This is a genomic window from Martinezella dioscoreae, assembly GCF_009176305.1.
GTDB classification, from domain to species: Bacteria; Pseudomonadota; Alphaproteobacteria; order Rhizobiales; family Rhizobiaceae; genus Rhizobium; species Rhizobium dioscoreae.
In genome coordinates this window covers 1-90,824 of the sequence record NZ_BLAJ01000013.1, presented here as the reverse complement: position 1 = coordinate 90,824, position 90,824 = coordinate 1, and the positions used below count along the sequence as shown (strand labels likewise).

Sequence of the window (90,824 nt, the reverse complement as noted above, 5' to 3'; positions counted from 1 at the left end):
TCCTCTGGCCGCAGCATTCGCTGTCCTCAACGCCATGTGGTACGAACTGGTGGATGATCAAGCGAAAGCGAAAGCCGCGCTCACTCAGGAAAAATGAGCGAGCGTCCCATCCTTGATGGAACTTTGCCATATGATCGGCACGCCGGACCAAAACCGGCGTGCCGCGCTCGCAAGAGCGAATGGCGATAACCGGGATATAGGTTCCTGGGTTTATGGCTGCCGAGTTGGTCAAACAGCTTTGTCATGCCGTCAATTACGGGAGTATCGGCTGGTTCAAGGCATTCATGGCTCGAAAATATTGGGATATTTGGTTTTCTTAGAGATGAAAAATGCGGTAGATAGCTCCACATAGCGGGAATTGTATGCAATGATATGCCATCAATGCCGGCCGGAGTTTCAGCTCAGGTCTGGTCTCGTGCGGAGCATGAAATGAAAGACTGGCATCCCGATCTCAGCCGCTCCTCCAGCCCCCGCTACATTGCCATAGCCGACTTGATCGAGATGGATTTGCGCAGCGGCGTTCTTGCCGCCGGGGACAGGTTGCCGCCGCAACGCGCGCTTGCCAAGCGTCTCAGCATCGATTTTACGACCGTTGCGCGCGGCTATGTCGAGGCGCAGAAGCGTGGGCTTGTGGATTCCCATGTCGGACGCGGGACGTTCGTGACTGGCAGGCAGGAGAGGGAGCGCCGAAGTTTTGCTCTCGACGCCGCTTCCGATCCGCGTCGTGCCTCCGCGATCGATTTTTCGATGAATCTCCCGCCGGAACCGAGCGATCCGGATCTTCTGGCCCGCATGCAGGAGGGCATGTCGGCCGTAGCGGTCGATCTTATTCCCTTGCTGCGGTATCAGGGATTTGGCGGCCTGGCTGTGGACAAGGAGGCCGCCGCAATCTGGCTCAGCCGCCGGGGCCTCACCCCGACACAGGAGCGCATCTTCATAACACCCGGCGCGCACCCGGCCTTGCTGGCGATCTTTGGCCTCTTGGCCAAGCCAGGCGAAACCGTTCTCTCGGAAAATATTACCTATCCCGGCATGCGTTCGATTGCGGCGCAGCTCCGGCTCAATCTCTCGGGCCTGGCGATGGATGAGGAAGGTGTCTTGCCGGAAGCTTTTGAAGACAGCTGCGAGCGCCTGCGACCGAAGGCGCTTTACCTCAACCCGACACTGCAAAATCCGACGACGCTGACGATTCCGCAGGCGCGGCGCGAAGCGATTGCCGCAATTGCCCGCAAATATCGTGTGCCGATCATCGAGGACGATGCCTATGGCTTCATTCCGCTGGATGCGCCAGCGCCAATGGCTGCAATCGCCCCGGATCTGACCTGGCATATCGGTGGATTGGCAAAGTGCATCGGTGCGGGGTTGCGTTTGGCCTTCGTCGTGGCGCCGGATACCCGGTCGATATGGCCCTTCGTGAGTGCGATGCGAAGCAACAATGTCATGGCGTCGCCGCTCAACATGGCGCTTGCGACGCGCTGGATCGAAGATGGCACTGCCGATGGTATTCTGCGTTTCATTCGTACGGAGGCCGCCGCTCGCCAGGAGATGGTCGCTGACACATTGCCATCAGGCAGCTATCGGGCTGACCCCATCAGCTTTAACATCTGGCTGCCGCTGGGTAACGGCTGGACGCGTGCCACCTTCGGCAGCCATATGCGCAATGCAGGTATCGGCGTTGTCGCAAGCGACGCATTCACGGTAGACGGCGTGGCACCTGAGGCCGTGCGCGTTTGTCTCGGTGGCCCAATAGGCCGCGAGGCCTTGAAGGGTGCCTTGAGTTTCATGGCGCATGCGCTACAGGGACCGCCGGAATTGGCCGCCTCCTTCTTCTAGGCCATGTTGACAAAGTGAGGTAGCCATATCTTCGCCGCTGCAATCGCCAGGAATGCGGCGAATGACGTTTTGGTCTTGTCGTAGCGGGTTGCGATCCTGCGGAACTGCTTGATGCGATTGAACATCCGCTCGATGCGGTTTCGATCCTTGTAAGCGTGATAATCACAAGCAGGTGGATTCTTGCGGCCTGCTCGCGGCGGAATAATCGGACGTGTGCCGTGAAATAGAAGCTCCTGACGGATGCTGTCGGCATCATAGCCCTTGTCCGCGAGGAGACGACGAGGCCTATTCACCGGCATCGCCAGAAGATCGGGAACGGCGAGATAATCTGAGGTCTCTCCGCCGGTCAGGACGAAGCCGAGAGGGCGTCCTTGACCGTCTGCTCTGGCGTGGATTTTTGTCGTAAAGCCGCCGCGTGATCGACCAAAAGCCTCCTTATGAGTCCCCCTTTAGCGCCCGCTGCCTGCGAGTGGCCGCGAACTGTGGTGCTATCCAGCATGTGCTGCCAATCATCTGTGAGGCCAAGTTCTACAAGCGTTTCCAGGAGCGCGTCCCATACGCCTTGTTCAGCCCAGCGACGAAACCGCACGTAGACAGAATTCCACTTTCCGTATCGCTCATGCATGTCACGCCACGGGCAGCCGACCCGAAGCACGTGCAACATACCGTTTATGAACTGGCGGTTATCATGCGAAGGACGGGACTTCCGACCGCGCTCAGCAGGAAGAAGCGGCTCCACGATCCGCCATTCCGCATCCGTAAGGTCACCTCGTGCCATCACTGCCTCCTAAAAAGACAGCCTTGAATCAGAACTCAGCTGATTTGAGAAGGCACTTTGTCAACATGACCTAGTCTTCTGGCGCAACATCGCTATTGATGGGAGCGGCGCAGGCTCCTTACCGAGCCTATTCTCTTCATTTGCCGAAATTGCCACTGCGTCATTCTGCCGAATGGACGTATAGAATGCATTCATTATATTTAGAATGAATGCATGCAATCTGATTATTGATTGCCTTCCCTTGGAAGATTGATTCAGGAGTGATGCTGTCATGGATGCCGATTATCCCCCACTGAGCCCGCTGCAGACCGGCCTTCGTTGTCGTTGCCCGCGTTGCGGGCAAGGGCGCTTGTTCGATGGATTCTTGACCCTTCGCAAGCAGTGCGAAGCGTGTGGTCTCGACTATTCCTTCGCAGATCCCGCCGATGGGCCGGCTTTCTTTGTCATCTGCTTTGCATGCATCCCAAGCGTCCTTCTCGGTGTCTGGCTGGAGGTGGCGTTCTCGGCGCCAGTGTGGGTGCAGTTTCTGGTGACTGGCCCCTTCATGCTGGCGACCTGCATTCCGCCATTGCGACCGTTGAAGGGATGGCTGATTGCGAGTCAGTACTTCTACAAGGCCGAGGAAGGCAAGCTTGTTCGTCTGCCGCAGGCGGACGGGCCTCACGCAACAAGTTGAGGCCTGCTGTCGCTAGAGAACCAGAGCAAAGTTTGCCACGGATGGCTACGAGGCGATCAGAAGAGGATCGCCAAACCGACGTCCTCGGACTGACTTTCTCGGCGTGGCATGGCGCGACCCTTTTCGTCGCCTGCGTTTCCGAAGCCTCCGGATATCAAATTGGACGACGATGGATGTTGCTTGATTTCAATTTTCCTGTCCACTTGACGGATATCCTACAAGTCAATAAGTTGCACGCCATGTCCCGAGGAGCTTGGGTGTCATGGTGGGAAAAGTCATTCAGCCTTTGACGCGCGCACCCTTGCTGCATGTCTCCGTGCAGGAGAGTTTGCGCAGCTATATTGCCGATAACGGTCTCGAGGCGGGCACGATGCTGCCGGCGGAGGGCGAGCTCGCGGCGCAATTGGGTGTCAGCCGCAATTCTCTGCGCGAAGGCATCAAGGCGCTGGAATCTCTCGGTGTACTGGAGACGCGCCGCGGCATCGGCATATTCGTCAAGGCATTCTCCTTCGCGCCGCTGCTCGACAATCTCGCCTACGGGCTCGGCGATGCGCTGCGGCACATGGAGGAGGTGCTGGAAATTCGCCGCACGCTCGAGGTGGGCCTGATCGGCAAGACGCTCGACATGATCGGGCCGCAGGATCTGGCGGAACTGCGTGCCACGACCGACCGTATGCGCGCTCACGCCGAACGCGGCGAACCTTTTGCCGAAGATGATCAGCTCTTTCATCGCCTGCTTTTTCGCTGCCAAGGCAACGAGACCTTCGTTCGGCTGATCGATGTCTTCTGGCTCGCCTTCTACAAGGCGTCCCGCTTCTTCGATCTGGACGATGTCGATCCCATGGCCACCTGGCGTGACCATGAGGCAATCGTCGATGCGCTGGAATCCAGAAATCTCAAGGAGGTGCGCATGCGCCTCGACCGCCATTACGAGGGAATTTCGCAGGTGATCGCCAACAACAAGAAGAAGTAGCGATCGCAACCACGGGAGGAGGATCATCATGAGGAAAGCTTTTCATCTGCCGGCAATCGCGTTGGCAGCTTTGCTATCGGCCACTGCGGTGCCCGTCTTGGGTGGCCTAGCAGCACCTGCCGCCGCCGCTACCATGTCCGGGGGCTTCGATGTCGGCCCAGGCGGCTTCCAGGGCAACTTCAATCCGCTGGCGGCAACCGCCGGTCTCACCTGGCTCAGCACCTACTTTGAGCCGCTGGTCAGCTACGATGAAAAGCTGCAGAAGATCGTCGGTGTGCTTGCGTCCTCCTATGAGGTGAGCCCGGATCAGTTGACCTATACGTTCAAGCTTGCCGATGCCACGTGGCATGACGGCAAGCCTTTTACGGCCAAGGACGCCAAATTCACCGTCGATCTTGCGGCCAATGCCAAGACCGGCTCGATCTTTGCCGCCCGTTTTAAACTCCTGTCATCCGTCGAGACGCCGGACGACCATACGCTTGTCATCAAGCTTTCCGCGCCTTCCGCGAGCCTGCTTGATACGCTGGCCAAGATCATGGTGCTGCCTGAGCATGCGCTTGCCGCCGTGCCCGTCGATCAGCTTGCGAAGAGCACTTGGTGGTCGACCTCGCCGATTGGGACGGGGCCGTTCAAGTTCGTCAAATATGTGCAGGATCAATATGTCGAGCTGACAGCTAATCCCGACTATCGCGGCGGCAAACCCGTTCTCGATCGGCTGATCAACCGCTATTTCGCCAATCCGGCTGCAGCGATCTCGGCGCTGCGGGCAGGCGAGATCCAGTTCACCTATGTCGATTCTAACGATGTACCGACCTTCAAGGACGACAAGTCCTTCAAGATCATCGAGGGCGATTCCTTCGTCGTCAATTATCTTGGTTTCAACCAGGATTCGCCACTGTGGAAGGATCTTCGCGTCCGGCAGGCCGTCATGTACGCCATCAATCGCGATGCGATCATCAAAAGCCTCTATGGCGGAGCGGCAAAGCCCGCCAATTGCGCTTATGTCGCCAATCAGTTGGTTCCGGACGGCATCGAAGCCTATCCCTACGATCCGGCCAAAGCCAAACAATTGCTCGACGAGGCCGGCTGGGACAAGATCAACGGCAGCAAGCCGATCACCTTGCTGACCTATTATAACACGCCGCTTGCGACGAACGTATTGGCGGCCGTGCAGGCCATGCTGGCGCAGGTCGGCATCAATGTCGTGCCGCGCGCCGTCGACGCGCCGACGTATAATGGAATCGTGCTGAACCCCAATGCCGACGTATCGCAATTCCAGCTCGTCTATGCCGGCCTTCAGAACGGACCCGATCCAAGCAACATCAACACCGGGCTCAACGAAAAGCAGATCCCGCCGGCGGGCGCCAATGTGGTGCGCGCACGCATGCCCGATCTGAGCAAGGCGCTCGATGCGGCGATTGCCGAAACGAACGCCGGCAAGCGTGATCAGCGCTACCAGGATGTCTGCAAGGTCATGAACAAGGATCTACCCTGGGCGACCATGTGGGTGGCGAACCGCTATGGCGTCGTTTCGTCCAAGGTGAAGGATTTCATCTGGACACCGGCGCCCGGCGGCGGGCCATACATCGCGCATCCGGAAGCGTGGAAGCTCTCAAACTAGGTTTTGAGCCGGCTGCAGGCTCTGCGGCCGGCGCCTTCCTCGAAACGCAGGTTCGATATGCTGCACTATGGTCTCAGGCGTCTTATAATCGGCATCGGCATGCTCGTCGCCTTGAGCATACTGGTCTTTGTGTTGCTGCGGTTGACGCCGGGCGATCCGATCGATGCCTATATCGACCCGAGCACGCCTCTATCTCCCGCTGCTATGGCCGATTTGCGTGAGCGCCTCGGGCTGGATCGGCCGCTGCCGCTGCAATATGTCGGCTGGCTGCTGCAGGCGCTGCAAGGCAATCTCGGCTATTCTGTTAAGCGGCTGGATCAGCCTGTTCTGACGCTGGTTCTGTCTCGCATCGGTCCGACGGTGGTGCTGATGGGCTCGGCCCTGATCATGGCGATCGTCGCCGGCATTGCGGCAGGCGTCATCGGTGCCGTCAGGCGCAATTCGGTCACGGATATCTCGCTCTCCGTGCTGGCGCTTGCCGGCATATCGAGCCCTGCCTTTCTGAGCGCGCTTCTTGGTCTTTATATCTTTGCGGTGCGTCTCGGCTGGCTGCCCTCGGGCGGCATGCTGACGCCCGGCGAGGACTTTTCCATCGGCGACCTGCTTTGGCATCTTATCCTGCCGGCTTCGCTTCTGGCGATCGCGCAAGCCGCGCTCATCATGCGCTATATGCGCGCTTCGCTGCTGGAGGTCCTCAATCAGGATTATGTGCGCACCGCGCGGGCCAAGGGCGTGTTCGAATTCTGGGTTATCGTCAAGCACGCTCTGCGCAATGCGCTCCTGCCTGTCGTAACCGTCATCGGCTCGACCATAGGTCTTGCCATCGGCGGTGCGATCTTCGTCGAAAGTGTCTTCAACTGGCCGGGCATGGGCCTGCTTCTCGTCGATGCGGTCACGTCGCGCGATTATCCCGTCATCATGGGGGCGACGCTCGTCATCGGCGCCTGCGTCATCATCGTCAACCTGCTGACCGATCTCGCCTACGCAGTGATCGATCCCCGCATCAAGGTGGGCTGAGCGATGCTGGCGCGAACCGAACGACCAAGCCATGGGCCACTTGCCCGAGCATTCGATCGCTTCCGGCTGAACGGGGCGGCCCTTTTCGGCGTCTGCGTTGCCGTACCGCTGCTGCTGCTGATCGTCACCTATCCGCTATGGTGGCGATTCCAGCCCAACGACATCGATCTCCTGGCCATGAACGCGCCGCCCAGTGCGACGCACTGGTTTGGAACGGACGGCGTCGGGCGCGATGTCTTTGCCAGAGTGCTCGAAGGCGGCCGTATATCGCTGATGGTCGCGGCAGGTTCCACCGTCATTTCGGCCATCATCGGTTTTCTGTTCGGCTTCGTGTCTGCCTTTGCCGGCCGCTGGGCGGATGCGCTCAGCATGCGCTTCGTCGATCTGGTCATGACCTTGCCGCCGGTGATCTTCCTGCTGGTGCTGGCCTCCATCACCGGCACGGGCATCTTGCCGACGATAGCAGTCATATCGCTGCTCTCCTGGCCGCTGCTGGCCCGTATGGTGCGTTCCAGGCTGCTGGAACTGCGCGAACGCGATTTCGTCACTGCTGCGCGCGGCATGGGGGCAGGGCTGCCGCACCTGCTGCTGCGCCACGGCATGCCGAACTGCATCGATATTCTGGTGGTCTACGCCACGACGCAGGTTGCCAATGCGATCCTCTTGGAGGCCGGGCTTTCCTTTCTCGGGCTCGGCATTGCACCACCCGCGGCGAGCTGGGGCAATATGCTGAATGCGGCCCGCTCCACAGCCGTTCTCGAACAATATCCGTGGCAATGGCTGTTTCCCGGCGCAGCTCTGGTGCTTGCCGTCCTTGCCATCAATTTCATCGGCGACGGGCTGAGGGATGCCTTCGATCCGCGCGCCGAGCTTCATTGAACCCAGGAAAGAAAGAGACAATGAGTAAATTCAAGGGCGTGGTGCCTCCCGTTGTAACGCCGCTGAACGACGATTTCACGGTGGATTACGCATCCTATACAAGGGTGCTGGAGCATCTGATCGATGGCGGCTGCCACGGCGTCTTCGTGCTGGGCTCCACCAGCGAAGTCGTCTTCCACGACGAAAAGACACGGCGCGAGATCATCGAGCATTCCGCCAAGGTCGTGAACGGGCGGGTGCCGCTGCTGGTCGGTGTCATCGACCCCACGACAGACCGCGTAATCGCGCATTCGAAAATCGCCAAGGCGGCCGGCGCCGACGCCGTCGTCGTCACCGCTCCGTTCTATACGGTGACCAGCCAGTCAGAGATCTTGGACCATTTCCGCTATATTCGGGATGCCGTCGATGTACCGCTCGTCGCCTATGACATCCCGGTCTGCGTGCATGTGAAGCTGCAGCGCCAGACCGTGGTGACGCTCGCCAAGGAAGGGACCGTCATCGGGCTAAAGGATTCCAGCGGCGACGACGGCAATTTCCGCTATGCGCTGCTCGATCTTGCCGATCACGAGGATATCTTCCTGATGACGGGCTCCGAAATCGTCGTCGACAATGCGCTTCTGATGGGCGCGCATGGCGTGGTGCCCGGTATCGCCAATGTCGATCCGCATGGCTACGTGCGGCTATGGGATGCTGCGCAACGCGGCGACTGGGCTGCGGCGCGGCGCGAGCAGGAAAGGCTTTGCCGCCTGTTCGAGATCGTCTGGGTCGCGCAGGGCCGCGTCAGCGGCGGTGCGGCCGGCATCGGGGCCTTCAAGGCAGCGATGAAAAGCCTCGGCATCATCGATACCGCTATCATGCCCCGCCCGCGCGCGGCGCTGAATGCGGAGGAAACGGCCAGGATCGATGCGATCCTGAAGAATACGGGGCTGCTGTAGGTATGATAGCGCCGGCTGCCCAACCCGTTCTCGATATCAGGGGGCTCAGGACCGTCTTCCGTACCCGCGGCGGCGAGTTGACCGCTGTCAGAGATATCGACCTGACCATCGATGCCGGCGAGACGCTGGCGCTGGTGGGTGAGTCCGGTTCGGGCAAGTCGGTGACGAGTCTCTCGGTGATGCGGCTTCTGACGCGCAATGTCGGGAAGATCGCAGCTGGCAGCATCCGGTTGCGGGACAGGCAAGGCATCGTTAGCGATCTCGCCACGCTGGATAATCGGCGTATGCGTGAGGTCCGCGGCGGCGATATCGGCATGATATTTCAGGAGCCGATGTCGAGCCTTAATCCGGTCCTGACCATCGGTGATCAGATTGCCGAGCCGATCCGCATTCATCGGCGGGCAGATCGTGCTACCGCGATGCGTGAGGCGATCGCGCTGTTGGAAAGCGTCGGAATTCCCGATGCGCAACGCCGCGTCAGGCAATATCCGCATGAACTATCCGGCGGCATGCGGCAGCGCGCGACCATTGCCATGGCGCTTGCCTGCGATCCGGTGCTGCTGATCGCTGACGAGCCGACGACGGCGCTCGACGTCACGATACAGGCGCAGATCCTCGATCTCCTCCAGCGGCTGCAGCGGGAGCGCGGAATGGCAATCCTGTTCGTCACGCATAATCTCGGTGTCGTGGCGGAGATCGCCGATCGCGTCGCCGTCATGTATGCCGGCCGGATTGTCGAGGAAGGGCCGACGGAAACAGTGTTCCGCAATCCGAGGCATCCCTATACTCGCGGCCTTTTGGCCTCCATGCCGCGGCTCGGCGAGGCGACACGGATGCGGCAGGCAGGCGAGCCGCTATACGCTATTCCCGGTGTGGTACCCAGCCTGACGCGCATGCCATCCGGCTGCGCCTTCGCGCCGCGTTGTGCCCACGCGATCCAGGCTTGCGGCGCGGCGGTGCCGCCTCTCGATGCTGTCGATGCAAGCCATGCGAGCGGCTGCATCCGCTGGCGGGAGATTTAGATGACCGAAGCGCTCGTCTCCGTTCGCGATCTTGCCAAGGACTATGTGTCCCGCGGCGCAAGGATTTCCATCCTTCGTGATATCTCCTTCGATATCGGAAAAGGCGAAGTGGTGGGGCTCGTGGGAGAGTCCGGCAGCGGCAAGACGACGATCGGCAGGTCTATCCTGCGATTGATCGAGCCATCGGCCGGCAGCGTGCGCTTCGACGGCACGGAAATGACCAGGCTCGACGCCGGCGATCTGAGGCGCATGCGACCGCGCATGCAGTATATTTTTCAGGATCCCTTCGCCAGCCTGTCGCCGCGCATGACCATCGGCGAGATCCTGTACGAGGGGCTGAAGATCCAGCGTATCGGCAGCCGTATCGATCGGCTGGATCGGGCACGCGCGGCGCTCGAACAGGTGGATTTGCCGGCGGACGCGATCAATCGCTATGCCCATGAATTCTCAGGCGGCCAGCGCCAGCGGATCGGCATTGCGCGCGCGCTTGCGCTCGGGCCGGAATTTCTGGTCGCCGACGAACCCGTCTCGGCACTGGATGTCTCCATTCAGGCGCAGGTCATCAACCTGCTGCGCGGCCTACAGCAGCGCCTCGCGCTTACCATGCTGTTCATCTCTCATGATCTTGCCGTTGTCGAATATCTCTGTGATCGCGTCATTGTGCTTTATCTCGGGCGGATCATGGAGATTGCTGCAAGCGCTGATCTGTATGCCCGGCCACGCCACCCCTATACGCGCGCGCTGCTCTCGGCCATTCCCTCACCGGACCCGGACAGTAGGCGCGACCGGCAAATCCTGAAGGGCGATATTCCAAGCCCGGCAAATCCGCCGAGTGGCTGCGTCTTCCGCACGCGCTGTCCCTTCGCGCTCGAGGCCTGCGCGACGACGGTTCCGCAATTGCGGGAGATTGCGCCGGGGCAGTTCAAGGCCTGTATTCGCGACGATCTCGATTGATCCCGCTTTCGGGCTGATACGGGTCTCGCGACGCGGCTGGCTATGTCGCACTGCACATTTGACCAAACAGGCCACCTTTGATGTCAAAAAAGTATCGGTTGGACGTACAAGGCGTAGTAGCGGCAAGCGGCTATGAGGGGTAGGGTTACCACATAAAAGATGCGATGGCCTCTGGGAGGAGGCGCCGTAACCGTAACGAATGCGGACGGACGAAAGGAGGTTTGCCGATGAATCCCGATTTGGAAGTGGTCGCAATCGGCAGCGGAGAATCCTTCAAAGCGTGGGAGCACGGCTATCCCTACCGCACGGTGCGTTGGCATTTCCATCCCGAATACGAAATCCATCATGTCGTCGCGACAACGGGTCAATATTTTATCGGCGACTTTATCGGCGAGTTCGAGCCCGGCAATCTAGTGCTGACAGGACCGAACCTCCCGCATAATTGGGTGAGCGACGTGCCTGCCGGTGTCACCCTGCCGCTGCGCTGCCGCGTCCTGCAATTTTCCGAATCCTTCTTTGCCGATGCGAGTAAGGTCTTCCCCGAACTATCGGCTTGCGCCGGCATATTGGAGACGAGCCGCCGCGGTGCGCTCTTCACGCCCGAGACTGCGACAATCGTGGGCCCGATCCTTGGCGAACTGGTCGAGGCATCAGGTATCCGCCGCATCGAACTCTTCATGAATATTCTCGATGCGATGAGCCGTGCCGAGGGCACGCGTACGCTCGCCAGCGCCGGCTATCAGCCGGACCCATCCGGCTTCATGTCGGCGGGCGTCAATCAGGCGCTGGCTTACATCAATGCGCATCTGACCGAGCCATTCAGCGAATGCGATCTGGCCGAATTGACCGGTCAGAGCCCGAGCGCCTTTTCGCGCAGCTTCCGCCGCCATACCGGTATGGCGCTGGTTCAGTATGTCAATCGGCTGCGCATCAACTTTGCCTGCCATCTGCTCATGAGCAAGGCCGAGATGACGATCACCGACATCTGCTTTGCGGCAGGCTTCAACAATATCTCGAACTTCAATCGGCGTTTTCTGGATCAGAAGGGCATGGCGCCCTCCCGGTTCAGGTCGCTCTTGGCACAGCACGCACGCGCGGTGGAGGCCGCCTAACACAAGGGAGGACAGGGAGGAGAGACAAAATTCAGGGCAAGCGAACGGGCAGGCGCCTTTGCCGTCCGAAGGAGAAAGCTTGTCCGAAATTGCCGCCGCGTCGGTCACATGACCGCTCTCGGCGAACCACCAAACAAGAGCATCGCGTGCGGACAGCCGTGATGATCGAGGGAAACTATTACCATTTGGAACGGAGAAATTCCAATGAACCATTTCGCACTGAAAATCGCAGGCGCTGCGCTTGCGGTCGGTCTTCTGGCCGGCACTTCCGCCTTCGCGCAATCGACCAAAGTGACGGACGCGACCGTCGCCTTTCTGATGCCTGACCAGAGCTCGACACGCTATGAGGAGCACGATTTCCCCGGCTTCCAGGCGGAGATGAAGAAGCTCTGCGCCGGCTGCAAGGTCATCTATCAGAACGCCAATGGCGATGCCTCGCGTCAGCAGCAGCAGTTCAATTCGGCGATCTCGCAGGGCGCAAAAGCCATCGTGCTCGACCCGGTAGACTCGACGGCCGCCGCCTCATTGGTGAAGCTCGCGCAGAGCCAGGGCGTGCGTGTCATTGCCTATGACCGTCCGATCCCGTCGGCTGCTGCCGACTATTATGTCTCCTTCAACAATGAAGAGATCGGCAAAATGATCGCCAAGTCGCTGGTCGATCATCTGAAGGCGAAGGGCGTGAAGGCTGGCGATGGCGGCCTTCTTGAGATCAACGGCTCGCCGACGGATGCTGCCGCCGGCCTCATCAAGAAGGGCATTCATGCCGGTCTCGCCGACGGCGGCTATCCGGTGCTCGCCGAATTTGACACGCCGGAATGGGCGCCGCCGAAGGCGCAGCAATGGGCAAGCGGTCAGATCACGCGCTTCGGCAAGAAGATCCTCGGCGTCGTCGCCGCCAATGACGGCACGGGTGGCGCAGCTGTCGCCGCCTTCAAGGCTGCCGGCTACGATCCGGTACCGCCGGTAACGGGCAACGACGCGACCATCGCCGGCCTGCAGCTCATCATTTCCGGCGATCAATATAATACGATCTCCAAGCCGAGCGAGATCGTTGCCGCAGCTGCCGCCAATGTTGCGATCGAGCTGCTCTCCGGCGAGACGCCGAAGGCCGACACGAAGCTCTTCGACACGCCGACCAAGCTCTTCACGCCGGCCCTGGTCACGCAAGAAAATCTGAAGGCCGAGATCATCGACAAGACGGTCAACGGCAAGCCGATCCAGACGCCGGAACAGCTCTGCAACGACCGTTATGCCGATGGCTGCAAGAAGCTCGGTATCGGCAGCTAAGGCTGCGCCTCCCAGTCTCCGGCCGCTTCGCCGGCCGGAGGCAAACGCATCCGATAGCATTTCAACCCGAGAAGGTGGCGAGTCATGAGTGACGCTTCCGATCATAGAGCCCCGTCCGGCGAGCTTGTGCTCAGCCTCAAAGGGATCTCCAAACACTTCGGCGCCGTCTCGGCACTGACGGATATCAACCTCGATGTGCATGCCGGTGAAGTCGTGGCGCTTGTCGGCGACAACGGTGCCGGCAAATCGACGCTCGTCAAGGTTCTGGCCGGCGTCCATCAGCCGAGTTCAGGCACGATTACATTCCGCGGCAAGCAGGTGACGCTCAGCGACCCCGCAACGGCACTTGATCTCGGTATCGCCACGGTCTTTCAGGATCTCGCCCTTTGCGAAAACCTCGATGTCGTCGCCAACATCTTTCTCGGCCGGGAGCTGAGCCCGATGAAGCTCGACGAAACCGCAATGGAGGTTCGCGCCTGGACGCTGCTGAATGAGCTCGCGGCGCGCATCCCGAGCGTGCGCATCCCCATCGCATCGCTTTCGGGCGGCCAGCGGCAGACGGTGGCGATCGCCCGTTCACTGCTGCTCGAGCCGAAGCTCATCATGCTCGACGAGCCTACCGCAGCGCTCGGCGTCGCACAAACCGCCGAAGTGCTGAACCTCATCGAGCGCGTCCGCGACAAGGGGCTCGGCGTCATCATGATCAGCCACAATATGGAGGATGTGCGCGCCGTCGCCGACCGTATCGTCGTGCTACGCCTCGGCCGCAACAACGGCATCTTCTATCCAGATGCCTCGAACCAGGAACTCGTCAGCGCCATCACCGGAGCCACGGAAAACGCCGTGTCGCGACGCGCAGGGCGGCGTCAGGCCCAGCAGGAATTGAGAGAAGGGGGCCAGCCATGAGCCAGGACAGCAAGCAATCGACCATGCTGCTCGATCGCAGTGACGTCCGCGTTAACCATGATACCGGGCTTGGCGCGACTATTCGCTCCTCCATCGACAAGGTGCGCTCCGGCGACTTGGGCTCGTTGCCCGTCGTCGTCGGCCTCGTCATAATCTGGACGGTGTTCGGCACGCTGAACCCGACCTTCCTTTCCAGCAACAACCTCGCCAACCTGCTGTTCGACGCCTCGACCGTCGGCATCATTTCGCTGGGCATCGTCTGCGTACTGATGGTCGGCGAGATCGACCTTTCGGTCGGCTCGATCAGCGGCTTCGCCTCGGCCATGGTCGGCATGCTCTGGGTCAATGAGGGTTGGCCGGTGGCGTTGGCGATCCTGGCGGCGCTGGTCGTCGGCGGTGTGATTGGCGTGATCTATGCCGTGCTGTTCAACCGCTTGGGCATGCCGAGCTTCGTTGCCACATTGGCAGGTCTTCTCGCCGTGCTCGGCATGCAGCTCTATCTGCTTGGCGCCACCGGCTCGATCAATCTGCCCTATGGCTCGGCGATCGTAAATTTCGGCCAGCTCCTCGTCATTCCTCGACCGCTTGCGTATCTCTTCGCGCTTATTCCGGGTGTGGTTCTGCTGGCGACCGGCTTGGGCACTGTGCGGCGACGCAGGCAGGCGAACCTCTCCGCGCCCTCCGTCGGCGGCCTGCTGGCGAAGGCGGCTGTCATCACCGTGGCCCTAGAGTTCGTCGCCTTCTACCTCAATCAGGATCGTGGCGTTCCCTGGATGTTTGCCTTGTTCGTGGTGCTTGTTATCGTCATGGACTACGCGTTGACGCGCACGCAATGGGGCCGGTCGATGTCCGCCGTCGGCGGCAATCGCGAGGCAGCGCGCCGCGCCGGTATCAACGTACGCAGGATCTATACCAGCGCCTTCGTGCTTTGCGCCATGTTTGCGGCGCTTGGCGGCGTGCTAGCGGCGGCACGTCTCGCCTCGGCCAGCCAGCAGGCGGGTACAGGCGACGTCAATCTGAATGCGATTGCGGCGGCCGTCATCGGCGGCACCAGCCTCTTCGGCGGCCGCGGCAGCGCCTATTCGGCCCTGCTCGGCATCATCGTCATCCAGTCGATCGCCAGCGGCCTCACCATGCTCGATCTGTCGTCGGCGCTTCGCTACATGATCACAGGCGCAGTTCTTGCCATTGCCGTCATCGTCGACTCGCTCGCCCGTCGTTCCCGCGCCTCGCATGGGCGCGGCTGATTTCTTCAAGAAGGTAAGGATTGTTATGAGACAGGATTTTGCCGGCAAGGTCGCCGCCATCACCGGGGCTGCCTCTGGAATTGGCCTGGAATGCGCCAAATCGCTATTGAACGAGGGCGCCAGCGTCGCCCTCGTCGACCGGGCCGAAGACAGCCTGAAAAGCCTTTGTGCAGAACTGGGGCCGAACGCCTTTCCCGTCGTCGTCGATCTTCTGAACCCCGAGAGCGTAGCGGCGATGATGCCGCAGATTCTTGGCAAGTTCGGTAAGCTTGATATCTTCCATGCCAATGCCGGCGCCTATATCGGCGGCGAGGTGGCGGAAGGCGATCCCGATTCCTGGGACCGGATGCTGGATCTGAATATCAACGCGGCGTTCCGGTCCGTCCGAATGGTGCTGCCCCACATGATCGAGCGCAAGACCGGCGATATCATCATGACCAGCTCGATCGCCGGTCTGGTGCCGGTGGTGTGGGAGCCGATCTATACGGCATCCAAGCATGCCGTTCAGGCCTTCACGCATACGGTTCGTCGTCAGGTCGCCAAGCACGGTATCCGCGTCGGTGCCGTGGCGCCGGGGCCGGTGGTAACGGCGCTGATCAGCGATTGGCCACAGGCAAAGCTTGACGAAGCGATTGCCGCGGGCGGCCTCATGGAGGCGACGGAAGTGGCGGAAGCGGTGCTCTTCATGCTATCGAGGCCGCGGAACATCGTAATCCGGGATCTGGTGATCCTGCCTTTGAGTACGGATCTCTGATGACGGCACCTTATTTCATCGGCATCGATGTCGGCACCGGCAGCGCCCGGGCCGGGGTTTTCGATGCGCATGGCCATCTGCTCGCCGCCGCCAAGCGGCCGATTACCATCTGGCACGAGGCCGGCAGCATCGTCGAGCAGTCGAGCGAGCAGATATGGAGAGCCGTCTGCGACAGCGTCAAAGAGGCTGTTGCAACGGCAAAGATAGCGGCCGGTGACGTTTCGGGCATCGGCTTCGATGCAACCTGTTCACTGGTCGCCGTCAAGGCGGATGGCCAACCCGTGGCTGTCGGACCATCGGGCTATGCCAATCGCAATATCATCGTCTGGATGGATCATCGTGCGGCCGGCGAGGCGGCGGAGATCAATTCCGGCAATCATGCCGTGCTGCGCTATGTCGGCGGCCGGATCTCGCCCGAGATGGAGACGCCGAAGCTCCTGTGGCTGAAGCGAAACCTACCGCAATCCTTCGCGGCAACGGATCATTTCTTCGATCTTGCCGACTATCTGACCTGGCGCGCGACCGGCTCGCTGCAGAGATCCGTGTGCACGGTGACATGCAAATGGACCTATCTCGCCCACGAGAAGCGCTGGGATGCGCAATATTTCAAGGATATCGGCCTTGGTGAGTTGGCCGACGAAGGCTTTGTGCGGATCGGCACCGAGATCGTCGAGCCGGGTACGGCACTCGGTGGCGGCTTGAACGACGCTGCCGCCGGCGATCTTGGCCTCATCGTTGGTACGCCGGTCGGCGCGTCGCTGATCGATGCCCATGCGGGCGGCGTCGGGACGCTCGGCGGGCAGGGAGCGGACGGCAAAGCCAATGTCCGGCACAGGCTCGCCTATATCTTCGGCACCTCCGCCTGTTCGATGGCGTCGAGTGATGACGCTGTCTTCGTCGATGGCGTTTGGGGACCTTATTATTCTGCCATGGTGCCTGGCCTCTGGTTGACCGAAGGCGGGCAATCTGCGGCAGGGGCGGCGATCGATCATCTCGTTACCATGCATCCGGCAAGTGGTGAGGCGCGTGCCAGGGCCGAAGCGGAAGACTTGTCGCTCGTCGCCTGGCTTGACCGGCAGGCCATGAAGGCGGTCAAGAATGCGTCCGACGCCGTGAAGCTCGCGCTGTCCATTCAAGTCGTGCCGGAATTCCTCGGCAATCGTTCGCCCTATGCCGATCCCAACGCTCGCGCCGTCATCTCCGGCCTCGGGCTGGAAACCGGTATCGATGATCTTGTCGCGCTCTATGTCGCCGGCCTTTGCGGCATCGGCTATGGCCTCAAGCAGCTGCTCGAAAAGCTGGCTCAGGACGGCATTGCCTGCGATCTCATCATCGCCAGCGGCGGGGCTGCCCAGAGCGGATTGGTACGTCAGCTTTTGGCGGATACGACCGGCAGGCCGGTCGCTGTCGCCGATACGGAGGAACCCGTTTTGCTCGGTGCGGCCATGCTCGGCGCCACGGCCGGCGGCCATTGCGGCTCGCTTGTGGGAGCCATGGCTGCCATGTCACGGCTGGCGAAGAGGTTCGAGCCGGCGGATGGTACCATCAGGGCGTTGCATGAACGGCGTTACGAAGCTTTCGCGCTGCTGCAATCGGCAGATCGCAGCATCCGCACCTTGATGGCGTCGTAAGTCTGGCGGGAACGACATTTATCGCTCCAATTCATAAGTCTATACGACGATGGCCCTCTACCGCTTTGTCAATTGCAGGCTAGATTGCCCTCATGCAGCGGAGCCGTCACGGTTCATCGCAGGAAAGGATGGTCATCATGGATATCACGAGGAACGGTGCGCAGCCCTCCGGCAAAGGCCCTTCGGACTGGTTCACCGGTACAGTCCGGATCGACCCGGTCTTTGTGGCTAATGACGCGCGGCGCGCCGCAGCGAGCAGCGTCACGTTTGAACCTAGTGCGAGGACGGCATGGCATACCCACCCGCGCGGCCAGACCTTGATTGTCACCGCTGGCCTGGGTCTCGTTCAGCGCGAAGGCGGCCCGGTCGAGGAGATCCGCCCCGGCGACGTCGTCTGGTTCGAACCGAATGAGAAGCACTGGCACGGTGCTTCGCCGACGACAGCCATGACCCATATCGCCATCCAGGAACACCTTGACGGCAAGGTGGTGGACTGGCTGGAGCATGTGACGGACGAGCAATATCACGCAAGGTGAAGATGCCGACCCCGCGGCCGGCCAGCACCGAGCGGATCGCTCGCAGGCAATCAACTCTTGCCATAAGTCAGCCTCACGAGGTCAATATAGATGGAACCCTGCCGCTTCCACGGCACGTCCTAACGATCGAATGCCTCGCGACGCAACTGACCTCGCGATGGCAGCAGCACGGATGGGGAAATATCATGCTTCGGCTTGTGATTGGCGCGGCTCTTGCGCTTGCAGCGCTCACCTGGTCCAACGCGCAATGTATGCAGATGCCGACGGGTTTTCCCCTACTGTCGGGCAGCGTATTTGCCGCCGATTGAACTCGGCGTAATCAGGCAGATGTCGCCATAGCGGCGGTGCTGGCCGTCGGCAGATAAGTGTTCAGTTGCATTGCCGCGTACTGTCGATGCACTGGCACGAATCGAGGATATCCGATGACCTCTGTTGAGCGTCCCATGCCGAGCGAAGCCGGCATCCTGCAGTTCATGGAGATCTGTGAGTCCTTCTATCCGCCGGATGCGGTAACGGCCTCCATTGCACAGCAGCGCCAATGGTATGACGCGCTTTGCGCTCGTTTCGATCGCCCTTTACCGGAGGGCATGCAGACCGCGGATGATCTTGTATCCGGAACGATTCCCGTCAGGCGTTACAAGCCCGCCAATATCCGTACGACAACGAAGCTTCTCTATCTCCATGGTGGCGGCTTCGTTGTCGGTTCGCTCGAGAGCCATCATGCGATCTGCGCCGAGATTGCCGATCATGCCGGCGCGGAACTGGTCTCGGTCGATTACCGGCTGGCGCCGGAATATCGCTGGCCCGCCCAGACGGATGATTGTTTCAACGTCCTCAAGCAGCTGCTCGCCGAGAAGAAGCCGGTCGTGCTGATCGGCGACAGCGCCGGCGGTAATCTGGCGGCAGGGCTGGCGGTGCGGGCGCAAGCGGAGGGGCTTTCGGGAGTTGTCGGCCAGATTCTGATCTATCCCGCGCTCGGCGGCGATCTCGTCTCCGGCTCCTATGAGGAGATGGCCGAGGCGCCGGGCCTGACGACGGCCGATGTCGCCTATTACCGCACCGTTCTGCAGGCGCCAGAAGGCGATCCGGTCGCAGAACCGCTTGCCTTAGCCACCATGGCCGGCCTTCCTCCCGCGTTCATCACCGTCGCTCATTATGATCCGCTGCGCGACGATGGGCGCAATTATGCGGCTCGGCTCGCGCAGGCAGGGATCGAGGTCTGGTTCCGTGAGGAGCCGCAGATGGTGCATGCCTGGCTGCGGGCACGGCATATGAGCGAAGGTGCGCGGGCCGGCTTTGCCGCCATCTGCGCAGCGGCAAGCCGGTTTGCAGGGTCGCGCTGAACTACATCAGGTCGCGGGCGATACGTTTCTCCTCGAAGGTCTTCCGGAAGATTTCGGTCTCGCCCTCATAGGCGACGACCGAGGCGCTGATTACCCAGTCCTTTGCCGTGCAGGATAGGGACGATGTCGCCACTGTGCGGACGAACCAGCCGGGGCGGCTCATGTCGCAGGTCCATGTCGAGATGCCTGTCATCGATAGCGGATCGTCCGGCGCGATCGACCAGACCTCTTCGCGCAGCTGCCGCGTGGAAAGTCCGGTGCCGGGATGTTCGGAGAGGCCGGTATCCTCATGAATTTCATAGCGGGTGACGCCGGCTGAGAGATCACGAACCACCTGCCGCTTCGTCGAGCCTGGTGCGTGTTCGATATATTTCGGCAACGGATCGGGATTGTCGGGCTGCTTGATGTCGATGATCTCATGCGCACCGAGCTTGGGCAAAGCAAGGCCGATGGAGGCGATGTCGATCGTCAGGCCCGGATCTTCCGGTGGCGGCAGCACCATCGGCCAATAGGCTGTCGACAGCGACAAGCGGATGCGGTGCCCTTTGCGGAAACGATAGCCGCAGGCATCGAGCGTCACTGTCACTCTGACCTGCTGACCCTTAATCAGCGGCTCCGGCGCGGCATTGCCGTTGCGATGGGCGAGGTTGAGCACGCCGAAGGAAACGCGCGTTGCCGTGCCGTCCGGATGGATATCGACGAGCCTTGCGCAGAGATTGGCGGTTTCGGCGTCGCATCTGAGCGTCAAGGTGACGACGGGGCGGCCGAGATAGTCGTGATCCTCGATCAGCGGCGCGGTTTGGAAGGTCAGCGAGCCGGCATCGTCGACGCGTTGATCGATCGCCATTTCCGCATCCGGCTTCAGGGTGAACCATTCGCCCGAGGCCGTACCCGTGTCGAGCGGCGAGCGCAGATAGACGGGATGTTCCGGTGCGTGCGGGATTGGCATGCCTTCCATCAGTGTGCCGAATTGCTCGACATAGAAGCACTGCATCTCGGGCTGCTGCCATTCTTGCTTCGCGATCCAGAAGCCGGGGTCGAAATCGCGGCGTTTGGCGGGCTTTATGGCATCGAGAATATAGGCGCGCACCGATGGCATGGCCTCGGCGCCGTTGCGTTCATCGCGCAGCCAACGGTTCCACCACGCAATCGCTTCTCCATGAAAATCGACCCGCGGCTTCGGCCAGGCGAAATGCGGATATTTGTGAACCCATGGGCCAATCAGCGCCTTCGCCTTGTCCCCGAGCCCTTCGACCGCCAGCAGCGGCGTGTTGCGATAACCGTCAGCCCAGCCGGCGATGACGATGGCGGGGATATCGAAGCCTGCAAAATCTTCGCAGATCGAGCCATGCCGCCAGAAATCGTCACGACGCTGGTGCTGGAGCCATTCTTCCATGAAGAAGGGTTCCTGTTCCAGGCGCTCCAGCCACATATCGCGCCAGTCGTCGCCAACGATGGCCGGGTCGGGTGAGCGCGATTGATAGCCGAGCATGGTCGCCGCCCAGGAGAGTTGGGCGGAGAGATGGCAGCCGTTCTTGTAGTGGATATCGTCGTTATATCGATCGACCGTGGAGGCGATCGAAATGACAGCCTTCAGCGCCGGGGGCTTCAGGGCTGCGACCTGCAGGCAGTTGAAACCGCCCCAGGAAATGCCCATCATGCCGACCGAGCCGTTCGACCAGGGCTGCGCTGCGATCCAGGCAATCAGCTCGCAGGCGTTCGCAAGCTCGAGCTCTGTATATTCGCCATCGATGACGCCGCTGGATTCGCCGGAGCCTCTGATATCGACACGCACGCCGGCAATCCCGGCTGCGGCAAAGATCGGGTAGGTAGATTCATCACGCGGGCTTGTTCCGTCGCGCTTGCGGTAGGGCAGGAACTCGAAAACGGCAGGCACGGGATCGCTCTCCGCCCCTTCCGGCATCCATATGCGCGCGGCAAGCCGCGTTCCGTCCTTCAGGGTGATCCATTGATTTTCGATGGTGGTGAAGCTGCGCTCGGCCATGATCATATATCCAGAAGAGGTTTAGGCATTAAACCATACACGGCTGCCGATGTAGCCATTGGACATATCGTTGCCGATATCGTCGACATATCCCTTCAGCGTCTTCGAAGAGGCCATGATGTAGTCGTTGAAGACGGGCAAAATCAGGCCACCATCGTCTCGCACCATCACTGCCAGCTGTCGATAAAGCACCTTGCGTTTGGCTTCATCGAGCTCGGATCGCGCCTGCAGCACCAACTTGTCGAAGTCGGGGCGCTTGAAGCGCGTATCGTTCCACTCGGCGGTTGACAGATAGGAGGTGGAGTAGCGCGAATCCTGCGTAGGACGGCCGCCCCAGAAGGATGCGCAGAAAGGCTGCTTGTTCCAGACATTGGTCCAGTAGCCGTCTTCCGGTTCGCGCTTCACGTCGATCGTGATACCGGCCTTGCGCGCGCTTTGCTGGAACAGGATTGCCGCATCCACCGCGCCTGGAAAGGCTGCGTCTGACGTCAGCAGCTGAACGGGGCGGTCGAGACCCGATTTCTTGAAGTGGAAGGCGGCCTTGTCTGGATCATAGGGGCGCTGTTCGATATCGGTCGGCGCGAGCGCGTAGTTGGAATTGACCGGATAGTCATTGCCGATCGTCCCGTAGCCGCCCAGAACCTTGTCGAGGATCGACTGGCGATCGATCGCATATTTCAGCGCGAGCCGAAGATCGGCGTTGTCGAAGGGCGCCGTGTCGCAATGCATCAGGAAGCAGTAGAAGCCCTTGCCGGCATTGCGGACGATCTCGACGGTCGGTGCCCGCTGCAGCATCGGCACGGTCTTCGGGTCGACATTGTTGACGAAATGAACCTGACCGGAGGCGAGCGCTGCAATGCGGGCGGTGTTGTCGTTGATGACGAGGATTTCGACGCTGTCGACGAAGCCCCGGTCAGAACGCCAATCCCTAGGGTTCTTCTCGAAGGTGGCGCGAACACCCGGCTCGAAGCTCTTCAGAATGTAAGGGCCGGTGCCGACGGCCGCCGCCGGCTTGTCGACGCCGCCCTTCGGCTGGATGATCAGGTGGTAATCGGTCAAAAGCAGAGGCAGATCCGCATTGCCCTCGGAAAGCGTGAGGACGAGATCGCCCGCCTTTTCTTCGATGCCGGTGATCGAGGCCATAAGCCCAAGAGCACCCGACTGCGAATTCTTGTCCGCATGCCGCTTCAATGTCGCGACAATGTCGGCGACCGTCATCTTGCTGCCGTCGTGAAACTGCACGTCGTTGCGGATCTTGAAGGTCCAGACGGAAGCGTCAGCCGAGGGCGTCCAGGAGGTTGCCAGCGAGGGCAAGGGAGCGCCGGTCTTCGGATCGGATTCGAGGAGCGTATCGCCCCAGAGGCGGCCAATGACGAACAAGACGGAGGCACTATAGGTTGCCGGGTCGAGCGCATCGCTGGTGGCGCCGCCCTTGAGGCCGAGTTTCAGATGACCACCACGCTTCGCTTCCTGTGCTTGGGCATCGCGGGGCATTAGAAGGCCGGAGGTGAGGGCCGGCAATGCACCCAGCGCGGCTGCCCCGCCGAGGAAGTGGCGGCGGCCTATATTCAGCTGAGAAGATTGATCTTTTTGTTGCGTCATGACAGTTCCCTCGTTTCCATTTTGTAGGTGAGAACGTAGAGGCCGGCTCAGCCCACGCAATTTCGCGACTTGACGCATCTTTAAGCAAGTTTACGCTAGCAGTCTTGAATAGGGAGCTACCCATGCCTCACCTGGTGGAGAACCTCAAAATTGCCTGCGCAACGCAGCGTTCCATTTCGCATCTATGCCGTGCAATCGATATCAACCGGCAACAATTCAACCGCTATATCAATGGCCAGACGAAACCGTCTGCTCACAATCTGGCGCGCATCGCCAAGTATTTCGATCTCGATGCAGCCGACTTTGATCTCGCTCCCAGGCTCTTTCGCGAGCGGCTTCGCAAACCGGCCCTGGACCTCAATCAAAGCTCCGATTTGTTAAAGGCGTTCCCCGGAGATCTGGCCGCGCTCCGACGTCATATCGGCTATTTCCAGACCTATCATCGGTCGCCATCCTGGCCGGGAATGGTCGTCTGTTCCTGCAGTCGTCTTATCGAGCGGGGCGGGCTCGTGCACGTCAAGTCGATGGAGCGCCTGCGGGACCCAGGAAACGGCATTCAGCAATTTTCCAAATATGTGGGTTTGGCAGCCTTCTATCGAAACCGCATCTTCATCACCGAGCGTGTCGTCGGCCCGAATCCCATACTGTCGCAGACGATCCTTCTGCCCTTCGACGAGTATCAGCGCGTCTATCTGCGCGGGACGACAATGGGAGTTTCCTGGCGAAAGGAAAACCTCCCCTATGCCTCGCGGATGATCTGGCGGCATGTGGGTGCCGAGCCTGATCTGCGAGAACTTCTGTCGCGCTGCGGACCGCTGCCGCTGTCATCGCGGCAATTGCCGCCGACGGTACGCTCGTTTCTTACGGATCCCTCGGCCGAAGTGTATGCGGTGCCAGCCGAGTATTGACGACACCGATTGCCGAAGGGCTTTGTTAGCCTTCGCGGGTGCTCAACAGCGAAAAACCCAAGATGCAAGAAAAAGTTGTGCTTCTACGGAATATATTAAGGATCGCTTTATAAGAATAGCAGTCATCATATCGTTTAGTGACGCATACTTTGACATTTTGGGGATGCCTAGATGCTTTTCTCTGCGAGAATGGATGCAGATCCCAGCGCGTGTGCCTATATCAACGATCTGCTTCGCCAAGAAGCAAAGATTAATTTGGACCGCGACGCTGACATTCCCGATGCTGTTTCAGTCAACCGGGTCTTGAATTTCATCAAGCGCTTGTGGAGCGAAACCGGGGAGGAGCTGGATGTCAATGTCTTCTATCGCCATCGCACCCTCGATGCCCTCGGCCTTGCAATTTCCAATCACGAAGACCTCTCAGTCTCTCCGAAAATCATAGAGCTCCGTGGCGGGGAGGGCGCGGCGCCGTTGCTGCTATTTGCCGGCGGAGCAAGCTGCTTCCTGGAAATGCAGCAATTGATCAAGGAAATTCGCTTTCCAGGACCGATCCTTGGCGTTGCGTTGACGGCCTTCAATCGCGATCGTCGATATCCGGCAACGGTGGAAGACGAGGTCCAAAGCACGCTGAGAGCGCTGCAGGCAGCAGGGATCAGCGAGCCATATCGATTGCTCGGTTATTCGTTTGGCGGTGTTTTTGCCTTGGAGCTTGCTCGCGCCCTGAGAGCGCAGGGGCAAAGAATTGCATTCCTTGGCATGCTGGATACCCCGTTTGGCGAGCAGGAGTGGCCGCTGATGATCTGGGGCAGGTTCATGTGGCAACGCTGGAGGCGAGCCCGAACCAGAAAGAAGAACCTGCGGAAAGCCGATTCTCAGCCACGCCGTCAAGCATCGGCTCAGGCCAGCAGGTCGGTTATCGAGCGACGAGAACTCCTCGCAAAAAAACTGAAGCCCCTTTCTTTCCGTTACGCCGATCCGCATTCGGCCTATTATCCGGAGCTGGCGCCGCAATGGATGGGCGATTATCCGCCGCTCTACGATGCGGCTGCCAGACAACTCCTGCGTATGAAGGGTCTTTATAAACCGAGCCGTTATGACGGCGAGCTGACCTTCTACCGCAGCCTGCAGGGCTCACCGGTCGATTGCGATCCCAAGACCATATGGGGGCGTTTTCTTGCGCATGCGAACTGGGTCGATGTTGCCGGCAACCACCAGAGCATGATTGTCGGCCGTAACGCCGGTACGCTCGCCCGCGAACTCAGCGCGCGCCTGACGCGCTGAGCTTTCAATTTCCGGCGCTCTCCATCTTCCGCGTCGTCAGCACGCGCTCCAGCCAGCCGATCTCCATTTCGGGAACGGATTTCAGCAGCAAGTCGGTGTAATCGTCGAAGGGCGGGGACAGCGCTTGCGATTTCGGGCCGAAGCGAACGAGCTTGCCACGATGCATCACCGCGACGCTATCGGCGATGGCGCGCACGATGGCGATGTCATGGGTGATGAAGACGTAGGAGAGATGCGACTCTTCCTGCAGCTTCAGGAGCAGTTTCAGAATGCCTTCGGCAACCAGCGGATCGAGCGCCGAGGTCGGCTCGTCGCAGAGTATGAGTTCTGGCTTGGCTGCGAGCGCACGCGCGATGGCGACACGCTGTTTCTGGCCGCCCGATAGCTCGGCCGGATAGCGGTCGATGAAACCGTTGCTCATCTCGATCTGATCGAGCAGTTCCTTCACGCGTGCGGTCTTTGCTGCACCATGCAGGCCATCGTAGAAGGTCAATGGACGGCCGATGATATCGCGGACGGTCTGACGCGGGTTCATTGCGGTATCCGCCATCTGGTAGATCAGCTGGATACGTCGCAGCTCCTGCCGCGAGCGGTCTTTCAAGGCAGGCGTCAGCGGCTTGCCGTCAAAGGAAATCCGCCCGTCGCTAGGCGGCAGCAGGCCGGTGATGACGCGGGCAAGCGTCGATTTTCCGGAACCAGACTCGCCGACGACCGCTAGCGTTTGGCCTTTAGGAACGTGTAGAGAAACATCGTGCAATACTTTGAAACCATTCGAATATTGTGCGCTGATATTTTCCACTTTTAAAAGTGCGCTCGTCTGATCGGCGGCTTCTGCACGTATCTCCTGGCGGACGTTGACGAGAGCGTGGGTATAGTCCTGTTGCGGCTCCTCGATGATCTGCTGGACGCTGCCATATTCCACCGTCTTGCCGTGCCTTAGCACCATGATGTCGTCGGAAATCTGGGCAACGACGGCAAGGTCATGGGTGATGTAGAGCGCAGCGGTATGTGTCTCCTCAATGGCGTGCTTGATCGCTGCCAGCACATCGATCTGCGTGGTGACATCAAGCGCGGTTGTCGGTTCGTCGAAGACGATCAATTCCGGATTGGAGCAGAGCGCCATGGCGGTCATGGCGCGCTGCAGCTGGCCGCCGGAAACCTGATGCGGATAGCGGTCCCCGAAGGTTTCAGGATTGGGAAGGCCAAGCACGCGGAAGAGATAGAGGGCGCGCTTTCTTGCCTCCTCCTTCGTCATCAGGCCATGCTTCACCGTTGCTTCGATGACCTGATCGCCCAGCCGATGCGCCGGATTGAAGGCGGCCGCTGCCGATTGCGCGACGTAGCAGACCCGTGCCCCGCGGATCCGGCGGATGCCGGACTTGCCGAGCGGCAGGATGTCGGTGCCGTCGAGCAGCACCTGGCCGCCGGTAATCTCGGCGCCGCCACGGCCGTAGGCGAGGGCGGAAAGGCCGATGGTGGACTTGCCGGCACCGGACTCGCCGATCAGCCCGAGCACCTTGCCTTTCTGCAAGTCGAAGGAAACGCCATCGACGATGGTGACGCGTTTCGGCGGCTCGCCCGGCGGATAGCTGGTTGCCTCTATCTTGAGATTACGGACGGAAAGAAGCTCAGGCATCGCCACGCCCTCCTTTGAGGCTGGAGGTGCGCCTTAAAAGCCAGTCGACCACCAGATTGACACAGATTGCCAGCGCCGCAATGGCGGAACCCGGCACGAGCGCGGCTGAAATGCCGAAGATGATGCCGTCCTTGTTGTCCTTCACCATTCCGCCCCAATCGGCCGATGGCGGCTGAATGCCGAGGCCGAGGAAGGATAGGGTGGAGAGAAACAGGATCGAGAAGGCAAAGCGCAGTCCGAATTCCGCTAGCAGCGGCGACAGCGTATTCGGTAGGATCTCGCGGAAGATGATCCAGATCTTGCCTTCGCCGCGCAGCTTAGCGGCTTCGACGAATTCCATGACTGCGACATCGAGCGCCACGGCGCGGCCGAGACGATAGACGCGGGTGGAATCGAGGATGGCCATGACGAGGATCAGCACGATCAGGTTCTGCGGCAGGACGGCGAGCACCACGAGCGCGAAGATCAGCGTCGGGATCGACATCATCAAGTCGTTAAAGCGCGAAAAGATCGTGTCGATCCATCCGCGCGAGACGGCGGCGGTAAAGCTGAGGATGATGCCGAGCGAGAAGGAGATGATCGTTGCCGCCAGTGCGACGAAGAGCGTCGTGCGGGTGCCATAGATCAGACGCGAGAGGATATCGCGGCCGAGATTGTCGAGACCGAAAAAATATTGCGCATCGGCCGGCTGCCAGACGTTGCCGACGACTTCCGTCTCGCCGAAAGGGGCGATCCAGGGCGCGAAGATCGCGCAGATAAAGGCGATCAGAATACCTGTCATGCCGACCCAGGCGGTGATGGGAATGTCTCTCAATCTCATCGCGGATGCCTCAGACGGGGGTTGGCGATGATGGCGAGAATATCGGCCGTCATGTTGAGGAAGATGTAGACGGCGGCGAAGATCAGGCCGCAGGCCTGGACGACAGGCATATCCCGCACCGTCACCGCATCGACCATGTACTGGCCCATGCCCGGATAGACGAAGACAACTTCGACGACGACGACGCCGACGATGAGATAGGCGAGGTTCAGCGCGATCACATTGATGATCGGTGCCAGCGCATTGGGGGCGGCGTGCTTGACGATGGCGCGGAAGGCGGAGAGCCCCTTCAATTCCGCCGTTTCCATATAGGCCGAAGACATGACGGAGAGAATGGCCGCCCGCGTCATGCGCATCATGTGAGCGAGTACGACAAGGACCAGAGTTGCGGTCGGAAGCGCGATTGCCTTCAGCCGATCGACGAAGCCCATGCCGTCGAAAACTGTGGCCGGAAAAGTCGCGATACCGAATTTGACCGAGAAGAACATGATGAGGAGATAGCCGATGAAGAATTCCGGCAGAGAGATTGCCGCCAGCGAGATGACATTGATGATCTTATCAGGCATTCGGTTCCTGAAATGGACGGCGAGCATGCCTAGGCAAACCGCCAGCGGCACCGAAATCAACGCCGCAAAGCCGGCTAGAAACAGCGAATTGCCGAGCCGCTTGCCTATTTGCTCGCCAACCGAATTCTTGCTGGCCCAGGAGGTGCCGAAATCGCCCTTGACGGCATTGCCGAGCCATTCGACATAGCGGGTGACGACGGGCCGATTGAGGCCAAGCTCCTCGCGGATATTCGCGACCGCCTGCGGCGTTGCCGACTGGCCGAGATAAGTGGTTGCAAAATCGCCGGGCAGGGCCTCGAGCCCGCCGAAGATAAGGACCGAGACGGCAAACAGCAAAATGATGCTGAGCACGCAACGCTCGATAATGAGGGATAGCAGCGGAAAACGCTGCTTGAACCTCAGCCCGGGCAGAACGGTGCCGGGAGGTGAATTGGACATGGCCGATGCCTCGCACTGAGAGCGGTTCCATGTTTTACAGGAATCGCTGTGCCGCTCTCTCTTGTTGTTTTACGCAATTCCGAATGGAAAACAGCTGCGCATTTTCCTGAAATTGCCTGAAACGTCGGGAGGACCGCGAAAGGCTTTCGCGGTCCCGGCTGCGTTGGAGATCAGGGCGTTCTCGCCCGCTTCAGGCATCAAGCGTCCAGCCAGACGCGGGTCGCGACATAGCCGTTCGACATGTCATTGCCGATATCGTGGACATAGCCCTTCACCTGCTTGGTGGAGGCATTCACGAAATCGTTGAACATCGGCAGGATGACGCCGCCTTCGTCGCGCACCATCATTGCCATGGCGCGATAGAGCTCCTTGCGCTTGGCTTCGTCCAGTTCGGAGCGGGCCTGAAGCAGGAGTTTGTCGAAGTCGGGGCGCTTGAAGCGCGTGTCGTTCCAGTCCGCCGTCGAGAGATAGGCGGTGGAATACATCTGGTCCTGCGTCGGCCGCCCGCCCCAGTAGGAGGTGGAAAAGGGCTGGACGTTCCAGACGTTCGTCCAGTATCCGTCGCCCGGCTCGCGCTTGACCTCGATATTGATCCCCGCCTTCTTGCAGCTTTCCTGATAGAGAACTGCGGCATCGACGGCGCCGGGGAAGGCGACTTCGGAGGTGCGCAGCAAGACCGAACCGCTATGGCCAGACTTTTTGTAGTGGAAGGCGGCCTTGTCGGGATCATATTTGCGCTGCTCGATGCCTTCGGGGAAGAGCGCATAGGTGCCGTTGATCGGGAAGTCGTTGCCGACCTTGCCGTAGCCGCCAAGAATCTTCTTGACCATCGTCTCGCGGTCCATGGCGTATTTCAGTGCCAGGCGCAGGTCGTTGTTGTCGAAGGGCGCCTTGTCGCAATGCATGATGAAGACGTAATGGCCGCGGCCGGCGGTGGCCAGGATTTCGACGTTCGGCGCACGCTTGAGAAGATCCACGGTCTTCGGATCGACACGGTTGATGTAATGGACTTGGCCGGATGAGAGCGCGGCGATGCGAGCCGTCGCATCGTTCATGCAGATGATTTCGACACTGTCGACGAAGCCGCGGTCGGTACGCCAGTCGTCCTTGTTGCGCTCGAAGGTGGCGCGTACGCCGGGCTCGAAGCTGACCTGCTTGTAAGGGCCGGTGCCGATCGAGGCGAGGGGATCGTCATAACCGCCATTCGGCTGGATAACGAGGTGATAGTCGGTCAGAAGCAACGGCATGTCGGCGTTGCCTTCGGTCAGCGTCAGGATGAGATTGTCGCCATCGGCCTTGATCTCCTTGATCGACTTCATGACGCCCAGCGCGCCGGATTCCGATTTCGCATCCGTATGGCGCTTGAGCGTGGCGACGACGTCGTCGATCGTCAGGTCCTTGCCGTTGTGGAATTTCACGCCCTTGCGGATCTTGAAGGTCCAGGTGGCGGCATCCTTCGACGGCTCCCAGGATTCAGCGAGCGAGGGAACGGCGGCGCCTGTCAGCGGGTGAGATTCCACCAGCATGTCGCCCCAGCAGCGGCCGATGCAGAACATGACCTGTGACAGGAATTTTGCCGGATCCTTGGAATCGGTTGCAGCACCGCCTTCAAGGCCAAGCTTCAGATGGCCGCCGCGCTTCGGTTCGGCTGCCATTGCACTTTCGGTAAAGAGCTTGTCGGCGAGCGTCAAAGTCACGCCCGCGGCCATTGCGCGTCCCATGAATTCGCGGCGGCTAAGCCCGCCGGCGGTAACGCGGCTGGTCAGATATTTCGTATAATCGTTCATTCCCCTGTTCCTTCTTCTTGCCGTGTTGACAAAGCTCCCGAGCAAGCCACTTCAGGTCACGGTTCCTCTTCCGCCTGAAGCCTGTTGCCCCGCGAGCATGCGGGAAATTCAGCGGTTGCTGCCGCCTCCTACCTTCCTTTCCAGATGGGGGCTCGCTTCTCTGCGAAAGCCCGTGCGCCTTCCAATTGATCTTCGCTCGAATAGAGGATGTCGACCGTTGCAAACTGCCGTTTGGTGATCTTGTTCATGGCAGTCTGAAACGTCGAACCCTCCGCTTCACGAACGATTTCCTTGATCGCTGCGTAGACGAGCGGCGGACCGCTTGCGAGCAGGCGGGCGAGCTCCCAGGCCCTGTCCATCAGCTTGTCGGCCATGACGATCTCGTTGACGAAGCCCCAGCGGTGCGCCTCTTCGACATTGAGCCACCGGCCGGTCAGCAGCATGTCCATGGCGATATGATAGGGGATGCGCTTCGGAAGCTTGATCGATGCCGCATCGGCGACGGTGCCAGAGCGAATTTCCGGCAAAGCGAAGGTCGCGTGCGAGGCGGCGATGATCAGATCGGTCGACAGCGCGATTTCCAGCCCGCCGCCGCAACAGATGCCGTTGACGGCGCAGATGATCGGCTTGTTGAGATCACGCAGCTCCTGGAGGCCACCGAAGCCGCCGACGCCATAATCCCCGTCGACGGCATCGCCGGCGGCGGCCGCTTTCAAATCCCAGCCCGCGGAAAAGAATTTCTCGCCGGCGCCGGTCACGATGGCGACGCGCAGATCCGGGTTGTCGCGGAAGTCGCGAAAGATCAAGCCCATCTTGCGGCTGGTCGCCAGGTCGATGGAGTTCGCCTTGGGCCGGTCGATGATGACCTCAAGAATGCCGTCTTCGGAGCGGGTTCGAATGGGGTCTTGCAACTTCCGCTACCTCCTTCGCCGGATGAGGGCATCCGCCGCAATGGCGCCCCGAGATTCTGCTAGAACCATCAATGGATTAATGTCTAGTTCTTCAAGATGTGCGGCGTTCGTTACGACATATTCTGCCGCTGATAGGACGGCGTCAGCAACGATTTCAAGGCTGCTGCCTGCGTTGCCGCGATAGCCTTCAATCAGTTTCCGGACCTTCAGGCGTGAAATCCGCTCGAGAACCTCGGCTTTTGTTATGGGGAGTGGCAAAACGACGGAATCCTCAAGCAATTCCACGAGAACTCCGCCCGCGCCAACGGTTAGTGTCAGGCCGACGACCGGATCGCGGACCGCGCCAACGATCAGCTCCGCGATAGGGCGATCGATCATCCGCTCGACAAGGAATCCGTGTGAGAGACCGGCCATGCCTTCCGCTGCGTCTCTGACGGCATTCCTATCCCATAGGTTGAGCTTAACCGCGCCGACATCAGACTTGTGCTCGACGCCGAGCGCCTTGAGCGCCACCGGAAAACCGAGTTGTTCCGCCCAATCGGCCGCTTCGCTCGCCGTGGCGGCGGTCCTGCCTAGTGGGACGGTGAGGCCCGCAGCGGCAAGCTCTGCCTTGGCGGCGGCTTCGCTTAGGGTCTCGACCTCGCCTTCGGCAATGGAGGCGTTAAGGAGCGGCAATGACTGTGGCCTATTCCAGGCCTTGGCAATGCCGCCGGCGATATCCGCCGCCACTAACGCCTCACTGATGCCGCAGAGCGGCACGATGCCGCTTTCGATCAGCCGCTGTGCGATCGCCTCCGGCATGTTTTCGGGCAAGGTCGCCAGAATGCCGGCGCGGGCACCCGTCCGCTTCGCGGCCGCGGCAACCGCCGCAACTGTAATCATCCAGTCCGCGCCATCGCAGCGATCCTCGCGCGGGAAGTCAAGCACGAGCATATTGAGGGCATAGTCGCCCGCGAACATGGCGCTGAAAGCCTCTGTCTGCTGGCCCAGATCGCCCCAGACGAAGGTGTGATAGTCGAGCGGATTGGAAAGCGTCACCATCTGGCCGAGGCTCGCGCGCAAGGCGGGTAGCTGTTCGGGTTTCAGGGCACGGAATTCGACGTTGCGGCCAACGGCAGCATCCGCCATCAGCGACGCCTCGCCTCCCGAACAGCTCATCGACGAGATCGCGTTGCTCTCGAGCGGGCCGGCGACATGCAGGAGTTTCAACGTCTCGATCAGCTCCGGCAGCGTCGAAACGCGGCCGATGCCGAGGCGGTCGAGAACGGCGTCGGCCACTGCATCGCTGCCAACAAGTGAGGCGGTGTGCGAAACGGTGGCGCGTTGAGCCTGTTCGGATTTGCCGACTTTTAGTGCGACAATGGGCTTCTTCAGCTCTCTGGCGCGCATGGCGAGCCCTTCCAGCGCCCTTATATCGCCGAAGCCTTCGATATGCAGGCCGACGGCCGTGACACGCGGGTCTTCAAGGACGGCCCCGGCAAGGTCCGACAGGCCTGTCTGCGCCTGGTTGCCCGCCGTCATCAGATAGCTGATGGGCAGGCCGCGCCTCTGCATGCTGAGATTGATGGCGATATTGGAGGACTGGGTGAGGATCGCCACGCCGCGCTCGGTTCTGACAATGCCATGCTGATCGGGCCAGAGCAGGGCGCCGTCCAACCCGTTGATCATGCCGTAGCAGTTCGGCCCGACGATGGGCATGGTGCCGGCAGCTTCAACGAGCGCGCGCTGCAGATCCGCCCCGTCTGCCAGTTCCGCAACCGCCTCGCTGAAGCCTGAGGCATAGCAGACGGCGCCGCCGGCGCCTCTGGAGGAGAGCTCCCTCACGATATCGACGGTAAGCGCCCTGTTAACGCCAACGAAGGCGGCGTCCGGCGCGTCAGGCAGGTCGGCGACCGAGCGATAGCAGCGGCGGCCAAGCACGCTTTCCTGTGTCGGATGCACCGGCCATATCTCGCCGGCAAATCCCATGCGGTCGCATTGCTCGATGACGCGCCGTGCCTCTCTGCCGCCGAAGACGGCGATCGTTTTGGGTCGGATCAGGCGGTCGAGCGAACGCTGGGTCATGGGCTCATGCTCCGAACGGCCGAAGCAGGTCGCGGCTGATAATGTGCCGCTGGATTTCCGAAGTCCCGTCCCAGATACGCTCGACGCGGGCGTCGCGCCAGAAGCGGGCAAGCGGCAGATCGTCCATCAATCCCATGCCGCCAAAGATCTGGATTGCCTCGTCGGTGACGTGGGCAAGCATTTCCGACGCATAGAGCTTGGCCGAGGCAATCTCGCGGTTGGCCGGGATGCCAGCATCGAGCTTCCAGGCGGCCGACAGCGTGAGCAGATCGGCTGCGTCGATCTCGGTGATCATGTCGGCGAGCTTGAACGACACGCCCTGATTGGCGCCGATCGGCTTGCCGAATTGCTTGCGCTCGGCCGCATAGGGCAGGGCCAGATCGAAGACACGGCGCGCCCGGCCGACGCAGGTGGCGGCAACCGTCAGGCGGGTTCCGTAGAGCCACTGGTTGGCGAGATCGAAGCCGCGATGCACTTCCCCGAGCACCTGAGACTTCGGCAGGCGGCAATCGGTGAAATTCAGGATGCAGTTGTGATAGCCGCGATGGGAGACCGAGTCATAGCCTTTGACGATCTCGAAGCCCGGCGTGCCGCGATCGACCAGGAAGGCCGTAATCTTCTTCTTGACGCCTCGATGGGTATCCTCCTCGCCGGTGGCAGCAAAAACGATGACGAAATCGGCGACATCGGCATGCGAGATGAAATGCTTCGTGCCGTTGAGCACGAAATCGTCACCATCCTGCCTTGCCGCGCATTTCATGCCGCGCATGTCGGAGCCGGCGTCCGGTTCGGTGATCGCGAGTGCATCGACCCTTTCCCCGCGCACCGCCGGCAAGAGGTAACGCTCGCGCTGCTCGCCCTCGCAGGCCATCAGGATGCCGGATGGGCGTCCGAAGAAGACCGTAAGTCCCATTGAGCCGCGGCCGAGCTCACGTTCAACGAGCGTGAAGGTGACGTGATCGAGCCCGGCGCCTCCGACCTCCTCCGGGAAATTGCAGGCATAGAAGCCCAGCTCGATGCATTTGCGCTTGATTTCCAGCCCAAGATCGGGCGGCACGAAGCCGGTGCGCTCGACCTCGTTTTCGTGTGGATAGATCTCCGTCTCGACGAAGTCCCTGACCGTCTTGACGATCATCTCCTGTTCTTCGCTGAGCCCGAAATTCACGATTGCTTCCTCCTAGCGTTTTTGTCCCACATGACGGCCGGCTCCCTCCGGCATGGCCAAGGCTGCATGCGCGGCAGAAATCGGCCTCAGCTTCGCAAGCACCTCCTCCGGTGCGGCAACGGCTTTGCTTGCTTTCGCGTCGACATGCAGCAGCATTTGTTCCGCCGTAGCGATTATTTCGCCGCTGGCGCTGTCGTGCAGCGCGTGGAACACATGCAGCCGCTTTTCGTCGGATGCGAGGATCTGCGCCGTCGAATGGATGGCCTGTCCGAGCTTGGCCTCGCCGAGATGGCGGATATGAGTCTCTACCGTGTAGTAGCTATGGCCGCGCTCAACATAATCGAGATCGACACCGATCAGGCGCAAAAGTGCATCCGACGTATCGCCGAACACCTGCAGGTAGCGATGCTCGGTCATATGGCCGTTATAGTCGACCCAGGCCGGGCTGACCTTGGTATCGATCAGGCGCAGCGGCTTGGTAATGTCCAGCCCCTGCTTCGCTCCGCCACCTGCGGCCCAAAGCTGCTGTTCGAAATCCTTCAGCAACTTGCCTGCGCCCCAGCCCTTGCCGCCATGGCCGCCTTTCAGGCTCTGGAGAATGCCGACCAGGTTCTCGTCGCGGATGCGCTCGAGTTCGCGGATCGATAGGCCATCGGCCTGGTCGTCCGACTGCTGACCGATCTTTTCGACAAGTGCGTCGTCGAGATCGACGACGTCCATGAGCTTCGTCCAATTCCACTGCAGGGCAGGGCCGAACTGCGCGAGGAAATGCCGCATGCCCGCCTCGCCGCCGGCGATGCGATAGGTCTGGAACAGGCCCATCTGCGCCCAGCGCAGACCGAAGGAATAGCGAATCACATCGTCCAAGGTCTCGACGGTGCAGATATCGTCCTTGATCAGCCACAAGGCCTCGCGCCAGAGCGCTTCCAGCAGTCGGTCGCCGACGAAAGCCTCGATCTCCTTGGCGATATGCACACCCCTCATGCCGATGGGCGGCAGGCGGTCCATCGCCGCCTTGATCGTCGCTGCACTGGTCTTTTCGCCACCGACGATTTCGACGAGAGGCAGCAGATAGACGGGATTATAGGGGTGAGCGACGAACAGGCGCTCAGGATGACGCATGTCGCGTTGCAGGTCGGTCGGTAGCAGCCCCGAAGTGGATGAGCCGATCAGCGCATCGGGCTTTGCGGCCGCATCGATCTGCCTCAGCACGTTGCGCTTGAGATCCAGCCGCTCGGGCACGCTTTCCTGGATCCAGTCGGCGCCCTCGACAGCTGCTTCCAGCGTCTCCTTAAACGCAAGCTTGCCGCGCGGCGGAAGCGGGGCACCGGTCAGCATCGCATAGGCCTTTTCGGCGTTATCAAGAACTTCGCCGACGATGCGGGTTGCCTCAGGATGCGGGTCGTAGACATCCACATCGATGCCTGCCAGCAGGAAGCGGGCGATCCATCCGCCGCCTATCACGCCGCCGCCGATACAGGCCGCCTTGTTGATCTTGGTCATCGTGGCCTCAGCGCTTCGTCAGTTTCAGCTTCTTGCGGACATCTTCAGGGCCGATGATGCGCGCACCCATGCCTTCGACCACCTGCACCGCCTTTTCGACGAGCTGCGCGTTGGTCGCGAGCATGCCCTTGCCGGCGTAGAGATTGTCTTCGAGGCCGACGCGGACATTGCCGCCGGCAAGGATCGCCGCTGCCGGATAGGCCATGGCGTTGCGACCAATGGAAAAGGCCGAGAAGGTCCAGCTTTTGGGAACGTTATTGACCATCGCCATAAAGGTGTTGAGGTCATCGGGCGCCCCCCAAGGGATGCCCATGCAGAGCTGGATGAGGACCGGATCCTCGATCAAGCCCTCCTCGGCAAGCTGCTTGGCGAACCAGAGATGACCGGTATCGAAGGCCTCGATCTCCGGGCGCACGCCGAGATCGGTCATCTTCTTCGCCATGGCCCGCAGCATCGAGGGCGTGTTGGTCATGACGTAGTCGCCAAGATTGAAGTTCATCGTGCCGCAATCGAGCGTGCAGATTTCAGGCAGGCATTCGGCCACGTGGCTGACGCGCTCGGTGGCGCCGGCCATATCGGTGCCCTTGGCATTCAGGGGCAGGGGACTTTCGACATCGCCGAAAATCAGGTCGCCGCCCATGCCGGCGGTCAGGTTCAGCACGACATCGACATCGGCGGAACGGATGCGGTCCGTGACTTCCCTATAAAGTTCGTTGCGGCGGCTGGCAGCGCCCGTTTCCGGATCGCGGACATGGCAGTGAACCACTGCCGCCCCAGCCTTGGCGGCGTCGATCGCGGAGTCCGCGATCTGCTTGGGAGTGATCGGAACATGGCTGGATTTGGTAACCGTGTCGCCGGCGCCGGTGACAGCACAGGTGATGAAGACATCGCGGTTCATCGCAAGAGGCATTTTTGTTCTCCCTCGTATTGAGGACATTACGAGCCATGAGACGCATTCATGCTTTGCATTATCGGAAGCATTCGATACAGTTTCGGAACACGTAGAGGAATGCGGGATGCTGACAGCGGCCAATGAGACACTCGACATTGACCTCCTGATCCTTCCGGAGACGAACCTGATTTTGATCGCGTCGGTGATCGAACCTCTGCGCGGGGCCAATCGCATTTCCGGAGCCGAGCTTTATCGCTGGCGGCTTTTCACGCCGGATGGCTCTCCCGCTGAGACGACGAGCCTTATCCCGGTGCCAGCTTGCGCAAGCTTTCGGCCGACATCGGATGCGACGCCACTTTTTGTGCTCGCCAGTTACAATTGGCGGCGCAACGCCACGCAGGCGCTGAAAATGCAATTGTCGCAGACCGCACGCCATCGCTCGATGGTTGCCGGCATCGAGTCCGGGACGTGGCTGCTTGCCGAGGCGAGCCTGCTCGATAATGTCTCCGCTGCCGTCCACTGGGAGGATTACGACGATTTCGCGCTCGCCTATCCGCAGGTGCGCGCGGTCAAGGACCGCTTCGTCATCGACGGCAAGCGGATCACCACGGCAGGCTCCCTGCCGACTGTCGATCTCATGCTGGAGATTATCCGGCGACGGCAAGGCTATTCGTTGGCGCTCGAGGTCAGCCGCCTGTTCATTTATGAGCCGGCGAGCACGCAGAGTGTAGCAGAACTTTCGCCATCGACGGCCGGCCTGCGCATGCGCGATCCGCGCGTGGCGCAGGCAATCCGCCTGATGGAGGACCATATCGAGCAACCGCTGGTGCTCACGCGTCTCGCCCGCCGTGTTGGTGTCAGTGCACGCCATCTTCAGGCGCTTTTTCAGGAGAGCATCGGCGCGCCGCCGCATGTGCATTATCTGGCGTTGAGGCTCAATGCAGCGCGGCGCAAGGTCATCGAGACGAAAGCCTCCTTCGCCGAGATTGCAGCCATGACAGGTTTCAATTCGGCATCGGCCTTTTCGCGTAGCTATCGTGCCAGCTTTTCCGAAAGCCCATCCGGCACGCGCCGAAGGCTGCGCCGGCGCGTCACGACTGCAGCAGAGCCGACATAGGGCGAAATGCCTCGCGCACCATTTCGGCCAGTTCCCGGATCGCCTCACTCGAATGATAGGGGTTGCGGCGAAGCACGACGCGCGATGAATCCACAGGCGGGAAACCGTCGTCACTCGTCAGTTCGCGGCAACCGTTCGGAATGTTGCTGCGCGATAGCGTGGTCACGGCTAGCCCCGCGGAGACGGCGTTCTTCAAGCCCGAGCTCGTATCGGCGATGAAGGCGATACGATAACGCCGCCCGATTTGCTCCAATGATTTCAGAGCGAAATCGCGACACCATGTCGAATCCCGATAAACAGCGATTGGCATTGGGGTCGCCTCATGCACACGGTGCACCAGCGACGTCACCCAGACCGTTGGGTCGACACAGAGAACTTCGCCTTTGCTCTGGTTGTTCCAGTCGAAGACGACGGCCAGATCCAGCTCATCCTTTTCCAGCGCGGCCAGGTTATGTGCCGTGTAATCGCAGGAGACGGTTACTTCGACGGCTGGATGCCTGATTGCGAAAGCGGCCAAGGCGGCAGGAAGAATGGTCTGGCTATATTCCTCCGGAATCCCGATCCGGACCGGCCCGTCGAGCGGTTTGGTGCGGATATTCGCCGCCGCCTCGTTCAGAAGCTCGATCACGCGCTGCGCGTAGGGAAGCAATTGGGTGCCTGCCCGGGTGAGAACGGCCCCCCGGGCACTTCTTTCGAAGAGCGTTTCGCCGATCGTATCCTCAAGCCGCTTGATCTGGGCGCTGACGGCCGATTGCGTGCGGCCGATCCTTTGAGCGGCTGTGGAAAAATTGGACGTCTCGCTGATGACGAGGAAGGTCCGCAGAAGGTCGCTCTCAATGGGTTCACGCATTGGGGTCACAAATATTTCTGATAGCTACTATCTCTACTATTCGTTTGCCTGATGTCAAATATCGGCGCACACAGGGGGCGTTCCTTCGTTCCTCGAGTCCATACATGACATTCCAGTTCCCGGCCCGCTCCGCTTTTGCCAGCGAATATGAGAGGGGCGTTATACTTGTGGCGACAGCGATGCTTGCGTGGAGCTGCAGCGGCATCTATGCGCGCCTGCTGACTACGGACATATGGACGGCGATCGCCTGGCGTTCGCTGTTCGGCGGCTTGTTCCTGCTGATTCCCAGCTTTTTCCTCGAAGGTGGGTTTTCCAGGCGGCAATGGGCATCGATCTTTCATCCTGCCGGGCTGGCGATGCTGGCCTGCCAGACCATCAGCCAAGCCTGCTTCATCGGCGCGCTCTACACGACCACAGTTGCGAACGTGACGATGATCTATGCGACGGCACCGTTCATTGCCGCCTTCCTCAGCTGGACTATGCTGAAGGAGCGGGTCGCGAAGCGCACATTGGTCGCCGGCGGTATCTGCCTTATCGGCGTTGCTGTTATCGTTGCCTCGTCGATCGGCGGTGGTACAGGTGTCGGCGATCTGCTGGCGCTCGGCATGACTGTTACCTTCGCCCTCATCATCGTCATCCCGCGCATGGATCCGAGTATCCCGATCCTGCCGTCGAGCGTCGTCAGCGGGCTTTTGACCTTCGTGGTCTTTGTGCCGTTTGCCTCGACAAGCTCGGTGGACGTTCAAAACTGGCTTCTGCTCGCCGCTTTCGGGGCGACGAATTTTGCGCTCGCTTTCGTCCTTTTCCTGTTCGGATCAAGAAAGATGCCTGCCGCCGACGCTGCGCTTATCAGCTCGATGGAGATCGTGCTGACACCTTTCTGGGTCTGGCTCTTCTTCTCGGAGATGCCGCCGGTTGCCACTTTTGTCGGCGGGGCGATCATCTTCGCGACGATCGTCTGGCATACCGCGATCGATCTGCGGCATGGCCGTCGTCGTCGCACACCTATCAATGGGCTATAGCCATAACCTCTCGTCTCAGCAAAGATAGCGGCTTCAGCCTCGACTTCATAAAGCGATGAAAGTGACATGACCTCCAACGATCCCTTGCTCCAGCCCTATCAGCTCAAGCACCTGACACTGAAGAACCGCATCATGTCGACAGCGCATGAGCCGGCCTATTCGGAAGGCGGCATGCCGACGGATCGTTACAGGCTCTATCATCGCGAGAAGGCAAAGGGCGGCATCGCGCTGACGATGACGGCGGGCTCGGCGATTGTATCGGCCGATTCGCCGCCGGCCTTCGGCAATCTCCATGCCTATCGCGATGAAATCGTGCCCTGGCTGAAGAAGCTTGCCGACGACTGTCACGAGTTCGGGGCTGCTGTCATGATCCAGCTGACCCACCTCGGCCGCCGCACCGGCTGGAACAAGGGCGACTGGCTGCCGGTGCTGGCGCCATCGCCGATCCGCGAGCCGGCGCATCGCGCCTTTCCGAAGACGGCTGAGGATTGGGATATCGAGCGGATCATTGGGGACTTTGCCGCGGCGGCGCAACGCATGCAAGCCGCCGGCCTGGACGGTATCGAGATCGAAGCCTATGGCCATCTGACCGACGGCTTCTGGTCACCTGCAACGAACCGGCGTGAGGACGAATTCGGCGGCTCGCTTGAAAACCGCATGCGTTTCTCGGTGATGGTGACGCAGGCCATCCGCAAGGCTGTCGGCCCGGATTTCATCGTCGGCATGCGCATGGTGGCTGACGAGGACTGGGAAAAGGGGCTCTCGCGGGAGGAAGGCGTCGAGATTGCCAGGCGGCTGGTGGCCTCCGGCAATATCGATTTCCTCAATATCATTCGCGGCCATATCGATAGCGACGCGGCTCTCAACAATGTCATTCCCATCCAGGGCATGGCATCGGCACCGCATCTCGATTTTGCCGGCGAGGTGAGGGCAGCGACGAAATTCCCTGTCTTCCATGCCGCCCGCATCGGCGATGTCGCCACCGCGCGTCACGCGATTGCGGAAGGCAAGCTCGATATGGTCGGCATGACGCGCGCGCATATCGCCGATCCGCATATCGTCAGCAAGATCATGACGGGCCAGGAGGCCAATATACGCCCCTGCGTCGGCGCAACCTACTGTCTCGACCGCATCTATGAGGGTGGCGAGGCGCTCTGTATTCATAATGCGGCAACCGGCCGCGAGGCCGAGATGCCGCATCGGATCGAGCGCGCGGCGGCGTTGCGCAAGGCTGTCGTCATCGGCGCCGGGCCTGCGGGCCTGGAAGCGGCGCGTGTGCTGGCTGAGCGCGGCCATAAGGTCGACGTGCTGGAGGCGAGCAGCAAGGCTGGCGGACAGGTGAATCTGCTCACGCGCAACCCGCGCCGCAAGGAGATGATCGGCATCATCGATTGGCGGCTGGCGGAGCTGGAGCGGTTGGGCGTCACGATCCACTACGACGTCTATGCGGGAGCTGATGAAGTCCTGGCGTTCGAGCCCGATCTCGTCGTCGTGGCGACGGGCGGTATCGCGCAATCTCCAGAGCTGGAGAGCGGCGACAGCCTTGTGACCTCCTCCTGGGACATTTTGGCCGGCGCGGTGAAGGCCGAGGGTCAGGTCCTGCTCTATGACGACAATGGCGGACATCCGGGCATGTCGGCGGCCGAAGTCATCGCCAATGGCGGCGCCGAGCTGGAACTGGTCTCGCCGGAGCGCTTCTTCGCGCCCGAGATGGGCGGCATGAACCATGTGCCCTATGCCAAGACCTTCGCCGAGAAAAATGTAAGAGTCACAATCAATACGAGGCTGAAATCGGTGCGGCGCGATGGCAATGCGCTCGTCGCTGTCCTCGGATCGGATTTCTCGGAAGAGACGCAATGGGAACGCAGAGTATCCCAGGTGGTCGTCGAGCACGGTACCGTCGCGAATGATGAACTTTACCTGGAGCTGAAGCCCTTATCGCGTAACTTGGGCGCGGTCGATTATCCGGCATTGATCGCCCGCCGCTCGCCGCTGCCCGTCAAGAACGAAGCCGCTACCTTCGATTTGATCCGCATCGGTGACGCGATCGCGAGCCGTAATATCCACGCGGCAATTTACGATGCGCTGCGCTATTGCTCGCTTCTGTGAGCCGAGCGGACGGTCAGGCTGCGCTCGAATTTTTACCAAGAATATTATTTATATCAATGCGATGTAATAAATACCTTGGGTGATAAATGAAGTTCTGGCGCCGCGATGAGACTGTCGGGGCCGCCTTAATTTTGAAACAAAATGTAACAAGTTATAACACCCTGTTACCGGCCGAATCGTTATATTCGGGCATGTGAGTGAACGAGAGGTGTTTGATGCTGGCTACCCATGCGCCGTCCCCTTCGCGGACCGATGTCCTGATCTGTCTGGATAATCAACAAATTGCCTCGCGCATCAGTTCGCTTCTATCACAACAGGGATTGACGGTCGCAGCCATACCGACGGCCGGCCTTCAGGAGTGGTTCGATCCAACCGGTTGTCACCTTGTGGTGACGCATACCGCGATGATCGGAGACGTGCGGAGGCGGCTGAACTTGCCGGTCGTCAATATCGAGACTTTCATATTCGAGCGCCCTGATCATGTGACCGAGGGGGCTGCGCGGCAGTTCGACGGCAACGCCTTCGTCAAGCGCATTTTTTCCGTTATGAACGGTACGCAAAGGCGCGCGGCTGAGTGATTTAAGTCAGCGGTTGCTGTCTCCTATAATCGCTGCTGGCTGGCCTTGTCGAAGAAATGCAGGTTCGGTGTCTTGAGCGAGATCTGAATTGTCTGGCCCGGCACGAGTTCGGCTCGCTCTCTCATCACCCAGGTTAATTCCTTGCCCTCAAGATCGAGCGCGACATGCGTTTCGGAGCCGGTAGGTTCGACGACGGTCACGGTTGCGCTAACGCCGGCCTCCGTGGCAAACGAGATATCTTCTGGACGTATGCCGAGAATGACCTCCCGACCCTCCGATTGAGCCGGAGCGCTGGCGAGTTGGATGCGTGTGCCGGTTGGCAATATCAATTCCGGCGATGCACCGCCGGTAAGCTTGCCTTCAAGAAAATTCATGGCTGGAGAACCGAGGAAACCGGCCACGAAGACATTTTTCGGCCGGTCGTAAAGTTCGAGCGGCGAGCCGACCTGTTCGACCTTCCCGCCCTGTAGCACCACGATCTTGTCGGCCATGGTCATGGCTTCGATCTGATCGTGGGTCACGTAAACGATCGTCGTCTTCAGGCGCTGATGCAGCGCTTTGATCTCGGCCCGCATCTTGACGCGCAGCTTGGCGTCGAGATTGGAAAGCGGTTCGTCGAACAGGAAGACCTTGGGATCGCGCACGATGGCGCGGCCCATGGCGACGCGCTGGCGCTGGCCGCCGGAAAGCTGGGCGGGCTTGCGATCCAATAATGGTTGCAGGCCAAGTATCTTGGCGGCCTCGCCGACCTTCTCGTCAATTTCGGCACGTTTTGCGCCGGCAAGCTGCAGCGCGAAGCCCATGTTCTGCGCCACCGTCATCTGCGGATAGAGTGCGTAATTCTGGAAGACCATGGCGATGTCGCGATCTTTCGGCGGCAGGTCGTTGACGATCCGGCCGCCGATCGAGATTTCACCGCCGGTGATGTCTTCCAGCCCGGCGATCATGCGCAGCAATGTTGACTTGCCGCAGCCCGACGGGCCGACGAGAATGACAAATTCGCCGTCCGAGATTTCCACATCGACGCCGTGGATGATGTTTACCGCGCCGTAGGACTTCCTGACGTTCTTGATGGTCAATCCGGACATGAGATTCTTTCCCTGAAGATCGATCAATGCTTCTTGCGGATGCGGAGCGCCTGGTATGGCTTGCCCGGCAGTTCCACGCCGAAGGCCGCATCCGCCTTGCCGCCGCGCACGATGGCGCCATGGCGCGTCGGATGCGGGACCGGCGCTTCCACCTTCTTGGCAGGCGTAATCGTCATCTCCCATGTGTCGATGATGTCGACATCATAGTCGGTTCCATCCTTGGGCAGACCGGTGGACCAGATGACTGGCTGGTGCTCGCCGAGATAGATGTAGCTGACATCACCGTCGCGCGCGCCGGAAACGCGCGTCCACGGCCATTCGCCATAGGAGGACATGGGTTCGAAGCCGTTGACGACATCCTGCTCCAGGAGATCGCGCAGGAAGCCGATGCGCTTCCAGGCCTCGCCGCGCAGTTCGCCGCCCTTCGCCCACCAGATGAGATCCTCCGGATGCGAATAGGTTTCGCCGTGGCCGGCATAGCCACCCCGCGTCACCGTGATCCAGAAGCGATGCACCAGCTCCTGTGCTGTCAGGTTGCCCCAGGACTGGATGATGTTGCCTTCATATTCCGGCTCGTCGTTGACCACAGGCTTGCCGTAGGCATCGCGCCATTCCTGCGTGCGCTTCACATCCCAGTTCTGGATGCAGGTATGGGTGACCCACGGCTTGCGATGATCGAAGTTCATTGTCGGCTCGCCGTTGTGGATCGACTTCAGATGGCCATAGGGATCGTTCTCTTCGAGAATGTGGAAGTAACGGTCCCACTGCTGCAGCGGCTTGGTGTCGAGAAGGAAGTCGTACTCGTTGGCAAGCGCCCACCAGACATTGCGATAGGCAGAAAGGCGCGCCGCGAGATAAGCGACGTAGCGGAAATCCTGCTTAGCCGACATATCGGCATAACCCCAGCGATCGTAGGGGTGGAACATGATGATATCGGCCTCGATGCCGAGATCGCAGAGGGCCGCGACCTGGCTCTCGAAATGGCGAAAAAGAACGGGGTTCGGCCGATCGAAGTCCTCCTTGCCGTCCGCGCCCTTTTCAAAGCAGGCATAAAGCGGCTCGTTGACGTTGTAGGGGTAGTCCTTGGGGAAGACGCCCATGCGGATCTTGTTGAAGCGTGATTTCTTCAGCGTTTCGAGCGTCTGGGCCTGCATCTCAAGCGGCTGGTGCGTCCAGGCATAGCAGGTCGTGCCGAAGGAGAGGAAAGGCTTGCCATCGGCATAGGCGAAATGGAACTTGTTGCGGACGTGCACGGGGCCGTGGTTGCCTTCCGACGGCTTGGTGGCAACGAAAGAGCCGGTCTTGCTGTCCAGTTCCGATGTCTTCGAGCGCGTGCGGAACGACCATTCACCCTCATTATCCGGCATGAAGCGAACGCGATAGACGCCGTTGCCGTCGTAGAAGCCGGGCACGCGGACCTCGCGGCTGTGCTGGCTGAAAACGGCATCGAATGCCACATCGAGATAGGGATTGCCACCGGAAGGGCCGTTGAAGGCCGCTTCGAACACTCCCCATTTTTCGACGGACGCGTTGGACATGATATTCTCCTCGGAAGATGGATGAATGGTCCGACCGCTCAGCCCTTGACCGCACCGGAGGTGAGGCCGGAGACGAAGTAGCGCTGGAAGATCAGATAAACGATGGTGGCCGGCAGCACGGTCATGACGATCGCCGCGTTCAACTGCCCGTAATCATTGGAAAACTGGCCCTGGAAGGACATGAGCCCAAGCGGCAGCGTCCACATATGCTGATCCTGCAGCAGCACGAGCGCCATGGCGAACTCATTCCACGTCGAAACGAAATCCAGGATCAGCAGCGCCGCGAGCACCGGCAGGCAGACGGGCAGGAATATCCGGCGAAAGATGGTGAAATGGCTTGCACCGTCGATCAGGGCCGCTTCCGACAATTCCTTTGGAATGCCTTTGAAGAAGCCGTGCAGAATGAAGACCTGATAGGGCACGCCGAAGGCGATGTAGGGCAGGATCACGCCGGGATAGGTATCGATTAAGCCCAGCGAATTGACCAGCGTGAACAGTGGCGCCAGCATGACCTGAAACGGGATCATCGTGCCGAAGACGACAAGGAGCAGCAGGATCTTGCTGAACCGCAGGCGTATCTTGGCAAGCGCATAGGCCGCCATCGCCGAGAGGATGAGACCGAGCGGGACCTTAATCACGGTAATGATGGTGCTGTTCAGGAAGGCGCTGGCGAAATTGCCGCGGCCCCAGGCGCTCGAATAATTCTCGAAGGCGGGCTCAAGCGGTGGCATGAAGGCGCCGGTCGACGTCACATCAGCCTGCGTTTTCAGCGAGGTGAAGACGATGAAGACGAAAGGCGCGAGCCAGATCGCAGCGACGACCAGCAGTGCGATCCACAGGCCGATCAGGACAGGATCGCGCTTGCGCTTTGCCGGTGCAATCGTTTCGAAGTCGTCCGACATGGATGTGGCCGATGCTGCCGTCATTGTTCGGCCTCCTCATGCTTTTGCGTCCAGCGCAGGTAGGGAATGACGACGATGATGGTGATGAGCAGCAGGACGACCGAGATCGCGGCACCGCGGCCGAAATCGAAGATCTGCATGGCTTGTGTGAAGGCCCAGAGCGCCAGCATCTGCGTCGATTGCGCCGGCCCGCCGCCCGTCAGGCCATAGACGATGTCGAAGGCCTTCAGCGACGAAATGACCGAGAGTACAAGCACAATCGTCAGCGTCGTGCGCAATGCAGGCAGGGTGACGTAGCGGAAGATGTTCCAACGCCCGGCGCCGTCGATGCGGGCGGCTTCGACTAGCGTCTGCGAGACGTTCTGCAGGCCAGCGAGAAACAGGACCATGGAAAAGCCGACGGATTGCCAGAGATAGGCAATGAAGACGGAATAGAGCGCGATATCCTTGTCGCCGAGCCAGTCCTGGATCCAGTCCTGCAGGCCCATGGAAGTCAGGATTTCGGTGAAGAGACCGAAGAAGGGATCGTACATCCATTTCCAGATGGTCGCGACCGCGATCGGGGCGATAATGACAGGCAGATAGAAGATGGCGCGGAAGGTATTGCGGGCAAAGAGCTTCTGGTTGAGGCTCAGCGCGAGCAGCAGCCCGACCATGGGCGGAAAAATCACGCACATGATCGTCCAGATCACCGTGTTGCGGAAGGCAACCCAGAAGACGGGGTCCTGCGTGAAGATATATTGATAGTTCGCCAGGCCGACGAAGGGGCGTTGCGGATCGAGGCCGTTCCATTTCTGGAAGCTCAGCACCACCACGTTCAGCATCGGGTAAAGCGCGAAAATCGCGTAGATCAGCATGGCCGGCGCAAGCAGGATCGCTGCCTGGACGCTGGGATCATGTGTTCGGTTACGGAATGACATTTCTGATTGCTCCCGGCGGCAGCTGACGCGTGGGCATGAAGGTGAGGGAGGCCGTCCGCCGCGATTAGCAGCCGGAGTGACGGCCTCACTCGATTGATCAGGTGCGACCGGCGATGAAGGTCTGCAGCTGCTTGGCGGCATCGGCCGGCTGAATGTTGCCGGAGGCGACGTCGTTGATCACCCGGAAATATTCGGTGGTGACGTCGAGCGGGAAGGCCTGGTCACCATTCATGTAGACCTTGTTGTAGGTCTTGAAGATCTCAAGCCACTTCGCCTCGAGCGGCTTCTGGTCCGTGTACTGGACATTCTTGTTGACCGAGATCGAGCTGATCTGGCCGACGAGATCCCGCTGCACCTTCGTCGACAGGAAGTAGTCGAGGAACTTTGCCGCAAGATCCGGGCTCTTGCTCTTGGTGCTGATGTAATTGTACTCGGCAAAGCCATAGAGGCGATTGGTGTTCGTCGGGAACGGCACGACGCCGTAATCGTCGAGATTGACCTTGCTGCCGCTCAGCTGGCTGACCAGCCAGTCGCCTTCGAGCATCATCGCAGCACGGCCGGCGACGAACAGCGTATAGGATTGCTGGTTGCTGATGCCCATGAAAGGCTTCAGCGTATAATCCTTCGTCCACTTGGCGAATTCGGTGAAAGCATCGGTTGCGCAGGGCTCCTTGGTCCAGTCGGCCTTCATGGCCATCAGCGCGTCATGCTTGTCGGCGCCGCACTTGGTTTCGAGCAGCACGTCCATCAGGCGCATGACGTGCCAATTGACTGAACCGCCGAAGGTGAAGGCCGGAATGCCGGCGGCCTTGAGCTTGTCGGCTGCGGCAAGCAGCTCTTCATAGGTTTTCGGCTCCCCGGTGATACCAGCCTTCTGGAAGAGCTTCTTGTTGTAGTAGATCGCTTCGCCCTTGAAGGTGAAGGGAACACCGTGCTTGCCGCCTGGATAGAGATCGGCAAAAGCGGCGGCGGACGGGAGCAGCTCGTCGTTCCACTTGTACTGGCTGTAGTATTTGTCGAGCGGCAGCGAGAGGCCAGCCTTCACATATTCGCCGCCGAGGCCAAGGCCGGCCCAGCTGAAATAGATGTCCGGGCCTTTGCTGGAGCCTGCGGCCACGCGAAGGGCGGTCTTGTGTTCATCGACGCCGCGCTGGACGATTTCGACATGGGTGCCGGGATTGGCGGCCTCGAAGTCTTTCGCTATCTTCTTCAGCGCGCCGTTTGCCGCGCCATTGTCGAAGTTTAGCGTCCACAGCGTCAGGTCTTCCGCGGCAACATTGGTTGCTGAAAAGGCCGCCGCTGCCATAGCAGCAGCGCCGAACCAACGCGCGTATTTGAAGTTGCCAGCCATCTCCCGTCCTCCTCTGAGCAAAGCTGAGGGCGGTTTTGACAAATCGTTGTCAACATGTCAACTGGTATGATGAGCTTATCAGCGGTATCACATGAAGTGATCGTGAAAACAGACCATGACGACGACGGCCGACGCCGCGCCGGGGTCCATATGTCCCAAGGCTCGATCGCCCAGGCGCGACGACCGGCCTTTTGCCGCGACCATATCCTTGGTTGCTTCTGCGCCCGCTTCGCCCGCTTCAAGGGCGGCGGCCAAGCAATCGGCGAGTGAAAGCCCTCGATCCATGGCCGCGCGGCAGGCTGCGGCAGCGGGTGCCCAAGCATCCACCATGGTCTTTTCGCCGACCTCCGCCTTGCCCCGATCCTGAATGCCCTTGGCAAAAGCTGCGAATATTTCGACCATATCGTCGTCGCTCAATGACGCCTTTCCCTTGGCGACCGCGCCTGCGCGCATCAAGGCGGTCGCATAGAGCGGTCCGGACGAGGCGCCCACCGCATTGAGGAAGGACTTTGCAGCCGTGTTGAAGACCAGCGTCGGGTTGGATGTCGATGATTCCAGCTCCGAAACCGCCTTGGCTGCGGCAGCGAAGCCGAGCTCCATGGCGATGCCGTGGTCGGCGTCGCCGATCACGCCGTCGAGTTCGCAGAGACGGTCCTTCTCGCGGGCCATTGCTTCGGCGATCCGCACGAAAAGCGATTTCAGCTCTTCTGTTCCGATTATGGTCATGACAGCGCCTCGCCGGAGCGGAACATGGCGCAATCGCAGGGGTGATCGATGAGCCGCTGCAATTCGTCATCGAGATGCATGAGGGTGATCGAGGCGCCGGTCATTTCGAGCGACGTGCAGTAATTGCCGACCAGCGACAGGTGAATGACGACGCCGGCATCGTCGAGCATGGCCTTGACCTTGCGCATCATGATGTAGAGCTCCATCAGCGGCGTCGAGCCTAGCGAATTGACGAGCACGGCGACCCGGTCGCCGCGCGCCGGCTTCATCTCATCGAGAATTTTGCCGACGAGTTCGCTCGTCACCTCGTCCGCCGATCGCATCGGCCCGCGGGCGACGCCGGGCTCGCCATGGATGCCCATGCCGATTTCCATTTCGTCGGCGCCGATCTCGAAATTCGGCTTGCGGGTTTGTGGCAGAGAGCAGGGCGAGAGCGCCACCCCCATCGTATAGGTGCGTTCGTTAGCCCACCGCGCCACCCGTTCCACGTCGTCGAAACCGTACATCAGGTCGCAGGCTGCACCCGCGGCCTTGAAGATGAAGACATTGCCGGCAACCCCGCGACGGCGCTCCTTCTGGTTGACCGGCGCAGAAGCGATGTCGTCCGTCGTCAGGACTGTACGCACCTCGATATCGTCCATGGCAAGCATTTCCGCCGCCATGTCGAAATTCATGACATCGCCGGCATAATTACCATACATGAACAGCACGCCGGCGCCGCCGTCGACGGCCTTGGCACATTCGATGATCGGATCGGGCGGCGGCGAGGCAAAGACATTGCCGATGGCGGCGGCATCGGCCAGCCCCTTGCCGACAAAACCGAGAAACGTCGGCTCGTGCCCGGATCCGCCGCCGATGACCAGGCCGACCTTGCCGGCCCGTGGACCATGCTTTGCCACGATCGAGCGCGGCGATCCCTCGACAGCGCGCAGATGGCGTGGATGAGCCGCCAAGATGCCGGCCAGCATCTCATCGACGGCGGCGGCACCCTCGTTGATCAATTTCTTCGTCTTCACGCCGAGACTCCCAAATCATTGTGATTGTTGGGACTAACTTGCGCGTCTGCGATTGAAGGTCAATCCATCAAGGCCGTCGAAACGGTGCCATAGGCATCAAGCAGGAGCCTCTTGCTTCCGGTCTGTTCCTTCAGCTGGAATGGCTCCAGCTTCACCAGTTGCGGGATGGGTGTGACATTGACCAGATGGAGCGACCGCGATCCGTCAGATTGCACTGTGATGAAGCTGAGTATCGCGCTCGGATCGGATGACAGGCACTCTTGCCATTGCTTGCCGGCGAGGCGGGACAGCTTCGCGACCGTGTTGAACAGCGGTCGTTTGGCGCGTGCCGCCGACGGTTCGTTCTCTCCGGCGATCAGTCCGAAAGATCCTGTCAATGCCGAAAGCGTCAGGCATTCCAATTCGGCATCGAGAACACGGGCAGCGTAGGCCAACGCAAAGGCTTCAGCAAAGCGGGCATTGTGCCGCGGATCGGTGTTGGCCATCGCGATGCGGCTGCCATGGGAGTTGTCCATGGTCCGGCTGCCATAGGGATTCTGTCGCATCGGTATGGTCGAGGGACCGATACGGTAAGGCTTGTCGCCGTAGATGGCGCGTATGGAACGCGTGATGAAGGGCAATGCTTCCAGCGTCTGCATGACGCTCAGATCGTCGGCCGCATGTACGATGGGATTGGTGCAATGTGTAATGAAATCGAGACTGTCGGCGGGCACTCGCTTGCGATTGAGTTCGGTGAAATAGCTCAGCATGCCGCCGCCAATACGCACATCGGGAAAGGTGGCGTGCGCGGCGACATAGACTTCCTCAAGAGGCGGGCATTCGGGCCATTTGCTGCCCGGCGGCGTCGATTGCCGGTCCACGGAAGGCGAGATCATGATTGCATCGGGCTTGAAGCCGGCCGCTCGCATCCAGCCTGCTATTTGCTGTGTTTCAACAAGAGCTGGCTGGTGACAGGGCAATGCGATTTCCAGCGTTGATCTGCCGGCATGAATCGCGGCAACGGCTGCGAAGCGTTTGAACGCATCAGCGCCATGGCCGGCATCGGGATCGAAGTGAAACAGCAGTTCCTGCGGGGCAATTTCATCTAAGCGCTCGCGCGCAGCCAGCGTCGCATCCGCTTCCTCCGGCGTAACGACAAGGCCGATCGATGGCATGGTACCGGATTTTGTCCCCGCGCTTAGGGTGATCGCGGCATCCGACGTATGGGAAAAAGAGGGTGGAGAACGCCGCTTATCCCCGATGGTCAGAACGATACGTTGCCGTATTGGCTCGCCGGCCGGAATGCGATAGGGCCAGGGCAGGGCAAGCGGGCGAACATAGGTCTTGTAGGACGCATCCGACCAGTTGCGCTGGTCTTCCATTTCGAATGTGTCGCCTTCCATGCGGCATTCGGCCGTGACGTTCGACGTTACGCTATGTGTAATCGCCCGCATGGCCTTGAAGGGCTGCCAGGGTTCGATCAGATCGGGAAAATGTGTGTTCTCGCGGCTGCCATCGACATGCTCGACCGATACAGGCATGCCGGCGACGCCGACGATCGGATGCAGGATGCAGAAGCCGCAGCGGTTGGTTTCGAAGCCGGTCGTCGAGAGCGCTATTGCCTCGAAGGTCAGGGCTTCATCGGCCTCAGCTGTTATCCGCACGTCAATCGCAAGTTCGGTATTCTCAGGGCCTCTGCAACGCGCAACATAGCTGACCAAAAAGCCATCCTGCTGCTGATTAATCCGCAGATCGTCGATATCGGGCGCATAGGTGCCCCAATCACGATCGCGAACCAGATAGGAAACGGCTCGCAAGACTTCGATGCCGTCGTAACGAATGGCTCGGAGATTGCCGTCCTTAAAATCGACCTCAAGCCTGCCCGCTGTCAGTCGCACCGGCGGCGTTTCGAGCTCGCGCGTGCCGTAAAGCTGGAACGGATCGATCTCGCTCTTCATTGCAGCATCGCTCCGATATCGACGGATTTCCCGTTGGCGGCACTCTCATAGGCTGCTTCGACAAGCGCCAGGGTCTTGAGATTGTCAGCGCCTGACGTGGAGGTTTCGCCACCACTGGCAAGGCGGTCCGTCCAATGCTGCTGGATCGCCAGGACGCTCTCCTGAATATTGTGCCAGGGACGCGAGGCCCAGGACAGAAGCTGGGGTGATGCATCCGATAGGGTCACGCCATCGGCACCGCTGACCTCAAGCCGATATCCCTGCGAGAGGCGAATGCTACCCTTCGTGCCGTCGAGCTCGATCAGCGTTTCAGGGAATGGCTCGGTCGCAAGCTTGGAGGCATAGCTGACATCGACGATCGACGTCGCGCCGTTTTCATGGTCAAGCAGGATGGTTGCGACATCCTCGCCCTTGATCTTCGGATTGACCCGTTTGGTGCGGGCCGTCAGTGAAGAAACGTCGCCGAGGATGAAGCGGGCGATGTCGAGCGTATGAATGCCGAGATCCTCGATGATGAACCGTTCGCCTTCGGCCAAATAGGGCTGCCCCGAAAACACATCATAGCCGGAGCGGAAGGAGAAGCGCCCCCAGAAGGGCTCGCCGATCGCGCCGGACTGGAGGGCACGCTTGACCGCCTGAATGGGCGTTTGCCAGCGGAAGTTCTCATGCACCATCAGCGGCACGCCGGCTCGCGCACAGGCCTCGACCATTGCCTTGGCGTCACTCAACGTCTTTGCGAAAGGCTTCTGGCAGATCGCCGGGATCTTATGCGAGGCAGCCATCTCCACCAGGGCGCGATGGCTTTGCACCGTCGTTGCTATATCGACGAAGTCAAAGCCGCCATCGGCGAACAGGGTGGCTGCGTCCGTGTAGCGGCGTTCGATACCGAACTGGTCGCCGACGAGTTTCAGCCGCTCCGGATCGCGGTCGCAGATCGCGGCGATGCTGGCGCCTTCAACGTCTTGCCACGCATGCATCTGATTGATCGCGAAGAAGCCGCAACCGATCAATGCGCCCTTGAGTTCTGCCATTTCAGCCTGCCTTTGCCATTTGCATGAGAGTTACGCGCTGCTGGAGGCGCCGCTGCGCCTGATCCACGACAACAGCGATGATGATGACCAATCCTTTGATGACCATCTGCCAGAAGGATGAGACGCCCATCATCACGAGACCATCCGAAAGGATGCCGATGACGAAGGCGCCGATGATCGTGCCGCCTATGGTGCCGCGGCCGCCTGACATAGAGGTGCCGCCGAGCACCGCTGCCGCGATCGCGTTCAGCTCGAAGCTTTCGCCGGTCGCCGGATGCGCCGCCATCAGCTCCGACGATATGACAATGCCGACGATGGCAGCGCAGAGCCCCGAGAACATATAGACGAAAATCTTGACCACATCGACGCGGATGCCTGACATGCGCGCAGCGCGCTCGTTTCCGCCGACGGCGAAAATGTGCCGGCCGATCGGTGTCGAGCGGGCGACATAGGCGGCGAGTAGCGCCAGTATGATCAGGATCCAGATGGAAACGGGCAGACCAAGCATGCGGCCGGCGCCGAAGACATCGAAGCCTGTCGTATCGTATTCCGGTCGGCCCACCAGGTTCGGAAAGGTCTGCCCGTCGGACGACAGGAGCGCGAGGCCGCGGGCGATATAGAGCGTTCCGAGCGTGGCGATGAAGGGTGCGACGTTGAGCTTGGTGATGAGCAGGCCGTTGATGAGCCCGATCAGTAGCCCGACGGCCAGCGTGATGAGAATGATCTCGTAGATGTTGAAGTAAACGGTATAGCCGATCGGCAGTTCGACGCCGTTGAGGATAAGAGCGCCTGCCACCATGCCGCAGAGGCCGACAATTGAGCCTACCGATAGATCGATCCCGCCGGTGACGATCACGAAGGTCATGCCCATGGCGAGAAAGGCGTTGAGCGCGACATGCTTCGACATCAGGATGATGTTGGCGGTCGAGGTGAAGTTCGGTGCAAAGATCGCAAAGAAGATGACGACGGCAAACAGCGCGATGAAGGTCCTGAGCTTCATCAGCGTCAAGAGAACGGAGCCGTTCGAGCGATTGGTCGCAAAGGCGGAGGACGTGTCTGCGGTCATGACGCGAGTTTCCCTGTATGTCCATGTCCCTTGGCGGATGCCGCGATGATGGCCTCTTCCGTCGCTTCGCTTCGGTCGAGAACGGTCACGAGCTTGCCGTTGCTGAGCACTGCGATGCGGTCCGAAAGTGCCATGACCTCTTCAAGGTCCGATGTTGAAAACAAGATTGCCAGACCCTTGCCGGCGAGCCTACGCATGGTGCGGAAGACGTCGGCCTTGGCGCCGACATCGATGCCGCGGCTCGGCTCATCCATCAAAAGCACCTTCGGATCGGTCATCAGCGCTTTGCCGATGACGACCTTCTGCTGGTTGCCGCCGGACATGGAGGTGACCTCGAAATCTGGATTGGGCGCCTTGATCGAGAGATCGCGGATCATCTCGCGAATGGCGTTCTTTTCGGCACCCGGATCGATATGGAAAAACAGCCGGGCGAAGCGGCTGAGGCTCGCAAGCGTTAAATTGCTGGCGATGGACAGGACCTGCACCAGTCCCTCGCGCTGACGGTCCTCGGGGATCAATGCCAGGCCTTGCCGGATGCGCCGGGTGGTGTCGCGGGCGCGAACCTCGACCCCATCGATGTAGATCCGCCCGGTCGAGTGCATATGCCGGCCCATCACACATTCGAAGAATTCGCTACGCCCGGCACCCATCAGGCCGTAGATGCCGAGGATTTCGCCGGCGCGCACCGATAACGAGACATGATCGACGGCAAGGCCGCCCGTGCGCCGCGGCAGGCTGATCTCCTCGGCACGGAAGGCTTCTTTGCCGATCGCATGGCCGCCGTCCCTGGCGAAGTCCTTGGCATCCGATCCGATCATCGAGCGGACGATCCATTTCGTATCGATATCACGAACCATCGCCTGACCGGTGATCTGCCCGTCGCGCAGCACGGTGATGTAGTCGCCGATCCGCATCAGCTCTTCGAGCCGGTGCGAGATATAGACGATCGCGACGCCTTGTGCCTTCAGTTCCGCAATGACCTTGAACAGAATGTCGACTTCTGCCGCTGATAGCGCCGATGTCGGCTCGTCCATGATGAGGATACGGGCGTCAAGCGATATGGCCTTGGCGATCTCGACGAGCTGCTGCTGCCCGATCGGCAGATCCTCCACCATGGTTTCGGCGCCTATGCCGGCATCGAGCCGATCCAGAAACGCGTTGGCCCTTTCGATCTGTGCCTTATGATCGATACCAAAGATGCCGCGGGTGATTTCGCGCGTGGCGAAGATGTTCTCGGCCACCGTCATGTTGACGAAGAGATTGAGCTCCTGGAAGATCATGCCGATTCCGCGGGCCTGTGCGTCAGCCGGGCTGCCGAAGGAGACTTCCTCGCCCTCGAGCAGGATGCGGCCCGAAGTCGGCCGTTCGACGCCGGCGATGATTTTCATCAGGGTAGATTTGCCGGCACCGTTTTCGCCGACGAGCACATTGACCGCGCCGCGGTGCAGCTCGAGGTTGGCGTGCCTGACGGCGACGATGCCGGAATAGACCTTGGAAACGTCCTCCAGGCGCAGGATGATGTCGTTGCTTGGGGTTCTGCTCATGGTCATTGCCCCAATGTCAAGGCTGAAGGCGTGATCAGGGGAAGCTGGCCGGATGGGGGCAGCGGAAACGCGCCCGTTACGGTGATCGTCTTTCCAATCAGCTCGTTGCGAGGCATAGCTGCCAGAAAGGACGAGTTTGCCTTCTCATTGAAGGCTTTGCCGAATTGAGCCCACTCGATCTGGTTCCTGAATTCGTTGAAGTCCAGGAAATCCAGAGCGTCGCGTAGCGCCGTGCCGCGGATCGCAGGGCCGATCTGCACCTTCGCGTCCGCCTTGCCGTCGCCATCCACATCGACGTCGAGGGTTCCGGCGCGAGAGGCTGTGTCGGCAGCCACGATCTTGCCGCTCAGTTTGAGGGCATAAGTCCACGGCGATGAAGCCTGTTTTCGCGGGTTTCCGTATTTTGCGCCGGCATCGTCCGGATTGGCGGCTATGGCTTGCAGCACCGTCTTAATGTCACCCGCGCGCTTCTCAATAGCGGGCAGTGCCTGGGGTTGCCAGATCGCCTCCACCTTGGCTGCGGGGTCGAAGGCACTCTTTGCCGCCGCTGCCGCCTTCTCCTCGGGCGTCGGCGTTTTGATAATCTTGCAGCCGGGCAATGCCGCCGCCAAAACAAGGGCCACGAGCGCGCCTCTGGTCCTCAACATGCAATGCACCTCGATCTCGCAGGAAAGACATCGGGAGAGCGCGGTTCCGCGCCCTCCCACTTAGTGGTCCGCCATCAGTTCTTCAGTGCGAAGGTTTCGAGCTTGTCGGCGTTGTCGGCATTGATGAGGACGCAATCCATCAATTGCTTCTCATCCTTCGGCGCCGTCTTGTTCTTGATATAGGCGTCGGCCTGTTCGACCGCCTTCTGGGCCTGGGCGTAAGCCGGCTGCATGACCGTCGCCTTGATGCCGCCCGCTTTGATGGAGTCGCGCACATCGTTCGAGCCATCGAAGCCGACGACGATCACATCCTTGCGGCCGGCAGCCTGCAGCGCTGCAATCGCGCCCATCGCCATAGTGTCGTTGCCCGAGATCACGCCCTTGATGTCAGGATTTGCCTGCAGGATGGTTTCCATCTTGGCATAGGCTTCGGTCTGGCTCCAGTTCGCCGACTGCTTGGCGACCAGCTTCAGGTCGGGATAGTCGTCGATGACGTCGTGATAACCCTGCGAGCGGATACCGGCATTGGTATCGGCTTCGCGGCCGACGAGTTCGGCATAGTTGCCTTTCTCGCCCATCAGCTTGACGAATTCCTGGGCGCCGAGCTGTGCGCCCTGGTAATTATTGGAAACGATCTGGGCGACGGCGATGCCGGTGACGTTGATTTCGCGATCGATGAGGAAGGAGGGGATGCCCGCATCCTTGGCCTTCTTCAAGGCGGCGACCGTCGCATCCGCACCGGCATTGTCGAGGATGATGGCTTTGGCGCCGCGGCCGATCGCTGTGTCGATGACTTCCGATTGCTTATTGGCATCGTCGTCATGTGTCATGACGAGCGTGTCGTAGCCCAGCTCCTTCGCCTTGGCTTCGGCGCCGACGGCCTCTGCCTTGAAGAATGGATTGTCGAAGGCCGGCGTGATGATGGCGATTAGGTCGGCCGCGAAGGCCGGCATCGCCGTGCCCAGCGCTAGTGCGGCGGTAAAGGCTGCAAGTGTCAGTCTGCGTGTCAGTTTCATGGTCTCCTCCCAGTTATGAAACAGGCCCTGTTCCCGGCAGGGCAGCAAGGGGAGGGCATTGCCCTCCCGGGGGACGTCGATCAGGTGATGCGACGGATGCTTTCTGCGATCTCCTGCGGCTCGAAAACCTTCTTCCAGTCGTCGCGCATGAGGGCAGGAATGCCGAATTCGATCGCCTTGTTGCAGGCGTCGGAGAACACGCCGTCGACTTCCTTGAAGATGACCGCGCCGAGCACGTTCATGTGGCCGAGCAGGAAGTCGCGGGCGGCTTCCGCCGGAACGCCGCGGGCGACGCACTCATCCATAGCCTGACGCATGACGACGAGCAGCGAGGCGCAGACCGTTTCTGAAAGGCCCGGCTCCAGCATCGCCATCTGCTCGACGGTGACCCGGTGCGAACGCATGACCGGCGCCCAGATGACCTTGGCGATTTCCTCGCCGAGCGCATAGGCGCTTTCCGGACCTTGCATCAGTGCCGAAACGATATGCTGCTTGGCAAAGAGGCCGCCGAAATGGTCCTTCTTGGCCTGCATGTCGGTCTCGTCGTTGAAAATCGGCGGATGGCAGGGATGAGTGACGAAATAGGTGAGGTCCTCGCGCTGCGGCAGATGGCCTGCAAAGGGGGCGGCGGCGTCGAGCGCGACAACCATCGTGTCGGGCTTCAGCTTATCGACGATGCCGGCGGCAACCTTGTCGATCGCGGTATCCGGTACTGCTAGGATCACGACGTCTGCGCCGTCCAGTGCGGCATCGACGGAGACGCAATCGATGGAAAGGTCATCCTTCAGGCGGGCCTTGCCGGCATCGCTGACCTCGACATGGCGCACATCGAAGCGCGAGCCTTTCAGGTTCTTGGCGAGCCGGTAGCCCATTTTGCCGCCGGCGCCGAAAAGAGCAATTGCAGTCATCTTAGTACCTCGTTCACTTTCAATGTGTGGTATCGCAAGTGGTATGATGAGTCAATGAGTATGCCAACATCATGCCGAATAATGCCGCAGCTATGATCCCCTCCCGTCGCGGATCTGCGCGAAGTAATCGTCGGTGCCGACCTGCCCGCCTTTCAGCGCGATCTGCAGGCCGTTGGTGGACGCGTGGCTGCCATGCGCGGTGCAAAGCGGCGAGCCCGGTGTCTGCGGCAATGGCAAGAGCGTCGTCAGGGCCTCGACGCGCAATTCCCTAAGCGCGTGGCTCGACGTGTCACCGCCGGCAATGACGGCGCGGCCGAGGTTTTCCTGCTCGATCAGACGTCGCAGGATCGTGCCGAGAACCTGGCCGAGACGATGCCGGGCGCCGGGAATGCGATCGATATCGCCGCCGCGGTCGGCGGATGGGCCGAGAGCCGTATGAAGAATGACGCTGCGTCCGGCCTTGAGGCTGGCCACGCCCGCGGTGACCGCGGCGTCCAACGCCTGCTCGCCATTTTCGCCGAGAAGAGCCAAGGGATCGAGATCGATGCCGTCAAAACCGCCGGCTGTGGCACGCCGGATTTGCCGTTCGGTCGTCGGCGATACGCTGCCGGAGACGACCGCGAGGCGGTCGACCTTGCCGGGAGGAGCAAACTCCGGCTTTTCTCCGATCAAACCTTCGTTGCGCCAGGCATTGAGAAGGGCATATTCGACACCGGACGAGCCTGCGACAAAAGCATTGCCTTTGCCTGCAAGGCGCCACAGCTGATGTCCTGCGGCAGCCTGGGTTTCCGGACCGTCGACATCAAGCAGCAGGACACCCTCCTTGCCTCTCGCCAGAGCATCGAGCCGCGCATCGGCATCGGCTGCCTGGATCGTGATGAGATCGGCGAGGCTGACGGGGAGGGACGTCTGCCTGCTCAGATGCAAGGTGAGATCGGCCTCATCCATTGGCGTAACGGGATGCCGGCTCATGACCGGATGCCGGTCGATGCGAAAGACTTCGCCTTGGTAGGCCGCGAAAAGGTGGCCGAAAGCGGTGTAGCGTTTCAGCTGCGGCGCTCCGACCACAACGGGCACGACGGGTTGTGCAAAGAGCGCTTTGCCGATCTCGATCGCCTTGCCGATGTTGCCGATGACGGGACTGGAATCGAAGGTCGAGCAGACCTTGTAATGGCATATCGCGGCATCGAGGCTCTTTAGCCATTCGATTGCAGGCGTCAGATGCTCATCCATCCATTGCGGCGTTTCGCTGCGGCTGGTGCCGGCAATGCCGATGGCGCGGCAATCCTTGAACCGCTCCAGCATGGCTTCACCTGGAATGCCGAGGAAGAGAGCCGTCGGCACGCCATTTGAGGCAAGCGCCTCCATGACGTCGGTGGAGCCGGTGAAATCGTCGCCGTAATAGCTGAGAAGAAGGTTGGACATTGCTGTTAGGCGTCCTTGCCGTCACTGAATTTTGCGATTGAGGCGGCAAGCTCCGGATGATCCCTCGCATAGTCGGCAAGCGGTATGTCCGAAACCGCTGCCTGCCAGGCCTGCTGGATGGCGCGAACGCCGGCCGCCGGTCCGAAGGGATGGCTGACGATGCCGCCGCCGCAGAGATAGAGAAGGTTCGTTGTCCGGCCGGTGCGCTGGTAGGTTTCCGGCGCCTGGCCGCCCCATTGACCGGAGCCGGCGACAGGAAGCGGACAGTCTGTGGGATCGAAGAGCGGCGTACTGATGGCCTTGAAGGATTCGACGAAGCTATCGTCCGGTTCCCAATATTTGACCCTGATGCCGTTGATTTGGAACTGGTCGACACCGAGCAGGCGCCAGAACTGCTGGTACACCTTGAAATCCATGCCGGCGCCGGGATGGCGCGTCAGCACATCCCAACCATTGCGATGCGCATGCAGGACGAGGCTGGAGCGCTTGCGCAGGAAGCTCATGCCGCCGAACCCGATAGAGTTTATGTTGACGACGGCGCAATTGCCGCCGGCCTTCAGCACGAGATCGTGGTTGCGCATCATCTCATCGGGATCGGCATGCGAAATGCCGAAGGCATACATGACCTTCTTGCCCGTCTTCTGCTCGTGATCGAGGATCAGCGGCATGATGGCTTCGACGCGCTCTTTGAGCGGCGAATAGGCCGGGCTCATCAGCTTCTCGTCATCCTTGATGAAATCGACGCCCGAGCCGATCAGCTCGCCGACAAGCGCGGCCGTTTCCTCTGGCCGAAGACCGAGCGCAGGCTTGACGATCGTGCCGATGATCGGGCGACCGCTGACTCCGGTGAGACGCAAGCTGCCGGCAACCCCGAATTGCGGGCCGGGATGCGCATCACGGAAGGCCTCCGGCAGCTTCATATCGACGATGCGGATGCCGGTCATGCCCTTGATCGAGAAGACGCCACCGATCGCGATCGTCATCAGCGCCGCAAGATCGGTGCCGATGGCATCCAGCGGGAAGGCGATGTCGACATCGGCGCAATGGATCGGGCCATGGCCCTCGGCCACCTCCGGCCAGGTGGGGCGATCGGCGTCGACAAGGGGGCGGATCGCTACGACACGGGCGGCCACGCGCGCTTTGAGCTCTTCCGTCTCGCCCGGCACAGCGACGAAGGTGCCTGTCGATTGATCGCTGGCGATCTTACGAGCCATCGCCTCGATGCTGCCGGGCGTTTCGATACGGTAGGTGATGGTGATGGTCATGAGTGGATGAATGCTCCTCTCGCCGACGATTTTTCGCGTGGCGCAAACTGGTGATCTGGTATAATGAGTATTCCAACTTCTGCAACGATTTTTTTGTCCGGTTGCAGATAAGGCGACTCGTATGGGCTTCCGCCATGGCGGCCAAAAATGCATAAGGGAGGAAAAGCTTTGGGAAAGCGGGATTCCATGAGCCAGCCAGTCGAACAAATTGTACGTCGAAAGCTATCCGATGAAGTATTCGACCGATTGGAACGGTTGATCACGTCGGGAGAGCTCAAGCCTGGCGATGAGATGCCGTCCGAGCGTGTTCTCATGGAACGCTTCGGTGTGGGGCGTCCGGCAATCCGCGAAGCCATGCAGGCACTTGCCAATATGGGGCTGGTCAACATTTCCCACGGCGAGCGTGCCAAGGTGCTTCAGTTGACGGCGAAGTCGATCTTCCGGCAGGTCGACCTCACCGCAAAGATCATGTTGTCGCAATCCTCCGATTCGCTCGAACAGCTGAAAAGCGCCCGCATCTTCTTCGAGCGCGGCATGGCCCGCGAGGCGGCCCAGCGCGCGAGCAAGAAAGATGTCGCCGATCTCAATGAGATCATCGAGCGGCAGCGCGCGTCCCTCGGACATGCGGAGGACTTCATTTCTGCCGATATGCAGTTCCACACGCGCATCGCTCAGATTTCTGGCAATCCGATCTTCGCGGCTGTCAGCGAAGCGATGCTCGCATGGCTGAAAGCCTATCACACCGACATGCTGATCTGGACCGGCAAGGAAAAGTTCACCCTGGTCGAACATGAGGAAATCCTTGCGCGCCTGGCTGAAAACGATGCAGATGGCGCCGAGCAGGCAATGCTCAAGCATCTGGAAAGATCGCGCGCGCTCTACACAAAATGAACATCCGTTCTCGCCCCCGCACCGGCACGGCGCCTGGATGCCCCCTGTCGTAATTCCTCCCAAATCCCTATGGAATCTATTGGTATTCAAATGAGGTGTGCGTGATGATTGATTTCTTTCAGCGAAACATGGCGCTTTTCCTGGCCGCTCTGATGACAGCAGTGGCCGTAACACTTTACAATCTAAGCTGCCTTCTGCTCAGGCATCATCATGCGCTGCTGCACAATCTGCATCATGCGGCAGGCGCCCTAATCCTCCTTGCAGGCTTCTACACCATGATCCGCTACATGCAGGCGCTGCCGGATGATGAAGGCTAGAAATACGCCAAACCCCGAAATTCGAGCCGGCAATTTCAGATAGAGTTCAGCCTGCGCGGCTATATCCTCGCCCTGTCCCGATGCGAAATCGGCGACGCCCTAACTAGGTGTTGCCAATTTCAAACCGGGAACCAGTTTCACAGCTAGTTCGTCGCACCACTCCGGTGCAAAGCCCCCATGAACAACTGAGGATATCAAAACGTGGCTGATGTTTGTACGCAAGGCGTGGATACGGGCTTTGTTGCCCTAGGCTATGCCAAGATTGCAATTCTGGGCATCGTGCAGGGATTGACCGAGCTGCTGCCGGTTTCGTCCACTGCCCATATGCGCCTGGTGCCGGCCTTGCTTGGCTGGCAGGACCCCGGTTCTGCCTTCTCGGCTACGATGCAGCTAGCAGCACTCGCCGCGATCGTCTCCTATTTCTGGAGCGACGTTCGTTACGTCACATTTGGGTCGCTCGATGCCATCAGGCAAAGGGACTGGAGTTCTCCCTCCATACGGCTTGCGATCGCCATCGTGATCGCGACCGTACCGATCGTGATCGCCGGTCTGCTGCTGTCATCCTCCCTGAATGCCTGTGGCACCTCTCTCCGCAGCCTTTGGGTGATCGGTATCGCCTGCCTGGTCATGGGCTTGTTGCTGGCGATCGCCGAACTCTACAGCCGCCATCGGAAAGACATTGAGCAGATGACGCTGATCGATGCTCTGTTCGTCGGCATCACGCAGGTCGGCGCGCTTGTTCCCGGCGTTTCTCGCTCTGGTTCGACGCTGACCGGCGCGCTCTTCCTCGGATTGAAGCGTGAGGAAGCCGCCCGATTCTCCTTCCTGCTCGGCTTGCCTGCCATTGCGCTCGCCGGCTTGAAGGAACTGTATGAGCTCCATAAGGCGCATATTCCGATGGAAGCCTGGTCGGTTCTGCTCGTCGGCCTGATCGTCGGCAGCATATCGTCGTTTATCACCATCTGGGGGCTGATGCGCTTCCTGGAGCGCTTTTCGACCTGGCCTTTCGTCATCTACCGAATCGTGCTCGGCGCCGTCATTCTTTTTGGCGTACTGACCATGGGCTGGGCCTAAGCAAACTGACTTTTAGCGTGCTGCGGACTTAAAAGGTGGCGCTGCTCTGGAGAGCAGCGCCTTTTTCGTTGCGGAGCGACTATCCGAAGACCAGGCCGCCATCGACGATCAGGTTCTGTCCGGTAACGGCCCGTGCCCAGGGGCTTGCAAAGAAAAGAACCGCATCGGCAACCTCGTGGGGCGTGGTGACGCGGCGCAGCGGCGTATTCGCGGCTATGATGTCGAATACAGCTTCCGGAGTAGCGCCACTTGCATCCGTCGTGCGCAGAAGGCCGCCGGAGACCATGTTGACGGTGATTCCCAGTGGCCCGAGTTCGGCGGCAGCCGTGCGGGTGAGCGACAGCAATGCCGCCTTGGCGGCTGTATAATCGTGATAGGGCACCACGGGGTTTTGGAAGAGATTGGTACCGATCGTAACAATCCGTCCAAAGCCTGCCTGCGCCATCGCCGGCCGCGCCGCTTGTATGAGGTTCAAGGCGCCCTCCAGCGCGGTTTCCAGCTGCCTGGTCATCTCGGCCCAGCTCAAGGCATCCAGCTTCGAACGTGCGTCACCGTTGAAGCTGAAATCAGCCAATGCATTGTGGACGATGGTCGTCGGTACGCCGAAATGCCCGGTCACCTCGAAGACGAGCCGCTTGGTGTCGTCGAGGTCGCGAATATCGGCTTGAAAGGCCTTGGCATGATCGCCGAGCTTTGCTGCGAGCGCCTCCGCGCTCTCGCGGCTGGCGCGATAGTTGACCGCCACTTTCGCACCTTCCCGGGCGAAGGCCGTCGCTATCGCAGCACCAAGGCCGCGTCCCGCACCGGAAACGATGACAATCTGATCTTTGAGTGAGAGGCTCATTTCTCTGCTCCTTGTCTGTTTGGCCAGAGCGCATGGAAATGCTGCACAGGCCCGTGGCCGCTTCCGACGGAAAGCTGGCCTGCGGCAGCAACCGCGGTGGCGAGATAGGTCTTGCCGACGGCGACAGCTTCGGGAAGCGACAGGCCCTTGGCGATCTCTGCCGCGATAGCGCTGGAGAGCGTGCAGCCTGTTCCATGCGTATTCTTGGTCGGCAGCCGCTCGGCCTCGAACCAGGTTATATGATCGCCGCTTGCGAGCACATCCGGGCTTTCATCCCCTTCGAGATGACCACCCTTGACGAGGACTGCCGAAGGCCCGAGCATGGCCAAAGCAAGCGCCTGACGCGCCATGTCTTCGCGGCTTTTCGCCTCCACGTCATGCAACAGCGCAGCAGCTTCGGGCAGGTTCGGTGTAACGACGGTAGCCAGCGGCAGCAGCCGCGTGGTCAGCACGTCAACGGCATCGGCAGCCAGTAGGGCGGCGCCACCCTTGGCGATCATGACCGGGTCGAGGACGACGGGTACATCGCGATGTCGCGCCAGAATGTCCGCGACGGCACTGGCGATGGCGGCATTGGCGATCATGCCGATCTTGACGGCATCCACATGGACGTCGGCAAAGATCGCATTGATCTGGTCTGCCACGAAATGTGGAGGCACCGGATGGACGCCGGTGACGCCTTGCGTGTTTTGCGCGGTCAAGGCAGTCAGCGCTGCCATTCCATAAACGCCGCGGGCGGAGAAAGCCTTCAGGTCGGCTTGAATGCCAGCGCCGCCGGAGGGATCGGAGCCAGCGATAGATAAGACATTGCGGATCATTGGCGAGCCTCCTTGATGGCGTTCGCGATGACAGTTGTCGCAGCTTGCGGGTCCGGTTGGCCGCATATGGCCGAGACGACCGCGAGACCATCGGCTCCGGCCGAGTAAACGCTTGCGGCATGCTCTGCCTTGAGGCCGCCGATCGCGACTGATGGAACGGGGCATAGCCTGACGATGCGGGCAAGCCCGTCGAAGCCGATCGGCTGCTTGTGATCGAGCTTGGTGGGCGTGGCAAAGACCGGGCCGATCCCGGCATAGTCGACGATGCCGGGATCTATGGAGGAAGCGAGAGCTTCCGTTTCCACCGAGAGGCCGAGGATCATGTCCGGCCCGATCAGGCGGCGTGCTTCGGCGGCATTCATATCCTCCTGTCCGATGTGGAGGCCATCGGCGCCAATGGCGATGGCAGCCTCGACATTGTCGTTGACGATCAGCCGGACATTTGTTCCGTGCAGGATTTGCTTGAGGGCGCGGCCCGTCTCGATCATGGCGGCTGTCGGTGCATGCTTGTCGCGCAGCTGTACGATGGTTGCGCCGCCGGCAATGGCTGCACGGGTGGTTTCAATCATGCCGAGGTTGGCACACAGCACCGGGTCGAGGACGAGATAGAGCGAGAGATCGAAGTCTTTCATGCCGCCGATATTCCTGCATTGCGATCCAGCACTTCCGGGCTAAGGCCGGCGAGGGCGTCGAGGAAGCGCCAGGAAAAGGAGCCTGGCCCGTCTGCGGCCGCTCCGGCTTGTTCGCCGGCGACAGCGAAGACCGCGAGCGCCGCAACGGTGGCATCGAATGGATCATCCGGCATTGCTGCGGCAAAGGCGCCGACGAGGCAGGTCAGCGAGCAGCCGAGGGCCGTCACCTGCGGCATGAATGACGAACCGCCGGCGATGCGCTTTGCCCTCCGCCCGTCGGTCACGAAATCCGTAACGCCGGTAACTGCAACGACGCAGCCATGCTTTCCTGCCAATTGCCGGGCGGAATCTTCCGCGTGTTCGACGGCGTCGCGGCTATCGACGCCCTGGCCGCGGCTCGTGCCGCCGGCAAGCGCGATGATCTCGGACGCGTTGCCGCGAACAATCGCTGGCCGCAGCTCCAGCAATTGGGCTACCGCCTTGCGACGAAACTCTGTCGCATAATGGGCGACGGGATCGAGGACCCAGGGCTTGCCCGCCTCGTTTGCCGACCGGGCAGCCTTCAGCATGCCCGCAAGCCAGCCGGACGAGAGCGTGCCGATATTGATCGTCAGCGCGCCGGAGATAGCGGCAAACTCGCCGGCCTCCTCTTCGGCATGTACCATTGCCGGCGATGCCCCGGCGGCAAGCATCACATTGGCCGCGATATTCATGGCGACGAAATTGGTGATGCATTGCACCAGCGGAGGGTTAGCCCGCATGGTGCGAAGCAAATTGCCTGCAGTTGTCTGGTCTTGCATATCGCCCCTTTCAGGCGGGCGAGACGCACAGGGACGACGTGCTGGTGCTTTACGAGGTCCCGAGCGACTCCCTCCGCCAGCATGATCTGGTTCAGGTTCGAAGGGTGCTTCTCAGCCCGCCGGATGGCGGACGCCCCTGTCTCTCATCTCTCTTCTTTTCGCAGACAAAGACGGCGCTGTCACCAGCAAATCACAAAAGCCATGCTGGCGAGTGAGATTGCCTGCTTTCTCGGCGACCCATGCAATGGATGCATAGGTGGAGTGATCCCTTAGCTCTGCAAAAACCTGTGGGCTTCGACTATATGTTTCTCATCGAAGCGACGGGAGCGCCAAGCACGGCCGCTCAGCTTCGAAAGCCCAAGGAAAGGGGATCATCATGAACGTAGCACGCTCTTTCAATAACTGGCGCAAGTATCGTCAGACGGTCGCCGAACTGGGCCGTATGTCCACGCGCGAACTGCATGATCTGGGTATCGATCGCGGCGAAATCCGCAACGTTGCCCGCGCAGCGATCGCTCGCTAACGGCCGCACCGGCTCCTAATAAAGCTGAATTATGTCAGCGCCTGTTCCCCTTGAGCAGGCGCTTTTGCTTTATGAATATCACCGTTCCTTTTCGCCGCGCTTGCTGAAGATTGCATCAATTTAGCTCTCTGCTTTTCGCATGGCGCATAACTGCCTTGCAAAGAAATGCCTATGAACTGAGCAAAAGACTGGTATGTTCTTCTTATCGAAGGGATGCATCTCCTCCCGCATCCCTTCGCTTCGCAGACGTCCTTATCCTCCTCCCAGGGACGGCTGCAGGAATAGCGGAACTCCTCCTCCCATCCGCTGTTCGGTTCTTGTAAAAAGCCTGCCGCTCCTCCTCCCGCGGCAGGCTTTTTCGTTTCATGGACCTCCAGAAGATTTGGCAATGACCTAACTCGGTCGAGAAGCTGGCGCTCCAACCCAAGCGGCAAGAGCGCTTCCGCATTAAAGTGTGCGCATTCTCCTCTCGCAAAAATGAAGAGTCGCCCCTATGTGCGACCTATGTAGCGCGCTACATCGAAGACCAACCCCAACGTGATTCCCCGAAACAGGAGGATGCCCATGACCGGTTCTGCCGAATATACGCCGCCGAAAATCTGGACCTGGAACAAGGCCAATGGCGGCCAGTTCGCCAATATCAATCGCCCGATTGCCGGCCCGACTCACGAGAAAGAACTGCCGGTGGGACGTCATCCCCTTCAGCTCTATTCGCTTGGAACGCCGAATGGCGTGAAGGTCACCATTATGCTCGAAGAGCTGCTGGCACTTGGTCACAGCGGCGCGGAATATGATGCCTGGCTGATCAAGATCGGCGAGGGCGATCAGTTCGGCAGCGGTTTCGTCGATGTCAATCCGAACTCGAAGATCCCGGCTTTGCTCGACCGCAGCGGTCCGAAGCCGGTCCGCGTTTTCGAATCGGCCTCGATTTTGATGTATCTCGCCGAGAAATTCGGCGCCTTCCTGCCTACCGAGCAGCCGGCTCGGGCCGAATGCATCTCCTGGCTGTTCTGGCAGATGGGCAGCGCGCCCTATCTCGGTGGCGGCTTCGGCCATTTCTACGCCTATGCGCCGACGAAGATCGAATATGCGATCGACCGTTTTGCCATGGAGGTGAAGCGTCAGCTCGATGTCCTCGATCGTCGCCTGGCTGAAAGCGAATATATCGCCGGCAGTGACTACACGATTGCCGATATTGCCATCTGGCCGTGGTACGGCGGCTTGGTCAAAGGCTGGCAATATGGCGCGGCCGAGTTCCTGCAGGTGCAGGATTACAAGAATGTTCAGCGCTGGGCAGAGCAAATCTACGCGCGTCCTACCGTCAAGCGCGGCCGCATGGTCAACCGCATGTCGGGCGATCCGTCCGAGCAGCTGCGTGAGCGCCACGATGCGAGCGACTTCGAGACGAAGACGCAGGATAAGCTGGAAGCCGCTGGCTGATACGACAATTCCCTTTTGCTGAAATGAGCTCGCGGTCCTCCGGATCGCGAGCTTTTTATTGCTCTTGCCACCGGCGTTGCTGGTCTCGACAAGTCAGCCTCGCTCCACCTTACGAGGCGTAATGTTCCGCTGCCGAGGGTCCGCCGCTCGGCATAGAACGCGGAGCGATCCTGCGAAGCGTTTTCGACTTCGGCGAAAGAGGAATGCTTCTCCATGCAGCAAATTGCTGACGACTGTACCCTGGATGAGAACGTGACCGCGGGTGCGTCGTCGCAACAGCGAGGCGAGGCGAGGGGCGCGCTTCTGAAACATCTGGTGTCGGGCGGCGACGAACGGCTGGATTGCGATCCGGTCAACGGGCTCAACATGTATGGCTATGGCCCCTCGCCCCGGCCCGAAGATCTCGCTTTCGGTTCATCGACGGCATCGACCATCTCCGGCGCCGCCTTTGTCGCGGTCGAATCCTATTACGCGGATTTGACGCAGGAGATGGAAACAAGCTCGCCGAAGGCTATCTACGATCGCGAAATCGGGCGCGTGCGTGACTATCTGCTGCGCTTGCTTGGCCTCAGCCAATCGTCGCAGCCGCGGATCGATGCCATCCTGGCCACATCGGGCACTGACATCCATCTTTTTTCGGCCGCGCTGTTGGCGGGCGAGGACGAACGTGCCCTGATGACCATCACGCTGATGGGGAACGAGACAGGCAGCGGCGTCATGACGGCGTCTGCCGGGCGGCATTTCATGAGCCGCGTCAGCAGCGAGCGAGCTGTTGTCAAGGGTGAGGAATTGCGGGCGGGCGACGCGACGCGCAACGCCGCCATTGCTGTGCGCAACAAGGATGGCTCTCTTCGCACCGAGAGCGAGGTGGAGGAGGAGTTGCGCGGCCTCATCGAACTTGCCCGCGCAGCCGGCCTCAGATGCCTGCTTGTGGTCACGGACGTTTCGAAAACCAGCCTGCTGGCCCCGGGCCTCGGGACCGTTCTGCGTCTGAAGCAGCGCTTCGGTCCGTTGCTGGATATCATGATCGACGCCTGCCAGTTTCGCCTGTCGGCGGCGACGATCCGCGCATATCTCGCCCATGGCTTCATGGTCGCGCTCACGGGTTCGAAATTCCTTGCCGGACCGATTTTCAGCGGGGCGCTTCTCTGCCCGCCCCAAATGTCGGAACGCTTCAAATCGTGCGCACTGCCGGCGGCCTTGGCAGATTATTGCGGAAAGGCAGAGTGGCCGGAGGGCTGGGCCGCCCGCGATATATTGCCGGAGCGTGCCAATCTCGGCCTGCTGCTGCGCTGGAAAGCCGCGCTGTTCGAGCTCGAACGCCTCGTCGGTATAGCTGAAGATCGTGTGGTCGCGGTCTTGTCCGCTTTTGCCGCGGCAGTCTCTGATCGTCTTGCGAACGATCCGGCTTTTGAGCCTTTGCAGAGCCGGCCATTGGACAGGCGTGAACTGTGGGGCGCATCATCGGCTCTTCGCTGGGACGAGATTCCCTCCATTTTCTCGTTCTACCTGCGCAATTGCACGGATGGCGCGATGCTGACTGCGACGGAAATGGCGGCGGTCTACAAGGCGCTGGCCATCGACGGTGATGGAGTTGCGTCCGTGCGTCTCGGGCAGCCCGTTCGCTGCGCGGATTTTGGTGATGTACCGGCAAGTGCCCTTAGAATTTGTTTGAGCGCGCCGCTGGTCGTGGCTGCTTCCAAGAGCGATGAAGCGCTTGCGACGGTGATCGCGCAAGCGATGCTGGTTCTGGATCGCACCGCCGAGGCAGCGGCTCGACTAAGCGCCGGTTCCAACATCAAGGAGATGCGCCGCAGTGCCTGAAGCACGTGGTGGAAACCCGCTTCAGCTGGCATAGTCCGCTCTTGGCGATGGATCACGAACCTCGGCGCTCGTCCCCGTCAAAACCAGCGAAATCGCCTCTGACGATGCCGTGCCGCTGGAGCTTGTCGTAGAAAGTCTTCCTGGGAATGCCGAGCGCTTCGATGGTGCGGCGCACATCGCCATTGTTCTGCGACAGGGTTTCGCGGATGAGTTCGGCTTCGTAACGTTCTACTCGAACCGGCAAGGGCAAACCTTCGTCCGCCGCCGGTACCTCGTCGGATTTTGCCGTTGTTGCCGATTCGAGGCCGAGCACGAAGCGCTCGGCAAAATGCGAGAGTTCGCGAACGTTGCCCGGCCAGTCGTGCTGCTGCAGATAGCGGCGCACTGCTGTGGATAGGACCGGCACCTCGCGCTTGAAGCGGCCGGCGGCGCGATCGGCAAAATGGCCGAAGAGCAGCGGGATGTCATCGCGCCGTTCACGCAGTGGCGGAATGGAAAGTGTGACGACGTTGAGACGATAATAGAGATCCTCGCGAAAATCGCCGCGTTGGCGAGGATCGGCGAGATCGACCTTCGCCGCCGCCACGACGCGAAGATCGACAGGACGGACTTCGTTGGTGCCGAGCGGCGTTACCTCGCGCATCTCAAGCACGCGCAGCATCTGTACCTGGATCGGCGGTGGCATACTTTCGATCTCGTCGAGAAACAGGGTGCCGGAGCTGGAATATTCGATGCGCCCAACGCGCTTCTTCTGCGCGCCGGTAAAAGCGCCTGGCTCATGGCCGAACAGCTCGCTTTCAATCACGGTTTCGGGCAGGGCACCGCAGTTCAGCGCGACGAAATTACCCTTCGCGCGCCGGCTCCAGCGATGCAGCAGGCTCGCCACCACTTCCTTGCCGCTGCCGGTCTCGCCCGTGACAAGCACATCGACATCCGTATCGGCGATCTGCCGCAGCGTATAGCGCAGCCGCTCGATGGCGGGTGTCTGGCCAATCAGGGGCAGATCGCCTTGCGCCTGCTCCGCCGCTTGCCGCAATGCCCGATTCTCCAGGATGAGCCTTCGTTTCTCAGCCGCGCGTCGCACGCTTTGCACCAGCCGGTCCGTGGCGAAGGGCTTTGCGATGAAATCATAGGCGCCGTCCTGGATCGCCTGCACCGCCATCGGAATATCGCCATGACCCGTCATGAGAATGACCGGCAGATCGGCGTCGAGCGTCTTGATGCGGGCAAAGAGCTGCAGTCCATCCATCTGCGGCATGCGGATATCGGAGACGACAACACCCGCAAAATCGGCGTCGAGAACAAGAAGCGCTTCGGCTGCGGCAGAGAAGGCGGATACTGCGAAACCAGCCAATTCCAGCGTCTGTTTCGTCGCCCTCAACAGATCCTTGTCGTCGTCGATGAGGAAAACGGGGAAACTCTCATTCATGGTGTGGCCTTGCGCAAATGGACGGTGAAGCGTGTGCCGCTGCCATTGCTCTCGACATCGATCCGGCCGCCATAGTCGACGACGATATCTTTTGAAATGACGAGACCAAGGCCGAGACCCTTTTCCTTGGATGTATTGAAAGGGGTAAACAGCGAATCGAGGATCGTCGCTGGAATACCGGGGCCGTTGTCCGAAACTACGACCTCGACCTCATTCGAAGTTTCGCGCACCGACACCTCCACCTTGGCCTGATCGCAGCCTTCCAGAGCTTCAAGAGCATTCTGAAAGAGGTTGATCAGCACTTGTTCCAGTCGGATGCGCGTGCCGACAACACCAAGGCCCGTTGGCGGCAACTCGATCTTAAGCGCATCCAGGCGACCCGCAAAGCGGCTCCTCAGCAGAACCACGGCTCCTTCGATCACGCTTCTGAGGTCGACTGGCTCCGGTGCGGTCCTTCCCTTGCGGGCGAAGGCTTTCAGTTCTTCGGTGATCGTGCCGATACGCTCGGTCAGCGCCGCGATCGCAGAAAGGTTTTCCTTCACCGGCTCTGTCTGCTGCCGATCAAGGAAGACATTGGCATTCTCCGCATAGGCGCGGATTGTCGCGACCGGCTGATTGATTTCATGCGCGACGCCGGCGGCGACCTGACCCAGGATGGCAAGGCGATTGGCTTGCACGAGATCCTGCTGCACGCCTTGCAACTTGGCTTCCGTCGCACGGTGGTCGGCAATTTCCGCCTCCAGCCGGTCGCGGGCCTGGCTGAGATCCTCCGTGCGCTCAAGAACCCGGCGCTCCAGCTCCTCACGCGCGATCCTGTTGACAGCGATCTGCATGGCGGAAACATCGCGGCGACGCAGCAGGAAAGCGGCGAATGCGAGGATCGGCAGAAGGACGGTCAAGGCAAGGAAGCGCGTCTCGCGCACGGACGAGGCGATCGCCTGATCGGTCGGGATCAGGTAGCCAAGCTGCCAGGGTGTTGATGGAACGGCGACCGTCAGCCGCAAATATTCCGCAGCGCTGCTTCCAGGCAAAATGGCGCGCACGATGGTTGCATCCGGGCCGACTTTTTCGGGGTGGCTGACCGGAAGGGGCGAAAGCGGTGCCGCGCCGAACTGCAGGCTTTTTCGAATGGCGTCGGCTTCCTCGCGCGCAAGAGGGGTGGTCGTCATGAAGCGCCATGAGGGCAGGCTGGTGATGAGCACGACACCGCGTTCGTCGGTCACATAAGCGGGGCGGCCGGTCTCGCTCCAGTCGGCCTCCAGCTGATCGAATTCCATCTTCACCACAACGACACCAAGCGCAGAGCCGACATCGCCAACGCGTCGGGAAATGTAGAGGCCGGGACGATTGCTGACCGTGCCGAGCGCGTAATGCTCGGCGGTTCCCGTTTCCATGGCTTTGCGAAAGTAATCGCGGAAAGAATAATCATTGCCGACGAAGCTCAGCGGCTCGCGCCAGTTGCTGGAGGCCATAGCAACGCCGTCCTTGCCGGTGACGTAAAGGACGGATGCGCTGGTGCCGGAGACGAGACTTTCGAGCTTGCGATCCAAGGCGACGACATCGTCGATGTGCTTGTCGGCGAGCGCATCTCGCACCTGCTGGTCGTCGGCCAGCAGCAACGGCAAGGCGCGCGGACGTTCGAGGACCGCGCGCAGCAGGGCAACCTTGAGGTTCGCATCCGTGTGCCCCTGCCTCTGCAGCGTTTCTATTGCCGAGAGCCGTCCATAGAAATTCGCGCCATAAAGGCCAGCCGCAATGATGGCCGCACTTAGAAACGCGAACACGAACCAGACCCGGCGGGAGCGCCGGCCCAGTTGCTCGGGCGTTAGAAATCGTTCGTTGGCCGGGCGCTGCAGCATTGCCGTATTGTGCATGATTTCGCGCGCACCGCAATTCGATCTGTGCGGATAGTCGCACAGATCGATGATCTTGGATCAGTGTCGGAAATTAAAATTTCAACAAAAGCAATATGTTAAAATCAAGGCATGCATCTGGCACAGTCATTGCAGAGAACGACGGAACAGTCGGAGGCTGTTGAATTCTAGTCGTCGCCCGGAGGGCCGAGAGATCGGTTGGGCTTAACGGAGGACATCATGATTGCTCCCATCGCTGCCGCGGAAGCGCGCGCCAAGGTTCCTTTTTACCGGCACCTCTATGTGCAGGTTCTGACCGCCATCGCCGCCGGCATTCTGCTCGGTCACTATTATCCGCAGCTCGGCACATCGTTGCAGCCGCTCGGTGATGCCTTCATCAAGCTGGTGCGCATGGTCATCGCGCCCGTCATCTTTCTAACGGTCACGACCGGCATCGCCGGCATGTCGGACCTGAAGAAATTCGGTCGCGTCGTCGGCAAGTCGTTCATCTACTTCCTGACCTTCTCGACCCTGGCGCTGATCGTCGGTCTTATCGTTGCTAACGTCGTGCAGCCGGGCGCAGGCATGCACATCAATCCGGCGACGCTGGATACCAAGGCCGTCAACAACTATGCGGCGCAGGCCCATGACGCGTCGGTCGTCGGCTTCCTGATGAACATCATTCCGGATACGATCGTTGGCGCTTTCGCCAAGGGCGATATTCTCCAGGTGCTGTTCTTCTCGGTCGTTTTCGGTATTGCGCTTGGCGCTGCCGGCGAACGCGGACGCCCGGTGACGGATTTCCTCCAGGCACTGACCACGCCGATCTTCCGCATGGTTGCCCTGCTGATGAAGTTCGCTCCCATCGGTGCCTTCGGCGCCATGGCCTTCACTATCGGCAAGTATGGTATCGGCACGATCGCCAATCTGGCCTTCCTGATCGGCACCTTTTACGCCACCTCGCTGCTGTTCGTTCTCGTCGTGCTCGGGGCCGTCGCCCGCTATAACGGCTTCTCGATCCTGGCGCTGATCCGCTACATCAAGGAAGAGCTGCTGCTGGTGCTCGGCACCTCGTCGTCTGAAGCCGCATTGCCGGGCCTGATGAACAAGATGGAGCGTGCAGGCTGCAAGCGCTCCGTCGTCGGCCTCGTCATCCCGACGGGCTATTCCTTCAATCTCGACGGCACCAATATTTATATGACGCTGGCAGCATTGTTCATCGCCCAGGCAACTGATACGCCGTTGTCGCTGGGGGATCAGGTCCTGCTGCTGCTGGTGGCAATGCTGAGCTCCAAGGGTGCCGCCGGCATCACCGGTGCGGGCTTCATCACGCTTGCCGCCACCCTTGCCGTCGTGCCTTCGGTTCCGATCGCCGGCATGGCGCTGATCCTCGGCATCGACCGATTCATGTCGGAGTGCCGCGCCTTGACCAATTTCGTCGGCAATGCGGTCGCCACGGTCGTTGTTGCCCGCTGGGAAAACGAACTCGACCAAACCAAGTTTGCCGCCGCCATGGCGGGGCAATTGAGCGAAGAAATCGAGGTGCCTGCCCTGCAGGCAGCCGAATAAACTTCGCATGTCCTCCCAAGGATGAAACGGCCCCTTCGGGGGGCCGTTTTTTCGTTCGGTGCCGTTCGATCACAGTTTCGTGTAGCACTCTCAGATGGCTGATCCTTCCGCATTATCAACAGCCGCCTTCATAAAACTGTCACTGCAGCGGCTCACAGCATCATACGGACAGTTGTGAATTTCGACGAAACCCAAGCGAGCAGGAGAGCAGCGTGTCACAGACGATTTTTGTGAGCGCGAGCCGGCCAGTTTCGAGGGGCGTGTGCGTCGATCGACCGTGTCGCGAGTAGCGCGCATGGCTTTCTCACTTTCAGCGCAGCAAAAAGCCTTGCGACGGTCGGAGAGCTTTCTGTCCGAGCTTGCCGGTCATGCCGACGAGTTGCTGCACGGCCAGGTCCATGAGCAATATGCCGCCATTTGCTACAGGAAGGTGCCCGAAGGCGACGATGCCGAGATGCTCGTCGTCACAAGCCGGGAGAGCGGCCGATGGGTCGTTCCCAAGGGTTGGCCGATCAAGGGCAAGAAGCCGCATGAGGTTGCCGCCATTGAAGCTTATGAAGAAGCCGGCGTGCGCGGGAAGGTGAAGAAAAAGCCCTTTGGCTATTTTACCTATCTGAAGCAGCTTGCCGACGGCAGCCGCGTTCCCTGCATTGTCCAACTGCATCTGCTGGAGGTTGACCAAACGCTCCAGGACTTTCCGGAGCGAGGCCAACGCCGCGTCGAGTGGGTTTCCTTCATCGAGGCAGCCAATCGTGTGCGTGAACCGGAACTCAAGGGGCTCCTGCTTGCGGCCGGGCGGAAGGTGCGCAAGGCAAAAGGCAAGAAATGATCTTCGTTGTTACAGGGTGACGTTCACAGCCGGGCGGGCGGCGGCTGACGTCGCAGGACGGCGTGCAGTGCCGTTCATTCCTCTGTAACCGTGACGTGTTGTCGCTATCACAGAATATTAAATCGCGACATTAGCCGAGAGCCAGGCGATTGGCAGCTATGCGCTTCCGTGCTTGCCCTCGCCGCATTGATGCCTATATTGACGCAGCGTTCGGCCGTGTCTGTTTAGGTCGATATGCCTCATGGCTGCAATAGCTGCCTTCACCCGGCAACGAATTGGCCGGCGGACTTTGGAAGGAGAAATTTCATGTCCATTACTCCGAATAATATCGATAGTTCAAAGGTTTCTACGGTTCCTGATGGTGAGATTGCTGCTGCTGTGCGGCAGGCGCGTGAAGCCATCGGTTACACGATTGACGACCTCTCGGAGACCTGTGGTCTGACCAGTGGGGAGATCACGGAAATCGAGGCTGGTGCCGAGGCCGATCCGGCGAAACTTCGCCGCATTGCGACCGCATTGCAGGTTCCGCCATCGACTTTCTTCATCGTCTGAACAAGCGGCGCACTTCGGTGCGCCTCTTCAATTCAGCGGCTCGCGTTTCGCATTGGCTTTCCATGCCGATCATCGCAATCGAAGAGCGCATCATCTCGCTTTCGCAGGCACATGCGTCTGCAACTGTATGAGCAACGTCTTGTGACGGGCTTGCAATGGTTCCGGCACCGAAAGCTGCCGGAATGGCAGTCGCAGGTGGATTAGGCGACATTTGAAGTTGCCTATGCAGCTATAGATGTAGGTGCGGCTGCTGCATCGAAGAGATGCAGCTTCGATCACAGGACCGTTCGTTGGCCTTTTAAGCGAAAATTTCCATATTTATACATTGAAAATAAGCCAATATCGCCTGGTTTTATGAGTATTTTCGCTTTCTGTTGTCGCGATACTGGTCAAATTCGTTTCAAAGTTTTAATCTATACGGGTCAATTGCGTTTTATTAGTAGTACTTTTGCCGATACAACATATCGCTGCTATGCAGTGGGATGGGTTTGACGGCGTTTATTGGGACAGATCGGCATGGGACGGAATGATAAGAGTTTTGGCGCCGACCTCGATAACGGCGCACAGCTTGTTAATTCGGTCCCTGATGATGTTTTCACTCCTCGAACGAATGTAGATAGCCGCCTGGCCTCGCCGCCGGAGCCGCAGGCGGGAGAGGGGGGGCAGGACCGAACGCCGGCCGAAGAAGACAAGCTCGCAGCCCTGGATAGGATTGCTCGGGATATGACCTTGCTGGCCACACTGGTGACGAGGCGCCGGCATGCAAAATCCGAAAACGCCGCCGATCAAGATCAATCAACCTCATTCGACGCCTCGGATGAACCCGCAGGGCTGGCATTCGCGCCGCTCGGAATTGCAGCGCAGGATGGGGATGAGATTCACTCCATCAATTCGATCGCACAGGCCATCGAATATCTGATGACGAAATGGCCGATACGCTACGGCGATGCGTTTGAAGAAGCACTGCAGGCTTGCGTCGACGGCGTCAAAGGCAGGGTTTCACCCGAACAGGTTCGCTCTGCCTTCCTCAAGGCGGCTGGCGCCGCCCGCATGCGTGTAATTCCCTGAGGCGATTAAAGCCTGTCGGTTTGTTTGAATTGGCAGCCATGCGAACAAGCAGGCGTCTTGGCGCATGCCGGGATAAAAGCAACTGCCTGGCGAGTTGCGCTTATGGCAAGCGAGGAGGCCCGACCGCTGCTTGAAGCAAGGCAACCAGGCCTCCCGACCATCGCAAATTGGCGGTTGCGATAGTTCCAAAGATGTGGCTTGTCGCCGCTACATCGTCCATACGGAAAGCGGCGCGGGAGGTCTGATTACGCCCGGCGTCGGAAAGTCGATTTCACAGTAAGCCAATGCCTAATGCCATCAGGCCGCATGTTTCGGAATGCTCCAGCGGCAACATGATCGCTCTGCCTGTCTTCCTGGGCGCCGTTGCGGAGATTGACACACCAAATCTATGCAGGCCGTGATTTGCCAGCATGCTCTTCATCATATGTCCGTTCATAGGGAGAGGAGTTGGGCGCAGTTGGGAGGCCTGACGTTCCTTCTAGGGGTCCGCCCCGTCAGGCCTCCCAGCGCAGCAGATGAATATCTGCGGTAGCGATAAAAACTCGCAGAACGGCGTCCTGCCTGTCTATATCGAAAGCGACACATCACACCCGATTGCGTCACTTGGAAGCCGCCGCGGCCGGCGGCCTTTACGAACGAAGCGAAATTTCCGCGCTTCGTTTCATACATTCCGCGTCCCCGGCAGACGCGAAGCCATCCATCTCATTCTGGTTGTAATGTTTTTGCCGCCGCGATTCCGGCATTTTGCGGTGCGTCAAAGTATAGAATCAATATGCTCTCAATACATATTGCGACAAAACTATACAAATAAAGATTGTATCTCGAAAATATTTATTAGCGACTACGTATTTACAGCTATAATCACGTCTATATTATGGCCCCAACGTGAACTTTCGCAAGTTACATGTTGAATCTCGTGAATTCCTTCGAGGAGAATTTTCGAATGCGCAAGTTTTTGGGGACTACGGTTTTCTTGTTGGCGACGGTTGCGGGAAGTACCGTCTATGCAGCAGATCTCGCAACTTCCACACCGCCTCAAGCTCCCGTCGAGGCGGCGCCGGTATTTTCGTGGACCGGTTTCTATGTCGGTGTGAATGCCGGCGGCGGTTTCGGTGGTAACGACGATGTCGGATTCCATTCCTTCGGAAGTTACCTTGGCAGATTTGGCAAGCTTGAAGGATCCGGTTTCCTCGGAGGTGGCCAGATCGGCTACAACTACCAGTTCGACCCCAACTGGGTAGTCGGCCTTGAAGCCGATTTTCAGGGTGCTGACATCAGCGATTCCTTCCGAAACGGCACCGCAAGTGCATCTTCCAAGATCGACTGGTACGGCACTGTTCGCCCCCGCATCGGTTACGCCTATGACAATACCTTGTTCTACGGCACCGGCGGTCTCGCCTATGGGCATGTCGACTACAAGGGCGCCTTGGCTGGCGTAAGCTTTGACGATGACAAGACCAAGGCCGGCTGGACCATCGGTGCCGGCGTCGAACACGCTTTCACCGACCATGTGACGGCAAAACTCGAATATCAGTATGTCGATTTTGGCAGCAGCAAATTCGGAGGGGATACCCTCAATACCAAAGGCAGCCTTGACTTCCATGCCGTTCGGGTCGGCCTGAACTACAAGTTCTGACCAAGTTTTGCCTTAAAAGACAACATGTTAATCTGTCGGAGAGGATAATAACATGGCTTTGATTGGCATCAACCTAATCAACAATGGCACGACTACGATTGATAGTAGCAATGCCGGCACTCACTCGGATAGCATCCAGCTCAATCTGGTTGCCAACGGTACAGTGATTGTTGACGGCGTTGATGTCGATATTAGCAGTATCGTCGGCATCGGCGGGGCTTCAAATACAACGATCAAAGCGGTTAGTGGTGCGAATGTGACGATCAATGCCGGCCTCGCCAATGTCGGGGCCGCTTCGACCTATACTTATGCGATAGGTGCCAATTCGAGTATTACCGCGGATGTGGGCCTGCTTACTGCCGATCTTTTGAACGGGGCTACCGTGGATTTTGCCGATGCAAAGGGTAGTGGGCTGTTCGCCTACGATCCAGGCGGCATCAATTTGAGCCTCCCAACCCCGCCGAACGTCGTAAACGTTCAATCGGGAGATAGGATCGAGGTAGTAGGCTCGAACGTTGTCTCTCAAACAGGGAATACCGTCACCTTCTTCGGCGGTCTCTTGAACGCGGTACCATTCGGCTCTTATACCATACCCATGGGTGTCACCTACACCTACGATGCCAACGCAGACAGCCTGACTTTTACGAGCTGCTTTCTGCGCGGCACACTCATCCGCACACCCGAGGGAGATACTCCGGTCGAGGATTTGCGGGCCGGCGATCTTGTGGTTACCCACAAAGGCGTTGCGGAAATCAGATGGGTCGGACGGCGTCGGATTGATCCGAAGGCGATCGATAAGCCACGCGATACCCTTCCGGTTCGCATACAGGCGGGCGCCCTTGCCGAAAACGTCCCTTCCCGGGATCTTTACGTTTCGCCCGACCGTTGCATGTTTCTAGAGGAATCGTTGATTCCAGCAAAGTTCCTCCTCAACGGTACGACGATCACGCAGGAGACGACTTTGGTGCCGTTCGAGTATTACCATATCGAGCTCGAACAGCATTCGATCATTCTTGCCGAAGGCGCACAGACCGAGACATATCTCGCTCTCGGTGGCCGTATGTCCTTCCTTGAGCCCGGCGTACTGCGGTTCGGTTCCTTTGCAAGTACAGCAACGCGCACCTGGAACGACTGGTGCTATCCGCCAGTCTATGCCGGTAGAGTGCTCCAGCAAGCTCGTATATCGATTGAAAGGCGGGCGGTGGAAATGGGCTATCGCGTCCGCGAAGCTGAAGCATCCTGAGAGAAGAATAACGCCGTCATAAGACGATGCTGTTTCGTCCTATTTACTAAATGGAGATCGGGTTAACGGACGAGCTTCGATCAAGAGCTGTCGGTTGGTCTAAAAACACGCGGATTTTTCTCCATCCTGCGTCCTTCCCATTCTGAGTATCTGCCGTTTGGCCAGTAAGACTCGCTTATCTGTTGTTTTACAAGGGGATACTCATCAACTTCGCCATCAGCTTGGCGGTATGGATAGCTGTCGATCTTATGGTCTATAACGCTCTCCCCGGGTGCCCCGGTGGTGCGCGGGTCAGGGTGGCGAAATAATCGAGCATTGCTGCAGAGCCTGGGCATCTCGCGCTGCGTAGCCGATTTCAATCCGAGCGAAACCGCATTCTCAAACCTTAAAGTCTTCTCAAGAACAGCAGGCGAACGACCCACCGGCAGTGTTTAGACGATAAGCGAGGTAACCCGAGTCTCCGTGTCCGACGGACGCTGCAACTATCTGACAGCGCGTGTGATTCCGCTTTGAAAGTCAACTACGCTTCCGAGAAAGCAGAAAATATCTCAGTTAGACTATGATCATAAAGATTTTGTCGCGTTTTATACTGTCATGACGGGATTGGTGTGGCAGGGGCGGGATTGCCTGGACAAGAGTGCTGATGGTCTTTGCATGCTCTGGGGTTCCCCCCGTTACAGCGTTGGGAAGGAGATGTGCGAAGGGCGAATCGAAGCTCCATCGTCCTACGCGATGAGGGTCAGCATAGACTAGTTCTGAACTCGTTTACTTCAACGGAGCAAGAAACATGGCGGAAGGCAATTATAGTGCCACCACTGCGAGTGGCGTACAGTATAATCTGACCTATAACCCTGGCGTACTCGGGGTAGGTGCAAACTATGACCTCACCATCACCAACCCGGACAGTACGACAACAACACTAACCAATATCGCGCCAGGCAATGTTGCGACGCCGGTTAATGGCACCAGTTCGCTGTCTATCCTCTCGATCCTCGGGAACACCAACTATGTGGTGGCCCCCGGCGCGACGGCAACCGTCAACATTACCGCCGCGCTGTTAGGCTCGTCCACGGTCTATGTGGGGGGCAACGCTACCATCAATTCTGGTATTAGCTTGCTGAGCGGCATGACCGTCATCGTTGACGGCGGCACCGCCACCGCTGCCGGCGGCTCGGTCCTCGGAGCGCTGAGCGGCTTGACTGTCGACATCGAGAATGGCGGCTCGTTCACCAACGGAACGGCCTTGATAAGCGCGCTGAACGGCACGACCATCAACTTCGGAGCCGGTGGGGGCACCTTCGTCGCGAACGCCGGTGGGGCGGTTCTCGATCTTTCGTCGACGACCATCAATAGTTTCGATGCCGCGACGGACAAGATTGAATTCCAGGGGCTGGCCGGATCGGTGGATCACTACACCATCACTTCGAGCGGCGGCTCCCAGACGATCAGCCTTTTCGACAGCAGCAACAATCCGCTCGGAAATGTCAGCGTTGCCGGCACCAGTTTCACGACCGGCACTTTCATCGCCGGCCAGGCAGGTCCGCTGACAATCACTGCGAATGGTGCGGCAATAGACATTACTCCGGTGGCGACGCCGTGCTTCGTTTCCGGAACGCTTATCCTTACCGCGCGCGGCGAGGTCGCCGTCGAAGATCTGAGGGTTGGCGACCTGGCGATCACGGCGACCGGCGAAGCCCGTCCGATCATTTGGATCGGCAGCAAACGGGTCGAACGGCCGGTGCGCAATGAGTGGCCCGTCCGGGTTCGTGCCGGCGCATTCGGCGATAACCTGCCCGCTCGCGATCTGCTGCTGTCCGGCGGCCATGCGGTCTGCGTGGACTTGATGGGCGAAGTGTTCGTACCGGTCGGCGAGCTGGCCAATGGCGCGACGATCGTCCGCGAGGAGTGGCCCGAGGTCACATATTGGCACGTGGAACTGGAAAGCCATGATGTGCTGATGGCTGAGGGCATGGGCTGCGAGAGCTACATGGAAGTGGGCAATCGCGCTTTCTTCGGCAGGGCTTATGGCCGCCTTGTCGAGGTCGACGCCGCTCAGCGTGTGGCCGAGAGCCTGACCCGTTATGCTCGCCCCTTCGTTGACCGTGGCGTCCTCGTCGAGGCGATCCGCGAGCGGTTGATCGCGCGGGCGGAGGCACTCGGCTGGAGCCGGGCTGCGGATATGGACCTGCATATGCTGGTCGACGGCAAACGCGTGGAGGGGCAGATCGACGGCGACCTCGCACGGTTCATCTTCCCGGCGTCTACCAAGACGGCGAGCCTGGTGTCGCGGACCTTCTCCCCCGGTCGAGAGGTCCGTGCGCTCGGCGTGCGGTTCGAGAGCCTGCGTATCTTCGATGGTCTCAAGACGGATCGCGACGTTGCCTTGAACGGCCTCGTCGGCCTCCATCCGGAAGAGATCGCTGCAGGTTGCAATTGGTCCTGGACCAATGGTCACCTCGTGCTGCCGGCCACACTGTGGGCCGATTGCAAGGGCCACGTGATCCTGCGCCTGACAGGCTATGCGGAAGCCGGCCAACCTTGGGTGGCGCCGGAAGAAACAGACGTCGCGGGGCTCCGCGCCGCTTGAGGAAAGCCCATCTTGCGGCGGTCCACCTTTGGACCGCCGACAGAGTGAGGAGCTGTTCAGCAGCCGGAGAGGGATGGGATCGACCTATCCGTCTCCGGCAAGAACCGGCGGAGTTGCGAGCGCCGACGAACCATCGCGGAAATCCCCTTAGCCATCGCGATCAACCTGACCCAACAAACCGGGCGAGATTTCATGAACATTTTCCGCAGCAAGGAAGAAATGAGAAACGTCGTCAGTGAGGCAGACGTCGCGCGGGATTCGAGACTGTGGCAGAAAGCGGCCGACCTTTATGATGAGCATTTGCAGACCAATCCCGGGGACACGGGGATTTGGGTTCAGGCGGGCAACTGCCTCAAGGAAGCGGGTGACTACCGCGAGGCAGCCAAGCGCTATCAGAAAGCTCTCGAGCTCAACCCGGATGATTCCGATATTCACCTGCAGCGCGGGCACTTGCTGAAGCTCACTGGACGCATGGGTGAAGCAATCGAAAGCTACAAGCGCTCGGTGGAGTGCAACCCCGGCAACCACGACGCCGTCATCGAACTCGTGGCAGCGGGCGCCGCTGGCGACGTCTTTTCAGATTTCAGCGCCGAGAGCGAAAAAGCGCTAAAGACCATCTGGCTCGACGTCACCGACCTCATGGAATATGCTCAGCACAATAAGAGCCTGAGCGGAATTCAACGCGTCGTTGCCAACCTGGTCCTTCATATCGAGTCCGGTATGTTCGGAGATTACCGCGTTATCCCGGTGATCCCCGAGTATGATCGCCATCGTATTCTCGCCGCGAGCCCGGCGGCACTTGCGACGCTTGTTCGCCAGTTCGATGTCCCGATTGTCGATCGCAGCATGGTCGATAAGGCAATTGCCGCCGTCTTCGACGCGCGCTTCGAAGTTTGGCCGACGCAGGATGATATATTCGTCGTTGCGGGCGCTTTCTGGATCTATCCGCATTACGATGTCATGCGGAAGCTTCGTGAAAAGGGCATGCGCTTCTGCGTATTCATTCACGATCTCATCCAGATCCGGAATCCGGAATATGTCCAGCAGGCTGCCGTCGACAAGTTTCAAAGACAGCTGATCGACGTATTGTCGGTTTGCGATTTCGTTCTGGCGAATTCGGAGTTCGTCGCATCCGAAATCAGGGCCTATTTCAAGGAGCGTCTCAACTTCGAGCTGCCCGTCAAGGCAATTCCGCTCGCAACGGAGCTGCGGAAGACACAGAAGAAGACCAGGATCCTTAATACCAACATCCTCGGCATGGCAGAGGAGGAATATGTCCTCTGTGTTGCAACCATCGAGGTTCGCAAGAATCATATGTACCAGATCCGCATCTGGGAACGTCTGATCCGCGAACTGGGCGAGAAGGCACCGAAACTCGTCTGGGTGGGCAAATGGGGTTGGCAGATCGACGAATTGCGGCACCATCTGGCCGCTCACGGTTATGTCGGGGACTGGCTCTACATCTTCAACGACATCTCGGACGACGAGCTGGAATATCTATACCGGCATGCTCTGTTTACGACCTATACAAGTTTTGCCGAAGGCTTTGGCCTGCCCATTGGCGAGAGCCTGAATTACGGCAAGCCCTGCATCGCCTCCAACGCCACCTCGATGCCCGAAGTTGGAGGGCATTTTGTGCGTTACATCAATCCTTACAACATCGAGGACGGCTACAACATCTTCAAGCAGGTCATTGTCGATCGCGAGGATCTGGCCGACTGGCAGCGCGATATCGAGCAGAATTTCGTGCCAAAATCGTGGGATGCGTTCTGCTCCGAGCTGTTCTCGACGGCGATCGACATGAGTGTTGGGCTGGGAGATCAGCCCGGCCGTTTGAATTGCCGCCTGCCTCGCAACGAGATCATCGAAGGCGGCGACACGGCGCTATTGCGGATCGCCGCTGAAGGCCGGCGGATCGTTACCTTTCGCGCAGCGCGTGACTCTGGCTGGTTCGCTATGGAGGATTGGGGCGTCTGGGCAAGCCAGCGCCGCTCCCGGCTTGTGTTCGATAGCGAACTCGCCGAGGGCCAGAAAGTGCGTATCTACCTGGAGGTGATGTGCCCACCTGGCAGCCAGAACATTGTTTTGATCACCGATGCCGGAGGGGAAACGTCTTCCTTCCAGGTGATCGACCGGCCGACCTACATTTCGTTCGAAGGTGTTGTCGGACCGCAGGGGAGGGTGACGGTCAACCTGCTGACGAGGGGCAGGTTCGGCGATACGGGCGCTCGGTCATGCCATCTCGGGCTTTCAGCCGTGGCGTACTGCGATGGGGCGGCCCCACTGGAACGAGTGGGTTTGTTGGAGAAAGTCATGCTCCAATCGCAGCTAGGCCGAAACTGATCGATGCAGTCCCGTTAGGCGGCTTGGCCCGCCTCAAAATGTAATTTTGATCATCTCGATTCCCGAGATCAGTGCTGTGAGTGGAGGGTTGTTTATGGATGGAAGTTTAGAAACGATATGTCAGTTCCTGTATGGGAACGATATTCCTCCATCTCATAAAGATCATATTAGGAGACATGGTATTTCGGATGGAGAACTATCTTATTCAAAAATTCGCTCTGTTATAGGTGTTTTTGATCGTCAGAGCTTAAACACACCGATCATTGTCAGATTTGGACCAGAGGATATTTTCTACGCTGATCTTGGATCATTTAGCTTGGCGGTAGACAATGCCGATAGGGCAGTCGGCCTTTCGATACTGCATTCAGGTATATATGAGCCTCATGTCACTGCCTTTTGTAAGTCAGTGATCAAGGAGGGAATGCATGTCGTCGATATTGGTGCAAACATCGGGTATTTTACGCTGTTGTCCTCAAGGCTCGTTGGACCATCGGGTTCCGTGACAGCAATAGAGCCGAATTCCGAAAATAGCCGCTTGATACTGTTGAGCATCGAGCGAAACGGAATTGACAATGTAAAGCTTCTGCCTGTCGCACTATCCAGTGCAGAAGGGGCCGCCTATTTCTCTACGCATGTAGGTTCCAATGGCGGGTTGCTGCCGGAAACCTCGGCTGTTTTAAGCAGTCCTTATTGTACGGTGGTGCCGGTTTTTCGCCTGGATCAGCTTGTCCAAAAGCGCATCGATTTCATTAAGGTTGACGTAGAGGGCGCAGAGTCCAAGGTTTTTGACGGCGCTTGGCCTCTTATAGAGCGCGATCGGCCCATCATATCGACGGAGTTCTCGCCGGAGATGCTTCAGCGCATATCTGGGGTGGATCCACTGAGCTATTTAAAGAGGTTTACAGATATTGGTTATCACATTGGTCTTCTCGATCGAGCGGACCCGACGGGCGCACCGAAAGACATAGGAGACGCTGGCATATTCTTACAGAATTACGGAGCGAATACTCGCCTTGAAGATCTGGCGCTGATCCCCCGTGAGCGGCTTTCAAACTGAAATATGGCTCAATTCGTGAAGCACATTGATGTGTGGTGGCGTGCCGGAGACGCGGAAGGCGGCGGTGTTTGAAGGCGACATTCCTCTGACGTAGGTGCTGACCAGTGAAGACTAGGGACGGATAATCTCCCCGGAGGATTATGCCATTGATGGAATCTACGAAAATGATCAGCGAGAATGACCAGAACATGGTTTTCGATCAGTCTACAGATGGCGGCGCCGACGCGCGGTTCATTCACCAGGAAACAGCGCATGATAGGTTGCTCGCGGATAGAGGAGGGCCACAAAACATCGATTCGGTTGCATATTTAGCAGCAGCCGTCGAAAGTTATCAGTATGCGCGGGAGCACATGCGAAAGGCGGCTCGCTTCGATGGTCGCGAGGAACTTCTCCGCTTCAGCCTCGACAAGATACAATTCGATGGCCTGACGCTCGAATTCGGCGTCTTCTCCGGACACACGATCAACATCGTTGCCGAAACACTGAAGCATAAGACCGTCTACGGCTTCGATTCCTTCAAGGGACTTCCTGAAGATTGGACGGAGGGAGTCAAGGCGGGCGCCTTCGCACGGGAGGACCTTCCGACCGTTCATCAGAATGTCAAGCTTGTCGTCGGAGGGTTTGACGAAACGCTACGCACCTTTCTGGCCGGTCATCCGGGGGATATTTCCTTCCTACACATCGATTGCGATCTCTATTCTTCGACAAAGACAATTCTGAACGAGGCGCGCGATCGCATCGTTTCTGGCACCGTCATTCTGTTTGACGAGTACTTCAACTATCCGGATTGGAAGCGGCACGAACACCGGGCGTTCCAAGAATTTTGCTATGAGAACGGCGTAGTATATGAATACATCGGATTGGTCCCCGCCTTTGAACAGGTCGCCGTCAGGATTCTGAGCACAGGTGCTGCGAACTCCCCGCGGACATATTCACATCAAGGCGGCCGAGGCAAGGAAATTCCGGAAAGCAATTCGACTGCAGTGGAGTCGAGGCACGAGTACAAATTTCGGACACCGGAGGAATTGGCGGTCTCTCAAACCGATGTCAAGCGGATCCTTGTTATCGGCTCATGCCTTTCGGAGGCGTTGTATTCTCACGCCCATAAGATTTTTCCGCATGCACAGGTCGATCACATTCTCTACAACTTCCCTGGGCGTGACCTCAGCCCGCTGCCGGCGGCACTCGACCAGTACGAGTTTCAGCTTATCTATCTGCCTTTGCGGACAATTGTACCTGAAACGATGCTCGCCAATATCTCGCATGAAAGCGAAGAGCCTTTCATTGCAAAGTTCGAAGAGGCCAAAACTCGTCTCGTCCAAACTTTGGACGCGCGCTGCTATATAGTCAAAACTCCAACCTTCTGACGTTCATTGCCGAGTTCCTCACGCCTCAACAGAATCTGATTGGCCGGCTTCTGCCTCGCCATGATTTTCGCAATCCGACTTATTTTGTCGAGCAGCTTAACAAGTTCATCCACGAATTGGCGCGGCAGCGTACCAACACTTATGTCCTCCAGACGGATGCGATAGCTGCCACCTTCGGCAGGAAGTACATTCAGGAGGATTTCATCTGGTCCTGGAGCCATGCGTCCATTGCCAATGACTGGGACAGCATGCATGATACCAAACGCATCGTCGTTCCCGCGAAACTTTCCGATCTCTATTCGTTCAATACACAGGATTTCATTCTCGCCATATGGAGCGAGATCGACGCAATGTATCGGACGATCAGGCAGCAGGACAGCGTAAAGCTGGTGATCATGGACCTTGATGACACGCTCTGGCGCGGTGTTGTCGCCGAGGATGGCTTTCATCCCTATATTTTGGAGGGCTGGCCGCTGGGCATGATTGAAGCCCTGAAATATCTCAAGCATCGGGGTATCATTCTTGCAATCGTCAGCAAGAATGAAGAGGCGACGATAAAAGACCTCTGGCCGAAATTCCTCCTGGGCCGCCTGGATCTCGAAGATTTCGCGATCCGAAAGATCAATTGGCGACCAAAAGCAGAAAACATTGAGGAGATTCTGACCTATACAAATCTTCTGCCGAAGAACGTCGTATTCATCGACGACAATCCCGTCGAGCGCCAAGCGGTGCAGGCAGCCTTTCCGACAATACGAACGCTAGGGGCGGAGCTCTACTCCATTCGGCGCATCCTTCTTTGGGCTCCCGAATTGCAGGTACCTTATATCAGCCAGGAATCCAGCCGGCGCACGCAGATGATCCAGGATCAGGTGAAACGCGAAACGGCCAGGTCGGAAATGAGCCGAGACGACTTCCTCGCATCTCTGGGCGTCAAGGTCTCCATCCGCGAGATATCGGATATTACCCATGGCAGTTTCCCGCGGGCATTCGAGCTGATCAACAAATCCAACCAGTTCAACACGACAGGTAAGCGCTGGAGTACCGAGGAATGCAGCCACGCATTCGCACAAGGCTGGAAGTTCTCGACGTTTGAAGTTCAGGACAACTATTCGTCCTATGGATTGGTCGGGGTAGCGATCCTGAACGGATCATTCTTGGACCAGTTTGTCATGAGCTGCCGGGTTGTTGGGCTCGGCGTGGAAAACGCGGTCATTGGTTTTCTCTGCGAGCGCAGCGGCGTGAGAAGCGGACGTATCATTGAAACCGAAGCCAACTTGATCGCCCGGGATCTCTTTCGGAAATGCGGATTCTACGAAGAGGGATCTAACTGGGTGACGGACGGCGATCTCAACGAGAAGCCCGGGCACGTGGCGGTCGAAGTCAGGCCCGACTGACCGCTCGGAAAGTGACGAAGACCTGCCCCGGGGGGAAGTTTGGCGACATCGCCAGGCCCAATACGGCTGAGGGCTTTATCCCGGCGGCTATCCTGACGGAGCCAATGGTGGGCAAGGCTTATCGCCGCGTCCGACGCGCGTCTGATCGAAATTGTTACGTCGAACGGCCGACGTTTGATCGCGAGGACTGCAAGTTGCCAAACCGCATTTATAAATGGATTTTGCAGGCGATTGCATTTCTGCTGATCGCCACTGGAGCGCACGCCGACAACGTCCAGACGGCAACGAATACCGCAGCCTTGTCGGCGATGAATGTATCCGGCGGCCCTCCTGCTGTCATGCGCCTTGGCTACGCGGCGGCGGGTGATGCTCCGTCCCTTCTTTACATAGCATCATCTTCACCCTGCTCGATGAATTCCGGTTCCGGCGATGGTGGTGCGCAAGTGCCGAGTGCCGATGGGAAATGTTGGATCGCCATATTTCCGGCAGAGGGCGCGGATGTTCGAGAATGGGGGGCGAAAGCCGACGGATCTACCCTCGCGACATCCGCATTTAACGCCGCTTTTGCTGCAGGCAATGTTTGCATCCTCGTGCCGCCATCGACAAACGGGTTTTTCGTAGATGTTTTGATGATTCCGCAGAGTGGGTGTCTGAAGGGTTCCAAAATTTCGCCCGGCAATTTTAGTGCCGGTTTCGCAGGGACTTCGTGGATAAAATGTGCGGGCGCAGTGTCTACTGCTTGCGTCACATCCACGGCTAGCGACAGCCTGCATAGTCCGGGCATCATTGAAGCCATAACACTCGTCGGCGGGCCGGCAACTCCGAACGCAGGGTCAGTTGGCTATAGAATGGCGGGCGGATACAACTCGACTATCCGTGATCTGAATGTCTATGGCTTCGACACCTGTACGGCATGGGGGCCGAATCCAGTTAGCATCGCGTCACATGTTTACAATCTCAATCAGGGCCGTTGTGCGTCGCACTATTCGGTCATCGACGGCTTCCCCGAGGTGTACTTCGTCGGCGGTCGATGGGGAATGAACGGCGGCAATAATTTCTCGGACGCTGACGATTTCGTCCTATTTACGAATACGACAGCCATAGGCGCTGGGGGTGGACCAAATACAATCATCTTTGATGGCATTCAATTTAATCCAGGTGACGGCGGTGGTGTCGGTTGTGCCTTTAAATGGGGCGGCTTCACAGGCTCCGGCGGCGCGCAACAAGTTTTCAAGATCACGAACTCGCATGTCGAATATCATATCTACACCGGCTCCAATCAAAAGGGGGTCTTCTGCTCCGATGCAAGCGTGCCCCTTATCCGACAGCTATGGATTGATAACACTGACGGCGACAATGGTCTTACTGGCGGTTTGTTCAACTTCAACCCGGCGACCAAACTACAAGGGGTCCATATCAAGGATACAGTGTGGAATTGCACCGGTACGAGTATCGATTTCGGCGCATCGACAACTGCTCTCGAGGCGAACTCCTTTGCGCACAATACATGGTGCGGCAACGTATCGTGGACGGGCGGTAAGCAAACCTCCCTGTTTCTTGCTCAGAATACCAACATCGGCTCGATGACGATCAATG

General features: G+C 59.5%; 77 protein-coding genes, 2 pseudogenes and 1 riboswitch. Of the genes and pseudogenes, 43 read left to right on the top strand and 36 right to left on the bottom strand.

Going from position 1 to position 90,824, the window contains the following annotated elements:
• Together cydX and GDN47_RS28515 are read left to right on the top strand one after the other, a co-directional pair.
• Positions 1 to 97, top strand: a 97-nt coding sequence (gene cydX, locus GDN47_RS28520; protein WP_152094737.1) for a cytochrome bd-I oxidase subunit CydX, incomplete at its 5' end; no start/stop codon positions are given.
• A 332-nt stretch (positions 98 to 429) separates the two neighbouring features.
• Entirely contained in the window at positions 430 to 1,833 is a 1,404-nt protein-coding gene (locus GDN47_RS28515) for an aminotransferase-like domain-containing protein (protein WP_113351086.1), read from the top strand.
• On the opposite strand, the pseudogene GDN47_RS32850 reads toward GDN47_RS28515, so the two are convergent.
• Positions 1,830 to 2,611: pseudogene (locus tag GDN47_RS32850) on the bottom strand (IS5 family transposase). The gene GDN47_RS28515 and the pseudogene GDN47_RS32850 overlap by 4 nt on opposite strands.
• Positions 2,612 to 2,882: 271 nt before the next feature.
• On the opposite strand from GDN47_RS32850, the gene GDN47_RS28505 reads away from it, so the two are divergent.
• The 17 genes from GDN47_RS28505 to GDN47_RS28435 all read left to right on the top strand — a co-directional run bounded on the left by GDN47_RS28505 (position 2,883) and on the right by GDN47_RS28435 (position 19,504).
• Complete coding sequence (locus tag GDN47_RS28505; RefSeq protein ID WP_113332745.1) at positions 2,883 to 3,287, top strand: DUF983 domain-containing protein; 405 nt, start codon at positions 2,883 to 2,885, stop codon at positions 3,285 to 3,287.
• A 262-nt stretch (positions 3,288 to 3,549) separates the two neighbouring features.
• Entirely contained in the window at positions 3,550 to 4,260 is a 711-nt protein-coding gene (locus tag GDN47_RS28500; protein ID WP_113332744.1) for a FadR/GntR family transcriptional regulator, read from the top strand.
• A gap of 28 nt (positions 4,261 to 4,288) precedes the next feature.
• On the top strand, positions 4,289 to 5,881 hold the full coding sequence (locus tag GDN47_RS28495; RefSeq protein ID WP_152094736.1) for an ABC transporter substrate-binding protein: 1,593 nt from the start codon (positions 4,289 to 4,291) through the stop codon (positions 5,879 to 5,881).
• A 57-nt stretch (positions 5,882 to 5,938) separates the two neighbouring features.
• Positions 5,939 to 6,898 (top strand): ABC transporter permease, encoded by a 960-nt coding sequence (locus tag GDN47_RS32165; protein ID WP_173002593.1) that lies wholly within the window; start codon positions 5,939 to 5,941, stop codon positions 6,896 to 6,898.
• Positions 6,899 to 6,901: 3 nt separating this feature from the next.
• Positions 6,902 to 7,777, top strand: a complete 876-nt coding sequence (locus GDN47_RS32160) for an ABC transporter permease (protein WP_113332742.1) — start codon at positions 6,902 to 6,904, stop codon at positions 7,775 to 7,777.
• Positions 7,778 to 7,797: 20 nt separating this feature from the next.
• Positions 7,798 to 8,712 (top strand): dihydrodipicolinate synthase family protein, encoded by a 915-nt coding sequence (locus tag GDN47_RS28485; protein WP_152094735.1) that lies wholly within the window; start codon positions 7,798 to 7,800, stop codon positions 8,710 to 8,712.
• A gap of 2 nt (positions 8,713 to 8,714) precedes the next feature.
• A complete protein-coding gene (locus GDN47_RS28480; protein ID WP_173002592.1) occupies positions 8,715 to 9,734 on the top strand; it encodes an ABC transporter ATP-binding protein in 1,020 nt (339 codons plus the stop codon).
• A complete protein-coding gene (locus tag GDN47_RS28475) occupies positions 9,735 to 10,688 on the top strand; it encodes an ABC transporter ATP-binding protein (RefSeq protein ID WP_152094734.1) in 954 nt (317 codons plus the stop codon).
• Positions 10,689 to 10,915: 227 nt separating this feature from the next.
• The gene (locus GDN47_RS28470; protein ID WP_152094733.1) at positions 10,916 to 11,800 is read left to right on the top strand and encodes an AraC family transcriptional regulator; all 885 of its coding nucleotides are present in this window, start codon (positions 10,916 to 10,918) and stop codon (positions 11,798 to 11,800) included.
• Positions 11,801 to 12,004: 204 nt separating this feature from the next.
• The gene (locus GDN47_RS28465) at positions 12,005 to 13,087 is read left to right on the top strand and encodes an ABC transporter substrate-binding protein (RefSeq protein ID WP_152094732.1); all 1,083 of its coding nucleotides are present in this window, start codon (positions 12,005 to 12,007) and stop codon (positions 13,085 to 13,087) included.
• Between the two features lie 84 nt (positions 13,088 to 13,171).
• Positions 13,172 to 13,993 carry an ATP-binding cassette domain-containing protein gene (locus GDN47_RS28460; protein ID WP_112724449.1) on the top strand — a complete coding sequence of 274 codons (822 nt, stop codon included), beginning with the start codon at positions 13,172 to 13,174 and terminating at the stop codon, positions 13,991 to 13,993.
• A complete protein-coding gene (locus tag GDN47_RS28455; RefSeq protein ID WP_113332737.1) occupies positions 13,990 to 15,240 on the top strand; it encodes a sugar ABC transporter permease in 1,251 nt (416 codons plus the stop codon). Before GDN47_RS28460 ends, GDN47_RS28455 begins: the two co-directional genes overlap by 4 nt.
• A gap of 25 nt (positions 15,241 to 15,265) precedes the next feature.
• Positions 15,266 to 15,994 carry an SDR family oxidoreductase gene (locus GDN47_RS28450; protein WP_152094731.1) on the top strand — a complete coding sequence of 243 codons (729 nt, stop codon included), beginning with the start codon at positions 15,266 to 15,268 and terminating at the stop codon, positions 15,992 to 15,994.
• Positions 15,994 to 17,625, top strand: coding sequence for an FGGY-family carbohydrate kinase (locus GDN47_RS28445; RefSeq protein ID WP_152094730.1), 1,632 nt, complete (start codon positions 15,994 to 15,996; stop codon positions 17,623 to 17,625). Before GDN47_RS28450 ends, GDN47_RS28445 begins: the two co-directional genes overlap by 1 nt.
• Before the next feature lie 134 nt (positions 17,626 to 17,759).
• Entirely contained in the window at positions 17,760 to 18,161 is a 402-nt protein-coding gene (locus GDN47_RS28440; protein WP_152094738.1) for a (R)-mandelonitrile lyase, read from the top strand.
• Between the two features lie 185 nt (positions 18,162 to 18,346).
• Complete coding sequence (locus tag GDN47_RS32635) at positions 18,347 to 18,469, top strand: hypothetical protein (protein ID WP_267904843.1); 123 nt, start codon at positions 18,347 to 18,349, stop codon at positions 18,467 to 18,469.
• Between the two features lie 114 nt (positions 18,470 to 18,583).
• A complete protein-coding gene (locus tag GDN47_RS28435; protein ID WP_152094729.1) occupies positions 18,584 to 19,504 on the top strand; it encodes an alpha/beta hydrolase in 921 nt (306 codons plus the stop codon).
• A gap of 1 nt (position 19,505) precedes the next feature.
• On the opposite strand, the gene GDN47_RS28430 is transcribed toward GDN47_RS28435, so the two are convergent.
• Both GDN47_RS28430 and GDN47_RS28425 read right to left on the bottom strand, forming a co-directional pair.
• Positions 19,506 to 21,509 carry a CocE/NonD family hydrolase gene (locus GDN47_RS28430; protein ID WP_152094728.1) on the bottom strand — a complete coding sequence of 668 codons (2,004 nt, stop codon included), beginning with the start codon at positions 21,507 to 21,509 and terminating at the stop codon, positions 19,506 to 19,508.
• A gap of 21 nt (positions 21,510 to 21,530) precedes the next feature.
• On the bottom strand, positions 21,531 to 23,111 hold the full coding sequence (locus GDN47_RS28425; RefSeq protein ID WP_152094727.1) for an ABC transporter substrate-binding protein: 1,581 nt from the start codon (positions 23,109 to 23,111) through the stop codon (positions 21,531 to 21,533).
• Positions 23,112 to 23,233: 122 nt separating this feature from the next.
• Between GDN47_RS28425 and GDN47_RS28420 the strand changes: the two genes are divergently transcribed.
• Positions 23,234 to 24,019: a helix-turn-helix domain-containing protein gene (locus tag GDN47_RS28420; RefSeq protein ID WP_145317951.1), complete on the top strand. Its 786-nt coding sequence runs from the start codon at positions 23,234 to 23,236 to the stop codon at positions 24,017 to 24,019.
• Between the two features lie 255 nt (positions 24,020 to 24,274).
• Complete coding sequence (locus tag GDN47_RS28415; protein ID WP_233790168.1) at positions 24,275 to 25,300, top strand: thioesterase domain-containing protein; 1,026 nt, start codon at positions 24,275 to 24,277, stop codon at positions 25,298 to 25,300.
• 4 nt (positions 25,301 to 25,304) lie between these two features.
• Here the strand turns inward: GDN47_RS28415 and GDN47_RS28410 are convergent, their stop codons facing one another.
• The 9 genes from GDN47_RS28410 to bcoG form a co-directional block, all read right to left on the bottom strand.
• Complete coding sequence (locus tag GDN47_RS28410) at positions 25,305 to 26,936, bottom strand: ABC transporter ATP-binding protein (protein ID WP_152094725.1); 1,632 nt, start codon at positions 26,934 to 26,936, stop codon at positions 25,305 to 25,307.
• Positions 26,929 to 27,756: an ABC transporter permease gene (locus GDN47_RS28405; protein WP_152094724.1), complete on the bottom strand. Its 828-nt coding sequence runs from the start codon at positions 27,754 to 27,756 to the stop codon at positions 26,929 to 26,931. Before GDN47_RS28405 ends, GDN47_RS28410 begins: the two co-directional genes overlap by 8 nt.
• The gene (locus tag GDN47_RS28400) at positions 27,753 to 28,760 is read right to left on the bottom strand and encodes an ABC transporter permease (RefSeq protein ID WP_113351101.1); all 1,008 of its coding nucleotides are present in this window, start codon (positions 28,758 to 28,760) and stop codon (positions 27,753 to 27,755) included. Before GDN47_RS28400 ends, GDN47_RS28405 begins: the two co-directional genes overlap by 4 nt.
• A gap of 197 nt (positions 28,761 to 28,957) precedes the next feature.
• Positions 28,958 to 30,547: an ABC transporter substrate-binding protein gene (locus GDN47_RS28395; protein ID WP_113351102.1), complete on the bottom strand. Its 1,590-nt coding sequence runs from the start codon at positions 30,545 to 30,547 to the stop codon at positions 28,958 to 28,960.
• A 128-nt stretch (positions 30,548 to 30,675) separates the two neighbouring features.
• Positions 30,676 to 31,458 (bottom strand): carnitinyl-CoA dehydratase, encoded by a 783-nt coding sequence (locus tag GDN47_RS28390; protein ID WP_113332728.1) that lies wholly within the window; start codon positions 31,456 to 31,458, stop codon positions 30,676 to 30,678.
• Between the two features lie 6 nt (positions 31,459 to 31,464).
• Complete coding sequence (locus GDN47_RS28385; RefSeq protein ID WP_152094723.1) at positions 31,465 to 33,522, bottom strand: acetate--CoA ligase family protein; 2,058 nt, start codon at positions 33,520 to 33,522, stop codon at positions 31,465 to 31,467.
• A gap of 4 nt (positions 33,523 to 33,526) precedes the next feature.
• Positions 33,527 to 34,687: an acyl-CoA dehydrogenase family protein gene (locus GDN47_RS28380; protein ID WP_113332726.1), complete on the bottom strand. Its 1,161-nt coding sequence runs from the start codon at positions 34,685 to 34,687 to the stop codon at positions 33,527 to 33,529.
• Between the two features lie 12 nt (positions 34,688 to 34,699).
• Positions 34,700 to 36,190: a carnitine 3-dehydrogenase gene (locus GDN47_RS28375; protein WP_113332725.1), complete on the bottom strand. Its 1,491-nt coding sequence runs from the start codon at positions 36,188 to 36,190 to the stop codon at positions 34,700 to 34,702.
• 7 nt (positions 36,191 to 36,197) lie between these two features.
• Positions 36,198 to 37,100 (bottom strand): 3-dehydrocarnitine:acetyl-CoA trimethylamine transferase BcoG, encoded by a 903-nt coding sequence (bcoG, locus tag GDN47_RS28370; RefSeq protein ID WP_113332724.1) that lies wholly within the window; start codon positions 37,098 to 37,100, stop codon positions 36,198 to 36,200.
• Between the two features lie 106 nt (positions 37,101 to 37,206).
• Here bcoG and GDN47_RS28365 point away from each other — a divergent pair, with 106 nt between their 5' ends.
• Positions 37,207 to 38,199, top strand: coding sequence for a GlxA family transcriptional regulator (locus GDN47_RS28365; protein WP_113332723.1), 993 nt, complete (start codon positions 37,207 to 37,209; stop codon positions 38,197 to 38,199).
• Here the strand turns inward: GDN47_RS28365 and GDN47_RS28360 are convergent.
• Positions 38,174 to 39,049: a LysR substrate-binding domain-containing protein gene (locus GDN47_RS28360; protein WP_113332722.1), complete on the bottom strand. Its 876-nt coding sequence runs from the start codon at positions 39,047 to 39,049 to the stop codon at positions 38,174 to 38,176. The genes GDN47_RS28365 and GDN47_RS28360 overlap by 26 nt on opposite strands.
• A gap of 104 nt (positions 39,050 to 39,153) precedes the next feature.
• On the opposite strand from GDN47_RS28360, the gene GDN47_RS28355 reads away from it, so the two are divergent.
• The 3 genes from GDN47_RS28355 (at position 39,154) to GDN47_RS28345 (ending at position 42,758) form a co-directional block, all read left to right on the top strand.
• The gene (locus tag GDN47_RS28355) at positions 39,154 to 40,071 is read left to right on the top strand and encodes a DMT family transporter (RefSeq protein WP_113332721.1); all 918 of its coding nucleotides are present in this window, start codon (positions 39,154 to 39,156) and stop codon (positions 40,069 to 40,071) included.
• A 66-nt stretch (positions 40,072 to 40,137) separates the two neighbouring features.
• A complete protein-coding gene (locus GDN47_RS28350) occupies positions 40,138 to 42,180 on the top strand; it encodes an NADH:flavin oxidoreductase (protein WP_113332720.1) in 2,043 nt (680 codons plus the stop codon).
• A gap of 215 nt (positions 42,181 to 42,395) precedes the next feature.
• Complete coding sequence (locus GDN47_RS28345) at positions 42,396 to 42,758, top strand: hypothetical protein (RefSeq protein WP_113351111.1); 363 nt, start codon at positions 42,396 to 42,398, stop codon at positions 42,756 to 42,758.
• Between the two features lie 23 nt (positions 42,759 to 42,781).
• On the opposite strand, the gene GDN47_RS28340 is transcribed toward GDN47_RS28345, so the two are convergent.
• The 16 genes from GDN47_RS28340 to oiaX all read right to left on the bottom strand — a co-directional run bounded on the left by GDN47_RS28340 (position 42,782) and on the right by oiaX (position 61,138).
• Positions 42,782 to 43,846: an ABC transporter ATP-binding protein gene (locus GDN47_RS28340; protein ID WP_152094722.1), complete on the bottom strand. Its 1,065-nt coding sequence runs from the start codon at positions 43,844 to 43,846 to the stop codon at positions 42,782 to 42,784.
• Positions 43,847 to 43,869: 23 nt separating this feature from the next.
• Positions 43,870 to 45,384 carry a DUF5060 domain-containing protein gene (locus tag GDN47_RS28335; protein ID WP_152094721.1) on the bottom strand — a complete coding sequence of 505 codons (1,515 nt, stop codon included), beginning with the start codon at positions 45,382 to 45,384 and terminating at the stop codon, positions 43,870 to 43,872.
• Positions 45,385 to 45,422: 38 nt separating this feature from the next.
• Positions 45,423 to 46,310: a carbohydrate ABC transporter permease gene (locus GDN47_RS28330; protein ID WP_152094720.1), complete on the bottom strand. Its 888-nt coding sequence runs from the start codon at positions 46,308 to 46,310 to the stop codon at positions 45,423 to 45,425.
• Positions 46,307 to 47,206 carry a carbohydrate ABC transporter permease gene (locus GDN47_RS28325; RefSeq protein WP_152094719.1) on the bottom strand — a complete coding sequence of 300 codons (900 nt, stop codon included), beginning with the start codon at positions 47,204 to 47,206 and terminating at the stop codon, positions 46,307 to 46,309. Before GDN47_RS28325 ends, GDN47_RS28330 begins: the two co-directional genes overlap by 4 nt.
• A gap of 97 nt (positions 47,207 to 47,303) precedes the next feature.
• On the bottom strand, positions 47,304 to 48,557 hold the full coding sequence (locus GDN47_RS28320; protein WP_152094718.1) for an extracellular solute-binding protein: 1,254 nt from the start codon (positions 48,555 to 48,557) through the stop codon (positions 47,304 to 47,306).
• An 87-nt stretch (positions 48,558 to 48,644) separates the two neighbouring features.
• On the bottom strand, positions 48,645 to 49,283 hold the full coding sequence (gene dhaL / locus GDN47_RS28315; protein WP_152094717.1) for a dihydroxyacetone kinase subunit DhaL: 639 nt from the start codon (positions 49,281 to 49,283) through the stop codon (positions 48,645 to 48,647).
• On the bottom strand, positions 49,280 to 50,299 hold the full coding sequence (locus GDN47_RS28310; RefSeq protein ID WP_152094716.1) for a dihydroxyacetone kinase subunit DhaK: 1,020 nt from the start codon (positions 50,297 to 50,299) through the stop codon (positions 49,280 to 49,282). The genes dhaL and GDN47_RS28310 overlap by 4 nt, the downstream gene beginning before the upstream one ends.
• A gap of 59 nt (positions 50,300 to 50,358) precedes the next feature.
• Positions 50,359 to 52,236, bottom strand: coding sequence for a D-apionate lactonase (apnL, locus tag GDN47_RS28305; protein ID WP_152094715.1), 1,878 nt, complete (start codon positions 52,234 to 52,236; stop codon positions 50,359 to 50,361).
• Positions 52,233 to 53,267, bottom strand: coding sequence for a Gfo/Idh/MocA family protein (locus GDN47_RS28300; RefSeq protein WP_113332710.1), 1,035 nt, complete (start codon positions 53,265 to 53,267; stop codon positions 52,233 to 52,235). Before GDN47_RS28300 ends, apnL begins: the two co-directional genes overlap by 4 nt.
• A 1-nt stretch (position 53,268) precedes the next feature.
• Positions 53,269 to 54,333: an ABC transporter permease gene (locus GDN47_RS28295; protein WP_113351121.1), complete on the bottom strand. Its 1,065-nt coding sequence runs from the start codon at positions 54,331 to 54,333 to the stop codon at positions 53,269 to 53,271.
• Positions 54,330 to 55,883, bottom strand: coding sequence for a sugar ABC transporter ATP-binding protein (locus tag GDN47_RS28290; protein ID WP_152094714.1), 1,554 nt, complete (start codon positions 55,881 to 55,883; stop codon positions 54,330 to 54,332). Before GDN47_RS28290 ends, GDN47_RS28295 begins: the two co-directional genes overlap by 4 nt.
• A complete protein-coding gene (locus GDN47_RS28285; RefSeq protein ID WP_152094713.1) occupies positions 55,880 to 56,524 on the bottom strand; it encodes a DUF2291 family protein in 645 nt (214 codons plus the stop codon). The genes GDN47_RS28290 and GDN47_RS28285 overlap by 4 nt, the downstream gene beginning before the upstream one ends.
• A gap of 74 nt (positions 56,525 to 56,598) precedes the next feature.
• The gene (locus GDN47_RS28280) at positions 56,599 to 57,540 is read right to left on the bottom strand and encodes a D-ribose ABC transporter substrate-binding protein (protein ID WP_113351124.1); all 942 of its coding nucleotides are present in this window, start codon (positions 57,538 to 57,540) and stop codon (positions 56,599 to 56,601) included.
• A gap of 80 nt (positions 57,541 to 57,620) precedes the next feature.
• Positions 57,621 to 58,448 (bottom strand): phosphogluconate dehydrogenase C-terminal domain-containing protein, encoded by an 828-nt coding sequence (locus GDN47_RS28275; protein ID WP_152094712.1) that lies wholly within the window; start codon positions 58,446 to 58,448, stop codon positions 57,621 to 57,623.
• A 90-nt stretch (positions 58,449 to 58,538) separates the two neighbouring features.
• Entirely contained in the window at positions 58,539 to 59,873 is a 1,335-nt protein-coding gene (locus GDN47_RS28270; RefSeq protein WP_152094711.1) for a four-carbon acid sugar kinase family protein, read from the bottom strand.
• Between the two features lie 5 nt (positions 59,874 to 59,878).
• The gene (gene oiaX / locus GDN47_RS28265) at positions 59,879 to 61,138 is read right to left on the bottom strand and encodes a 3-oxo-isoapionate-4-phosphate decarboxylase OiaX (protein ID WP_113332703.1); all 1,260 of its coding nucleotides are present in this window, start codon (positions 61,136 to 61,138) and stop codon (positions 59,879 to 59,881) included.
• 186 nt (positions 61,139 to 61,324) lie between these two features.
• On the opposite strand from oiaX, the gene GDN47_RS28260 reads away from it, so the two are divergent.
• The 3 genes from GDN47_RS28260 to GDN47_RS28250 all read left to right on the top strand — a co-directional run bounded on the left by GDN47_RS28260 (position 61,325) and on the right by GDN47_RS28250 (position 63,420).
• Positions 61,325 to 62,029 (top strand): transcriptional regulator NanR, encoded by a 705-nt coding sequence (locus tag GDN47_RS28260; protein WP_069615499.1) that lies wholly within the window; start codon positions 61,325 to 61,327, stop codon positions 62,027 to 62,029.
• 104 nt (positions 62,030 to 62,133) lie between these two features.
• Positions 62,134 to 62,346: a hypothetical protein gene (locus GDN47_RS28255; RefSeq protein ID WP_152094710.1), complete on the top strand. Its 213-nt coding sequence runs from the start codon at positions 62,134 to 62,136 to the stop codon at positions 62,344 to 62,346.
• A 201-nt stretch (positions 62,347 to 62,547) separates the two neighbouring features.
• Entirely contained in the window at positions 62,548 to 63,420 is an 873-nt protein-coding gene (locus GDN47_RS28250; protein ID WP_113351128.1) for an undecaprenyl-diphosphate phosphatase, read from the top strand.
• Between the two features lie 79 nt (positions 63,421 to 63,499).
• On the opposite strand, the gene GDN47_RS28245 is transcribed toward GDN47_RS28250, so the two are convergent.
• Genes GDN47_RS28245 through thiM form a run of 4 tightly spaced genes read right to left on the bottom strand, consistent with a single transcriptional unit; the run spans position 63,500 to position 66,514 of the window.
• Positions 63,500 to 64,264 carry a 3-oxoacyl-ACP reductase gene (locus GDN47_RS28245; protein WP_113351129.1) on the bottom strand — a complete coding sequence of 255 codons (765 nt, stop codon included), beginning with the start codon at positions 64,262 to 64,264 and terminating at the stop codon, positions 63,500 to 63,502.
• Positions 64,261 to 65,082 (bottom strand): bifunctional hydroxymethylpyrimidine kinase/phosphomethylpyrimidine kinase, encoded by an 822-nt coding sequence (gene thiD, locus GDN47_RS28240; protein WP_152094709.1) that lies wholly within the window; start codon positions 65,080 to 65,082, stop codon positions 64,261 to 64,263. Before thiD ends, GDN47_RS28245 begins: the two co-directional genes overlap by 4 nt.
• On the bottom strand, positions 65,079 to 65,714 hold the full coding sequence (gene thiE, locus GDN47_RS28235; protein WP_152094708.1) for a thiamine phosphate synthase: 636 nt from the start codon (positions 65,712 to 65,714) through the stop codon (positions 65,079 to 65,081). Before thiE ends, thiD begins: the two co-directional genes overlap by 4 nt.
• Positions 65,711 to 66,514: a hydroxyethylthiazole kinase gene (gene thiM, locus GDN47_RS28230; RefSeq protein WP_152094707.1), complete on the bottom strand. Its 804-nt coding sequence runs from the start codon at positions 66,512 to 66,514 to the stop codon at positions 65,711 to 65,713. Before thiM ends, thiE begins: the two co-directional genes overlap by 4 nt.
• A 51-nt stretch (positions 66,515 to 66,565) precedes the next feature.
• Positions 66,566 to 66,662: riboswitch (TPP riboswitch) on the bottom strand.
• A gap of 228 nt (positions 66,663 to 66,890) precedes the next feature.
• Between thiM and GDN47_RS28225 the strand changes: the two genes are divergently transcribed.
• The 3 genes from GDN47_RS28225 (at position 66,891) to GDN47_RS28215 (ending at position 70,301) form a co-directional block, all read left to right on the top strand.
• A complete protein-coding gene (locus GDN47_RS28225; protein WP_015342994.1) occupies positions 66,891 to 67,037 on the top strand; it encodes a DUF1127 domain-containing protein in 147 nt (48 codons plus the stop codon).
• Between the two features lie 564 nt (positions 67,038 to 67,601).
• On the top strand, positions 67,602 to 68,477 hold the full coding sequence (gene yghU, locus GDN47_RS28220; protein WP_113351133.1) for a glutathione-dependent disulfide-bond oxidoreductase: 876 nt from the start codon (positions 67,602 to 67,604) through the stop codon (positions 68,475 to 68,477).
• Between the two features lie 213 nt (positions 68,478 to 68,690).
• Entirely contained in the window at positions 68,691 to 70,301 is a 1,611-nt protein-coding gene (locus GDN47_RS28215) for a hypothetical protein (RefSeq protein ID WP_152094706.1), read from the top strand.
• A 52-nt stretch (positions 70,302 to 70,353) separates the two neighbouring features.
• On the opposite strand, the gene GDN47_RS28210 is transcribed toward GDN47_RS28215, so the two are convergent.
• Entirely contained in the window at positions 70,354 to 71,730 is a 1,377-nt protein-coding gene (locus GDN47_RS28210; RefSeq protein WP_152094705.1) for a sigma-54-dependent transcriptional regulator, read from the bottom strand.
• A complete protein-coding gene (locus GDN47_RS28205; RefSeq protein ID WP_113332694.1) occupies positions 71,727 to 73,604 on the bottom strand; it encodes a sensor histidine kinase in 1,878 nt (625 codons plus the stop codon). The genes GDN47_RS28210 and GDN47_RS28205 overlap by 4 nt, the downstream gene beginning before the upstream one ends.
• 219 nt (positions 73,605 to 73,823) lie before the next feature.
• Here GDN47_RS28205 and GDN47_RS28200 point away from each other — a divergent pair, with 219 nt between their 5' ends.
• The 10 genes from GDN47_RS28200 to GDN47_RS28155 all read left to right on the top strand — a co-directional run bounded on the left by GDN47_RS28200 (position 73,824) and on the right by GDN47_RS28155 (position 87,834).
• Positions 73,824 to 75,152, top strand: coding sequence for a dicarboxylate/amino acid:cation symporter (locus tag GDN47_RS28200; protein ID WP_113351137.1), 1,329 nt, complete (start codon positions 73,824 to 73,826; stop codon positions 75,150 to 75,152).
• Between the two features lie 295 nt (positions 75,153 to 75,447).
• The gene (locus GDN47_RS28195) at positions 75,448 to 75,981 is read left to right on the top strand and encodes an NUDIX hydrolase (RefSeq protein WP_152094704.1); all 534 of its coding nucleotides are present in this window, start codon (positions 75,448 to 75,450) and stop codon (positions 75,979 to 75,981) included.
• 306 nt (positions 75,982 to 76,287) lie between these two features.
• Positions 76,288 to 76,533 carry a helix-turn-helix domain-containing protein gene (locus tag GDN47_RS28190; RefSeq protein WP_113332692.1) on the top strand — a complete coding sequence of 82 codons (246 nt, stop codon included), beginning with the start codon at positions 76,288 to 76,290 and terminating at the stop codon, positions 76,531 to 76,533.
• 516 nt (positions 76,534 to 77,049) lie between these two features.
• Entirely contained in the window at positions 77,050 to 77,601 is a 552-nt protein-coding gene (locus tag GDN47_RS32475) for a DUF982 domain-containing protein (protein WP_233790167.1), read from the top strand.
• Positions 77,602 to 78,544: 943 nt separating this feature from the next.
• Positions 78,545 to 79,237 carry an outer membrane protein gene (locus tag GDN47_RS28180; RefSeq protein ID WP_113332759.1) on the top strand — a complete coding sequence of 231 codons (693 nt, stop codon included), beginning with the start codon at positions 78,545 to 78,547 and terminating at the stop codon, positions 79,235 to 79,237.
• A gap of 52 nt (positions 79,238 to 79,289) precedes the next feature.
• A complete protein-coding gene (locus GDN47_RS28175; RefSeq protein ID WP_113332690.1) occupies positions 79,290 to 80,480 on the top strand; it encodes a Hint domain-containing protein in 1,191 nt (396 codons plus the stop codon).
• Positions 80,481 to 81,267: 787 nt separating this feature from the next.
• Entirely contained in the window at positions 81,268 to 83,067 is a 1,800-nt protein-coding gene (locus GDN47_RS28170; RefSeq protein WP_152094703.1) for a Hint domain-containing protein, read from the top strand.
• Positions 83,068 to 83,259: 192 nt separating this feature from the next.
• Positions 83,260 to 85,410, top strand: a complete 2,151-nt coding sequence (locus GDN47_RS28165; RefSeq protein WP_152094702.1) for a tetratricopeptide repeat protein — start codon at positions 83,260 to 83,262, stop codon at positions 85,408 to 85,410.
• Positions 85,411 to 85,504: 94 nt separating this feature from the next.
• On the top strand, positions 85,505 to 86,467 hold the full coding sequence (locus tag GDN47_RS28160; RefSeq protein WP_152094701.1) for an FkbM family methyltransferase: 963 nt from the start codon (positions 85,505 to 85,507) through the stop codon (positions 86,465 to 86,467).
• 149 nt (positions 86,468 to 86,616) lie between these two features.
• Positions 86,617 to 87,834 (top strand): class I SAM-dependent methyltransferase, encoded by a 1,218-nt coding sequence (locus GDN47_RS28155; RefSeq protein WP_173002591.1) that lies wholly within the window; start codon positions 86,617 to 86,619, stop codon positions 87,832 to 87,834.
• Here the strand turns inward: GDN47_RS28155 and GDN47_RS32470 are convergent.
• Positions 87,807 to 88,283, bottom strand: coding sequence for a hypothetical protein (locus GDN47_RS32470; protein WP_233790170.1), 477 nt, complete (start codon positions 88,281 to 88,283; stop codon positions 87,807 to 87,809). The genes GDN47_RS28155 and GDN47_RS32470 overlap by 28 nt on opposite strands.
• Between GDN47_RS32470 and GDN47_RS28150 the strand changes: the two genes are divergently transcribed.
• Both GDN47_RS28150 and GDN47_RS28145 read left to right on the top strand, forming a co-directional pair.
• Positions 88,185 to 89,228: an HAD-IIIC family phosphatase gene (locus GDN47_RS28150; RefSeq protein ID WP_308936559.1), complete on the top strand. Its 1,044-nt coding sequence runs from the start codon at positions 88,185 to 88,187 to the stop codon at positions 89,226 to 89,228. The two genes, GDN47_RS32470 and GDN47_RS28150, sit on opposite strands and share 99 nt — an antisense overlap.
• A 194-nt stretch (positions 89,229 to 89,422) precedes the next feature.
• Positions 89,423 to 90,824: pseudogene (locus GDN47_RS28145) on the top strand (hypothetical protein); the annotation flags it as partial.

Excerpts from the sequence above, each read along its gene's own strand:
- GDN47_RS28515 (WP_113351086.1), top strand. The coding sequence starts at position 430 with ATGAAAGACTGGCATCCCGATCTCAGCCGCTCCTCCAGCCCCCGCTAC.
- GDN47_RS28505 (WP_113332745.1), top strand. The coding sequence starts at position 2,883 with ATGGATGCCGATTATCCCCCACTGAGCCCGCTGCAGACCGGCCTTCGT.
- GDN47_RS28500 (WP_113332744.1), top strand. The coding sequence starts at position 3,550 with ATGGTGGGAAAAGTCATTCAGCCTTTGACGCGCGCACCCTTGCTGCAT.
- GDN47_RS28495 (WP_152094736.1), top strand. The coding sequence starts at position 4,289 with ATGAGGAAAGCTTTTCATCTGCCGGCAATCGCGTTGGCAGCTTTGCTA.
- GDN47_RS32165 (WP_173002593.1), top strand. The coding sequence starts at position 5,939 with ATGCTGCACTATGGTCTCAGGCGTCTTATAATCGGCATCGGCATGCTC.
- GDN47_RS32160 (WP_113332742.1), top strand. The coding sequence starts at position 6,902 with ATGCTGGCGCGAACCGAACGACCAAGCCATGGGCCACTTGCCCGAGCA.
- GDN47_RS28485 (WP_152094735.1), top strand. The coding sequence starts at position 7,798 with ATGAGTAAATTCAAGGGCGTGGTGCCTCCCGTTGTAACGCCGCTGAAC.
- GDN47_RS28480 (WP_173002592.1), top strand. The coding sequence starts at position 8,715 with ATGATAGCGCCGGCTGCCCAACCCGTTCTCGATATCAGGGGGCTCAGG.
- GDN47_RS28475 (WP_152094734.1), top strand. The coding sequence starts at position 9,735 with ATGACCGAAGCGCTCGTCTCCGTTCGCGATCTTGCCAAGGACTATGTG.
- GDN47_RS28470 (WP_152094733.1), top strand. The coding sequence starts at position 10,916 with ATGAATCCCGATTTGGAAGTGGTCGCAATCGGCAGCGGAGAATCCTTC.
- GDN47_RS28465 (WP_152094732.1), top strand. The coding sequence starts at position 12,005 with ATGAACCATTTCGCACTGAAAATCGCAGGCGCTGCGCTTGCGGTCGGT.
- GDN47_RS28460 (WP_112724449.1), top strand. The coding sequence starts at position 13,172 with ATGAGTGACGCTTCCGATCATAGAGCCCCGTCCGGCGAGCTTGTGCTC.
- GDN47_RS28455 (WP_113332737.1), top strand. The coding sequence starts at position 13,990 with ATGAGCCAGGACAGCAAGCAATCGACCATGCTGCTCGATCGCAGTGAC.
- GDN47_RS28450 (WP_152094731.1), top strand. The coding sequence starts at position 15,266 with ATGAGACAGGATTTTGCCGGCAAGGTCGCCGCCATCACCGGGGCTGCC.
- GDN47_RS28445 (WP_152094730.1), top strand. The coding sequence starts at position 15,994 with ATGACGGCACCTTATTTCATCGGCATCGATGTCGGCACCGGCAGCGCC.
- GDN47_RS32635 (WP_267904843.1), top strand. The coding sequence starts at position 18,347 with ATGCTTCGGCTTGTGATTGGCGCGGCTCTTGCGCTTGCAGCGCTCACC.
- GDN47_RS28435 (WP_152094729.1), top strand. The coding sequence starts at position 18,584 with ATGACCTCTGTTGAGCGTCCCATGCCGAGCGAAGCCGGCATCCTGCAG.
- GDN47_RS28430 (WP_152094728.1), bottom strand. The coding sequence starts at position 21,509 with ATGGCCGAGCGCAGCTTCACCACCATCGAAAATCAATGGATCACCCTG.
- GDN47_RS28425 (WP_152094727.1), bottom strand. The coding sequence starts at position 23,111 with ATGACGCAACAAAAAGATCAATCTTCTCAGCTGAATATAGGCCGCCGC.
- GDN47_RS28420 (WP_145317951.1), top strand. The coding sequence starts at position 23,234 with ATGCCTCACCTGGTGGAGAACCTCAAAATTGCCTGCGCAACGCAGCGT.
- GDN47_RS28410 (WP_152094725.1), bottom strand. The coding sequence starts at position 26,936 with ATGCCTGAGCTTCTTTCCGTCCGTAATCTCAAGATAGAGGCAACCAGC.
- GDN47_RS28405 (WP_152094724.1), bottom strand. The coding sequence starts at position 27,756 with ATGAGATTGAGAGACATTCCCATCACCGCCTGGGTCGGCATGACAGGT.
- GDN47_RS28400 (WP_113351101.1), bottom strand. The coding sequence starts at position 28,760 with ATGTCCAATTCACCTCCCGGCACCGTTCTGCCCGGGCTGAGGTTCAAG.
- GDN47_RS28395 (WP_113351102.1), bottom strand. The coding sequence starts at position 30,547 with ATGAACGATTATACGAAATATCTGACCAGCCGCGTTACCGCCGGCGGG.
- GDN47_RS28385 (WP_152094723.1), bottom strand. The coding sequence starts at position 33,522 with ATGACCCAGCGTTCGCTCGACCGCCTGATCCGACCCAAAACGATCGCC.
- GDN47_RS28375 (WP_113332725.1), bottom strand. The coding sequence starts at position 36,190 with ATGACCAAGATCAACAAGGCGGCCTGTATCGGCGGCGGCGTGATAGGC.
- bcoG (WP_113332724.1), bottom strand. The coding sequence starts at position 37,100 with ATGCCTCTTGCGATGAACCGCGATGTCTTCATCACCTGTGCTGTCACC.
- GDN47_RS28365 (WP_113332723.1), top strand. The coding sequence starts at position 37,207 with ATGCTGACAGCGGCCAATGAGACACTCGACATTGACCTCCTGATCCTT.
- GDN47_RS28360 (WP_113332722.1), bottom strand. The coding sequence starts at position 39,049 with ATGCGTGAACCCATTGAGAGCGACCTTCTGCGGACCTTCCTCGTCATC.
- GDN47_RS28355 (WP_113332721.1), top strand. The coding sequence starts at position 39,154 with ATGACATTCCAGTTCCCGGCCCGCTCCGCTTTTGCCAGCGAATATGAG.
- GDN47_RS28350 (WP_113332720.1), top strand. The coding sequence starts at position 40,138 with ATGACCTCCAACGATCCCTTGCTCCAGCCCTATCAGCTCAAGCACCTG.
- GDN47_RS28345 (WP_113351111.1), top strand. The coding sequence starts at position 42,396 with ATGCTGGCTACCCATGCGCCGTCCCCTTCGCGGACCGATGTCCTGATC.
- GDN47_RS28340 (WP_152094722.1), bottom strand. The coding sequence starts at position 43,846 with ATGTCCGGATTGACCATCAAGAACGTCAGGAAGTCCTACGGCGCGGTA.
- GDN47_RS28335 (WP_152094721.1), bottom strand. The coding sequence starts at position 45,384 with ATGTCCAACGCGTCCGTCGAAAAATGGGGAGTGTTCGAAGCGGCCTTC.
- GDN47_RS28330 (WP_152094720.1), bottom strand. The coding sequence starts at position 46,310 with ATGACGGCAGCATCGGCCACATCCATGTCGGACGACTTCGAAACGATT.
- GDN47_RS28325 (WP_152094719.1), bottom strand. The coding sequence starts at position 47,206 with ATGTCATTCCGTAACCGAACACATGATCCCAGCGTCCAGGCAGCGATC.
- GDN47_RS28320 (WP_152094718.1), bottom strand. The coding sequence starts at position 48,557 with ATGGCTGGCAACTTCAAATACGCGCGTTGGTTCGGCGCTGCTGCTATG.
- dhaL (WP_152094717.1), bottom strand. The coding sequence starts at position 49,283 with ATGACCATAATCGGAACAGAAGAGCTGAAATCGCTTTTCGTGCGGATC.
- apnL (WP_152094715.1), bottom strand. The coding sequence starts at position 52,236 with ATGAAGAGCGAGATCGATCCGTTCCAGCTTTACGGCACGCGCGAGCTC.
- GDN47_RS28300 (WP_113332710.1), bottom strand. The coding sequence starts at position 53,267 with ATGGCAGAACTCAAGGGCGCATTGATCGGTTGCGGCTTCTTCGCGATC.
- GDN47_RS28295 (WP_113351121.1), bottom strand. The coding sequence starts at position 54,333 with ATGACCGCAGACACGTCCTCCGCCTTTGCGACCAATCGCTCGAACGGC.
- GDN47_RS28290 (WP_152094714.1), bottom strand. The coding sequence starts at position 55,883 with ATGACCATGAGCAGAACCCCAAGCAACGACATCATCCTGCGCCTGGAG.
- GDN47_RS28285 (WP_152094713.1), bottom strand. The coding sequence starts at position 56,524 with ATGTTGAGGACCAGAGGCGCGCTCGTGGCCCTTGTTTTGGCGGCGGCA.
- GDN47_RS28280 (WP_113351124.1), bottom strand. The coding sequence starts at position 57,540 with ATGAAACTGACACGCAGACTGACACTTGCAGCCTTTACCGCCGCACTA.
- GDN47_RS28275 (WP_152094712.1), bottom strand. The coding sequence starts at position 58,448 with ATGACTGCAATTGCTCTTTTCGGCGCCGGCGGCAAAATGGGCTACCGG.
- GDN47_RS28270 (WP_152094711.1), bottom strand. The coding sequence starts at position 59,873 with ATGTCCAACCTTCTTCTCAGCTATTACGGCGACGATTTCACCGGCTCC.
- oiaX (WP_113332703.1), bottom strand. The coding sequence starts at position 61,138 with ATGACCATCACCATCACCTACCGTATCGAAACGCCCGGCAGCATCGAG.
- GDN47_RS28260 (WP_069615499.1), top strand. The coding sequence starts at position 61,325 with ATGAGCCAGCCAGTCGAACAAATTGTACGTCGAAAGCTATCCGATGAA.
- GDN47_RS28255 (WP_152094710.1), top strand. The coding sequence starts at position 62,134 with ATGATTGATTTCTTTCAGCGAAACATGGCGCTTTTCCTGGCCGCTCTG.
- GDN47_RS28245 (WP_113351129.1), bottom strand. The coding sequence starts at position 64,264 with ATGAGCCTCTCACTCAAAGATCAGATTGTCATCGTTTCCGGTGCGGGA.
- thiD (WP_152094709.1), bottom strand. The coding sequence starts at position 65,082 with ATGATCCGCAATGTCTTATCTATCGCTGGCTCCGATCCCTCCGGCGGC.
- thiE (WP_152094708.1), bottom strand. The coding sequence starts at position 65,714 with ATGAAAGACTTCGATCTCTCGCTCTATCTCGTCCTCGACCCGGTGCTG.
- thiM (WP_152094707.1), bottom strand. The coding sequence starts at position 66,514 with ATGCAAGACCAGACAACTGCAGGCAATTTGCTTCGCACCATGCGGGCT.
- GDN47_RS28225 (WP_015342994.1), top strand. The coding sequence starts at position 66,891 with ATGAACGTAGCACGCTCTTTCAATAACTGGCGCAAGTATCGTCAGACG.
- yghU (WP_113351133.1), top strand. The coding sequence starts at position 67,602 with ATGACCGGTTCTGCCGAATATACGCCGCCGAAAATCTGGACCTGGAAC.
- GDN47_RS28215 (WP_152094706.1), top strand. The coding sequence starts at position 68,691 with ATGCAGCAAATTGCTGACGACTGTACCCTGGATGAGAACGTGACCGCG.
- GDN47_RS28210 (WP_152094705.1), bottom strand. The coding sequence starts at position 71,730 with ATGAATGAGAGTTTCCCCGTTTTCCTCATCGACGACGACAAGGATCTG.
- GDN47_RS28205 (WP_113332694.1), bottom strand. The coding sequence starts at position 73,604 with ATGCACAATACGGCAATGCTGCAGCGCCCGGCCAACGAACGATTTCTA.
- GDN47_RS28200 (WP_113351137.1), top strand. The coding sequence starts at position 73,824 with ATGATTGCTCCCATCGCTGCCGCGGAAGCGCGCGCCAAGGTTCCTTTT.
- GDN47_RS28195 (WP_152094704.1), top strand. The coding sequence starts at position 75,448 with ATGGCTTTCTCACTTTCAGCGCAGCAAAAAGCCTTGCGACGGTCGGAG.
- GDN47_RS28190 (WP_113332692.1), top strand. The coding sequence starts at position 76,288 with ATGTCCATTACTCCGAATAATATCGATAGTTCAAAGGTTTCTACGGTT.
- GDN47_RS32475 (WP_233790167.1), top strand. The coding sequence starts at position 77,050 with ATGGGACGGAATGATAAGAGTTTTGGCGCCGACCTCGATAACGGCGCA.
- GDN47_RS28180 (WP_113332759.1), top strand. The coding sequence starts at position 78,545 with ATGCGCAAGTTTTTGGGGACTACGGTTTTCTTGTTGGCGACGGTTGCG.
- GDN47_RS28175 (WP_113332690.1), top strand. The coding sequence starts at position 79,290 with ATGGCTTTGATTGGCATCAACCTAATCAACAATGGCACGACTACGATT.
- GDN47_RS28170 (WP_152094703.1), top strand. The coding sequence starts at position 81,268 with ATGGCGGAAGGCAATTATAGTGCCACCACTGCGAGTGGCGTACAGTAT.
- GDN47_RS28165 (WP_152094702.1), top strand. The coding sequence starts at position 83,260 with ATGAACATTTTCCGCAGCAAGGAAGAAATGAGAAACGTCGTCAGTGAG.
- GDN47_RS28160 (WP_152094701.1), top strand. The coding sequence starts at position 85,505 with ATGGATGGAAGTTTAGAAACGATATGTCAGTTCCTGTATGGGAACGAT.
- GDN47_RS28155 (WP_173002591.1), top strand. The coding sequence starts at position 86,617 with ATGGAATCTACGAAAATGATCAGCGAGAATGACCAGAACATGGTTTTC.
- GDN47_RS28150 (WP_308936559.1), top strand. The coding sequence starts at position 88,185 with ATGTATCGGACGATCAGGCAGCAGGACAGCGTAAAGCTGGTGATCATG.
- GDN47_RS32470 (WP_233790170.1), bottom strand. The coding sequence starts at position 88,283 with ATGAAAGCCATCCTCGGCGACAACACCGCGCCAGAGCGTGTCATCAAG.